The following is a 115,343-nucleotide window of genomic DNA, read 5'->3' on the forward strand; positions in this document are numbered from 1 at the left end:
GGCTGAATATCCAGCCATAACGATGAAGCGATCCGTAAATGGGCATACCCCCAACCATGACTATGTACTACGCCTTTTGGATTACCAGTCGTACCGGAGGTATAAGCGAGAATAGCCATATCGTCACGATGTGTTTCCACCGCAGCCATCGTATCGGATTGGCCTTGCATTAACTGGTGTACATTGACCCAGCCTTCTCCAGGTACGCTATCATCACCATTTGGTGATGCAACGATGCGGTGTGCCAATGCCGGCAGATCTGCATCTATTTTTTCAACTTCAGCAGTCGTCTCGGACCAGACAATGACAGCCCGGGCCTCGGAATGCCGAAGACGATACTCCAGATCTTTCGCACGCAGCATCTCGGAAGAAGGAATAACAGCAATCCCCAGTTTCAGGCAGGCAATGTATATAACATAGGCAATAATTCGGCGTGGTACCATGACCAGCACCCGGTCGCCCTTCTCCAAACCAAGATCACGCAAGCCTCCAGCAAGACGATTTGCCTGCTTCAATAACTCACCATAAGTGATCTCTTCCAATTCTTTATGATCGCTCAGCCATCTAAGTGCAACCCGATCCGACGGGTGATTCTCCATCTCGGATGTCAGGTTATAGGTTTCAGGCGAAATCCACTGTTGAAAATTCAAATGGAGCCTCTCCTTCATATTTCAAATGTATAGCATCTATATATTATACCCTAAATCCTAGGACCTGGTGCTATGATATGAAATAGTTTAAGAAAAAAATAAACATAGGTCAATTAAGCCGAAGCTCTAAAAGGTCTATCTCTACATATAAAGAACGATAAGTAAGACAAAAAAAGTGTCCTCCCGACTACAGGAAGACACCTTAGTTATCCCAACATATCTATATCATAGGGATCAAATTAATCATTGTAGACATGACTCTGAATCTCCAAAGTCGTATCTCTCCGTTACAAGTTTACCAAGCGTAGTTTCCGATGCCATCCAAGATGCTTTCGACTTCATTCAGCTCTTCTGTCGTCAGGTCTGGTGCCTGAAGGGCCGCTACGTTTTCTTCAATCTGGGACACACGGCTTGCGCCGATCAGAGCGGAAGTAACTCGGTTACCACGCAAAATCCAATTCAGCGCCAACTGGGAGATCGTTTGACCTCTACGTTCAGCAACCGCCTGAAGTGCTTCGAACTTGGCGATCCGTTCGTCCGTATAGGCTTCTTTTCTCAGATTGCCTGTTGGATTAGCGCGCTCTTCCTTGATCTTGTCCACATACTTATTCGTCAACTGACCGCGGCCAAGCGGACAGAATGCAATCGATCCTACGCCGTGCTCATCCAGCACATCCTGCAATCCATCCTCAATCCAGCGATTCAGCATCGAATAATTTGGCTGGTGAACCAGACAAGGTGTTCCGAGACGACGCAAAATAGTAACTGCTTCTTTTGTCTGTTCAGCATCATAGTTGGACAAGCCTACATACAGAGCTTTACCCTGTCTAACGATATGATCCAGCGCAGTCATCGTTTCTTCGAGCGGTGTCTCCGGATCTGGACGGTGATGATAGAAAATATCTACGTAATCCAGTCCCATCCGGCTGAGACTTTGGTCCAGACTGGCAATCAGGTTTTTGCGAGAACCCCATTCGCCGTATGGACCGTTCCACATATGATAACCTGCCTTGGTTGAGATGAGCAGTTCGTCGCGGTAAGGACGCAGATGTTTTTTGAGAATGACACCAAAATTCTCTTCGGCTGATCCTGGAGGTGGTCCATAGTTGTTGGCCAAGTCGAAATGGTTAATCCCCAGATCGAATGCGCGCAGGATCATCTCTTCCTGAATATCCAGGGTGCGGTTTCCACCGAAGTTCTGCCATAAGCCTAGTGCTATTTGCGGCAGTTTAATTCCGGTTTTGCCAGAGCGTGCATACTTCATTTCACTGTATCGTTGTTCACTCGCAGTATAAGGCATCGTTAATCTCTCTTTTCCTGTAAAAGTTATTGAATACCCTCTCATCTTAGACACTTTCCATGTAAAACGATATGGCATTTCACTACAACGATATGGAAAAATGATTGGTATCTTCATCAAATGATATTTATAAAACGATCCCTTTTCACCTTTTATATGTTAAAATGCAAGGTATAACGACCTCATAACAGGAGTGAATAGCCTTGATTACGTATATGTGCAAAAACAATCACTTTCAGGAGCTGCAGCTCCTTCATTACGGCACAGAAGCTTGCGCACCCGGTCACCACTTCGGCCCGGCCATGCGGGATTATTACAAAATCCATTACATATTGGACGGCAAAGGTACCTTCGAAGTTGGAGGCAAAAAGGTTACGCTGCGCAAAGGTCAGGGGTTCCTCATCGTCCCCCATTCTGTCGTTCATTATGAAGCAGATCAGGATGATCCGTGGGAGTATAGCTGGGTTGCTTTCCAAGGAAGCACCTGCCCTTCGTTATTACAGCAGGCCTGCCTGTCTGAGCACCATCCGATCTTTGAGATGGGTAATGACGATGACGAGATGCGCTCCTGTCTGCACCGCATGATTAGCTCTCGCAACACCCATAAGGGATGGGAGATCAACATGACGGGATTGCTCTTTCAGTTTTTCTCCATTTTGATTGATCGAGCCGGTGAGGACAGACCTATTCCGCTCCAGGACTATACGAAAGAAACTTATGTCACTCAGGTGATGGATTTCATTGAGATTAATTATGCTAATACCATAACCGTACAGTCCATTGCGTCTCATGTTGGCTTACAGCGCAGTTACTTGTGCTCTCTCTTCAAAGACAAGATGGGCACCAGCATTCAGTCTTATCTGGTCAATTACCGCATGCGCAGGGCGGCTGAGCTGACGCTGGATCCGGCTTTGACCATTGGGGATATCTCCCGTTCCGTTGGATATGCCGACCAGCTGCTTTTCTCGAAAATGTTCAAAAAAGTTATGGGCGAAGCCCCTACGTATTATCGCAAACACAAAACAGCACCTTCCCATTTATGCAGCTAATGGGAAAGTGCTGTTTTGTATTTTCACACAGGATATCACTACCTGCTTATGACTGAATTCCATTCGTTCGTTCTAATCGTTCTGCTTTAAACTTGCTCCTGCATGGTCACGCCTACCACTTGAACTTTAATTTCATTCACCATAATGCCTGTTAATTGCTCGACAGCTTGCTGCACATTATGTTGAAGTTCCTGACAGACTTCATGCATCTTTTTGCCAAATTGAACATTGATTCGCAGTTGGATAGATGCCTGGTCATCTTTGATTGCAACGTCAATTCCTTTCTGCAAGCTCTTTCCGCTGATACTCTTGGCGATTCCTTCGGTAAGACCAACAGACATGGAGGATATTCCCTCTGTAGTTTGAGCGGCCATGCCAACAATTTTGGATACTACATCGTTGGAAATATGAATGGCGCCCATTGGAACAGTTTGTGGCTCAATATACTCAGGTTCAGTGTATGGTTGTGGGATGATTTCAGACATGATTTCCACTCCTTCTATATCATTTATAAATGTTTAAGCATTCTGCCATTTGTCCTTGAAGAATAGCTGATAGATTCGTACCAAAATAATCTTAACGATCATGTAGACAGGGATGATAATCAGAATGGCTATAATGCCGCCCAGATCCCCTGCACCCAGCACCAATATAATGGTGGTAAGCGGGTGAATATCGAGTTTTTTGCCGAATACATACGGTGCAACCAGATTATCCTGAATTTGCTGCGCTACCAGAATAATAATGAGTGACCAGATCGCAACCGAAGGGGATACCACCAGTCCCATAATAACAATAGGAACGGAGGACAGAATCGCCCCGATAAACGGAACAAAGTTCATAATGACCGCAATCACGGTTAACAGCAGTGCATACGGGAGACCAATGATCAGGAAACCGATATACATCAGCACGCCCAAAGCCAGATTCACGAGAACTCGTCCCACGATAAAGCCGCTTAACGCCTGATCGATCTCAAGTACCACATCACGACTGTCTTTTTGGAAACGTTTAGGTGCAATGTGCACCAGCTTACGACCGAATTTCTCTCCCTGCTTCAACATGTAGAACAAGATGATCGGGAAGGTAAACAGAACAATCGCAAAGCTTGAGATGAGTGAGAAGAATCCACTCACATAGTTCGTTACAAAGGTGAAGCCTTTGTTAATGTAATCCGTAATCTGCGAAAACGGGGTCGACCCTTCCGGGAACAAAGCCGTAATGGCACCGTTCTGCTCGAGCTCTTTAAGCTGCAAACTCAGTGAATTGATTAAATTTGGTGCGTTTTCTACCAGGTTGATCAACTGCTCGCGTAGTGAAGGCCATAACCCTATAATAAACAGGGCGAACAGTATACCAAACACCAGATAGATCAACAAAATGCTAAGTGTGCGATTCAGCTTCTTTTTTTCCATGTAATTGACGAGCGGCCGCAGCAGATAATAAAAGAATACGGACAACATCATCGGCACGGTAATCACCGTAATCATGGTAACAAGCGGTTGGAAAATAAAGCTGACACGTGATAACAGATAGATATTGATCAGTATCAGTGCCAGTGCAATACTGAAACGTACAAACGAGTTTACTTTGAACAAAAAGTTTCCCCTCCACTTAACCTTTTCTATATGAGCATTTTGCAAATGGTGATCAGAATGACAACATGTTTATGTCAACCTTATCCTTTATGTCGGTTCTTTATTTCGGAATCTGTATAGTGAACACCGTCGTCTCTCGTCCACGCTGGGAAAGTGTTAATCGTCCACCCATTTTCTCGGTGTTCCGCCGCGCAATTGCTAGTCCAAGCCCGGTACCCCCGGTTCCCGTACGAGCCTCATCCCCTCGCACAAATGGATCAAAGATGGTTGCCCACAACTCTTGAGGGATACCCACACCGGTATCAGCAACCTCGATAACCACATGGTTGTCCAGTGGGATTAACTCCACACGCAGCTCCGTCCCCCGCGGGTTGTAGGACAAGGCGTTTGTAATCAGGTTCTGAATCACTCTGGACAACAGTTCCGGATCATACCTTGCATAGATCTCTTCATCAGGAACGAGCACATGCAGGCCAAAATGGTTCTGCTCAATCTCACCATATGTGTCGGCCATAATTTCACGTACAAATTCTCCGATTTCCCGCTGCTGAATGTGCATACGGAAGTCAGGTGAATCCACTTTGAGCAATTCCAGCATGTTCTGAATCATGCGCGCAACCTGAACGGACTTGTTGTAGATATAACCCAGATATCGCTGCTGCCTGTCCTTATCTTCCCCCCGCCCTTCCACCAAAGCCTGGGCGTATCCTTGAATACTCGTGATCGGGGTCTTGAGATCATGTGACAGATCCACAATTAAGCGCTGTTTGCTCTCTTCGGCATAACGTTTCTCCGCAGATGTATTCTCAATGACGTCCGCCATATAATTGAAGGTTTCTCCAATCTGGACAAATTCCCTCTCTGCCGAGATGGACATGCGTGTACTATAATTTCCCTGGATCATCTGGGTAAGACCTAGAGAGAGAATACTTAGCGGCTTTTTGATTCGCCGGGCGACCCAATAGCTGTATACAAATATCAGCAGCAAGACCAATCCGATCCCGATCATAATGTAGAACGATAACGGATGCTTCAAATTGGTAATCAGCTGATTATCATTAATTCGCACACTGACCAAGTCACGCGGAATCTTCAGCAAAACGTACTTTGCAGCTCCCTCTGTTGAAAGTGGACTAATGGAGTAATAGTACGGCTGTTCATTTCGGTTTTCGAGTCCTGCATATAGCTCAGCTTCACTGTACTGAGTGAACGTATCCTGCTTGTCCCCGATATAACGAATGACCCTGCGATCCGCATCCAGCACTTCAATCCATCCCCCACTGTCCTTGAGACGCTGAATTTCGGTATTATTGGTCTCATCGGAACTACCGGACAGCCATTCGTTCTCCAGTTCTGTCACGTACACATGTGCCTCCACATTCAGATCAGGATCCACCACCTGATCCGAAATGCGGAAATCAACCACATCCAGATTAATGATAATGTACACGATGGCTACCAGTAACAACAAAAAGAAGTTGAACAGCAAAAAGTCCAGTGTCAGGGACGTTTGCAATAGTCTCTTTTCTCTAGCTTTCCATGGGCGCTTCAATTTTGTATCCCAGTCCCCTTATCGTTTTTAAATATTCCGGTTGCCTGGAGTCGCGCTCGATCTTTTCCCGAATGTTACTGATATGTACCATTATCGTGCTGTCCTCGTGAGCGTAATAATCTCCCCAAACGGCTTCGTATATTTTTTTACGGGTGAAGACACGACCTGGCTGCTCAAGCAGAAGCTCCACGATTTTGTACTCTGTAGAGGTCAATGTCACAGGTTTACCCGAGCGAAAAAGGATACATTGGGATCGATCAAGCCTAAGCTCACCCAGCTCAAGATTTAACTCCTTAGCAGCAGGCACGTCAGGTGCATCAAATTGATTGACTCTTCTGAGCAAAGCTTCCACTCTGGCGACAATCTCCAAAGGATTGAAAGGTTTGGAGATGTAGTCGTCAGCACCCAATCCGAGTCCAAGGATTTTGTCATGGTCCTGGCTTTTGGCCGACAGGAACAGAACAGGCATATGATGTGTGGACCTGATTTGTTTGATCAACTGGAGTCCATCCATCACAGGCATCATAATATCCAGTATGACCAGATCAATCTGAGTTGAACGGATACACTCTAGCGCCTCTACTCCATTAACGGCTGTCACAATGTTGTAGTCCTTCTCGAGGTACAGCTGAAGCAGTTCCACAATTTCGGGTTCGTCATCTGCAATTAATAGTGTGTATCTCATGCGAATCCTCTCATTCCTATTTCAATAAATTCAGTTTTCATTCGAATTCGTATCCGTACATTCCATTTGTTATTGTTCATATGTCTATACGTTACTACTATATACTACGTCTCTTAAATCAATCTAAACCATTTCTAAAGATAACCTAAATAAAAAGCCCAGGCATCAGGCCAGAGCTTCAAATATAAAGCTAAAATAAGTAAAGTTTCAGTACCATTCATCACTTGTTACGTAACCAGGGTTCCACCCGGGCATATAATCGGTCCTTATCATATTGCACATACTGACTCGCCCGATTGCGTACCGGGTCACCGGCATAGAAACGTTCATACAGATCATGTCTGGCTCCCAGCGGACTTCCTGCCAGCTCCCAGGCGAGCTGGAATAACCGAATCTTCTCTGGTGCCTGCATCGTTACGCCTCCAAGATACTTGTTCATCATAGGGCTGATACTTCCTTCCAGCTCCAGCTTCCCGGAAGGGATCTGAATAAGGCCACCTGCGGCTATAGTCTTCAAAATCTCAACAGCGCGCGGGTAATAATGGTTCCCCAGATTACGGGCTGTTTCGATATATTTGAATGATGGTAGCCAGTTCCCATGAACATCCGGGGCAGCTTGTGCCTCAGATGCGATGATGAGTCCTTCAATCGTATGCATCTGGCTGATCATCTCCCCAAGCTGTTCCTGTACATTCAGGAAGGCATCCACTCCAATCTCCTTGGCGATGGAAGACGTGATGGCTGTAATGAATTCCAGCTTCGAATGCAGCCGAATAATGCTCTGATGATAAGCCAGACTGAAGGATGCCACGTTGCAGCGAATCTGCCATACCGCTTCCGGATTGTTGTGCAGGAGTACACGCTCCCAAGGTACAAATACGTCGTCAAAAATTAATACAGCATCCATCTCATCATACTGACTACTGAGCGGATGAGCAGTATCTGAATCTAATGTTGCAAAAGATTCTCTACATACCATATGTAATCCTGGACTTCCTGCTGCCACAATAACCATATGCGCGAGTTCCGGGCGATGTCCAGGAATGCGCTGAATCGGATATGCAATGATATCGTCCGCATATGGAGCAGCAGTCGCCACCATCTTCGCCCCACGGAGGACAACGCCCTCTGTATTGGTACGAATGATTCGAAGCATCGCATCTTCATCTTCCCCTACAGGCAGAGCACGATTAATTTGCGGGTCACGCTGGACAATGGTCAGGAAGGCATCCTTCCGTTTTGCCTCATCATAATAGGCAGCGATTTTACCTCCATATGCTGGGTCATATGCAGCCATCGCATCCCGTGTGGCGTACCATCCGGTCAGGCGGGATCGGGCGTAATCCGAGAGACGGCTCATTACCCCGTAGGTGCGATCAGACCACAATCGAAAGGCTGCCGCCCTGCTGCTGATCTCCTGAGCATTGCAGGGTACTCGAAAAGCCTGGTGTACATATCCGTTCGTCAGCTCATCCCAATAAGCCACTGTTTCTCTCGTGTCCGCATCATCCACCAGATTGAACAGACTTTCAATCGTTTGTAAGGTTCCCCGGAAGGCAGAATGCTCTGTTACGCGAATACGTTCTCCATCCAGCCATACATTCCGTTCATCGTTCAACCGTTGCAGATAAGCTTGTCCACGGGACATTGTTATGCTCAATGTAATCCTCCTTCTCAGTTAGAAAGGCTAGGAAACTCAATGGTGATAATGTTTTTAATCATTTCGAGACTCAAGTTAACTAAAATGATACATATTGTATCTATTGAAATAGTACTTTGCTTTGGAGGAAAAAGTCAACAGACACCAAACCTAAGGTCCGGTGTCTGTTCTATTAGATTTATATTAGATCAATTTGGCATACATATGACGCAGATAGCGCCAGCGTACCAGAAGGAAGAACAGAATCTGCATGGATGCAAATACGAGGAAAATGCGCAAAGTATAACCCATAACAGAGAAATCAACCAACTGCTGTAATGCAACAAATGCAACAGAGCTGTGGATAATGGCCAAGGCTATTGGCAGGAAAAACATCAATACCAGTTGTCTGGTTACGATGTTGCGAAGCTCCGGGCGACTCAGTCCCATCTTACCAATCATGCGGTACTGCTCTTCATCCCGTTCCAGATCAGCATATAACCGGAAGTAGGTAAAACTTGCAGCAAAGGTGAAAAAGACAATGCCAATCAATCCACTTAGAATTAGGATAATACCATTAGTTTGTTTGGAATTAAGCCAATCCAGCACGAGAGCGCTGATCTCGAAGTATCCCTGACCATCTGAGTCATTTTGAATGGATTCAATCAGATCAGGAGCAAACTTCCGCGTTCCCATCCAATCTGTCACAACAAATTGAGTTTTTTTATCGAAATAAAAATTTTCATCCGCTTGGATTTCATTCTTAAATTCCTTATTCATTTTATCGTACAGCTCATTGGAAACTACATACACTTCCCTTGTATATTCAACCGGGATGACAATCTCTGTCTCAGGTGTTGTTAGACGTATCTTTTTATTTGTTTCTCCAACCCTCATATCGATATTTTTCTGAGATGAACCCTGCCCGGCTTCTGCTCGTAATGTCTTGCGACTCGTAAGATTGCCCGGAGTCATAAAGGCATCGTTGACATTCTCCAAAGTTCGCTCTTTGTAACCAAGTGCCTTGGCAAGATGATTATATTCACTGAGTTTGATAATATAGTTGCCCTCGTCATCAAATAGCGGAATATAACTTCCTTTCTGATACGGAACTTCATTATCAATTAAAGTCTCTTCGATCTTCCTGATGTGCCGTTCTGCGCCAGGTGTATCCCATGAATTTTGGTAGGTAAACGCATATGGATTTGACATCGATGACAATCCCGGATCAGCGATCGCCAGCATCGTACCAATGCCTGTAAAGGCGGAAGCCGAGATCACACTCACCATAAAAAACATGACCGCATTATCTTTCATTCGATAGGTAAGTTCGGACAGAAATAGCAAATTCGTTTTGCGGAAAAACAAACGCTTATTGCCTTTGAGCGCCCGAATGGCATACACACTAAGTTGGGTGAATAACAAATACGTGCCTGCAATAACCAAAACAACACTACCAAGCAGCAAAGGGAAAGAGTATGTGATCCATACAAAGGCAAATACACCCACATATCCACCCCCAATGAGTATGACGGAGAGAAGTGCTAAAAGACGAGAAGCCTTTGGCTCGGGTTTTGGTTTTTCCTCTGATTTTACAAGGTCAATCAATGACCCTTTTCGCATCAGCAGCGATGAGCTCAGCGCAATCACAACAAACAGCAGCAGAAATGCTCCGACAGTAAGTGCGATTGCTTTTAATGGAAAATAGAATCGGAGACTTTCTTCCACCGCCAGCATCGAACCGCAGATCAACAGGATCAGCTTGGCAAAGATCATTCCTAATCCAACGCCTGCCACAATGGCGGCGAGTCCAATGCACAAGTTTTCCATAAATAACAGTCGGTTCATCTGTTTACGTGTCATGCCAATGATTTGAAATATGCCGAATTCTTTTTTACGCGTCTTGAGAAATGAACCTACGGAATAGAGCAGAAACAGAAACGAAAAGATGAAAATAATGATCTCAGCAATCAAAAACCCCTGATTCGCAAGCATGGTCACTGTCCCACTTGAACCCTTCAGTCCATCCTTCAGATCCGGGTGAAACAAAAGAAGTGCATACGTAAAAAAGATCATGACGGAAAACGTACTGCTCAGAAAATGGGCCAGGTAAATTCGTTTGTTCCGAACAACATTATTAATGGCGAACTGGCGAAAATTCATGTCCGGAGCCTCCCATCAGGGATAATACGTTGATAATTCGTTGATAGAACGTCGATCGGTTATCTCCGTAATGAATCTCGTTGTACAGTCGTCCATCCTTAATAAATACAACCCGGCTGCAATAACTTGCCGCAACAGCGTCATGCGTGACCAGCAGCATGGTGGCTCGATCTTCCTGGTTGCGACGTTCCAGCATCTCCATTACATCACGCGCTGCCTTCGAATCGAGATTTCCTGTAGGCTCATCGGCCAGCACCAGCTTGGGAGAATGAATCAGGGCTCGTGCGATTGCTGTCCGCTGGGCTTGACCTCCGGAAATTTCATACGTGCGTTTGTTCAGAAGAGATGCGATGCCGAGCTTCTCTGCGAGTCGATCAACACGTTCATTCATCTCCTCAACCGGTACTCCGTCCAGCGTAAGGGGCAGGACAATATTTTCTTTTACCGTGAGTGTGTTGAGCAGGTTAAACGACTGAAATACGAACCCCAGCTCTCGGCGTCTGAACAGAGCCAGTTCATCGTGATTCAGTTCAAACGGGTTCTTACCTGCAATCTTCAGTTCCCCTGAAGTAGGGTGGTCAATGGTTGAAATCATGTTCAGCAACGTTGTTTTGCCGCTGCCTGATGGACCCATGATGCCAACGAATTCCCCCTCCTGAATACTGAGATCAATTCCTGACAAGGCTTCGTATGACACGATCCCTTTATAAATTTTGCTAATCTGTTTCACTGAACATATTTCCATAGGTTAATGGCTCCTTTTAGATTTCGGATTTGAATTAAACAAAGTTGAACTGAACTTCATCGCAATTCGAGGTCGTTCTCTACTTTCTGACTTCAGTCTATCGAAGTTTCGACCATTCTCCTATGGATTAACCTTTCATCTTCATGACATTATTGTAAGGTTATATGTCTCGTCGCCCTTTGGCGTGTTTCTTCTATGTAGAAAATGAGAAAGACGCCGATCCCTGTCAGGGCACCAGACGTCTTCTCAATTCGTTCCACATTATGCGCTTTATATTTAAATTTCAAATGTAATGGTTACCGTTGTCCCTTCTCCCTGAATGGATGTAAGATCAATCCGATGGTTCATTCGTGTCAGGACATCTTTAACAATATACAGTCCCATCCCCGTGGATTCTTTAAAGTGACGCCCATTCTCTCCGGTGAAAAAAGGCTGGTACACTCGGTTGAGATCCGACTTGGGAATACCCACTCCTTGATCCTTCACTTCAAGAATGATGGACCGTGTGGCTTCATAAGCCTGGATGGTTACCTTTTGCCCTTTTCCCCCGGAAGAGTACTTGATCGCATTGGATAACAGCTGTACGAGGACAAACCGAATCCACTTCGCATCCGACTGAACCATTAACGCAGAATCAATTTTCATCTCGGGATATACGTGATTGCGAATGAAGAACCGTTTCAGCTCATGGATGGCTTCTTCTCCGGCAGCCTTGAGGGATACCGGTTCCACACTGAAATCTTGTTCAAATGTCTCCAGCCGCGCCATGTACAACACCGTTTCCAGTCCTCGTCTCATCTGGTCTGCTTCCTCTCGAATGCTGATGAAACGGGGGTCCTCATCCTCCTGATCCTCAACCGTCAGTTCAATGACGGACAAAGGTGTCTTCATCTGATGAACCCATTGATTCATAAAAGTCAGATATTCCTGTTGACGCTGTTCCAGACGATGCAGATGTGCATAATAATGACCGTACTGTGAGTCCAGCAGTTCTGACAATGCCTGTGGCAAGGGAGCAGGCTCATTCAATGGAACAAATTCTTTTAGATCATTCATTCGATGGGACATCCGGGAATAAAACATGCGATGGGACAGATACCGATAAATGAGATAGGCTACGTATAGGACTAACCCCAGAGATACCGCATACGTGGCCGTTAACCAGTGGTCGTAGCCGTCGTACCAGAAGACCGCAACCACGGTGAGCAGCACAACGATTACCCAACAAGTCAGTACAATATGTTCTTTGATAAACAACTTCATGAAGGCGACGGTGCCTTCCAATTACTGTTGAGTCGATAACCCGAACCTCTTACCGTCTCCAGCGCATCTGTAATTCCCAGCTCAGTCAATCGTTTACGAACGCGGGTCACATTCACGCTAAGTGTATTATCATCCACAAACGAATCGTCCCACAGCTTTTCCAAGATGGTTTCACGACTAACCAGTTTGGGACTGCGACGCAGCAACGTCTCCAGCAAAATGGTTTCTTTCTTGGTCAGTTGTATCTTGCGGTCACCGAGCTCCATCTCCAATCTTTCCAGATAAACAGTTAGTCCATCCAGTTCCACCTTGCGCTCTTCATGACGCGTAGCGTAATCGCCATACACCCGGCGCAGCTGACTTCGAATTTTGGCCATGACAATCTCATGCTCAAACGGCTTCGTAATATAATCGTCCGCACCGTTCTCAAGCGCCATGACCTGATCCATCTTGCCACTCCGGGCCGAGATGAAAATAATCGGACATGTGGAAATGGAACGAATTTGGCGACACCAATAGAACCCATCGTAACTCGGCAAGTTGATATCCAGCAGCACGACATGCGGCTTAACTTGTTCAAACTGCTGAACGACTTGCTCAAAATCCTCAACCGCAACGGCCCTGTCACCATATCGCTCGATATGGGATTGAAGAAGACCCGCAATCTTCGGATCATCTTCAATAATCATTATCGTATACATAAAAAGGTCTCACCTCTAACCTGTCGTAATGGAATATGCAATTCTCTTTCCAAAATCATAACACAGGTTGGTACTATCGGGCATCGACCTGCTTGCGCCAATCCACAATGTCAGCGTTCAGCTGCTTCAAATTGCCAGACGGCTGCTCCTCATCGGACAAGTTATACTTCTGTTTCAAAGCCAGAATTCGATATACACTTTCATTAATTCGGGATTCTGAAATCTTCCCTGACTTCACCGCACTCTTCAGCGTATCAAAAATAGTCTTGGCACTCTCATAACTGTGAGCTACCAGCAAAATATCGCTCCCTGCTTGAACCGTCGCCACGGCGGCGTCGTTCAGCTTATAATTTTTCGCGATCGCGCCCATGCTCAGATCATCTGTGATGACCACACCGTCATACTTGAATTTGCCACGCAACTGCTGACCAATAATGACGTCCGACAAGGAGGCGGGATGGTCGGAATCAAGCTTTGGAAACAAAATATGGGCTACCATAACCGCTTCCACTTGTTCCTTCACCGCTGCCTCAAACGGAATCCACTCCAGCTGGGCAAGTTGCTTTTCTGTTTTGTTCACGACAGGCAGATCCAAGTGGGAGTCCACTGACGTGTCTCCATGACCGGGAAAATGCTTCACCACCGGAATAATCCCTTCGCTGCGCAATCCCTTCATCTCGGCTATACCCATTTGGGAGACCAGACTGGCTGAACTTCCAAATGAACGATCCCCAATTACCGGGTTATTCGGATTACTGTTTACATCCAGTACTGGAGCAAAATCGACGTTAAAACCTAACAGCTGAATTTGTCTTGCTAACAATTTGCCCATCGTTTGAGCCAAATCAGCATCCTTCGTCTTGCCCACTTTCCCATTGGAAGGTATAGACTCTACCGTTTCCGGCATACGACTAACTTTGCCACCCTCCTGATCCACACTCATGAAAATAGGAACCGGATTGGAACGATTGGCATCCTTAATGGATTGTACGAACTTTGCTGTTCCTGGCACGGTCGAGACATTATTTGCATAGAAAATAATCCCTCCCACCTTCTGATCCGTGATCATCTGTTTCGCTTGAGCATCCAAAGTGGTTCCCTGAACACCCGCCAGAATCATTTGTCCGATCTTCTCATCCAAAGACAATTGGTCGAGCTGCTCTTCTACCGGATCCTTCTCTTCCTGTGGAGGCACTGTATTCTGTTGATCATCCTGATCATTCTGATTGTTTGCACCTGTGTTTGAATTCGCATTGGTCTCCGTTCCGTCATTATTGTTATTTTGCTCAGACGAGGAGGGCTTCTGTGACTGCCCACATGCGGATAAGAGCAGCACTATTCCGAATAGCAGGCACAACATTTGAAGCGTGTTTATGTGTTTATTTTTTAACTTGCGATTATGGATATACAAGGATGGTCATCCTCCTTAAGCGTTGTTGTCATTCAGGCTGAATGCGGTTCAGGCATAACCTTATCATAAGGTGGTTCATTTTCAAAATTAGACGGCTCCAGTACAAATTCTTATGATGCAGCCTAAAAACGCAAAAAAATTTCCCTTTTTGGGCTTAAAGTATGGTACTTCATGGTGTTGTTCCTTAGGGCGTGTGTGATTGGAGGGGATGAGCAAAGGTGTCAGCGGTGCGAAAAAGGTTTTCTATTGTGAATTTTTCATATGTTGAAATTATTATTATAGGGAGGTGAAAAAGCCGCCTTTCGGCGGCATCAGGTTTGTTTTCAGTTTAGAGTGTTTTCAATGCTTCTGCTGTAAAAGGAACAATTTCGGACAGGCGCCCTTCGCGAACTTTGTTTGGCCATTCCGGATCACTCAGCAGTACACGTCCCAACGCGATCAAGTCAAATTCATTATTTTCCATTTTCTCGTTCAACTGATCCAGATGAGCGTCACCTGTTCCCTGGTTTTCGTTCGCTCTGTCCACGAATTCCGCTTCGAGACCTACCGATCCAACGGAGATCGCCGGCTTGCCACTTATTTTCTGTGTCCAGCCTGCAAGATTCAGCTCTGAGCCATCAAATTCCGGCAGCCAGAATCGACGGGTAGAGCAGTGGAAAATATCTACACCTGCAGCCGTGAGGGGTGCAAGGAATTGCTCCAGTTGTTCTGGTGTTTCCACCAGCCGTGCGTCGTAGTTCCCCATTTTCCATTGGGAGAAACGAAGTACGATCGGGAAGTCAGGACCTACTGCAGCGCGACATGCTTCAATAACCTCAACAGCAAAACGCGTGCGCTGTGCCAGATCGCCTCCATATTTATCCGTACGACGATTGGTTTGCTCCCAGAAGAATTGATCAATCAGGTAGCCATGAGCCCCGTGAAGCTCAATACCATCAAAACCGATGCGCTGCGCATCTGCTGCTGCTTGGGCAAACGCCCGGATAAGACCCTTGATCTCGTCCTCTGACAATGGTTCTCTCTCAGGTTCACCTGCCATGCTTATTCCCGATGGGCCTACCGGCTCAGCTTCTGCATTAGGCAGGTCCCCTGAACGGCGGGCTGTACCCACATGCCACAATTGTGGCATGATTTTGCCACCTGCCTCATGGACTGCTTTGACTACATTCGCCCAACCCTGCAATGATTCTTCGCCATGGAACAGCGGAATGCTCGCGCCACTAATGGATGAAGGGTGGTTAATACCCGTTCCTTCCGTAACAATTAGCCCTACACCTCCGGCTGCTCTGCGACGATAATATTCCACGACCTCTGGTCCGGGTACTCCTTCGGGTGAAAATCCACGAGTCATGGGTGCCATGACGATCCGGTTGGACAGGGTAAGCTTGTCCGAGGTAAATGGTTTAAACAAAGCTGAGGGTACATTCATTGTGTATTTCTCCTTTACGATTAGATTGGAAGAAAAGATGTACACTTTCTTGCACATGCTATTGTATAACTACCACAGATGTTAATCCGTGAGTTGGTTAAGATATATCACCTTTCTATTTTATAGTTTCTGATTTTTATTTTCAAATTTTCGATTTAAAAGGATTATTAATCTCTTGAACATAAAAATAGAGCAAGCTCGATGTAGCTTCATCTAAGAAGTTCTACGATCTTGGCCTGCTCTGTACAATTAACCTAAACGGCTCTCTCTGTAACCAAAAATGTGGATGAAGCATAGTATATAATCCATAATCTTCCTTACATTTAATTAGAATTAACAGGGATATCATTGCGATTAACTCTGAGTAATTTGCCTGATGAAGTCGATAGAACGTCGGGGTCTGTGCCCAGCCCAAAGTAGAAATCACCTTCGTGTTCTTCAAAAGACTTGGCGTACGTGTCCTGGTTAAAACGGAGGATTTCATTCCATGTGTTCAGATCTGTCGATTGATACACCCGGTTTATATAGAGATTTGCACTTTTGCGAGTGTAGGTAAGCACATAGACTTTCCCTTCCCGAAGCAGTAGATCCGTAGGAAGCGCTTGAGTATCTGGCAAAATGACGCGCGCTGCCTGATTAATGTCGGTCATCACATTCAAGGATTTGGGTAACAGTTGCCCATCATTGAATACCCCTCCGGCAATATAAAGCAGCTTATTGTTAAAATTAATATTTTTCCCTATTTTATTATACGGAACTGTGCCCGTTTGATAGGATAATCCTGGGAGCATTTTGCTACCATAAATGACCACGTCTTTCTTTTCAAGCTTCTCATTAATCTCTAATACATTGGTTTTATCGCCCCAAATTTTATTGGCAGGATACATCATGCCTGATGCATATAATTTGCCCTTGATCTCAAATAATGTATATGCCCTGAAGCCAAACGTATTGATAGTGGCGAATTTTTGCCAACTTTCGCCTTGATCATGAGAGATTAATACAGTAGGTTTCTGCTCGGTACCCAGCGCTGCAAACAGTTTGCCATGATAGGACGCCAAATCGTATACGTGTACACCTAGCGGCAGATTGCGATACTTTGTCCATACATCTCCATCTAACCGGTAGAAGTTTCCCATATCCCACTGTTCACCATCCGAATCATTTCCGGGAATATACAATTTGTCGTTCAGCACTTTATAAATATCAATCTGTTCCTCATCTACGAATAATTTGGTCGAAGGAACGATGCTCGGATTGCTATTGGTGACGGACTGCGTTATAAATCTGGGATTAGCTGTATCGTAATAAATGACTGGAATAGGACCCGCATTAGGTGAAACACCTAAATTACTGCTGTTCCCATGACCCATATATATTTTCCCTCTGTACAGCTGCAAGTCCCAAACATTATTGGCATACGGTGCTTTCTTAAAAGGTTTTCCAAGCAACTCAATCTTGGACGTCACATCAGCGGATGTGATAGGCGCACTGGACACCTTGGCAAGTGCCCGTTCGGCAGTTGGCTGATGATCGGTTGAAACATTGTTTTTGGGTTTCGAATTACCCATAAGCAGCCAGCCCATGCCTGCAACAATCGTCAAAATCACGGCTGCCCATTTTGTATTGCTCTGCATGTCCGCTTCCTCCTTCATTTTTATGAAATAACACCTTTACATCAAAATGATACAAATTGTATCTTTTCATATTATGTAAAACGAAACGTACTTGCAACAAATTCCGCCCGTTCTGTGCAAAAAAAATAGACAATCGCATCCGAAGATGCGTTGTCTATTTGTCATTCATTCATTGTGGTTGCCTACCGCTTGCACATCAGTTCCAGTTGAGTTCCAACCGGGCACGTGTTGCCATCCGCTGACTTCCACTCTATTACTTGGCTTGTGATTCGCTTGGTAAATTTACTCAGCTTTCACCAGAATTTTAACCTGGTTTTTCTCTTTCAGCAGTGCTTCAAATCCATGCTCTACCACTTCGTCCAGGCTGATTCGTTTGGTTACCAACTTATCTGCCGGGAAGAAACCTTTAGCCATCAAGCTAATCACAGCCGGGAATACGTCACGGTAACCGATAATGCCATTGACCGTACGCTCCTTCATGACAATGGAGTTTGGCAGGATCGGTGCTTCCTGTTCAAAAATGCTGACGATCATCAATTCACCGCCAATACGTGTTGAATCAATCGCTTGTTGCAGCACCCGTGGAACACCGGTTACTTCATAAGCTACATTCACGCCACCTTGGGTGCGTGCATGAATTTCTTCCACTACTTTGTAGTGTGTAGGATCAATAACAATAGCGCCAAGTTCTTCCGCTTTGGCTTTACGTTCTTCGGATAATTCCACAACATAAATATCCGATGCACCAGAAGCTTTCAACGCTTCAATAACCAGCAACCCGATTGGACCTGCACCAAAAACAGCCGCAGTGTCGCCAACTTTCAGTTTGCTTTGACGAACAGCATGAAGAGCTACTGCGGAAGGCTCCACCAACGCTCCTTGCTCGTACGAGATGGAATCAGGAATGGCATGAACCATATATTCCTCAGCCGTTACATACTCCGAGAAACCTCCGCCTCCCCCAGCCAGACCCAAGAAACCCATCTGATCACACAAATTATATTTCCCTTGTTTACAGGCTTCACAATGACCACATGCATAGATCGGTTCCACCACAACGCGGTCCCCTGCCTTATAACGTGTCACGCCTTCTCCTACTTCAACGACTTGTCCTGAAAATTCATGCCCCATCACAACAGGTGCTTGTTCCCCTGTTAGCGGATGCGGTGCTTGAGCCGGAATGAAGATCGGGCCAGCAGTGTACTCGTGCAAGTCACTGCCACAGATTCCACACCACTCCACTTTTATTTTAACCTTTCCCTGTTCAGGGCGGGGTTCATCAATATTTTCGAGACGCAAATCTTTTACTCCATGCCAACGCAATGCTTTCATTTGTTTCATCTCCCAGATCATAAGTTTTGATATAATCGGAAACGTTTCCGTAAGTTAAATATGTCACATTTTAAATAGGCTGTCAAACATAATTTGTCACACATATGTCTATCTTATGAATTTTACGTCGATAATTCTGGTGTAATAACAGCGTTTTCAATATATCGATCATTTTTTGCTCTGTGGCTTTCTGTCCGTTCTCGTGTATATGTTTAATTCAATGGATATAGAATGCGCGATTTTTCTCTATTTATCCATTTGGTTCTTTTGGAAAACCAACAGACATCTCTGTCCTTTCAATCGTATTCACGGGATAGTTATTGGCTCAAATGTTATAATCAAGGTATAGGATTGTCTTTGCATTCGTACATATTTTCAAAATTCGGAATCGTTTCCGATGAAGTGAGGTTAACTAAACGTGAGTAAAGATCAGAAGATTACGATCAAGGACGTTGCAGAACTTGCAGGTGTAGGTATCGCTACCGTCTCCCGAGCCATTAACAATTCCGATGGCATCAGCAACAAAACACGGGATAAAGTCTTGCAGGCCATTGAGGAGCTTGGATTTGTCCCCAATACCTCTGCCCAGAGTTTGAAAATACGCCAGACACATCAGATCGCACTGGTTGTTCCTGACATACGCAATGCCATCATTCCCGAGATCTCTTGGTCTGTTGAACAAACGGCGAAGCAGCATGGGTATCATGTGGTTCAAATCAATACGGCGGGTAATGCACGAACGGAACTGGAAACCATTCGTACGATCAAAAAACTGCACGTGGACGGGCTTATTTTCATGCCTTTGGCATATCCCAAAACATTGCCTGGTTTAATTGATAAAGCTCCCCTTCCCATTTCCATGATCAATTACGGTAAAAAGCTGGACCCTGGTATGAAAGCTGATGTCGTTTCTCTTTCACAGCCTGAAGGGAAATTGGTGATGGAACATCTGATTAAGATTGGACGGACCCGCATTGCATATGCCGGTGCTCCCAAAGACATTATTGAAGAGCGTTATCGGGCTTATGAGCAAGCACTCGGACATGTAGATATCTCGCTTGTTTACTTCGGAGAAGATTTTTCATTGAATACAGGAGCTAATGCAGCGGATTATTTCTATGGACTGACTCACATGCCAGATGCCGTATACGCGATTAACGATATGGTCGCCATCGGACTGGTAAATCGGTTTAAAGAACTAGGCGTTCGTGTCCCTGAAGATATCGCAGTTGTGGGCGTTGATAATAACCAATGGACTACCGTTACGTCTCCGCAGATCAGTTCAGTCTCGATTATGGGCGAAGAAGTGGCCCGACTTGCTACGGAATTGCTGTTAAAACGGATTCGAGAGATGAGCACCACGGATTACGAGCATATTCAATTTGAGCCACGGTTAATTGTGCGCGAGTCCAGCGTTGCCATGATCCGCTCATCTTCACAAGGACCACGCGCATAAGAATGATTGCGAAGACACCGGATTCAATGGACTGTCCAAACCTTCGATAAACACAAAAAGGTGTTCACCAGGAATGAATTTTGTCCTGAGAAACACCTTTTTTTATCTTCATTCACACCCTTTTATCTCAAACCCACCTCCGAGCAATTACTTCTTCGAAAGCAATTGTCTAATCGGTGTTCCTTTCATAAACATCTCAATATCCTCTACGGTATGGTTAAAATAAATGGCATAGTTTCCTTGAGTCACATAACCCAGATGCGGTGTTGCCAGAAGATTGGGCAGTGTACGCAACATATGATTCACAGGAAGAGGTTCCTGTTCATATACGTCTAGACCGGCCCCGGCAATCCACTCATTCTGTAAAGCTTCGACCATCGCCTCTTGATCCACAATGCCTGCACGGGACGTATTGATCAATAAAGCAGTATTTTTCATCCGTTGCAGCTCGGCTCGTCCGATCAGATTACGAGTGCGATCACTGAGCACCAGATGAATGGAAACAATATCGCTTTGTTCCAGCAGCTGTTCCTTCATCTCTGCCCACTGGACTCCCTGTTCCTCCGCTCGTTCCTGTGTCAAATTCTCACTCCAGGCGATCACGTTCATGCCAAAGGCTTGTGCAATCTCTGCCATCCGGCTGCCAATCTTGCCTAAACCGAGCAATCCCAGTGTCTTTCCGTACAAATCCATGCCAACTGTACTCTGCCAATTCCGATTGGAACGCAGTGCGTTATTTTCAGTTACCAGCTGTCTGGACAGACCCAGTATCAGCGCCCATGTCAGTTCCGTCGGCGGGTTCGAGCTGCCTTCCGTGCCACAGACGATTACTCCACTTTCTTCCGCAGCCCGGAGATCAATGGAGGCATTGCGCATGCCGCTTGTAATCAGAAGCTTGAGTTTGGGCAATTGTGTAATCACGGATTCAGGAAATGGTGTACGCTCACGCATCAAGACAATAATTTCAAAATCCTGCAGTTCCTGAACGACCTTCTCTTCTGATCCCAAATAGTTATTGAACGTCTGAACCTCAACTCGATTCAGGATAGGAGTCCAATCCGCTGAAGAAAGGGCTACATTCTGATAATCATCCAATATGGCACAACGCAACTTCGTCTGCATGGTTGAATCTCCTCCTCATATATGTGCATCATCAAACATTCTTTGAACATGTTACCCGAATATGTAAATCATAGTATACACCCTAATTTAATCTATACCCTATCTGTATTGTATCAACTCAAGCCCTCATCTGCCCAATGTCCTCAGACACAAAAAGAGCAGGAACAGATTCCCGCTTCTCGCTCTCACTTCAGAACAGCTTGAAAAGCAGCGCCGTCATCAGTATGGCCATCGCCACTTGAAGCAAGGACCGTATTTTCCAAAAAATCGTATCTAATTTCGATTGATCATTCTCTGTTAGCGAACCCACAATAGCAATAAAAGCAAGCATGCCAATCACAATCAAACTGAACTGGATGATCCCCATCCCGCCGTATGTCGTCAGCAGCACACCTATAATGTATAAAACGACAAGGTAGATCCTATGAAAATAACGCTCCATATGAACACCCTTTCTAAAAATGAAATCCTTCCCTCATTCCTCAAGCAACGATAACGTAACCTTAATACTCTGCTGTACAAATGAGCGATCCGGCTCCGATTTCATCATCACGGTCAATCCAATCATCGATACAACCAGAGACTTGGACAACGCACTTGCGTCGAGATCATTAGACAATTCCCCTGTTTCCTGCCCCCGTTCAATCGTCTCCTTGAAAATCGCCCCGAGATACATCTGGTGCTCGCGTGTCAGAACAGCGAATTTGGGGTCATGTGGAGCCAGTTCAACCATCGTATTGATGCAAAAACAGCCATGACGAGTATCTGTCACATCCCCTTCTGCTCCAATATGTTCAAATAAGGCACGGAAGGCTTCTTTTACAGAGGATGTATGTTGAAGCCTGGATCTGACCTGTGCGGCATGCAAAGTTGTATATCTGCGAAGTGCCGTTTCAAACAATTCCTTTTTGTCACCAAAAGCCGCATAAAGACTGGGACGTTGAATTCCCATGGCTGTTGTCAAATCACTTAGGGACGTCGCCTCAAATCCCTTATCCCAAAAAATCTGCATCGCTGCTTCCAGTGCCTGATCCGTATCAAATTCCCGTTGTCTAACCATGTATTCACCCTCTTTATGTATCGATCAGTATACATCTATTTTAATCTAGATCCAATTTCCATGTCAAACCTATCTTTATTTATAAAAGAAAAATCAACCATTCCATTTTATTTCTTGACATCGTGTCAAAGCGTGAAGTATGTTTATTCGGAATCATAATGTACTGATCGGTATATTTAAATTCAACCGTGTTCTTACCGCTCCACCTAACTTACCACATTCGAATACAGAAAGGTGAATCATCCATGCAAAATCCATCTCATCAAGCACATCCCTTCAGCGAAGGACGTCCAGGCATGTCCCGACTTGTCGCGCTGTTATTTGCCCTGTGCAGCGGACTGGCGGTAGCCAACATTTATTATGCCCAGCCTTTGCTCGACTCCATTGCTGACGAGTTTAGAATCTCTCATTCCTCTATTGGAATCGTTATTACCGTAACCCAGATTTGTTATGCCCTCGGATTGTTATTACTGGTCCCACTTGGTGATCTATTGAACCGGCGCAAGCTGATCATGATCCAGATGCTTTTATCCGTAATCGCCCTGGTTACTGTCGGTACCTCATCATCCAGCCAGGTTCTATTCATTGGAATGGCCGCCATCGGGCTGCTTGCCGTGATTACACAAACACTCGTTGCCTTTGCCGCCTCCCTGGCTGTACCTTCAGAACGAGGGCGTATCGTCGGTCTGGTCACAAGCGGAATCGTCATAGGCATATTACTGGCGCGAACCATAGCAGGCACCTTAAACGATTGGATCGGCTGGAGATCAGTCTATCTCTTCTCTGCCAGTCTGACATTACTCGGGATTATCGCCCTGTTTCTTGTACTCCCAAAACACGAACCCAAGCGAGAGAAACTCAGCTACACCCAATTAATTGTTTCAGTCATGCAACTGTACCGTGAGTTGCCTATTCTGCGAACACGCGGCGTTCTCGCCATGTTAATTTTCACAGCCTTTAGCACGTTATGGACTTCCATGGTGTTGCCACTTAGTGCTCCGCCACTTTCCCTGTCACATACTGCTATTGGAGCCTTTGGTCTCGCGGGAGCTGCTGGTGCCCTGGCTGCTGCACGTGCTGGAAAACTGGCTGATCGGGGATTGGGACAAAAGACGACGGGCGTCGCTCTGGTCATATTGCTTCTATCCTGGCTGCCCATTGGCTATGTTCACCACTCTTTATGGCTGCTTGTAGCTGGGGTAATTATGCTGGACCTTGCCGTTCAGGCAGTACATGTCACCAACCAGAGTCTGATCTATGAAGTTCGACCTGAGGCGCAGAGCCGTTTGACGGGCGCCTACATGATCTTTTATTCAATAGGAAGTGCTACCGGCTCCATTGCTTCTACTCAAGTATACGCATGGGCAGGTTGGACTGGCGTTTGCTGGCTGGGTGCAGGCGTGAGTGCCGCTGCGCTTCTGTTCTGGACCATTGATCGATATATCCATCGGAATTCGGATCAATAAAAGAACTTAATCCAGCTTATTCCATACCACAATAAACAGCGTGGCTAACGGACCAAATAACAGGGAAATCAGAAACCAGTTACGGCCACTTCTGTTTTTTCCCTGAGCAAGTCCGGCATTAATAAGGGCAAGTGTGCCCCAACCTACAAAATATTCGTTTTCCATCAACTATCATTTCCTCCTTACAGATCGGCCCTATCTATTCTCTAGTAACGCCTTTAGCTTCAAATTACGGCTCTCCAGGAAAGCCTGCATATACCTCTTGAGTACAATCCGCTCTGCAACCCAACCCAGAACACCAAGGGGAGCTTCAAATCTCAGTGTGTCCCTCATAGAAGTGGTCTGCTCTCCAAGCTTGTTGAAGCTGTGTTCATGTCTCATGCTCTTGAAAGCACCTTTCTCCATCTGATCCACAAAGAGATACGGCGGATTGTACTCGGCGATCCGGGAAGTCAGCTTCTGTCTTATCCCGAAATGGCTCGCTTCGAAAGTTACCGTATCGCCTTCACCAATTCTGCCCGTTGTAACACCCGCTACAGCCTGCTCACGGGTACGTTCCCAGACGGTCCGGGTATGAATATCAATGTCCCGCGCATAGTCAAAGCATCGCTCAATGGGCGCATGTATTGTAATCTCGGTTACCACTTCAATCAAGGACGATCACTCCTTTTCCGCTTCCTTTGCCTAAAAAGGAAGATTAAGGTCTTTGCAAAGTATACTCCTGGTCACCATGAAGAACAATTCAGTGCATGATCTAAATGAAAAACGGGTCCCCTGTTATCTTATAGGAGGCCCGTTTTTTGTATGAATTCATTTGTTATTCAAACTTAGATAATTAATTCATTAATGGCAAGAGTGCGCTCTTTGGACAGATCACGATATTGTTCCGATTCCACCTTAATCAGTGGTTTGAAAATATCGGATGTATTGTTCATGACAATAACACCCCGCTCGCCGTTGCTTAGCAGTACTTGTTTACCAATAAAATTAGGAAGCAGATGCTGCATCAAGGCTTGAACCGGCTTCTCATTCAGTTTGCCGAATCCCATCGCATAAATATCGCGCAAGTTATTGATCAGGTTCGGATTGCTGCTTCCGTGACTGCCGGATCTCATCCCGATGTATATGTCAGCGACTGATACGATCTGTGTATATGGATGAATTTCGTCTTTCTTCAGTTGCATCGGATATCCGGTACCATCCTCCAGTTCATGATGCTGAAGAGCTACCAGCGCTGTAGCCTCATCGGTCATGGAACTTTTGATAATATCATGTCCGTAGATCGTGTGACGCTGCAATTCGAGCTGTTCATCTGCGGTTAACGGTTCCACCTTGTTGCGTATCCGATGAGATACCTTGCATTTGCCGATATCGTGAAGATAGCCCCCACGACTGATCTGATAACTTTCTTTTTGGGAATAACCAAGCCAGTTAGCTAGGTAAAATGACAACAGTCCAACCTGAATGGAATGTGTGTAGTTATTGACATCATCCCGTTCCAGCATCATCAGGAGATGCACGACATCCTTTTGCTCGTCCAATCCCTCCACCATCGGTTGAAGCGCATCGTCCACCATTGTTGCGTTGAACTTGCCCACCGTCAGCGCTTCGAGAAACGCGGATTGATAATTATGTACAGTTTGTATAAATTGGGATTTCATTTCTTCTTCAGGCGGTTCTTCCTTGGTGCTTGTGCTTGTGCTTGTGCTTGCTCCAGATGCAAATTTTGCTGCAGCAGCAAAGAATTCCGCTTCCGTGATCTCTTCCTCGCGTGGTTCAATATCCACATAGTCTACGCGGTGCTGCATCAGCAAGGTGATATCTTCACTTTTGATCACAGTACCCTGACCCAGAACGTGTAATCCCGCTTCGCTGAATGTATCCGCAGTTAGACGGTCTCCATCTTGCAGGTTCATAATATGGATTCTCAAATCGGTATTCCCCCTGAACAATCATTTATAGTCAACAGTACCCGTTAGATCGGGTCCCAAAAATCCCTATACTACTTTATATCGATAAATACATTCTTTTTCTCCATAGTCCAAACGACCTTAATCGTAAAAGGAAATACGAACGTATAAGACTTTATTCTCAGTCCCATTTTCAAAAAAGTCCCGGTTTGAATTTGTATTTAGATATCTGGCATATTGCTTTACACATATATAACCAAAAAGCCCAAAAAAATCTTTGGGCTTTTATTGAATTCAACTAAATTTTGATTGAACTCAGGCTCGCTCCCTGTACGAAAAAGCGTTCAATCGCTTTCTCAACAGATGGGTCCGGAATTAACGGTGGTGCCTGATGCGGCTTCACTCTGGCATCGATAATGATCTGATCACAGCCCCAATGTTTATAGTTGTAACTGCTGTTCACACCGTACATATCATGGGACGGATTACTGCGGGTAAATGTCGCCCACAAGAAGTTGCTGAGATTCGCACTCAGGAAAGAACTATCGTCACATAATACAATCATTGGACAAGAAGACAGGTCTCCTTTTTCCTTCAGCATGTCTGTAAATGCCTTCATTTCTTGTTCTGTATCCGCATAACTGGTGAAAGGCACACCCTGAATGGCTACAACTCCTGGCATCACGAGCTGCGGATTACTATAACCCCGGATATCCTTCAATGTCTCCGGTACTTCACGGCACAATTCCCGTTTCTTGTCCCCATAGGCTGCAAATACAACCTTACTGCCGCTATTCAACCCGGTTCCCGAGTAATCCAGCGTATCGATCGTTGTGTTGGTATGGAAATGAATGTCCCGTTGCAGATCCATTCGTTCCAGGATATACGTCAGGAACTCCACTTCCCGGTGCGTATCCAGCGGTTGCTGATCTTCTGCTGTGATAAACAAATACTTCGCCAGACTGAGCTGGCCTGTACCCAGAATACGACTCGCAATCGTCAGCAGCTCTGTTGGCTGTTTTACCGTCTGATAGGGCGTATACCGCTCACTTCCGATCGCGAACAGAAGCGGATGCACTCCTGCTGCATCGACAGCATGGACTTCTTTCACACCGGGAACTTCCTGTTTAATGGCATCACCCGTAATTTCGTGAATCAGATCCCCAAATGCAGTATCCTCTTGCGGAGGACGACCCACCACGGTAAATGGCCAGATCGCATTCGGCTTGGCGTACACTTTATGCACTCTCATTAGCGGGAACGGATGGGTCAGACTGTAATATCCAAGATGATCACCAAACGGTCCTTCAGGCTTCGTCTCGTCCGGGTAAATATCACCCGTGATGACAAAATCGGCGTCATTGCTGATGCAATACCCATCCTTATAGCTGTAACGGAAACGCCGGCCGGCAAGTAGCCCCGCGAAAGTCATCTCACTGAGTCCTTCAGGCAAAGGCATCACTGCAGAAAGTGTATGTGCCGGCGGACCCCCAATGAATATACTCACTTTCAGGGGTTCTCCCTTTTTGACTGCTTTGGCCTGATGAATACCAATTCCGCGATGGATCTGATAATGAAGTCCAATTTCCTTATTCAGTTCATAATCATTACCACTTAGCTGTACCCGGTACATGCCCAGATTGGAGTTCATGATGCCTGGCTTGTCCGGGTCCTCCGAATAGACTTGAGGCAGCGTAACGAATGCTCCACCATCCATAGGCCAATGCTTGATCAACGGCAGATCCGAGATTTGAATCTCTTGCGCAGTTACAGGCAAACTGATGGACTTCTGCTTAGGGAGAGCCTGCCAGGCGGCAAGACCGGTGCTGATATGCTGAAAAGGCGTCTTGAGTGCCTTCATTGGATCATCTCGAACAGCCATGACACGTTGTACACCTTCAAGCGTTCCACGGAACATGAATTTGCTTCGTTCCAGTGTACCGAACAGGTTCGAAACAGCCTGGAACTTGGAGCCTTTCACATTTTCGAAAAGCAGAGCTGGGCCTTTCGCCTCATGCACTTTCATATGTATCGCTGCCATCTCCAAATGAGGGTCCACTTCTTCCTTCACTCGAATCAAATGTCCATGCTGCTCCAGATCATTAATGCAATCTTCCATATTGCGATATTTCATTGGATGGCTCCATTCTGTATATAATAAATTGTTATGTTCATATATTCACATAGATCTGCAGGGGTAGCGGATAAAATAAAACGTTGAATCTAATTCACTCTCTCACCATATAAATGGATTAATACTCACATCTCTTCTATCTTATCAAATCATCTGCCACTAAACAAAACAATATATCAGAACTTTCACGCAGCGCTCACCAAAAAGCAATATTTAGGCAACAGGGTCCTATATTCTAAGGACCAAGATTGCTTCAATATTGCTAATTGAGCTTACTTAAGATGTAGTCGAAGGTCTGGGGATCGTAACCGTAAACTGCGTTCCTTCTCCAACCCTGCTCTCCACCTCAATTGTACAATCATGCAATTTCAAAATTTTAATCACGATGGAAAGCCCTAATCCATTGCCTCTAAGAGCACTGCTCCGTGCTTTGTCCACCATATAAAATCGATCGAAAATATACGGAAGGGCCTCCTCCGGTATTCCTTGTCCTGAATCTCTAATCGATACCTTCACGCATGACGTGGACATCTCGATTTCGATGTGAATGGACCCATCGGTACCCGTATATTTTATCGCATTGTTGATTAAATTCTGCCAGACCTGCTCAAACAAATCTTTATCGACCGTGATCTCGCAAGGCAATAAATCCAATTCAATCCTGATATTTTTGTGCGCCCACTGGGGTTCTGCTAATACGATCGTTCTTCTTAATTGCTCATCTAATTGGAACGTACTGAGATTAAACGGATGGTGCTCCGAATCCAGCGAGGCTAACCGAAGTAAATTATCACTAAGCCTGGAAAGGCGTAATGTTTCCTCGTATATGATATCCAGATGCTCTTTCTGCTCTTCCAAAGGGATGACACCATCTTGCAGCGCTCTTGTGAATCCTCTAATCGATGTTAGTGGGGACTGCATTTCATGAGAGACATTACTGACAAAATCATCACGCACCGAGTCTATTTTTTGCAACTCACGGGCCATATGATTAAAGCTCTCCATCAGCTCACCAAACTCATCTGGATTATTATGTTTCAACCGGACAGACAGATCGCCTGAAGCCATTTTCTTAGCTGCAGCAGTTAGCCTTTTGATCGGTTTCACAATGTACCCAGACATGAACATGATTAATAAGCTTCCTATGACTAAGACAGTTAATAGCGATATAAATAATGTACGTTTCACATTATGAAAAATCGATGAAAAATTAATTTTGATCAGGAGCGCATCTTTTTCTTCATTCATCCTGGGAACACCAACAATCGCTGTCTCATCTTTATTGGATAGAATAAACGCTTCCGTGGTATTTTCATCGAATAATTCATGAACTTTATCATCTGGTAGTAAAGCAAGCACTTCACTTTGTTCATTCACGGAGTTTATGTCCAAGCCGTATCGTGCAAAGATATCCAAGCTTGTTTTCACTTTTTCCGGATCATCAATCAGATTTATCATCGTAGCTATGTCTTCGGCAATCGTAACCATAGAATGATTTGGTGTGTTTTCCTGAGACCGCATATTTAATATAAAGGAGAGAATTAAACTGACGATCACAATACCAAAAAAGGTAACTACGATTCGTAGACGCAGGCTTTTCCTCACGATTTTCATACACTCTCCAAACGATATCCAAGTCCTCTTATCGTCGAAATGATCAACTCAGGGATCGGTTCAAGCCGTTCTCGTAACCTTTTGATATGCACATCAACGGTACGCTCATCACCTTCATAATCGATTCCCCATATATCTTCTATAAGCTGTGTACGTGTGAATATTTGCCCTGGCAAACTCGCCAAAGCAAACAATAATTCACATTCCTTCTTTTTCAATTCAACCGATTGAGCTCCTGCCTCCACTGTCAAATTGCTCAGATTAATCATTGCACCGCCTATATGAATAACATTCGATGAAATCTTGTTGTATCTCTTCATTAAAGATTTTACACGCAAGATTAACTCTACAGGATCAAAAGGTTTTACTAAATAATCGTCTGACCCTGCATTGAATCCTCTGACTTTATCCTTGGATTCTCCCTTGGCAGTCACCATCAGAATCGGAATATCCATATAAGATCGAATGTCTTCGGTCAGTTCAATACCATCTACTCGTGGCATCATCACATCTACAATCGCTAAATCAATTTTGGTATGAGAGAGGATGTTCAGTGCTTCTTGGCCATCCGGCGCTTCCACGACGGAAAACTGATTTTTTTCGAGATAAATTCGGATTAATTTGCGGATATGGGAATCATCATCCACCACAAGAATCGTGTTCATGTATGCATTATCCTTTCCGCAATTTTCATTATTCACAACTTAAATTTATTCGTATCGTAAGGATTCCATCGGGTCCAGCTTGGCAGCCTTCGATGATGGCATCAAACCAGCAATGATACTAATCACTGTACTTACAACGATTCCGAACACAATGTAGTATCCCGATAGATTTATTAGCTTAGCTCCAAAAGCGTTGTCCAAGAGAATATTCAACACATAACTAATAATTATCGCAAATACTACCGCAATGATACCACTGAATACCCCCAATAGAGCAGATTCAGAAAAGAAAATTCGCTTGATGTCCTTCTTTCTTGCTCCAATCGCACGAAGGATTCCGATTTCCTTCGTTCGTTCCACGACACTAATGTAAAGCACAACCAATATCATAATACCGGATACGATCAACGAAATGCCTGCAATACCAGACAGAACGATCGTGGCCATGTTCACGTATGTCGTGATATTTTCCATGATTTTTGCCGTCTGGGAGCCTGAGAAGCCCGCATCAACAGCTGCTGCATTAATATCATTGACATATTTCATATCGGTTGCATAAGCGTTAACCTGAATTGGCCCAATTGTTATTCCTTTGTCCGCATACATTTGCTCCAACGTCTGTGATGAAATGTAACCCGGTGATTGCTGCATTGGTGATCTTTGATCTGACGCTTCATAAGTACCCGATATGGTTATTTCTTTCTCCAAAGTTACCGGTTTATTATTGCCATCCATCTCATTGATATATAGAAACACAGACTTGCCGATCATGGATTCAGCTTGGTCATTTCCGCTTAATTTATTCGCCGTATCGAGGGGTAACAACATCTCATTTTCTACCGGAAGCGTACCCGTTGTTAGCGTTGCTGGATCAAAAACATCCGTTAACGTCGTTAACTGCGTAAGTGCCACACTTTGCTTTGCATGAACCATAGTCGATTTTCCTGTAATGGTAGTGATCGTCTCTACATGATCCACATTAGGGAATTTGCGAATGGTCTCAATATCGGTCGCTGTAAAAGGTTCGCCTGCTGCCATTAAGGCTTGCGGGCCTTGCATATCTTTGGCATCTGCACTGGGCTTCGTTATATCCACAAGCAAAGGGTCCATACTTGAATTGATTTCGTCGTTCATATAACTCGTTATCCCATTACCCAAGGAGAGCATCAGGAGTACGCTTAAAATCCCGATCGACCCACCCAATGCAACCAGTACATTACGCTTGCCGTTGAGTTTCATATTTTTGAGAGCCATTTTGAAAGAAGCCAGTAAGCCCAAGTTTCTGGAAGCACCACGACTGCCTTCATAAGTGGTCAAGGAACGATCTTTTAGATGAATATCATCCTTAATCCGCCCCTCTTCTACCTTTACAATACGCGTACCGGAATCAGCTACTTTCTGCGAGTGAGTTACCGCAATGACCAGCATTCCTTTTTGCGCAATACTGTCCAGCAAAGCCAGGATTTGATCTCCATTTTCCTTATCCAAAGCACCTGTTGGTTCATCCGCCAAAATAATGTCTGGATTGTTTGATAGTGCACGAGCAATGGAAACCCGTTGCTTCTGTCCACCCGACAGCTGGTTGGGCCGTTTATTCAGATGATTCTTCAGCCCGACCTCGGTCAAAATATCTATAGCGCGCTTATTGCGTTCCTTTTCACTTGTGTCCGTCATTTGCATGGCAATCGTAACATTCTCCAGCACAGACAGATGCGGGATCAGATTGAAATTTTGAAACACAAAGCCGATATTATTTTTCCGATAATCATCCATTTCCTTCTCAGTCATGGCACTTAAATTCTTTCCACGAACAAGGATCTCCCCTTCAAAATCGGAGTCCATTCCACCAATAATATTCATAAGGGTTGACTTTCCGCAACCCGATTCACCAAGGATCGAGACGAATTCTCCTGTTTCAAAGCTCAAATTCACATCGTGGAGCACAGGGACCTTTTCCTTACCATACAGCGTGTATGATTTCTTCACATGTTTAACTTCTAATATAGTCATCTTGATCTCTTCCTCTCCAAGTCATACACCCTATCTATATTGGCCATTTCACATTCTAACAAATTTGTGTGAACTGATAATGAACTGGACAAACCGCGTCTGCCTGGCAAAAGAAATACACTATGTAAGAAAAAGGAAACGGAGCCCTACATTCATTAGGACTCCGTTTCCTTAGTTCCGCTCGAGACATTAAATCCCTTCAACAATACGCTTCGCCCGAACCTCTACCTGACGGAAAAGTTCTTCCTCATCTATCGTTAGCAGCTGCCTGCCTCTCATCAGTACACGACCATTCACAATGGTGGTATCTACATCAGCTCCATTCACGCTGTATGCAAGCAATGATTCCAGCTCGTGAACCGGCTGCAAATGCGGTTTCTGCAGATCAATCAGAATCAGGTCGGCCTTGCGCCCAGCTTCCAGCACACCCACTTCATCCTGAAGGTTCAACAGACCTGCACTTCCCCGTGTAGACATGTGTAGTACCTCTCTTGCCGACAAGCGGGTAGGGTCACCATAATCCAGCTTTTGCAGCCAGGTTGCAGCCTTGATCTCTTCAAACATATCGATGGTTGTCGCACTTCCTGCCCCATCGGTTCCAAGACCCACGTTAATTCCCTGTGCAATCATCTCGGTAATTGGAGCAATTCCGCAGCCCAGCTTCAGATTGCTGACCGGATTGTGCGCTACTCCACCACGCATGCCTTTCAATCTGCCAATATCTCTGCGATTCAGGTGGACGCCATGGGCAAGCAGTACATGTGCCTTTTCGAACATACCTGCCTCTTCCAAGTACTCCGTTGGCGTCATGTCATAGCGTTCACGAATCTTCACAACTTCCTCTTTCGTCTCAGCCAGATGAATGTGGATAGGCACGTTCTCCTGTTCCGCCATCGCGATGACTTCCCGCAAAGGTTCTACTGGGCAAGTATAGGGAGAATGCGGGCCATACATCGTCGTAATTCGACCCTCAGCCTTACCCGACCAACGTTGTACCAAATCGACCGCTTCCTGTAACCTGCGCCCTCCGTCATCCTCCACGAATACCATTCCGCGTGTGAGAGATGCCCGAATGCCGGTTTCCGTCACCGCTTCTGCGATTTCATTCATGTGAATGTACATATCAGCGTAAGCTGTAGTTCCTGAACGGATCATCTCGGCGATGGATAATTGTGCTCCCCAGTATATATCTTCGGGTGTCATCCGGGCTTCTGCAGGCAGCATCTTACGGTCAAGCCAGTCCATCAGCTTCAGATCATCCGAGAATGCTCGTAACAGACTCATCGGTGTATGCTGGTGAGCATTGATCAGGCCCGGCATTGCCAGTTTATGTTGACCATCCATAATGTCATCACCCGGTTGAGCCTGAATGTGGGGAGCAATCTCTGCGATACGGTCGCCTACAATGCGAATATCCCCCTTAAAGGGGGAATCGGTGTCTTTCATCGTTAAGATTGTGGCTTGCTGGATTAATATACTCATTCGTTTCACAACTCCTCTAGGTTTGGATTGCCTTACTTCCAAATCCGAGGATAAGCCTTCACGTAACGGCAAGGTCAAGACTAAGTTAATTTTTGAGTCGTCATTGTTCTGAAACTTTGGATAAAAGGTTTGGGATCTATGTTGACCATATAAGGATAGACTCCGGTGCTGGTATGTAGATAGAAAAAACCACCTTCATTCCCCATTCTCCGAAAGGACATGTCGAACACTTCCGTAATATTAAACTCGCGGTATTTCGTTACAATCTTGTCCGAGTACAGGATCATGGACCGATCGCTATGCAGTACTTCCTGTGCGAGCCCCGTCACTTCTCTCTGTACTTTGTAATAAGGCAATACAGCAATGCAGTTCATGATCTGCCTCCGTTCTAGCATGATTATTTGTTCCATCATAGCAGATCGGAGAGCCTGAGCAAAAAAATGATCCAACAACATATATGATTTACGTAATCTTCGTTGTTACTTTCAATGGAAAACGAAGTGCTTCCTGAATATGCTGCAAGGAAAGGCATTGTTCAATGTGAAAAACACCATGCGGCAGCTCCGTCCGATACATTCTCTCCGCTACTGCTGCCGCAACTGCTGCTGTTGCATCTGCTTCACGCTCACCAACCAGCAGCTGCTCGACATGGACTTGTTTGCCCTTTTTCCATCCCACTGCATCTACCTTGACTGCAAACATCGGCTCCCCTCCGGGAATAACCCCAAAAGCCTTGACCGTACCATTACGAAGGGAGGGAATACGCAGTAGTGTGAACAGCCCCATACGTTTCGAAATTGCCATGGATCTAGTCATCCAACGGGAATCGAGACATAACCGAGTGGAAACCGTTGGAATATCAAGTGTACGAGCAACGACGTGTTGATCCGAAAAGTTAAACCGATATGCTTTCTTGCGGCCCAAGTCTGCGCCAAAATCAATCCATTTACCATCGTGAAAACTTTGCACTTCCGCTGGCTTACCCTTTTTCATGACCTGATAGGTAGCATTCATCTGATCCACAGTCCACTCCACCGCGGCTTTTCCGTGTTTCTCACCCAGTCCCAGCATGACAGTAATGTCCGCTTCGTCTACTTGCTCCATATGGGCACCTGCTTCACGCACAAGCAGATTGGTCACACCAGGCGACAGTCCCACACTAAGCATGGCTGTTGCTTTGGAACGCTGCATTTTGGAATGCAGCTGTTCGACCTGACCCAGAAAGTCATAATTGGCTGAAATATCAATATAATCTGTCCCTGCTTTCGCACAAGCCTCGACAAATCGGGTATCCGTCTGGTCCACACACATGATCACCAACTTGACCGATTGAAGCACAACAGGGTCAATCGCTTTTCGTACATCCAATTGAAGCGGCTGGACTATACCACCCGTAGATCGGCTGAATTCCTCAGCCCGATTCATTCGCGTACCTGCCGCCCATACCTTGCCGGGAAACGATCGTCCCAGTTGCGTACATATCATTTGCCCCACCTGACCATATCCGCCAACAATCCAAATCTGGTCTTTCACAGACTCTGTTTTAGTCTCGTTTCGCATAATACCCCTCCACCCAGAATGCTCCGAAATAACGTGTAATGTGCGAGAATCCGCATTCTTTCATCAGCTCTATCATTTGTTCAGATGAGATGGGATCCGACTCTCGGCCAAGGGAAGCTGCAAACCGCTCCCATTCTTCAGGCTGAATACCATTACTTAACATGTGATCCTGCCAGGCTTGCATCATGGTTGAATATACAGGCGAATGAAGATCGGCATTCACTGCTGCAATAATGAGTGGCGCCCCAGGCTTGAGTCTGGCCGCTAGATTGGACAGGAACCGTCTTTTGGACTCGATCCCCTGAATAAAATGCAGCATTAGCATACTTGTTGCCCCGTCGTAGACCTCACCTTCCGGTAACGCTTCAAGCGTCATGGATTTAAGTTGCACTCTGGCTTCGATCCCCGCCTCCCGGACTCTTCTCTCTGCTAACTGAAGCATCGGCTGGGAAGGATCTACTCCAGTAAACGTCCATCCCGCATGGCGAGAACCAAGCAGAGCTAATTCCTTACCTCCACCTGCTCCGACAATTAGTATCTCAGCTTGGTTGTTATCCGTGATAGAAGCGGCAAGCAGTCGCTCCATCAGATCATGCATATGAGAATAACCCGGAATTTTCAGGGCTATCGATTGTTCGTAACGGTTTTCATCCGCCGTATCCCAGCTCAAAGATGGTTGATTGTGGTCCATCGATACTACACTCCTCATGGATTCAAGTTAGACTTGACTCTTCGTTCGTCTAATTTCATTATAGAATGATACGCAGAGCGTACAATCCCAGAACAATGGGATATCTGCATGTGGAGAGGAGAAAGCTTTATGACATCACGCATGGAACCGAACCAGCGACTCATTACTTCTCTCGAAAAAGGAACCTGGACCTCGCGCACATACCGGGAAGCTGTCCTGAAACAAATTCAGAACATCGTTCCCTATGACGCGTATTGCTTCACAACGGTTGATCCACAGACTCTTCTCTCAACAGGTGCCGTGACGGAAGACGGCATTGAAGCCATTCATGACCGGCTGTTCGTTAATGAATACATGGAAGAAGACATACATAAGTATGCTGATTTGATTCACAGCGGCGACTATACAGCGATCCTTCATGCATCGATAAGCGAAAACCCTATTGCAAGCGCTCGGTATCATAACATCCTTCAACCCGCAGGTTTCAGTGATGAACTTCGGGCTGTACTGGTCAGTGGCGGAGCCTGTTGGGGGTATCTAACCCTATATCGCAAGACGGAACAACCCGTATTCACGGAAGAGGAGCGACTAAGCATTCAGGCCTGGACACCTTCTATTGCTTTGATGTTACGATCAACAAGTCTGACTCTTATGGACGAGATTAAGAGCGGAAGTCCCTCGGACCCTGGTATTATGATCACATCGGACGCTTTCGAGCTGTTATCCGTGAACGCTCCCGCTCAATATTGGCTATCACAATTACGTTTACTGGAGCAGGTGGGACCAGATGTATTGCCGCGCCCAGTCCGTGCAGTCAGTTCGCATTTACAGCGTCAGATTCGTACAGATTCCGACCTGATAGTTGCGCAAGAACCTATCCTTCATTCGCCTTCCAAAGTTTGCATTCAACTCCTGGATGGCCGTTACCTTGTGCTTCATGCCAGCCGCATGCAACAGTTTTCAGGTCCGGATCAGATTGCGATCAGGCTTGAACAGGCTATGCCGCAGGACTTACTGCCTTTACTCGCCGAGAGTCATGGGTTGTCCATTCGGGAACGAGAACTATTGGGTTACGTGCTGCGCAGTTATTCTTCCAAAGAAATTGCGGAAGCGATGCATATATCAGCTTACACGGTACAGGATCATTTAAAATCCATTTTTGCCAAAACAGACGTATCCTCCCGCCGTGAGTTAATTTGGTATTTCGTATCCCGTTTCCAGTTGTCCGATGAAACAGCTATTTGAATGTTATAACTGGACATACAAAAAAAGATGCCTTGTCCCATGGGACAAGGCATCTTTGCGCTGCATTATGGTGAAGAACATCCGTTATATCAACACATACGTTAAATTTATATGATTCTAGTGCACCAATCTCATGAGAGAAAACTTAGGACTTAGCGGGCTTCGCAGGTTTGATGTTTTTGTTCTTTACCTGCACAGCCACGGGCTCTTGCGGGTGTTCAACCGGATACAATTTGCGGAACAATAACGTCTGCAAGACCAGGAATGAACCGCCGATCGTCCAATACAGCGGCATCGCTGCAGGTGCCGAAAGCGAGAAAAAGGCCATCATCAAAGGAGATATATATCCCATGATTGCGAATTGTTTTCGTTGTTCCGGCGCCATATTGGCTTGCGAAACCTTGGCTTGGATCAGATAAATTATTGCTACCACGACTGCAAGCACATAGTCAGGCGCTCCTAATTTGAACCACAGAAAGGAGTGAGAAGATAGCTCCGGCGTAAGCCGAATAGCCGTGTAGATACCTGACAGAATAGGCAACTGAATCAGCATTGGCAAGCATCCGATATTCAGCGGATTGAACTTGTGCTTCTTGTACAGCTCCATCGTTTCCTGCGAAAGCTTCTGCTTATCGGCCGGGTCGTTTTTGCCCTCATACTTTTTCTTGAGCGCATCCATCTCCGGCTTCATAGCATTCATGATCACTCGGGTACCTTGCTGAGATTTTGCTTGTCGCATCATCAATGGAAGCAACGCAAGACGGATTACGAGGGTAATCACAATAATGGCTACCCCATAACTTCCATTAAATATCGTTGCGATGTGCTGAATGAGATACGACAGTGGAAATACAACGTAATGGTTAAAGAACCCCGGTGTTGATGAATTAATCTCTGAGACGTTGTTACTGCATCCAGCCAGTAGCATAACTGCAAAAAGAATTGCAATCAGGCCATAGATCCGTCCCTTGCCAGATGTAAAAGTGAACCCCTTGCTTGTCTTATGTTCCATATATATCCTCCTCGTTGATTTGTAGAAAGTACATACAACGAGGAATGGCAATCTGGTTCATCTTCATCCGGGGATTCTCTTCGTCTGACGATTCGACTTAAAGCTTCAGGTCTGTGTTGTCCGTCCAAGGACAAGGTTGGCAATCCAGGTTCCAGACCACCTCCGGCCCCACCTTCCATCCAGTACTCTGTAATGCCGCAATGCAGATGGGCAATATAAGCGTAACTGACTGTGAAAATGAGTCCGAGTGAAAATATATACGGTATCAATTCCTGAAGTTCAAACAAGGGATTCACCCCCTTTATAGGTTAGTTTTTATAGTATAACACTTACATATGGATTTTGCATAAATTCATTGCTGGAAAACAGGTAGATGAATTCATTTCATTCTCAATTTGGACAATTCTAGCTTAGCTCTATGTCTTGCCATATTAAAAGAAGCCCAGGAACTGTCTGTTTCTTCCAGGTCAAAGTTAGCTTGATGCTCCAGCATTTCCCCTTTCAAATCCGGGTACTCCCTCTGGGCAAACTCTCGCAGTATCGGAACGGCATCTGCAGATAAACTCGTCAAGTAGGATGCATCAATAATGCCTGTCTGATGATATCGTGCAATATTAAGCTCTGCAATCCGATTATCCATGCCCACATAGTTGACTGCCACATAGGCTGCTAGGGACAATACAATATACCAGCGGATCAACGGTATGGAGGTATAACGGATTCGAAGAGCTGCAATAAGCAGCAGCGCCAGAAAAATCATGAATGCATGTACGAGAAATCGAATGTAGGTATATCCATAAGCCTGTTCATACAGGTTGAGGCGTATAAACGCCGAGTACAGCATGATTGCGGAACAACCCACCAGGACAAAGAGCAGCACCTGATGCACAACAGAACCTATTTTGCCGCTTGAACGCGTGAACTGAAGAGCGATAATCAGGATGAAAAAATTAATGCCTGTTACCAGTATCAGCTCCACAAATCCACTTCTTGCATACTCTGCGTAGGACAATTCTGACGGAAGATGTCCCTCACCCGCCCCAAAAAGATAAGAAAATTGTACAAGCACAAACAGAACATACACACAGTTGATGACCAACAGCATCGTGCCCACAATGATGGGGTCCAATCTTAAAGGTTCACGATGAGCTTGAGTAGAAATTGCCTCAGGTGCGGGCTTATTTGCTGGCTGATCCTCTATGATTGAGTTCAAGGAAGGACTCTCCTGTATGGAATTCACGGAAACATCTTCTCGCTTTTCGATTTCTGAAGTAACCGTAATTGCTTTTCCATTTTTCCAATGTGCATTTTCTCTCTTATCTGCTTCATATTGCATCGGCTGCACGAAACCCCATACATAACTGAACAATAAAACGCCCGCGATGAGAATCCAGATCACTCTCGGAAATCCAGGTGTCAGTGTCATTTGATTTAACCATTCCGGAAAACCGGATAAATACTCATTAAAAATCCCATCTGCTGAGGTCAGCAGTGCTACAACCACGATCAGGATGGGAACGGATGCTATAAGGCCAATGAATACTTTGAAAGCAGCCGTTTTCTGCGTTTTACCTAGCCCACGTCCTCCTGTTTTCACAACAATGCTTGCGACCGTTCCCCAATGACGGATGGATTGTGGCAGCAAATGGTCCATCGCGGTACCGATCAATCCAATGTCCCACCATTGTCTCTGTTTTCTGCCGACCAGATAAGTCATATGTAAGATAATAAGCACCGGTACGATCAGGAAATTAAGGATACGCAGCGGTTCATTGTCGTATAACAGAAACGTTAGCGCCAGCATCAGCACCACCCCAGCCATAAAAGCATCAATCATGGTCAATGGCCGCATGCGGTCCCTGGCAAACAAGAACATAAAGCCATAAAAGAGGATAACAAAGATGGGATAAGAAACACCAATCTCATTGCCATAGAACAAATACTGATGAATGATAGCTAACATTAATGCGGATAGTAGCGTAATTAAAGCGCGGTGGGGTGAAGCCATTATTTTATCAATCATGGGAAAAACCTCCATTAAACTTTCTAGGTTTCATTCTAGATGATAAAATAAGAATATAAATAGAAATTAAAAAAGATAAAACTTCTTATTTTATTATATTGCATCAGCTACAACCTCCAGGAGGAATTAAAACCTTGAAATTACATCAGCAATATTTGCTGCTTCATAGCCGGTTTGGTCAACTATTAGAACATGAAGTAACGCTCTCTGACCTTGCGGAACTGCTCGAGTGTACACACCGTAACACATTAACAATCGTCAAAAAAATGGTTGCCCAAGACTGGATTCGGTGGGTGTCCCAGCGCGGACGTGGACGGCGTTCTAAGCTGACCTTACTTGTTCCGGCTGATCAAATTGCAGCAGAATACATGATGCAGGCCATGAATCGCCGCGAGTTGCAGCAAGCCGCCGAACAGGTTGGTGCTTTCTCTAGTTCTACGACAATGCAGGATCACCTAAACCAGTGGCTGCTTGGTTATTCTGGACACCATACGGAAGCTGGTAGCCATAATGAGCGAATTGATACGCTCAGGTTACCGATCCGTCAACAACTGCACGCCCTTGATCCTCTTTTTATCAATTTGCTGGCAGAATCTTTTGTCACTAGTCATGTGTTCGACGGGCTGGTTCAACGTAATGAACATGGAGAGATTATTCCTTGTCTGTCTCATACCTGGGATATCAGTTCAGATCGGAAAACATGGTTCTTTTATTTGCGTAAAGGGATTACTTTTCACAATGGACATCTGCTGACAGCCGCGGATGTGGTGTATACATTTGAACGACTGCAATCCACAGTACGCCGGACATTATACCGCGATGTGAGCAAACAAATTCTATCGATTGAAGCAGTAGATCCCTTGACCGTTTGTTTCAAACTCAAAGCCCCTCACGAATTGTTTTTGCCCTTTCTTTCTACGAGCCGTGCAGCGATTGTTTCACAAGCCACGTACGGGCAACATAAAGATGGAGACAATGAACCAGATCTACCGAACACCATGCAAAAGCCTGTAGGAACAGGCCCTTTCAAGATCACAGCCTGGGATGATCACCTGTGCAGACTTGAAGTTTTTCCGATGTATTTTCAAGGCAGAGCCCATCTGGACCGAGTAGATATTCTACAAATCCCGTGGAGTGCTCCTGCACATTTGGATGAAAAACAAGATATCGAATCTCCTTTCTTCCACCTTGTTCATAATCCATCCTCGTCTGAGGGTAGAGACTGGACTCAGATTAGTGCAGGCGTGATGGTACGCAAATTACTCACTTGTAATACACAAAAAATCGGACCGCTAAGCGATCCGGATGTAAGAGCACATGTTCAGGCATGTATTACTAAATTGTATGGGAATGTCATGAATGAAAGTAATGAAAGTAATGAAGGTGATCCAGGAGATGCTGATAAAGTGTTGATGAATGCAGAAAAGTTGACTTATTTGTCTCAGCACCCCACTTTTGATCTACCTATCCCCTTGCACATCACAACCATTCCTCAGTATCGGATGGATGCTAGACGTCTGGCATCGTCATTGGAAATGTATGGATTCACATGTACTGTCCGCATAGGCACGATGGAGCAATTCAAAGGGAACCTGAGACTGGAATCCGATTTGATTCTCTTCTCCCTGATTCGGGACCGGGACGAAGAATTACGCAGATACGATCTTTATCTCACTTTATCCGAGCATCTGGAGAACTCTTCCAAGAAGAGTGTACAACAGATGCTGCAAACCGTTGTTGCTTCGCAAATATCCGCAGACCGAACTGCCGAACTGGATCGGATTGAACAATTTTTGGAGCAGCAGAGCCTATTATTCCATTTAACTGAAAAACCTGTGGAGACTGCTTATCTGCCTTCCGTTCGCGGCCTCTCCTTTAACAGCCAGGGATGGGTAAACCTCAGACACATCTGGTTCCCGTGAATGCTCGTTAAACGAGCATAACAATCCATTCGTTTCAAGATGCGGTAATGATTTTGCATGCTTATGAACTGGTCATTGGGTCGGCATCCACCTTCTGCCGTATTTTTTCATTTTTCTTGGAAATGGTATCCTTCCGACGGTACACACCGAGAAGTAAACCGATCATAGCATATTCGAAAAGCAGGTGATTTCCATATCCTATTAAAGGAAAAACAATGCTAAGAATTGGAGCCTTCCCGGTAGTCATCGCCAACGAATAGATGATTTGCAACGCAAACATAGATGTGATACTGATAATTATCATTCGACCGAAATCTTCCCGAATGTGAGGAAGGATCTTCACCATACTGGCAACAAACCAGATGATACCCACCAATAACAGTATTCCGGCTGACCAGCCAAACACATCAATGAGCAGCACACCTGGGTAATCTAAATAACTCGTTTTAAACTTGTCGAACGTTGTATCAATTCCATTCCCCCACCAGCCGGCTGATTGAATAATTTCAATAATGGAATTGTTGCTATAGCCACCGTAAGGGTCATCCTGAAGATTCAAAACGACAGAAAGCCTCTTCAGGCGTCCGTATTGATCTGCAAAAAACAATAACAATACAAAAATACTTCCTGTTACAACAGCACCTAAGGCTGTATAAAGCCATTTTCGCGTGAGCCAACCAAATAAAATAATGGACATTGTGCCAAACAGAAACATGCGAACCCAGTCCGACATTTGAAACAATAGCACTACAGGTAACGCTACCAGAGCAATATAGGTCAATATGGATTGCATATTGCAGTTTGAACTAAGCTTGTCCTGCACAATTGCCCCTATGGCAAGTGGCAAAATCCACACTGAAGCAGTGGTAAGGTCTATTACAAATCCAAGTGGTGCAATCAGGAATCTGCTCATACCATAAAAATCCGTAGATATCATTGGATTAATCCACAAAAGGGCATTAAGTAGAATATAGATCCACCAAGCAGCTTTTTTCAACTTACGATAATCAAAGTAAATAAAGAACAACATCAACATTACACCTATAACGGTGTACACCACATGCCCCCGATATAAGGACTGATACTTTTCATCTGCGACATTCGTCGTAAAAATCCACATTAACAACAGGCTAACTGTAGACAAACCAATTAGTCCAACTAACAGCCCCCAATGCATACGATGACGATGCAATCTGTGCATACTTTTGCCCACCACTGCGGGATCACCCATCTGCTCAATGGCGTATGCAGCTGCCTCTTCCTGGCTCAGTCCCTCTTGCTCCTTGTCCAACATCATTTCTTCCATGTGGTTGCCAAGCTCATCACGCAGATCAGTATGTACTTCACGTGCCTTAACCTGACTACACAGTTGATCAAGATAATGTTTAATCTTCTCATGTCGATCCGTCATGTTAAGCCTCCTTCCCCAAGCACCCGATCCACGGCACCGCGGAATAAAAGCCACTCGGCTTTTTTATGCTGTAACGCCTCCACACCCTTGTCACAAATGGAATAATATTTACGTTTCCTACCTTCAACCTCCATCCAGTAAGACTCCACCCATCCCTCAAGCTCCATCGCGTGCAGAATGGGATATAACGTACCTTCCTTCAAATTAAACACACCTTCGGATTGACGATGGAGTTCCTTGATCAATTCATAACCGTAAAGCGGCTGTTCCTTCAGTAGCGTAAGAATCAATGTCTCCGTGCTGCCTTTAATCATTTGTTTGTTTACCTGCAAAGCTGTCACTCCCTTTGGTTCATGCTTCCACGTCCAATAACTACATCCACTTTTACCACACTTCTTAAAACTTCAACATGTACCTAATAAATCCACTTGGCTACATACATCGGAAATCTATGCATAGTAAAACTAGGTATAATATTACCTGATCCTTCCTTTTCTGTCTAGCTATCAATTGAAGACGTTTGTGATAAAATAAACAAGTCATTTCACACCTGAGGTGTCATCATGAATCTCTTATTCTTACTTAGACATTACATATTCTTTCTATCGATTATGAGGAGGCAATTCAAACCATGAGCAAACTGATTTTTTTTCTTGGCGGGGCCGGGAGTGGCAAAACAACCCTTGCCAAAGCCCTCTCGCGTAAACATAAAGCTGCTTTTTTGGATATGGATATCCTGCTGCGTCCAGCTGCTGAAGCAATAATGACCCTACAAGGACTCGATCCATCCGATCGGGATTCACCGGAATACAAACGGCTGTGCCGTGATTTGGGATACCGTATTACGATGGATGCTGCACTGGACAACGTGCAATTGGGTATCGATACCGTGGTTGTAGGACCCTTTACCAAAGAAATCGGAACTCCGGACTGGATCGAGCAGGAACTCGCACGGATTGGACGTTCCCTTGATGATACAGATGTACGTGTGGCCTATATTTATCTTGCAAATGAAGCGTTGTATCGAGAGCGGATTACAGCCAGAAAATCCCCGCTGGATGAGTGGAAGCTGGAGAACTGGGATGCCTTCACAGCTTCACTTGCCCGTAAACAAGTAGCCTGGCCCTTGCCCGCCTCAGCCGTTGCTTACATTGATAATTCAAATGAGAGCCCTGATATCGCTTTTGCTGAAGTCGAACAACGAATGTACGAATAAAATGTGTAATGGAATGGAACGACCTTCATTTTCTCCATTCAATTTCATGCTACCTATAGGCTCAGAAATATATAATCCACACCAAAAGGGGTATTTGTCATGGTTACCCGCGCAGGTCCAACGTGACAAATACCCCTTTTACAATAATCTATGACTAAACATCCGAACCTACATCGTTACAAAAACTGCTTCATAATATACTCCTGCTCCAGAGGTGTAATCACAGTGCGCTCCACGGGTGGGCCTTCTGTCAGATACTCTGCCACTTCAGCCACACGATTGGATTCCAGTTCCGCTGTAAATACGAGATTGGCCATCCCTAATGTCTCAACCAATGTTCCCCGCGCTTTAGCGTGAAGCATGAATAAGGTATATAAATCTGGTCGTTTCAACTCCGTCATTGCCCGGGCGATCAAAGCCAATTCGGCTTTGTTGTCTCCCATCGGATGATGCGCTTTAGGCTGTCTCTTTAAGCCAAGATCGCACCACAAAATGCACCGCTCCTGTACATCAATAATGGCTGGAATACAATTACGGGAATCTGCCGTCAGATCGATTCGCTCCTGCACCGTTGAAGGTTCGAACATTTCATCCGACTGTGGAACCTGACGCATCATCCAGCCAGCATAACACTCCGATAAATCCTTGATAGCATTATCCCTGAATGCGTTAACCATGATTACAATATAACGTGCCCCTAACCTAGAAACGGACGGCAAATGCAGATCCATATACTTCGCCACTCCATCCGGTGCAGTCACCATAAACCCACTATTTGCAGCTATATATTCATTCGATTTCAGAGGGGTCCGGGATGTTTGGTCCATATAACGCCAATCCTCATCATACAGTACACCCGACAGATCGGTATCCACACGTTCGATTCGCTCATCACCGCTCAGGCCTTCTCTCCACCACAGAAAAAAACGAACGGTATCTCCTGTGGGTAACGATATCCATGACGCACGCGATAGAGCTCGAAGAGATTCGCTTGCCCGGCGTTTTCCCCATGGAACTGAAAACTCTTGAAGTCTTTCATCAATGTAGACATTACCGAGTGGTGGAAGCACGGCAAACCGTTTCAACAGTGTATGCTCTACCGCCGATATCACCGCATGAACATCCTCAACGTTGAGGGACGGTAGCGGTTGAGTGGAGACATACAGATTTGCCGTGTTGCCTTTGCGGAAAAAGCTCCTCCTGACCTGAAACTCCGTCCGTGTGCTGAAATGGGCCAACACTCCAAGCAGCGCCCTTGTCGAAACCTTCTCTTCCACAGTTTCCATTTTGCCGATCACTTGCTGCACCGGAACACCGGAACGTATCATTCGGTCGAGCTGACCGACCATCTCTCCCGGGCGTTCCGCAAGCGTCTCCAGAATAAGCTGGTTATCCTTCTGTTCAAATGCCCGCTCCACTCGGCCATGAAAGGTAAGCGGTCGTTCCCCACGTCGCAACTGGTCCAGCGCCGCTATTGCCCCTGGATAACGGTGACGATATTCACCTGGATGCAGTCGCTCGGCCAATCTCTGCCAGCGCCCTTTATATCGAAACAAATCTTCCAGCGGGTTCGAAGCACCCTCCAATAAAGCAAGTATTACCCGACGTTCAGATCGAGTAAATGAACGGAAGCGGGTGTTCTCCTTCAGACTGACATCTCCATCGGAACACGCTACCGCCAGCCGCAATATATCTGTTGCCGTGCGCAAATGTCGCTGGAGTTGCTTCACCGAAGCACGCCCCGCCTTTAATAAAGCCGCGCAATAAACGGCTGCATTTTCCCTCACAGGTATTTGCCCTGCCTCTGGTTCAAATGTGGCCCAGCCTTCGTACTTTGTTGCAAACCAGGTCAACTGCTCTCTTGCAACTGGCATTAACGAAGATTTTGCTGTAAGCAGGTCCATTCCTACTTGGTAAAAATCTGCTTCACTGCCGAGATGAATCACACGCAGTCGCAGCTTGTTCAGCAGTAATATGCGCTGCTCCTGTTCTTGCTCCTTTTCAAGAAGCTGCTGTCTCCAGGAATGCATCAAAGCATTTAAATAAAATTTACTTTCCTGAATATTCATTTTCCGCTTAGGAAATTTCGGATACACGAGGATTTCCTTTAAATTGATTCCTTTCATCTTTCGAAGCTCATCTATCAATTGCTCAAACCAGAAAACGAATCTGTCACGTTCCCAGGTATTCAGCACATCTATCAGTTTCGTCGAAAACGTATATCCCAGCGATTCCAAATTTCTCAGTGCAGTCGCCAATATACGCACAGGCAGCTTGCCCTCGCGCTCTGCAATGATCACTTTCAAATTCCTGCTGAAATAGATTGAGAATAAGTCCATCACTTGTACTCTCCCACATGACGATAATATATTCAGCATTGGTATACTTGGCCTAGCTCGTGGCGGTTCTTCATATGTATAACACAGTCCAAAAAACTAAAAAAATCAGGGAAGCGGCACCCCTAATACCATTGTAAGAATTCAGAAGGAAGGGATACCATAGCCTGATTAATGCATATTATATCTTATAATTACAGATTAGAAAATATCACATCGTAAAGAGAGCGGCAGAATACCGCTTAACCCAAAAGGTAAGATTATTCTGACCGCTCTCTTTACGTTTATTTTTCACCGCTGTTCTCTTGCCAGATTATCCGTGCTGCCGTGCCGCTTGACGTCCAGCGATACGAGCTGTAATTAACTGGTGACTCTCATCAATCTCTTCCGGTGTGCAGGCTGCTTTCAACTCATATACTTTGACCGGAGAACGATCAATGATATCCAGGAATGAATCAAAAAATGCCATGTCCTTACTATGGATATAAGGACACCAATGATCCGACAAGCCTACCGTCTCATGAATATGGACCCCGACGACATGGTCGATCAATTCATTTGCTTCACGTACATTGTCATAGAGCCCCATTCGATCCATCATCATACCGTGACCAATATCGTACCACAATCCGAGTGGTGCCCCTTTCATGCTGCGGATAAGTGCGCCCGCCTCCTGCAGCGTCGGCATTTGGTAACAGCGTGATCGAGTCTCAATGCCGAAATTCACTCCGTATCCGCGCTGTTCAGACAACTCACACACTTCTTCCAGACTCTCCTGAATCCGCTTCAGGTAATGTGCGCTATTCGCCTCACGCTTCTCAATCATCTCTTGCCATAACGATTGATAGTCCGAGGAGTCCGGCCCTTGATCGTGATATATCTTTTTCAATGCTTCATCAATATTATATTCAAACGGCACCTCGCCTGGATGCACGACAACTGCCTTCGCACCATACCGGTGTGCATATTCAGCTGAACGGAGCAGCAGTTCAATGGCGCGCTTACGACGAGGCTCATCGTCGAAACCGAGCAGAACCGAGTCGGTTCCATAATCGGGATCAGCTACATGTGGAAATGTATTGTGCACACTGGATATGCCGATTTCTCCCCGTTCAATCATTGGTTCAATTGTTTGCAGCAATTCGTCCGTCACGTTATAGTTTAGCTCCACCTGTCTGAAGCCTAGGGATTTGATCTCCTCAATCATGCCCTGACCCGTAGTGTGACGTTTGATGTTCCAGCAAGTTGAAAATGAATATTCCTTTTTGTCGGTAAACATAGCTTTGTCCTCCTATATGCGATGTTCAACCCGTTCAATGTCTGATGAATCTTCTCTATTTTTAAATCAGCCTAGCTGATGTTTAATTCAAATCTCATTTTGACGCTTTTATTCCAATGCCTCATGCTGAAGATTCAACATCGTCTGTTGCAAGGCTACCTGCACTGCTCCAGTCACTACAGCCCGCTCGCCCAGCTCTGAACAGATCAGTTCAGGCTTCGCCGGGAATTGATCAGATACGATCTGTCTGAGAAACGGCAATAACACATCCCCATTTCCCCCGATACCTCCGCCAAGTACAATGAGATGGGGAGCAAGCACGACACAGATATTCCGCAGAGCCGAAGCAATCATTTGGCTGTATTGTTTCAGAATCTTCACAGCCTGCGATTCTCCACCTCGGGTAGCTTCAAACAGTTTCTCAGGAGTCAGGTGTTCACGAAGGTATTCTATACCAGAATCAGGACCCTCAAGAAGACTGGCATCCAACTGACGCTTGGCCAGTTCCATCAGACCTTCCGCTGACAAAACATCCTCCAATCGACGCCCCTCTTCCAACAACATCTCCGCGAGCTCGCCTGTCAAACCGCCCATGCCTCGTAGCAATTGCCCGTTCACCATGATGCCTGCACCCGTTCCAGTACCGATGGAGAAAAACACAAATAGATTGGAATCCGCTGCTGCTCCACCCCTGTACTCCCCCAGTGCAGCCAGGTTCACATCGTTCTCCAGGATCACTTCACACGGGAAGGCTCCCGACAATGATTCAAGCGAGAGCAACTTTTCCAATCCCTCTAACGGGGTAACGATTCGATCAATATCACCAGAGTCCGGCAGTACAACACCTGGAATGCCAAAACCAATACATTGGATCTGATCCCAATTCAATTGATTTTCCGTCAGTAATTCATCCATATGGCTTCGAAGCACATCAAGGATTGCCGACCTTGCTCGATCACCGCTTTGGACCGATAATGTTGGATACGTTCTGTAATCCATAATCTCACCATTCAGATCAGAGAGTGCAATCCGAATTCGGGTTGCCTCAATATCAATGCCACAGACATAATAAGCTGTTTCATTGAATCGAATGAGTGTTGCTTTGCGACCCTGGGCATTGTCGGCTCTGCCGGTTTCCAGCACCAGATTTCGTTCAATCAGATGTTCAATCGCCGACGACACCGTAGGTTTGCTGAGTCCGGTCTGACGACTGATATCTGCCCTGGACATCGCACCAGTTGCGATCAGCGCATCCATAATCAAATTCTCGTTCAGATTGCGGATATACTGCGGTGTGCCAGCCATTTTATCGCCTCCTTTTATAGTTAGTTAAGTTTCTTAACGAATTAAATTTAATATATCATCGGCTTTAAAACGTGTACAGCTTTTTGTCTGTATCGGATGATATGATTTCAAAATCAAGGCCTGATCTCATCGTAATCATTCAATTTCGACTTTACATTATGTAAATCAAAAAAGCCGCAGTGATAAACACCGCAGCTCCTTACTTCCTTATATATACGTTTCATTACGATTTGGACAATTCAATGAATCCTTCACCAAATACGTCACGCACATCATGGATCGTTATGAAAGCAATTTCGTCCTCCGCTCGCACAATCTTCTTCAGCATCGGAACTTCTTGTTTGCTAATGACAATATATAAGATCTCTTTCGGGTTCTTCGTATAGTAGCCATGACCAGACAAGACGGTAACTCCCCGATCCATCTTCTCAATGACCTGTTGAGCAATGGCATCCTGTTTGGTAGATATAATCGTAACTGCTTTTTTCGGATTGAGCCCTTCAATAATAAACTCCATCGTTTTGGTTCCGACGAACAACATGACAATCGTACACATCAAACCTTGCGGCCCTATAATGAAGAAAGACGAGAACGCCACGATCAGATCGAAGAATAACAGTCCATAACTGATGTTCCAATCCAGATATTTATTGGCAAGCCGGGCCAGAATAACGGTGCCCGCCGTTGTGCCGCCTACTCTAACAATCATGCCGATACCCAGACCGGCAAATAATCCACCAAAAATAGTATTGATCCAGAGCTCGTCCGATGCGATCGTCCAGCTCTCGGTTAGGTGCAGGAACAGCGAGTTAAATACCACCGCAATAATGGTATACACCGTTGTCGTTCTGTCCAGAAATTTGTACCCCACAAGTAGCAAAATACCATTCAGGAGCAAGTTCATCAGTCCAGGAGACCATTCAAAGAGGTAATACAAAATAATTGTAATCCCTGTAACGCCGCCTTCAGCCAGATCATTCGGGATGACGAACAGGTTTACTGCAAGTGCAAACAGAAATGCACCCGCCATAATAAATAGAATATCCGTTATTCTTTTCTTCATCATGCACTCCATCCAATCCATCAGAAAATCAACCTATCAACCAATTTCATAAGTTGTCATAACCACTCAATGATAGATTCTACCATGCCCGGCACAAAATTTGTATACATAATACAAATTGTTGCGCAAATTGTACAAAGGAATCTAAAAATACTGTTTTTCAGGCTCTACAAAGCAGGTTTGCTTCATCTACCCATGACAAATGTCATGGGTCATCATTGATATTCATCATTACAGTGTACTGACGTTTATGACTTACTGCACTGGACGCATTCTTATACAATGATAAAAACGCCTCACTTGGAGACATCTTCCCAGGAAGCGTTAGGTTAGAACTGATTACAGTTATTGACCATTGAAGGAGGACGTAAGTCTATGAGCAGAACCAAAGAAATGGCCCTTAAAAAAGAAGTGACCCCTTATGAGAAAAATAATCTTCGCCTGAGTATCCAACAATTAGTGAATTCCATACTACCACTATTATTATTATGGGCCGCAGCGTACTATAGCCTGTCCGTGTCCTACTGGCTGACATTTCCGATTGCCCTCGTAGCCTCGGGGTTTGTACTTAGAACGTTTATCATCTTCCACGACTGCTGTCATGGTTCATTCTTCAAAAGCAAACGTGCCAACGACATTCTCGGTACGATTACAGGTGTATTAACCCTCACACCTTACCTGCAATGGAAAAATGAGCATTCCATTCATCACGCCACCAGCGGCAATCTGGATAAACGTGGAGTTGGCGATATCTGGGTGATGACGGTTGAGGAATATAAAGCCGCTTCCCCTTGGGGTCGTCTATTCTATCGGATTTATCGTAATCCGTTTGTCATGTTCGGTATTGGGCCCATTTATGTATTCCTGTTCGCCTACCGTTTTAACCGTAAAGGTGCAAGACGCAAAGAACGCATGAATACTCACCTGACTACAGTGTTGATCGTAGCTCTTTATGCCTCCATGTGCTGGTTAATCGGCTGGCAGGCTTTTGTCCTGGTGCAGGCACCCGTCTTTTTCTTCTCTGGCTTCTTCGGCATCTGGCTGTTCTACGTACAGCATCAATTTGAAGATACGTACTTTGAGAATGAAGATGAATGGAGTTATGTGAAGGCTGCTGTTGAAGGTAGTTCATATTACAAATTGCCTAAACTGTTGCAGTGGATCAGCGGCAATATCGGGTTCCACCATGTGCATCACTTGAGCCCACGTGTACCTAACTATTACTTGGAAGAAGCACATAATGCAACACCACCATTGCAGAATGCAACAACGATTACGCTACGTTCCAGTCTGGCTGCCCTGCGCTTCCGTCTATGGGACGAAGAATCCAAGCGTTTTATTAGCTTCGGCGAGATCAAAACGTTATCCCGCAAGCCTTACGTTCAACCGCCTATTCGAGTAAACAACCAAGCGGGTCTGACAGAGAAGCCTTAACTCTGTCGGATTCGTTTTCTTGTATTCAGGCTAAAGTCATGCTACAGTCAGGCTAAGTTTGAGTACAATGCAAGTCCGAGGAGGAGAATTTTCATTCAAAAGTGGATGCAGCTCTTTTATAAAAATACAGGTTTAAATCCATATGTATGGCTCGTCTTTTTCATCCTGCCCTTCTATTATATTTCACAATATTCCAAATTGTGGCCCATGGTTGCGGGAATCTTCATCATTCTGTTCTTCTTTGTTTGCTATCTGCTTGCCTTCATCACAAAGGGCTGGCAGGTGTATATGTGGATTGGGCTGCTGATCGCCATATCAATTACGATGACCATCGCTTATGATTATGCCTATTTCTCATTGTTTCTTGCTTTTTTTATTGGGAATATTAAAAATAAAGCCGGCTTTTTCACCCTCTATTCGGTGAACCTGGCAGCCAGTTTTCTAACCATTAATTATAGCTTCATCAAGCAGAGCACCCTACTGCTCAGTCAGTTTCCGTTTGTATTCATTAGTCTCATGGCATCCATTCTGCTTCCGATCAGTACGTATAACAAAAATAAGCGTGAACAGTTGGAAGGCCAGCTGGAGAATGCCAACAAACGGCTGGATGATCTGGTGAAAATGGAAGAGCGGCAACGTATCGCACGCGATCTGCACGATACACTTGGACAAAAGCTCTCTCTCATCGGTCTGAAAACCGATCTAGCGAAGCGTCTGCTCCGCATGAATCCTGATCAAGCCGAGATTGAGCTGAACGATCTGAGACAGACGGCAAGTACGGCCCTGAAGGAAGTCCGGGAAATGGTAACGACCATGCGTGGTACACAGCTGGTGGATGAACTGTTCCGTGCCGAACAGATTTTGAAGGCCGCTTCCATTGAATTTGTACTGGAAGGCAATCCGAAGTTGCAGGATACGTCACAACTAAATGAAAATGTACTCGGCATGTGTCTGAAAGAAGCCGTTACGAATGTCGTAAAACACAGTCAGGCAACGGTATGCACCATCCGAATCGAGGAAACACTGTCCGATAATATAGTAACGGTTCAGGATAACGGAGTTGGAATCGAACGTACCCGCAAGCAAGAACGGCGCGGTACCGGAATCTTGGGAATGAAAGAACGACTTGAATTTGTGAACGGTTGTCTGGATATTCGTTCCGGAGCAAACATGGAAGGTACAGGCATTGTCATCCATGTTCCCAAGCTGGTCCGCAAACCGATAAAGGAGGTTGAACAATGATCAGGATCGTAATCGCCGAAGACCAGCGTATGATGCTGGGGGCCTTGTCTTCCCTACTCAATCTGGAAGAGGATATGGAAGTGGTAGGTCGTGCAAGCAATGGACAGGAAGCTCTTTCTCTCGTCAGGGAGCTTACACCAGACATCTGTCTGATGGACATTGAAATGCCCGTCAAAAGTGGCCTGGAGGCCGCTGAGGAACTGAAAGGTATGAGCTGTAAAGTCATTATTTTGACAACCTTTGCCCGGACCGGATATTTTGAACGTGCTTTGAAAGGCGGTGTACGCGGTTATCTGTTAAAGGATAGCCCGATCGAGGAACTGGCCGAATCAATCCGTCAGGTCATGAATGGGAGACGTATTTTTGCACCCGATCTGGTGGACGAGGCTTATGTACAGGAGAACCCGCTGACCGAACGTGAAAATGCCGTTCTCGGCCTGATGGCAGACGGTAAAAATACAAAGGAAATAGCCGGACATTTATTTATTACTACCGGTACGGTGCGAAATTACATCTCTATTATCCTCAACAAGTTAAATGCAAGTAACCGCATTGAAGCCATCACTCGTTCCAAAGAAAAAGGGTGGTTTAAATGAAAGTACCGCTTTAACCCAATGAAACATAAATAAGCAAGGTACACCTTCCCATCGGTGCACCTTGCTTATACAAGGATAGGCTGGCCTGGAGTACTCACTCCGGTCCAGCCTATTTCCTTTTGGAACCTATTTTAGTTCCATACTATACTATTTTACAGAAACAACCATGCCCAAAGCTTCCAGTGGCACCTGCTCGGTCTGGAGCTGATGAATCTGCTTGCCATCTTGCCAGGAGATCGTTACATTAACGCTTTTACCACCGCTTGGGTACTGCACGTTCACGAATCCTTTATCCTTTGGTGCAGGCAGTGTATGGGATTCCAAGTATTCCACCATTCTCTTCGCAATCCCCGGATTATTCATGTTATCTTGGGAAACGGATCGAATTTGAAGCGTCCATCTACCTTCTGTCCATGTCAGATACTGACTGCCCGCCGCGCCTTCAGCCACACCCTTGATGTCATGTCCCAGATCCACCGTCATGTCCTCAGGAATGTCTTTCAAATCTGTCTCAGGGAAAATATCCGTACTGTTCGGGTCTTTATACGTCTTCACTTCATAGGATGCCAGAACAGGTACCTTGCTGCCAGAGGCCGTCAACGAAGCATCGTTAACCGCAACAGACTGGTCAGTGGAATAAAAGTTAATGTGGAACGCATCTGAAGTATTCGATGTGATCGCTGCAGTCAGATGTTTTCCCTTTTCCAAGGGAAATGAAGTAGGTAACGAAGCGTTATTCATCTTCAGCTGACTGCGAATGTCCTTAATGACATCGTTCGCACTTTTCTGGGTTTGATCGTTACTGCCCGTTTCCGAATTTGATGTCCCGCTTCCCGCAGAACCTTCCGTCCCCGTTGTTTCCGTTGTATCTGTTCCGCTATCTTTCGTTCCATTGGAGAAATCGGCTCCTCCACTGCCTGACTGAGCCTGTTCACCAGCCGCGGGGGACGTGTTGTCCACTGATGATGGTTTGGTATCCTGACCACCACACCCCGCAAGAGCAAGCAGCACTGCTGTTGTCACAGGAATCGTCATCCATAATTTAGGTTTGCTCATGTTGTTGTCCTCCTTGAAGCCGTTATTGGAATCAGCTTACATTGTTGTCTCGCCTGAATTTTAACGTTTGTCATTCCAGAAATTCACGGGCTGCACTTTCTTGGTCAGCACTTCAAACTGGTAGCCTTCTGCTTTCAGTGTTTTTAACACTTGCGGAAGTACTTTCAATGTCGCTTCCTGGTCGTGCATCAGGACCACAGGGGTGGTTCCGCTCTTTTGCACATTATGAATCTGCTTCATCACACTGTTGTAGACTTTCTGGTGATCCTTCTTGTATTTCCAATCTTCGGAGTCAACATTCCAATCCCACAGATGGAATCCACCCTGACCCAGTAGAACATTGCGATATGCCGGTTTGAGATACGGTTTGCTGCCGTATGGAGTACGAACGAGACTGGTTTTGACACCTGCCACTTTATTCAAGCTTTCATTGGCCTGCTGCATTTCTTTCAAGCCGCTGTATGCGGATTTATAAAATTTACCGGGAACATGCGTTACGCCGTGTAAGCCCAGTCCATGTCCATCTGCAACAATACGCTTGGTGGCCTTCTGAAACTTCTCCATCTGAGGTCCAAGCATGAAGAATGTCGCCTTGGCATTGTACTGATCCAGAATATCCAGTAATTGTCCCGTGTGGGCGGTCGGCCCATCATCGAAAGTTAGATATATGATCTTGGAGCTCGCTTTATTTCCAGCATTCTTGGATGCGGATGATGTAGCTGAAGCCGACTGCGGCAATAGCAATGGAATGATCAATAGAATAGCAAGTGCGGTGATGAATGTTTTACGAATATGTAGCATAATAAAAGTCTCCCTTATGTCTTGTATTTCCCCGGGTGTCTATGTTTCTCTCATTGCAGCCCTTGGCGATAATCCTAATACTATCAAAAAGAGTGCGTCCCATTCTCGCTTCAAATGCTACGTTCGAGTTACACTTTTGTCAGATTACCCAAAAAAATAAAACGAATTTGATAGATTTGCTCGAAAAAAAACATCCGTCGGGATAGATCAATGTTGACATATATTCTATTAACCCAAATTGTGGTTTCTGATAGATTCATTTCTGGAATTTATATGAAGAGAGCAAAGAATCTTAAAATGGTATAACAAAAAAGCCTGCCCGAGAGCAGACTTTTCATATGTAGATCGATTTTCTTGTCGTTCGGATCAATCCTGTTGCTTTGCTTAGTCCCCTCTTACTCCGAAGGAGCTGTAAATGAACGTTTACCAAATTCGGCGTCCAGCATGTAGAAAGCATTGCTATCTTTTTCGATACGGCGCAACTTCTGGATGATATTATCAAACAGAGCTTCCTCTTCGACTTGCTCATCGATGAACCACTTCAGGAAATACATCGTGGCATGTTCACGCTCATTCAGGGCAATGTCAGCCAGATTGTAGAATTTCTTCGTGTTTTGCTGCTCGTGTGCATATCCGTGTTCAAACACATCCAGCATTGAAGAATATTCATTCTTCGGCTCTGGCAATGCAGCAAGAGTAGCGCGTTGTCCGCGGTCATTCAGGAATTTGTATATTTTCATGGCGTGGAACCGCTCTTCCTCTGCTTGTACGATGAAGAAGTTGGCAAATCCGTCCAAGCTTTCGCTGGAACAGTATGCGGCCATCGCCTGATATACGTGAGCCGAATAAAATTCGAAGTTCATCTGTTCGTTCAAAGCTTCTGTCAACTCTTTACTCATTAGGGATACACCTCAATCTTTCTCTAGGGATAGTTTTATTTTATCATAACGTCCGCACGACCGATATCGAAATTTCTACAAAATTCGCCAATGACTGATTGCATCTCTTCCTATATAATTACATAGTTCTCGCTCTAAAATCATTTCTTTCTGGAAGGTAGGCCATTTTATTTCATGAACACATCTTCTTCGCAGCTCAAAAAAACGATAGGTATGCCGCAAGCTGTTGCGCTTTATATAAGTGCAGTTCTCGGTTCAGGTGTCCTGATTGTACCCGGACTTGCTGCCGAACTGGCAGGACCAGCTTCACTTCTCGCCTGGGGAGGCATGGTGCTGCTGATTCTCCCACTCGCCCTATCCATGGGATTACTCTCAGCCCGATACCCGGACGCAGGCGGTGTATCCCATTTCGTCACCCTCGCTTTCGGACAACGGGCAGGAGCCGTGGTTGGCTGGTTCTTTCTAATGTCCGTTCCCATCGGTGCTCCCGTGGCTGCCCTTACAGGTGCAGGCTACATGACGGCTGCGCTGGGACTCGGGGAAGGATATAGAACAGCGATTGCCGCCCTCATGCTGGCGGCTGGACTGATCATTAACATCGTGGGCATGCAGGTTGCCGGAAAGGTACAGATTGGCGTTGTGCTAGCGATTATTATCGTGCTAGTCATGGCATTTGTATTTGCTATTCCGAATATGCAATCCATACATTTCACACCATTTATGCCAAGTGGTTGGGTCAGCGTGGGTCAGGCTGGGGCCATTCTGTTCTGGTGTTTTATCGGTTGGGAAGCTGTATCTCACCTGTCTGAAGAATTTACTGATCCACGCAAGGCAGCTATCAAAGGCGTAACCATTGCTGCCATCATTGTAGGTGTGCTCTATTTCCTGACTGCACTGGCGACAGTCGGAACCCAAAGCTATCTTCATGGCGGAGCTGATGTCTCTCTCGTATGGATCATTAGTCAGGCTCTCGGTTCCTGGGGTGGATTACTTGCTGGGCTAACTGGCATATTCATTTGCACCGCTACGGTCATTGCGTATGCTGGTGCCGCATCCCGTGTCGCCTATGCACTGGCAAGACAAGGATCCGCCCCGCAATGGATGTCCCGCTTATCCAGTCGGTACCATACACCAATTGCTGCAATCGGCTTCCTGGCCATCTGCTTCACTCTCGTGTTAGGCATATACGGATCAGGTCTGGTGTCACTCACCACACTTATTCAGTTGCCTAATGCAACGTTCATTCTCACCTATCTTGGTGGTTGCGCAGCCGGAATACGCTTACTCAAGGGAAGTCGCACTGGGGTAACCATCAGTTGGATTTCCTTTGTGGCGACAGCCATTGTGTTCCCTTTTGCCGGGTGGGCCGTTCTCTACCCTGTGGTGATCGTCGTTCTGTACGGACTTCTCAGCCGCAAACGACAACACAAAATATAAACAAAAAAAGCTCTGCCGCGATGGCAGAGCTTCCTTTATTCATCTGGAATAATAATTATACCAGGAATGCTTTGGAGATGATAACCAACAGGATAAACAAAACCAGAATGGCACCTACAGAAGTAAAACCTCCGTATCCGTAGCCTCCTCTTGCTTCTCCACCTAATACTTCGCTCATTGACCGTACCTCCTCTGCAACAGGTATGGGTTATCTTATGCAGGGAGAATGGATTTGACAGGGCGGATGCCCTGATTCAGATCCTGTTTATCATCTTTTTCAAAACCGTGGAGAATCAATGCGCATAATATCCAGGAACGGCACTTTGGCCGTAAATTCTTCCTCTGTATACTCCACATGCACTAGCCGGGTACGTGAGTCCAACTTCACAATCACCCCATGAACCTGATCTTCCTTGCCCCATACGGTCAGCAACACTTCCGAACGTTCTTGATACGCCTCAACCAGTTGGTTCCCCAGCTCTTCCAGTTCAAACTCATCCCGGGTAGGTCTTTTTGCAACTTTTGCTTTTGCCAATGTAGCGGCCTCCTCTATAGCTAATCCGACACCCGAATCCACGGGTTATTTGCCGAGGTCATATTTAATTAGTATACCATTCATTCACCTTCGTGTAATGCCATGTCACAGAAATCAAGCAAAGAATTCATCGTTGATAACACGTTATTACATGTTAGATAAGTTTTCATATAACAAATTAAATGATTTGCGTTTCGTGCAATGTGTTTTATAATTAACGTATACGAGAGCACGTCTGTCGTATCATTATGATGCAGTCAGCGGTGATATATTGAAGAGTCCCCATTCACACAGCAACCATATCCCAACCGAGTACGAATTCAAGCATTCCAAATGGATCAAAAAAATGCTTCGCGCTTACTGGGTCGTCGTTTTAACGCATGTTGTCATTCAAATAGGCTGCTTTCTGTTTCTGAATTATGATCGCACTCCGGAAGACTTCATGATCCATGTATTATTTTTGCCTACATTAGCCAGCGCTTTCGCCATTCTGATCGCCAGTTGGGTGGAACGCCGTTTCAGTTCGTTCTCCTTCTATTCCATGTCCGTGGCCAGCACAGTGATTGCCTGGACCATCATACGTGTCAATTACGACATTCGCATTATACTGGCCATATGTCTGTTGCCGATCTTTGCTTCGGTACTGTTTTTCAACAAGAAACGGGTATGGACGGTATGCCTCATGCAGATGATTGGCTATGTCATCGTACTCTGCGACCCAGCCTATCGGCTGTACTTATCTTCGTTTGATATGGTTTCCATTCCGGCTTTTCTCATTGTAGGTACATATGTTGCACAATTGATTGTTACGAGCGGCGTCGAGGTACTGGATGATCTTCAGGCCAGTATGCTTGCCAAGCAGGATCTGATTGTGCGAAACGCAATTATGAGCAAGCAGTCCAAGACAGACGGGTTAACCAATCTGTATAATCAAAGCTCCTTTAAGGACTACTATGAAAAAGCGTTTGAGTATGCCAATAATGGCATGAGTCTACATTTAGCTCTGATTGATATTGACAACTTCAAGTCAATTAATGATACATATGGGCATCGGGTGGGAGATACCATTCTGGAGAGAGTCTCTCTGGTCATTCAGGAGAACATCACATCAAGCGATATCGCGGCGCGTTATGGTGGAGAAGAGTTTGCACTGTTAATGTTTGAGCAACCCTTCGAGCAGGCTTATGCCTTGGTGGAGCAGATCCGCAAAAAAATTGCTCGTCTCGTTCATCTGGAGCTTGAAGGGCAATATATTACGGTAAGTGTCGGACTTAAAAGCTACAGCGCTCATCTGTCCAAGGACAAGCTGTTTGAGGAAGTGGATGCATGTCTCTATGCCGCCAAACGAACGGGGAAAAATAAAACGATGACGTCCCTTGATCTGGTTTAATCCTCCAAAAAAACGCAAAAAAGTATTGCTGTTCACCGGGAATCCGGCTGTACAGCACTACTTTTTTTAACGCTAATCGTCACTCCGAATATATTGGTTCACTCTGCCCATTCCCAGCGATGTGCATTTTGCTCCAGCTTCGGGTGGAGCTTAACGGCATCTCCATCAATAATCAGACGTACTTCCTTAATCCAATCTTTGAACGAATCAAATGATGCGAACTGATTCGCCATCTCTACAGTGAGGTACAGGAAATGGGGAGCGGGATACTCTTCTGCTATATGACGCAGGGCTGCTTCGATCGGCGTATACTTCTTTCTCTTGCCTTCCCAGCCTTCCACCCGTATGCGGGAGGATGCATACTCCCTTCTCCAGTCATGAAGACGGTCTTCCCTTTTGTAAAAAGGCTGCACACCATCCTTGCTCATTCTCTTCACTGTATTCTCATGCAGCGGATAGAGCACAAGTTGCACAAAAGAACGTGTGTCCGCAATAGCAGCGGCGCGTTCAAGCTGTTGATCCGTTACGTGTTCAAATGAATCATAGAAAATCAGCGTGCCTTTCCGGGTAGCCGGGGGCGGTTCATAACCATAGGGTACATTGGTATATTTTCCAGACATCTCATCGCTCCTTGCCTGTATGCGGATCAGTTAACTCTTACTTAATATTATATTATTCTCTAACTGTGTTCTTCAATTCTGGATAGAATGTCATTCTATTTTTGCCCGCACGTTTCGATTCATACAGCGCCTCATCTGCCATGCGGATAATTTCACTCGGATTGCCACTGTTCGTAGGATACTCAGCTCCTCCAATGCTGCATCCAATATGAATTCGCTCATATTCAATAATAAACGGCTTATTCAGGCTCTGGATGATATCTTCTGCATAGGTACGAGCTTCTTCTCTTGGATTGCTTCCCACAGAGCGGAGCACAATGAGGAACTCATCTCCACCAAGCCTTACCGTGATGCCCTTTTCATGACTGAGACTGGTCAAACGCTGAGCCACTTTCTTCAGCAGAATATCTCCGGTCTGATGCCCAAGCGTATCATTCACACTTTTGAATCCATCCAGATCAAGGTAAAGGAACGTTAACGTGTGATTCTCACTTTCCATCTCCAAGGATTCTTCCAGATAGAATTCGAGTGCTGTTCGGTTTGGCAGTCCGGTCAATTGGTCGTAATGGGCCAGATTCTGCATAACAACCAGTTCCGAATCTTTATTCGTTAGCGAAGTCAACATATCTCCCAGTGAACGTGACAGTACTTCGATTTCCCTAAAGCCTCGATTTTCTGGAATCTGTACTTGCTCTCCAGCACCAAGCCGATTCGCCACTTGAGTTAGCCCTGCAATCGGGGCCGAGATCTGGCGGGAGATCAGCCAGCCAATCAGTGCAAATAGCACCGTAACCGAGAGCCCTGCCCACACATTGAACCAAAGCATGTCGGTCACGGAAGCAAACGCCGCTGACTTGAGCTGACGAATAACCACCGTCCACCCCAGACCCGGATAGTCCAAATGCCCTTGGCTAGTAGCAAATCCTGTTACATATTCTTTTCCATCCGGCCATTCTTCTATGGACCAGCTGCTTTTGTTCAGTCTTGCCCCTTCAATGCCCGATAGCTTTAAAGGACGACCAATCCATTCTTTTGGACCAAGCAGCACCGTATTTTCCTTTTGACTGACAATAAACATCTCGATGTCCTTTTCCTCATGTTTCAGCGGCTCCAGGACACTTTCCTCCATTTCCTTCGCCCAGGCCCAGCTCAAATGTGCGGCAAGCACGCCAGCAATCTCTCCGTTCTTGTATTTCACCGGAAAGCTGATATCAACAAATTGCAGTGGTTCGCCGGTTGGGTTCGGAAGCAGCTTCGCCAGAAGGACTGCATCATGGACATCTCCGATAAATTTACCCTTGATTCCCTCCTGATACACAGGTCGTTCCGATAAATTTTCACCACGCAATATGCCTTCTGTGGAAGCCAGCACTTTTCCTTCGGGATTCATGAATCCAACCCATGAGAATGTGGGAAAGCTATCTTGAAGCTGATTCAGCAGCATCTGCATTTCGGCAGGCTCGAAGCGGTCCTCTAGAGCAATCATTCGGCCCAGAAGATCCAATTCTCCTGAACGCGACCACATGAAGCGATCCAGCTTGTCTGAAGTCTGAGAAGCCGTGCTGATGAGGGCATGACCAATCTCCGTTTCGACAGCTATGGATGATTTTTGACTTAGAATATAACCAATCGTGAGTGTAACCAACAGGGATAACACAGCGAAGGTCATGGTGAGAACAGTTTTAAGCTTGAATGACATAACTTCCTCCAATAAACGGTGAAACCAGCTTGCTTTTTTCAACATCATTCATGCTGTTAAGAACTACGGGATGTCACCTATTCGTTTTCATCTTTATCGGAAATAATGTCTTTTTTCATTATACATTTCCATACAATATGGGAACGCTATTCGCATCGTGTTTCTTCCATTCAAAGAATAGTCACGATTCTGTATATACATACTTGGGTTATGAATATAGAGAGCAAGCATGCTCACAGAGCCATATGAGCACGGTTTGCCACAACAAAGAGCATTAGAAATTCAGTCATTGGGGGTGTAATGTTGAGCCTGCTTCATGTTGCTGTGATTCTGCCTTTTGCCGCTGGTATTGTACTTGCCATGCTGCATCGTTTCTTCCGTAAAATACATATGGGATGGCTGGTTTTACTTGTCCCGGCCCTATTATTTGTTTATTTTGCGAGCCTCGTACCCGCCGTGTCTCAGCGCAATACGGTATCTGGGTATATCCCCTGGATTCCGTCACTGGACATTGGATTTAATCTATATCTTGATGGTCTAAGTTTGCTGCTGACATTGTTAATCACCGGTGTAGGAACACTGGTGGTGCTCTACTCCATTTTCTACATGGATACCAAAGAAGCCTTAAACCGCTTTTATTTGTATCTACTGATGTTTATGGGAGCCATGCTTGGCGTGGTGCTGTCAGACAATATGATTGTGTTGTATGGATTCTGGGAGTTGACCAGTATTACGTCCTTTCTCCTGATCGCTTTTCACTACAAACGTAAAGAATCCACCTCAGGCGCACAGAAATCGTTCCTCATTACCGTATTTGGCGGATTCGCCATGCTTGCCGGATTCATGCTGATGTATCTCATGACAGGCACGTTCAGCATCCGTGCAACCATTACGGAATGGGGACAGATTCAGGATAGTGCACTATTCTTGCCCGCTCTTGTGCTGATTCTGATCGGTGCTTTTACGAAATCGGCGCAGTTCCCGTTCCACATATGGCTGCCTGACGCCATGGAAGCTCCAACACCGGTTAGCGCCTATCTGCATTCGGCGACCATGGTCAAGGCGGGACTGTATGTCGTCGCCCGGTTTACACCCATCTTTGGTGGACAGGGATTATGGTTCTGGCTTGTCACCGGGGTTGGACTGCTCACCCTGTGTTATGGATCATTCCTTGCCGTGAAAAAAAATGACCTTAAGGCGATCCTGGCCTACTCTACCATCTCACAGCTTGGTTTAATCATGTCCCTGCTCGGCGTTGGCTCGGCGGCTATCTATTTCGGATATGGCGAATCCTCCGCGATGTACACGGTTGCCATTACGGCAGCACTGCTTCATCTGTTCAATCACGCTACCTTCAAAGCGGCACTGTTCATGGTCGTTGGCATTGTGGATCATGAGACAGGCACGCGGGATATAAGGAAACTCGGCGGACTTGCTTCATTTATGCCAGTGACCTTTACGGTAGCGCTCGTCGGAGCACTCGCCATGGCCGGAATTCCGCCGTTTAACGGATTTCTGAGCAAGGAGCTGTTCTTCCAGGCTATGGTGGAAGTAACACACCTTCGCATCTTTGGACTCGGATCATGGAGTATACTCTTGCCTGTGTTCGCCTGGCTCGCAAGTGTGTTCACTCTGATCTATGCGCTTATTATTGTGTTCAAAACGTTCCTTGGTCGCACCCGCAGCGAGATCCCTGCCGAGAAGCTGCATGAAGCTCCCGTTGGCATGTTAATTCCTCCGGTTATTCTCGGGATACTCGTGATCATATTCGGTCTATTCCCGAATCTGCTGGCTGGATCATTAATTGAACCGGCGATGGCTGCTGTACTTCCATCACTGTTGAACGGAAATGAACACTTTGATGTTCACTTCTCTCTATGGCATGGCATCACACCAGAATTAATCATGACCATTGGTGTAATCGCCCTCGGTATTACATTGTACAAACTGCTGCCGCGCTGGAGAACGATTTATGAGCATTACCCACAAGGGTTAACGATAAACAATATGTACCATGTCGTACTCGATAACCTTCAGCATTATGCACGCAAATGGACGGAAGCCTATATGAATGGCTCGGTTCGTAACTACCTGGTATACATTTTCTCGTTCACCGTTGCATTGCTGGTTTATGCTTTTTTCCGCTCGGGGGAAAATATCACCTGGAATTTCAAGGGCAACGCCCCTTTTTCTTTCTATGAAGCAGTACTGCTCCTCGCACTGATTGCATCAGCGGTTTCGATCCCTTTTGCCAAGAACAGACTATCCGCAGTCATTATGACAGGCGCAGTGGGTTACCTCGTCACATTACTGTTCGTGCTGTTCCGAGCGCCGGATCTGGCATTGACCCAGATGATTGTCGAAACGGTATCCGTTGCACTGTTTCTGCTCTGCTTCTATCATCTGCCTGAACTGCAACGAGGCAAATCAAGCCGCAGCTATCTTAGTGTAAATATGATTGTTGCCATTGCCGTAGGCGTGGTCATGACCTTTGTTGCATTAGCTGCGAGCGGAACCGCGTCACTCGAGAGCATTTCGGACTTTTTCATTCAGGAAAGTTACAATCTGGCTGGCGGCAAAAATGTCGTCAACGTGTTGCTGGTGGACTTCCGTGGTTTTGATACCTTACTGGAGATTATGGTACTTGGGGTAGCTTCGTTGTCCATCTACTCCATGATTAATCTGAATCTTGAAGCGAGGGACCTTGGCGCAAGACTGAAATTCCGCAAGAAAGAACAGACTGAAGAAACGGATGAAGATACGGATGACAAAGCGGACAATACGAAAAAGTATGGCAACCGTGAACGTAGCTCATCAACCTGGGATACCGTACCACTGCAAAGCAACGATGTGTTGTTGCAAACAACGACCAAGGTTGTTGTCTTTATCATTCTGACCTTCGCGCTGCATCTGTTCTTCGCAGGACATCATAACCCGGGTGGCGGGTTCATTGGCGGTCTGGTGACCGCCGCTGGTCTCGTGTTAATTGCGCTGGCGTTCAGTACAGATACTGTACGTAAAGCGTTACCTATCGATTTTCGCACCTTGACAGCCATCGGGCTGGGCATTGCCTTATTGACTGGAGCAGGCTCGTTTTTGTTCGGCGTACCCTTCCTGAGTCAGACCTTTGGTTATTTCGATCTTCCGATACTCGGAGAAACAGAACTTGCAACCGCGATGCTGTTCGACCTCGGCGTATATCTCGCCGTCCTGGGAGTCACCATGAATATCATTCTACAGATCGGGGAGGATCGCTGATATGGAAATATTGATGTGTGTGGCCGTTGGCATTTTGTTTGCAGTCGCCGTCTTTTTAATCTTATCGCGGAGCCTGCTCCGGATCGTGCTTGGCATGTCCATACTCACTCACGGGGTGCATCTGCTGCTGATTACGATGTCCCGTCTCAAAACTGGAGCACCACCGCTGCTTGGGGAGCAGGCTGAACGCTACGTTGATCCACTTCCCCAGGCGCTGATATTGACATCCATTGTTATTAATTTCGGACTTACCGCCTTTTTCTTTGTACTTTCCTATCGTTCCTATCTGAAGCTGAAAACAGACGATATGGAAGAAGTAAGGGGGCGTCCTTATGAATAATCTCGTTGTTCTGCCCATTCTACTGCCACTGATTACAGGGGTTATAGCCCTTCTATTCTTCCGGCGGGTAAACATCCAGCGGGTTGTGAGTGTTATTGGCCTTTTGCTGACCGCAGCCGCTTCAACTGTCCTGATTACCCAAGTGACACAGTCCGGCATACAGACGCTCAATATGGGAGGCTGGGAACCACCCTACGGTATTGTACTTGTTGCAGATATGGTATCGGCCTTGCTTGTCGTGGCCGCTTCGATTATTGCACTGGCGTGTCTGCTCTATGCCTTCCGCAGTGTGAATAAGGAACGGGAAGAACATCATTTTTACCCGTTCTTTCATTTCCTGATTGCAGGCGTGAACGGTTCCTTTCTTACCGGAGACCTGTTTAACCTGTTTGTCTGCTTTGAACTGATGCTCATCTCTTCTTATGCACTAATCGTATTGGGAGGTACGGAAAGACAACTACGAGAAACGATCAAGTATGTCTTGATTAACATTGTCTCTTCTGCACTATTTGTTGCCTCTATCGGCTTTCTCTACTCTATTACAGGCACATTAAACATGGCCGACTTGTCCAATCGGATCGCCGAAGTTGGACAGAGTGGAGTCATCACCCTGATCGCTGTCCTGTTCCTGATCGTATTCAGTATCAAGGCTGGACTGTTCCTGTTCTTCTGGTTATCCGGCTCTTACGCAGCCCCTCCGGCAGTGGTCACCGCCCTATTCGCCGGTTTGCTGACCAAAGTTGGCCTGTACGCCATTGTGCGAACATTCACACTGATTTTCTATCATGATCCGGATTTCTTCCATGCCCTTATCGGCTGGATGGCTGGAGCGACCATGGTACTCGGAGTAATCGGGGCGATTTCCTATCGTGACGTCAATAAAATACTGATCTACAACGTGATCGCAGGGGTGGGATTTGTAGCCTTCGGGATGGCTGCTGCCAGCCGTCCTGCACTGGAAGGTCTGCTCTTCTACATGCTGCATGATATGCTCATCAAAACACTGCTATTCCTGCTCGGAGGCGCTCTGATCGCGGTCGCAGGCACCTCCAAACTCGACAATATGGGCGGGCTGATCCACCGCTACCCACTGCTTGGCTGGATGTTCTTCATCAGTGCACTTGCGCTGGCAGGTATTCCTCCGTTCAGTGGATTTCCTGGGAAATTGTTGCTGTTCGAAGGCGGGTTGCAGGCAGGTCTGTACGGACTGACAGGCATTGCCGTCCTTTCCAGCCTGCTGATGTTGTATTCGGTTCTTCGCATCTTCATCCAGGCGTTCTGGGGTGAACCGCCGGCAGGCGCAGTGAGAAGACCTTACGCCGTGAACGGCCTGCTCATCCCTGCCGGAATTCTGTTTGTGTTCATCATCGCGATGGGTGTGGGGGCTGAGGGTATGTTCCAACTGACCTCCCGCGCAGGCGACATTCTGCTGCATCCCAATGTTTATATTGATGCAGTGTTGAAGGAGTAGATGCGTATGGCCTTTCAGATTGTACTGAATCTGATCATTGCCTTTGTATGGATGTTTCTGAATAATGAGTGGAATGGGGTTGGCTTTCTCACGGGTTATCTGCTGGGTCTGCTATTGATTGGGAGCATGCGGCGATTCTTTCCACAACGCTTCTATATCGTTCGTGTCTGGGCAATCATCAAGCTGATTGCCTTGCTGTTCAAGGAACTGGTACGGGCCAGTATTGAAGTTATTCGCCAGATTGTAAAGCCGAAGCTTGATATTCGGCCCGGCATATTTACCTATCAGACCCAGCTGTCCTCCGACTGGGAAGTTACACTCCTGTGCCTACTCATCTCACTGACGCCAGGTTCCCTTCCACTTGAAATTTCGGGGAATCAACGCAAATTATTTATTCATGCATTGGATATCAAAGACGAACAGAAAATGAGTGATGATATCAAAAACACGTTTGAAAAAGCCATTATGGAGGTGACACGATAATGTTATCCTCACTGTTGTTCATTTCCTTGCTTATTCTCTCCCTGGCGATCCTGGGTTGTCTGTACCGGGTACTGCGAGGACCCTCGATGGCCGACCGGATTACGGCACTGGATACGATCGGTATTAACGTCATTGCCATCGTTGCAGTTCTATCCATGATGCTTCATACCCAAGCTTATCTGGATATCATTCTGTTGATTGGCATTCTCGCTTTTCTAAGCACAGTTGCATTTGCACGATACATTGAACGGGGGGCGGTATTCAAAAATGAAGGAGATCGTTGATGGAACCGCCGGAATTGTCATTGGGCTCATTGTCTTGCTGGGAGCATTACTGAGCGCATTTAGTGCATTCGGACTGATCCGACTGCCAGATGTCTATTTACGGGCACATGCCGCCACCAAAAGTACTACACTCGGTGTACTTTGTGTACTGAGCGGAACGTTTCTCTTCTTCTGGTATTTCGATAACTATATCAGTGCTCGGGTATTGCTTGGCATTGTGTTTGTATTTATCACAGCACCGGTAGCCGGACATCTGAACGGACGGGCTGCCTATCGCACAGACGTACCCCTATGGGAACAAAGTGTACAGGATGAACTTGAGCCACTTTTAAAAGGTAAAAAGGTCAACCACGAGGCCAAGGATATGATGGAATAGTCACTTGGTTAACAAGCAAATACCCCCGGGACATGCCTCACATTACGTGGCCGTCCCGGGGGTATTTTTGGCTATACGATTCAGCTTAGTCCAATCTATGTTCGTGGAGTAGCGGGACGAAGCTATATTTTAACCGGATCAAAATCCATTCAGTCCCTGTCTTCTCAGATCAGCAGCAACGATTCGTGCAAGCTGAGCAGCACCATCACGATTCGGATGCAGCGTGTCTCCTGTCATATACAAGGCCAGTGTTGCAGCCGGTCCAATGGAAGTGAAATAAGCCGAACTGAGTTTGTTCAGTTCTACAAGCGTCACGCCCTCTTCCTGAGCCAGTGCACGTGTAGATGCATTGTACCAGCGATTCTCCGCAGTATGCACATTGGCTGAATTGAAATCAGTTGCCCGACCCTGAGGCGTCGATAGAATGACGGTGGCTCCTTTATTTTTGGCCTGACGGACCATGTCACGCATGATCTCCTTGAACTCTGCTTCGGTTGTATTGTTCTTGGCGTTGGTATCATTAATCCCTAATTGCAAAATAAAGTAGTCTCCTGGCTTAATATACTTCAAAATCGCTTCCATCTGTCCATCATCGCGGAAACCTCTTGCAAATTGACCACTAGAGGCCATATTGCGAACCTGAAATGTACTGGTATTCACGTAGGAAGGAAAAAGCTGTCCCCAGCCACCCTGTACACTGCTGCTGAGTGGATAGTAATTGCAGACCGTCGAATCGCCACCAATATAGATCGTACGGTTCGTCACCGTCTGATTCGATATTTTCCGGATTTCAAGTGCGCTGAGTGTAAATGCCGTGCCTTCCTTCCCTTCTGTTACCAGTAGATTTAACTGTCCATCCGTCACCGGAATTTGAAATTGATCGGTCGCCCCATTCCCCGTCATATTAATGATCTGGTATACGCCTTCTGCCGCCACACTCGATCTTGCAGTATTACCCAGGACCACTTTGACCTCATAGAGACCATTGGACAGATCCACATTAAACGTATTCGTACTCTTCGTGCCAAAGGTGACAAACTGAACGGCATCACTTGCAACGCCCGTTCCAGATGCAGATACATTACGCATATTAGCAGGTGTATTGAATCCATAACCTTTTGCTGAATTGTAGGCCTCCGTTGCTGATACACCAGTGTAACCATTCTCAACTGCACCAGCACCAAAATCAAATTTGTACTCATTCGCCGCAGCTTGGGCGACCTGTCCGCCATTAGCTGCCAGAGCACCTCCAATCAGACTAGTAAACAGGGTAAGACAGAGCAAATACCGCACGGATTTTGACCATTTCATAACTAAACTCTCCTCTCAAGGGTTCATTTGTATGATTGCCTTACAGAACGTTATCAAGCCAGTCATAAGCTTTCGCTCCGCTGATCTCATGGCCTCCTGTAAAAAAGTCTGCATCGAGCCATTTCTGTGCTCCCGCCTGTTCATAGATCTCTGTCAAACGTGCATAGGCTTCTTTTGCTGTTGGCAGCGGAAATACCTGATCTTCACTTCCAGCTTCAATAAATAGCGGCCTGGGTGCGATCAGACCTATGATATCCGGCAGCTCTGCTTCCCGCAGAATTCCTGGAATATAATTGTCGAGGCAATGATTTCTGTCCAATATGCTGCCCTGGAAAGTACTAGCGTAACCGCTCACCACAGCCGCACGGCACCGTTCATCCAATGCAGCAGTGAATGCTGTCACGAGTCCACCACCCGAGATGCCCATGCTGCCGATCCGCACTGGATCAGCTTCAGGACGGGTAGTTACGTAATCCAGCACACGCATCGTTTCATAGATTCGGTGCCCGGCCAGGGTCTGCCCAGTCATGAGCAGATGGGCGGCAATTTTGGTACAGGAGCTAGCGCCGGGTGGTGCATCCCGATCCTCCTCCAGCCTTCGGTCACCAAATCCAAGCAATTCTGGAGCGGCAACCACATATCCACGCTGTACAAGGGCGACGGCGAAGTCTTTATGCAAGCCAGACTCTCCTCTACGGGGTGAACCGTCGGGTTCCATGCCGGAGATCTCCCGGCTACCATACCCGTGTCCATGGCAGGCTATAATGGCTGGGCGTGATTCTTTGGTAGCGCTTACCAAATTCGGTATCAGCATATAGATAGGCATGCGCAACCCCGCGTAGGTCGTAATCTCAACCCGCTCACGAATGTAGCCATCACATGAGGTGCGTTCGAGCAATACGGGATTCAGCTCCGCCACCACGGATGGGAAGCCGCCCAGCCGATCTATAATCCGTGCTCGCAACTGGCTGCGCCATTGCTCAAGAGATTGACCCCTCTGGTACGCAGAGCGTCCACGCGGGCGTGTTTGTTTTTGCAGATAAGATTCAATATCCGACATTACCGTTCATCCCTCCTGTGGATTCAAATGATAGACGTATGTAAGAAAATATATGTTGGACTTGTCCAGTCTATTATAAATCACGGTACAGTCGGTGAATTGAACATTATTGCCTGTTTTGGGCTGAATTCACACTATTTTGATGAAAAAAAAGGATATCCTCGCATACCTGATCTTCAGGCTCCGAGAACATCCTTCTTAATCCGGCCTTTTATTCCCTGTGCCCTGGTAGCCACCAGTTCCATCTGCCCATCAGTTTCATAAGTGCAGGTACCAGCACCAGGCGGATAATGGTTACATCAATGAACACCGCCGCTGTAATTCCGATTCCCAGCTGTTTGACACCCGCCACGTCAGCAAACGCAAAAGGCACAGTCACTGCCAGTAGAATTGCCGCCGCCGATGTAATCAGACGTCCGGTTGAAGCCAGTCCTTGCTGTACGGCCAGATCACTATCCCCTGTTCGTCTGTATATCTCCTGGATGCGGGTCAGCATAAATACGCCATAGTCCATCGAAATACCAAAGACAAGCCCAGCAATGAACACGGGAATCATAATGGCAATGGCAGATGGCTCCATGCCAAAATGGCCCTGATTAAAGACCAGTACGAGCACGCCGAATGAAGCAGCCAAGCTGAGCAGATTCATCAGAATGGCTTTAATTGGAATGAGCAGTGACCGGAATGCTGCGAGTAATACGAGATAATTCGATACCACAACAAACACCAGCACTTTGGGCAGTTGACCTGAAACTTCATGCATGATTTCATGTTGCATGACTGCTTCTCCCCCATAACGCAGAGGTATGAAGGGAATGGAGTTAGCGCTGTCCTTTGCCCTCATCTGTTCGAGCCAGGATGCAGCCTCATCGGAACCCGGTGCTCCGTGAATGGTAGCCACAATACGAATAGAGTAGTTGGACACATATGAACGCAGCCATGCAGGCGGCTGAGATGTGGTTTCTTTCAGTGCCTCACGCAAAGATGATGATAAAATGTTCATTTGAGATTGAATATGAGATTGAGATTGGCCTGAGAGCTTGTCCGGCAGCATGATCCCCCATGCGGACTCAACAGCCACCACATTCGAATCCTGCTGAAGCTCTTGCATTTTACTCAACGCCATTCGCCAATGAAATGTGGTCAACGGCTCTCCCGTTCCACCAATTACAATCTCTACAGCAGAGACATTCTTTTGTCCAAAAATGCTCTGGATCTGCTCAGTCGCTTGGCGAGACTCCATTCTGTCAGGCAAGGAAGAAGCATCCGGAATGGCGATCTCTAACCGGGCAACCGGTAGAACAAAGAGAAGCAGCGCACCCGTTCCAAGCAAGGCCATCCGAACCGGCCGTTTCATAATCATGCCTGACCAGAATGACCAGATCGAACGTGAAGGCAATGATTGTTGATGCTGGCCCTGCTTTGAAGAGATGGAATGCCCGGAATGTTGTCTAAAGATTCGCGCAGAATAGAGGGATAGAATGGCTGGCAGCAGTGTTATATTCAGCAGGACCGATATGACGAGCACGACAATGGCTCCCAGGGATACACTCAGAAACATCGGCAGTCTAATCCAGAGCAGACCGAGCAGCCCTAACAGCACACAAGCAGCAGAAAAGAATACGGCTCTGCCTGCTGTTCGCAGCATTCTCTGGAGAACTTCCTCGGCCCTCGTACCTGTTTCTTCGCTATTCTGACCTCGCTGGAGTTCCTCCCGGTATCTGCTGAGAATTATCAGAGCAAAGTCTATGCTGAGCGCCATTCCCACCATTGGAATAACGTTGATCACAAAGTTGGAGAGCGCCAGATGGTAACCCATCAGGGATGTAACTCCCATTGCCGTTATGACGCCGGACACTCCCATAATGACTGCAATTAGCGCTGCATAAAGACCTCTGAATGCAAAACACAAAATGACGAAGGCAAGCGGCAATCCCACAATCTCTGCCCGTTCCAAATCGCGAAAACTGAGACGATTTACATCCTGCTGTACAACGGATTTCCCTGTTATTTGGATCGTTCCCGTACCGTCTGTTGTAAGCACGGAACGCAGCTGTTCAAGCGGCGGACCCATCTTGTGAGGCGGTACATTAAACGCCAGCAAAGCATAGGCCACATCCCCCCGCAGCATCCGGCTTCCACGTGATTCAAGCGGAGAGATTATGGACGTTACACTTGACAGTGTACTCACCTGTTGCAGACGATCTTTAATCCAGCCCCGGAATTCGACGGGGGTAGTGCCTGTCTTTTTTTCAAATAGAAGAATAACCGGATCAGCAGGAACATGGAACTCTTTCTCCAGAATAAGCTCTACAGCATGAGCATCTCCCTGGTTCAAGTTCAATCCATGATCCTGAACAATGCCAGGCAATTTCCATGCCCAGATGGCTGACATCCCGATGACAAACACCCAGCAGAGAATGATGAACCGCGGATATCGGCTAATGAGGACAGCAAGGCTGCGATAACCCATACCCAAGCTCCTCTGCTATCAGATTGGTAATTCCGATTCTTTTAAATTGCGCCTTGATTCACTGTTTCTCTTTCTTCAACGGATGCAGGAACATAAGTAAAAGGAAGCAATTCGGCTGTCAATCCCGGTCCAAATGCAAGTGCTATTCCGCTGGAAGCTTCTTCATTTTTACGATAATCATCGCGGATGGCTTGTAAAACAAACAAAATCGTCACAGAGGATAGATTTCCATAATCCCGTAAAATGTTTCGGCTGTAAGCGACCTGTTCATCTGACAGCTGGTACAGCTTCTGCACCGCATCCACAATACCTCTGCCTCCGGGGTGGATCGCCCAGATTTCTGGTAGATCGCTGCCGTTCAGTAATCGTTCAACCTCTGGACCAAGATGTAAACCCAGCAGCTTCGGAATCTGTGGCGAGAGATACAGATCGAAGCCGGTATTGCCCACTTCCCAGATCATCTCTTCAGAACAGTCTGGCAGCAACACGGAATGCCCGCTACCCAATCTGAACAGTTCTTTGCGTCCTGTTCCGGACAGGCCCACAACACAGGCAGATGCGCCATCACCGAAGAAGGAGGCTGCGAACAGGTCATCCCGCTTAGCGGAAGGCTGAAAATGAAGGGTGCACAGCTCCACACATACGATAAGAACTGTAGCGTCTTTCTCACTCGTCACAATTGAATTTGCTAACTGTACAGCTTTCAGACCAGCGGCGCATCCCTGGAACACAAGCGGAATCCGGTTAATACGCGGCGATAGTTCAAGCTGCTGAATCAGCCGAACATCGAGACCGGGCAGGAATTGCCCTGTGCAACTGACGGTAATGAGATGTGTAATCTCTGAAGTCGAAACGATGGCATCCTCGAGTGCCTGACGCGCTGCCTGGATTCCAAGCGGAACGGCTGCTTCCTTATATTTGGCCATACGTTCGGCAGTGGTCGGAACGTTCTCCGCCTGGGTAAAGGGCAGATAACGGCAAGACTCTACTGGCTCCAGCAGGTTCGGCTCACATGAATAACGCGTCTCGACACCACACTGGTTGAATATTCGCTTGGCCCATCGTCTGGAATCCGGTTCATGCTCCAGCGCTTGTGCGAGCCGAGCAGACACATCCTTTTGCTCAATGCGGTGAACAGGCAATGCCGTTCCAATTCCTATGATACTTGCGGCTACGGTTCCATCAAGTTGGTTCATCGGCTCCAACCTCCTTATATATAAATGGGTTCTTGTCACATGTGCAGGATATAGTACAAGTCTATTCAGGGCTTGCCCCCTTTATGTTCACGAAACAAGCAAAGGCGGACAACATATGCGAATTCCGCACATGTTGTCCGCCTTATTAAACGACGATTATTATTATCTTATCCGGACCCATTCTTCAATAGATCGTTCAGCCTGCTCCACTGCTACTCCGGCCTTACCACCGTAAATCTCTCGCCAAGTTTGGCATAGTCATTTCCAGCCAGTCTGCTAATCGGTTTCAGCTGATCCATCAATATATATTTGGTGGCAGGATCATACACGTTCTCACTGAAATGGTATTGTACAATGCGAACCAGAAGCAAATCACTCACAGGTTTTCCCTCATCGTTCGATATCAGTATATGCTGATACAACTTACACTCCATCCGAATGAGTGCTTCCTGTATTGCTGGTACGGAGACCACCGTACTTGGTACAGTCGTTAGATTTGTCCGTTCCAGCTCACTTTCGTGGGGCTCCAGCATGGCAGCAGTCTCGTTCATGTCAAGAGCGATCGATTCATCACAGATATGTACTACCAGTTCTTGCAAGGAAAGCACATTGCGAGCCGTATCTTTCATAACGCCATCCTTGCGACCGATGGATATGGATAATATCGGCGGGTCAGAGCTGACTATATTAAAAAAACTAAAGGGCGCTGCATTAATGACGCTGCCATCATGAGAAAGTGTTGTCACAAATGCGATTGGGCGCGGTACTACCGAACCACTCATCAGTTTATAGTTATCTCTCCCCGACAATTCTCGCGGATCCAAAGTATGCATCATTAGCTATCCCCTTCCGTAATTGTAAAACGATACTCACGAGCTTCACTTCATTAGTTATTATATATCGTAAAATGTTGAAATCACAAAAAACTCCCTGGTGCTCATCGCACCAAGGAGTATACACATTCGGATTCGTATTTGATATCTATTATCTTACAATACTGTTCTGAATGTCTTCCATAATTTGAAGGTTCGCTTGAACTCCACTATACAACCAGCTGCTCGAACGGGTAAATTCGAATAAGTTACCATTTTTCACTGCCGGGATGCTTTGCCATACCGGATCTTTCAGTGCTTCTGAACCAGTACCTTCATCACTATTCACAAAGAACAAGTAGTCTACATCCATTTCCGCCAATTTTTCCAGCGAGATGGAAGACCAGTTACCTGTCGCATTAGCAGAGATTTCTTTCACAACTTCAGGCTCAGCAAGACCCAGTTCCTTGTACATCACTTCACCACTGGATACATTGTCACTTACGATGAAGAATTTGCCGCTAACCAACCAAATGGCCGCTGCCGATTTCGTTCCACCTGTAACGGTATTGATTTTCTCCTTGATTTCTGTGGCTTTCACTTCGTAATCATCCAGCGCTTTTTGTGCTTCATCGCCTTTATTCAGAATTTCGCCGATTTTCAGCAGCGCTTTGCGCCAGTCGCTGTTGACCTCGTCGCCAAGTACATAAGTAGGCGCGATCTTGCTGTATTGTGCGTATTTCTCGCCTTCAACCACACTTTCGGAACCGATGATAATCAGATCCGGGTTGAAGCTTGTTACCGCTTCGAAAGGAAGATCGAAGGCAATCGTTGGAATGCCGTCCAGATCTTTTTGCAGATACTCCTGGATTCCGTTGGCTACGGACCATTGGGCAACTGGCTTAACGCCAAGTGTAACCAGATTATCTTCCAGATACGAAGCGATGATACGCTCCGGATTTGCAGGGATTTTCACTTCGTGACCCATTGCATCTGTCAATGTACGTTCTGTCGGAGCTTCTGTCTGTGTCTCTGTCTCCGTTGCTGTATTGTTCTCTCCTGCTGCTGTACCGTTGTCTGCTGGCTTCGATCCGCATGCTGCCAGCCAGATGGACATGACCATTACAGTGATCAGAAGCATGATCATTTTTTTATTTTTCTTAAACAAGTGACTATCCCCTTTCAATATGAACACCTCAATGGAATGAGTTGTATGACAGACTTAGACGTTTATACATTATTCATGCATATAATACTGGTATGTACTTTTGTCCAATTCCATTGACAATGATAATTGTTATCAACGAAGTTGTCAATGCAGCTTTTGCCTTTTAAGATCGAAAGCCCTTCATTCGAACAATTCACATTTAGGCGGATGCCGCCATAAGCTAATTCAAGAATACGATGACAGGAAGGATGTTCGTACATGGATTACGTTTATAACACCTATTCAGGATATGATGAGGATCGTTCGTTTCAATTGCCCCCACTATTCCCAGGAGGCGCTCCAGGAGGTCAGCCTGTGCCAGGTTTTCCGGGATCACCAGGTTCCTATCCCCCATTCATTCCCGGCGGAGGTAGTGGCGGTCAACCTCCTTACTTTCCTGGAGGAGTACCCGGTACGGCACCGGGTGTGCCCGCTCAGCTATCACAAGGCAATCTGCCTACCCTTCTAAGCGCTTATCCACGCCCAGTAGGTCAGCCCCCGGCTGAGATGGTTTTTCTGTATAACCTGATCAAAAGCAGCCCTGGTCTTCTACCACTATTTATCCAGCAACAACCACAGAATCTGACCCAGGCTGTGCAATTTGCTCAATCAGGAGTAGCAACACCTCGTGATCCTGAGCAACGTGTACTGCAAAATTTCTGTTATAACCGCTGGTCTCTCGTATTCACATACAATGACGTTTACTTAATGTGGCCATCCACCAATCTGTTCGGTTTTGTCATTGGTTACTTCTATCCGTTCCTGACTCCAGGTATCCTGCTCAATACACAAATTTTGTTTGCTCTCTGCTAGATCACGTTCACACATAGAACAAGCGCCCCAGTTGGAGGACAGAACCTTCCGATTGGAGCGCTTTTTTATGGCTACATTATTTCTTATTATCAGCAAGCATTTATCTAATCACAGCAACAATGCAATACATTTCACGCCAGGCGTTTTTCACCCTGACGTTTACCGTTCTTGCCTACCATAACAACGTAAATCAGCAAAGCACCAAGATCCGCACAAGCGATTACAATGCCCATTGGCACAGCTGTGCCTTCTCCTCCAAGACCTACAAGCGGAGCGACAATACCACCAAATAGGAACGTCATAACCCCAATAAGTGCTGATGCACTGCCTGCTGATTTCTCTTGATTAGCCATCGCCAGTGAGAAGGAAGCCGTATTAACCAGCCCCACACTGGATACCACGAGAAATAACGGGATCAGGACCGAAATCAGATTACCTCCTGCTAGAATGGCGATGAGCAGCGATGTTCCTCCCAGAGCAGCAGTTATCAGTCCTGCGATTAACAGACGAGTTTCAGATACTTTACCCGCAAGTCTTCCGGCAATCTGACTTGCCAATATGATGCCCAGACCGTTAATGGCGAAACAGATACTGAACATTTGCGGGGAAATGCCATATATTTTCTGAAGCACGAACGGCGAACCCGATATGTAGGCAAACATACCAGCAGATACAAACCCTTGGGTTAAAGCATATCCCATGAACAGGCGATCCCCTGCAATTTTGCGGAATGTAATCAGCGTCTGCTTCAGTCCTCCGCTAGATCGTCGTTCTACAGGCAGTGTCTCCCCTAGACCAACCACGACAGCAACTAAAGTCAAAACCCCGATGATACTCAGCAAAATAAATACACCGCGCCACGACGTATACGCAAGCAATTGCCCGCCGATAATTGGTGCAGCAATCGGTGCGACCCCATTAATCAGCATTAAGAGGGAGAAGAAACGTGTTAGCTCCGGCCCGGAATACACATCCCTCACCACTGCACGCGAGATGACAATTCCCGCAGCTCCCGCTGCACCCTGAATGAAACGCAGCACAACAAAAGAGCCCATCGTTGGGCTGACCAGACAGAGTATGGAGGCGATCGTATAGAGAATAAGACCTGCAATCAGCGGCGCACGACGACCACGTACATCACTTAGAGGTCCAGCCAGCAGCTGCCCTGCGGCCAGTCCGACCATACATGCCGTTAGACTGAGCTGGGCATACGAAGTGGATGACTGGAATTCATCGGCCAGTGTAGGCAGTGCTGGCAAATACATATCCAGGGACAGCGGCCCAAAGGCCGACAGTGTCCCCAGAATCAATGCCATACGTACACGGGATATAGAATTGGTGCTTAATGAAGCTGGTGTACTTTTCATATGAATAACATATTCCTTTCCCTGCGGTAGTTCACGTTTCCTTATTGTTCCCCGTTTCCTAACAGCTTGAGCAGGTTGGAAGGTAGTGTGAACTGTTGATTGTTAATGATAATCCGGCGTAGTTCTTCTTCATCCCGCTCATTCTCGGCGTCCTTGATCTCCTGAATCTCCCGGTGCAGTCTCTCCATTTGTTGATCCAGTGCGTTGGCAGAGTCTGCTGCACTTTTCAGTTCTTTCGTTAAACGCTCGGGAACATCCTTATTGTATTTATAAAAGATTTTATGCTCCAGGCTCGCCCAGAAATCCATCGCAATCGTACGAATCTGGATTTCCACACATGCCCGCTCCTGTCCATTAGACATGTAAACAGGCACCTCAACCAGTAGATGAAGGCTCTGGTAACCGTTTGGCTTCGGATTCTGGATATAATCTTTCACTTCCAGCACACGCAGGTCACTTTGATTGCACAGCATATCCTTAATCCGGTAGATATCGGAGATAAAGGAGCAGGTAATTCGCACACCCGCGATATCCTTAATATTTTCCTTGATGCTTTCAAAGGTTAACTCGTGATTTTTGCGGAACATCTTGTTCATAATGCTCTCAGGTGACTTTAATCTGGATTTCGTATGTTCGATCGGGCTGTAATCATGCAGGGACTGAAATTCTTCCTTCAGCACCTCGATTTTGGTCTCCATTTGATCCAAAGCAAATTTATAAATCATCATAAATCTCGTAATTTCATATTTAAATTTCTTGAATTGATCAATCGGATGTGGAGCGTTCATCATGGTTTTCTTCCTTTCTTCGTGCACACTAAAGTTAGTTTTATAAATACGAGGACAGAGGTCAATTCACATGTCTCCTGAACCATTATAAATCATATGGAGCCAATAAACGAATTTCTCGCACCGAACGGCTGTTGCTGGAGGAAAGGTATGGGAACCTCGTTTAGGCGCATCCTAAAGAAGAATCATGGTCAATTGGCACGCCATTTCCGAAGAAAGAGGTCGATCCCCCTGCTCTATCATGTGACGTATTCGTCCGATGCCCTTCGGGTAAAAGGCTATTTATGCCTGCCTGACGGCTGCTTCTTACCCGCCTTCTCGCCGTTAGAAAACACTCATAGCAGCCCTGCCTTCCAAGGCTTCACCGTAACGCAAGAATCCATGCAAATGCAACAGCTCGCAAGCCGCTACCCTCCTGTAGAACAACACACCATGGACGGTAATGATGCACGTTGGCCGGTTCTGATCTATTGCCGCGGTGGGTTGGGCAACTATGGTGGGGTAAATACCGCTTGGCTGGAGCAATTTGTCCATAAAGGTTATATCGTGTTCGCTCCATCATATCGTGGTAACGAAGGTGGCGAAGGACGTGACGAGTATGGCGGACGAGATGTCGAAGATGTACACGCCGCTTACCGACTTGTGCAAGAGTGGCCCTTTGCCGATACGAAGCGAATTTCAATGATGGGATTTTCGCGTGGAGCCATTAATGCCGTACATACAGCAACAACCTACAATGAAGGACCTCAGCAGGTACATAAACTGGTGCTTTGGAGCGGTGTCGCCGATGTGGAACGCACCTATCATGAACGAACCGACTTGAGACGTACTTTGAAAAGGGTGCTTGGCGGTTCGCCACGTTCAGTTCCGGAAGCTTATCTCGCCCGTTCTCCCTTGTCGAAGGCACACAAACTCCATTGTCCTGTGCTGATCATGCATGGCACGTCTGATACGCAGGTGAATTACAGTCATGGAACCCGGATGTATCATTGGCTGAAACGTAGAGGTGCCAACGTTACATTTCATGCTTATGGGGGACAGGATCATCGTTTTCAGGAGAGGATGCATGAGGCGGCAGTGAACAATATGTTTGACTGGCTTGCAGCACCTTAGCTGCAGAGTAGGCATGATTTAAACAAGTTTGCTGCTATGGGAAATTGGGCTTCATCATAAACTTCATTTTGAAGGATCATGCGTTGTGGATGTATACTGGAGGGGTTACGTTTTTGGAAAGGACGGATGATTATGAATCAAAATACCCTCCAAAAGTACGCAATGCTGCTGTTATGCATGTCTGCCGGAATGGTTGATGTGATCGGATACCTGGGACTAGGGCATGTGCTTACAGCCAATATGACGGGTAATATTGTGCTACTGGGGATCGCGATTGCCCGTGCTCAGGAATTGGTTGTGCTGCGTGCACTCCTTGCCCTCATTGGTTTTATTGCCGGTAATGCCATTGCGGCATACATGATCGGACATGTGCAGACGAAAAATGGCTGGTCTTCCCGGGTCACAGCTGTGTTCACTGTAGAAAGTATATTGCTTCTGCTCTTTGCCATCGCTATGATCAGTCCTTATTCGGAACAACTATCCTATTTGCTGATTGCCATGCTGGCCACCGCCATGGGGATGCAAACGACTGCGGCACGCCGCATTGGGATTGCCGGTATCTCAACGACCGTGCTTACCAATAATCTGGCCGCCGTGGTTGAGGATGCGGTAAGCATCCTTCAGCGACTGCGACACGCCAATATCCGCTCACTGGTCAAAGCGCTATCAGCAGATGCATACCTTCGCGCAGGTGCCGTTGTGATCTATTTGGGCGGCGTTATTCTAGCTGCGATGTTGTTCCACCACGTACCCATGATGGCAGTCTGGATACCTGTTCTGATCGTTGGAGGAGTCACCCTGTATGCACGGTTATACTCCAGAGGAACAACCAAAGCAGCGTCGACGGATGACATTTAAAGTTAGCTCTCATGCCATTATTGAGATTCATTTCATTAATGATGCTTCCTGTCTGATGAGTTCAACCAGATGCTGTGCAGCAGGAGATAACACTTCCCCTGCTCGTGTACAGACGGCTACGGTGTTTTTCAACTGTACACCTCGAACGAATACACGTGCCAACCTGCCCTGTTGTACATCTTCCTTTACGACCAGAGAAGAAATAAAGTTGGCTCCATAACCTGCCTTCACCGCACTAATCGTTTCGTTCAACCCATTGAACTGAAGCGCAATGCGGGGAGCGGCCAGGTTATTTGTTGTGCAAAGAGAGACCAGACGCTCCCGTGTAGCGCTGCCTTCTTCACGCATAATGAAAGGCTCTGCCACCATCTCCCGAAGCTCAATTTCCTTTCCCGCATAGGGATGATCGGGATGTACCACAAACCACATTTCATCTTCAAACAATTCGTCCCAATGAACACCTGAATGTGTAATGCCACTTCCACCATAAACCGCAATCTCGGCCTCATAACGCAGCAGTTGGTCAAAAGCCATCCGAGTATTGGTTGTGCTCACAACCAGCTCCACATCCTCGTGCATTTGCTTGAAACGGGCAATCCAGCCCGGAAGCAGAAAATTCGAGGGCAAATAGGTTGCGGTAAGACGAATCATCCCTTTCTTGCCTGCACGAAAATCCTGCACAAAGTTCTCGACATCCTGCTCCAGCATGAACAGACGTTCCGCGTAGCCTGTTAATTGCATTCCAGCATCGGTAAGAACCAGTCTTCTCCCCTCCGAAGCAAATAGTTGAATGCCCAATTCCCGCTCAAACTTCTTCACCTGAGAGGATACCGCTGGCTGGCTAATGTTGAGTTCTTCCGCCGCACGCGTGACTCCTCCATATCTCACGATGGCATGAAACAATCGTAATCCGTGCAAATTCAACCGCAACACCTTCTTCACTTGAAGTATATAATCTAAAGTTATATTAACATACATAATATATATTTTATTTATGTATTTGTTCCCTTTATAGTTGAAGTATGAAATCCAATACATGCAATCGGAAAGGAACATGTAACGATGAACAATGTGAATGGTTCTACTCAACAGCAAACCTGGAGTCAAGTCGACGACTATTTGAACACCTTATTAATCCCCTCGGATCCCCTGCTGGAGCAGGCACTACTTACCAATGCGGAAGCCGGCTTGCCCGCTCATGATGTAGCACCTAATCAAGGGAAATTGCTTCAGCTCCTGCTTCAAATACAAGGCGCAACTCGTGTGTTGGAAATCGGGACGCTTGGCGGATACAGTACGATCTGGATGGCTAGAGCCCTTCCCGAACACGGACGTATCGTCACACTGGAAGCAGATCCACGCCATGCAGAGATGGCACGAACCAACATCACGCGTGCAGGACTTATGCACAAGGTTGATCTTCGAGTAGGTCCTGCCCTGACTACTCTTCCCGACGTTCAGGAAGAGTACAGAGAACCCTTTGATTTCATCTTCATCGATGCTGACAAACCGAGTAATCCAGACTATTTGCGATGGGCGCTGCGTCTGGCTCGTCCGGGAAGTCTGATTATTGGTGACAACATCGTCAGGGACGGTGAAGTTATCAATGCAGACAGTACGGACAACAGAGTTCAGGGCGTTCAGTCATTCCTGAAATTAATTGCAGATAATCCACGTCTTGAAGCTACCGCACTGCAAACTGTAGGCACTAAAGGCTACGATGGATTCGTGATTGCCCGAGTGCTGAAATCCCCTACTGCAAAATAAACAGTGGTCAATTCTTCCGCAAATCCCCCATTCCTGTTAAACTAAAATCACTGCACAGGCAGACTGGGGGAAACCACTTGAGACTTCTACAACAGATTCATGCTGAAATTCGGGGCTGGTCCCGCAATATTCAATTGTTTTTTCTGGCAAGCATCTTGTATCAGATCGGAAATGGCATGTTCTCTGTCTTGTACAATCTGTACATTCAGGGTCTAGGCTACAATGATACAATGAACGGCCAGATTGTAAGTATTCAATCACTTGCGACAGCGATTATGTTTGTTCCCATCGGACTATGCGGCGATTTCTTCAGCCGTAAGCGGCTGCTGATTACCGGCGCCTTGTTCAGCGGAATATTTCTGATTGGCCGTTCCTTCGATTATTCTGCCAGCGGACTGATCTGGTTTGCTGTATTTTCAGGACTTTTCGCTGGCGTATTTCAGGTACTGGCCATTCCCTTCCTCGCTGAGAATGTCAAGAAAAGTCAACGACTGAAGATGTTCAGCTATTACTCCTGCCTCGTACTCGCTTCTCAGGTACTCGGCAGCTTGGGTGGTGGCATATTTGCAGACCTGCTTCATACGGCTGGCCTTGCCAAAGTCACTGGTTTGCAAACGGTATTGTTCGTAGGTGGGGCAGCTACACTGGTTGCGTTTATTCCGATGTTGTTTGTATCCGAGGATAAGAAGGCACCACAAGCGGATACTCCGGCGCAACCTGTCACTGAATCTGCAACATCTGCAACGGATGGCAAACAGGATGTCGCTCATTCCGCAGAACAAAGCAGCAAGAACGATACCTTAAGCCTAAAGAAAGATTCCCGTTTGATCGGTCAATTTGTCATAACCCAATTATTAATCGGTTTTGGTTCAGGACTGGTTGTGCCTTATTTGAATCTGTATTTCACCAACCGTTTTTCGGTATCCTTAAGTGCCATGAGTCTGCTTATTTCATTGGGTCAGATCATGACCATTGTATCGATGCTGATTGGACCTACACTTGCGGCCAAGGTGGGAAGTGTTCGAGCTGTCGTCATCTTCCAGGTTATGTCACTGCCCTTCCTGCTGCTGACTGGCTTTACGAATCTGCTGCTCATCGCTTCAGTGAGTTTCTTATTCAGACAAGCGCTGATGAATGCAGCCAATCCGATTCAATCCGCCATTCTGGTAGACAGAGTATCGGACAAACGCCGTGGAATAGCCAATTCACTGATGCAGACCGCCTTTATGATTGGATGGGCCACCATGGGACCCGTGCAATCCTACCTCGTGACCACTTATGGCACGTATTGGGGTTACGCGATCACGTTCAGCATTACAGGCAGTTTATACGTGATTTCCTCGCTGATGTACTATATGATGTTCAAAGAATCGAAGCCATCTGCCCGTGTTCTTGCCGCGAACAGATAAATGATAACCATTCAACAGGACAGTGGATGAATCAGCTCCCTGTCCTGCTTCGTAATGAGCCAATCCCCGTCCAAGGATCAATCATTGTATCTTATCATCAGGAGTGATCTTACATGTACTTCAATCTACCTCATGCAGCCGAAAGACGACGCGGATGGAACTGATGCACAAGCTCGGTTCCCACGTTGTCTTTCGGTTTTTTCTAAGTTTGGGTGTCTCCGTTCTTGGAGGGTTACTATTTACAGTAATCCACACTCCCATTCCTTGGCTTCTTGGCCCGATGATTTTTATGCTGGTTGGTTCACAGATTGCCAAGCTGCCGCTCATGTGGCCCGCTTCCATTCGGGACTACGGTATTCTAATCGTGGGTTACTCTATCGGATTAACACTGACGGGAGAAGCGCTGCAAGGCATTCTGCACCAGCTGCCTATGATGCTGCTCATGACCCTGCTCTTAATCGGATTATGTACATTGACCGCTTATGTTGCTTCAAAGCTGACAGACTTTGACTTTCCCTCCCTGCTGGTTGGCAGCATTCCTGGTGGACTGTCCCAGATGGTCTACCTTGCGGATGAGATGAAATCCATCAATCTGACACTCGTTACTTTTTTGCAGGTCACGCGGCTGATCATGATTGTATTCTGTGTTCCGTTCCTGCTGTTTAGTCCATGGATCGGGGGAACGACAGGTGGAGGTACGGATCAGCCAATGATCGAGACAGCAACTTGGGCAGCACTCTTTCCCGAAATCTTGCTCTATGCCCCGCTCTGTATCGCTGGTGCGTGGATTGCACGCAAGCTTCGGTTTCCCACTGCATTTATGCTTGGACCTATGATCGTCATGTGTGTTATTCAATTAAGCACAACGATGCACACACCCAATCTGCCGCCGTCCCTGCTTAATATTTCGCAATTAATGATTGGCAGTCATGTGGGTCTGATGCTTCGTCCTCAGCAACTGCAACGCAAGATGCAGACCGTAACACTCGCAATCACGAGCAGTGTTCTCCTCATCGCAGGTTCGCTTGGCTTGAGCTATATATTAATGAGGATGTTCTCTCTCTCGGCCGCTACATCATTGTTGAGCATGGCACCTGGCGGAATGGATCAGATGAGCATCATGGCCCATGAAGTCAATGCCAACCTATCGGTGGTGTCCGGATATCAGTTGTTTCGCATCTTATTTATATTCTTTATCGTCTCTTCGCTCCTTAAGATGATTCTCATGCATATGTTGAGGAAAAAAGGGGCGAGCACCCATTCTTCGGTCAAGTAAATAGGAAGTGGACACACCAAAGAGAGTATCCGACTGATTTCCAGACTGCGGATACTCTCTTTTATTTGTTTGCTCATTTTATGAATAAACCCGACTATACATCCAACTCACAATGCCCACAGTTACAGCGGCCGCCCCAATAATAAATGCATAATAGCCAAGTTTGCTTTTTGACTCTGAAGTCTGCTTGTCATAGAAGTCTGAGTTTCGCCTGTAGAATCCCATCCACAGTTCTCCAATCATATTCACAACGACCATTATAAACCGTTTGGCAAGTCCCATTCATCCCATACCCCTTTCTTTTCTCAAACCCCTTCCATATTAAGTATAATTATCCTTTTCCATCAAAACAACTCTGTCACGCTGAACTCGGGGCAGTTTCCTGCTCCAGCCAGCTCAATCGCTCAAACGCCTCCTGGTCCGTGCTGCCACACATCTCTTCCGAAGCCTGCAACCCGCTGCATACATCGGGGCGCTCTTTCTGACCAAAGATTCCGCAACGATTGTCCTCCGTCAGCTGTACACAGCGCACACCTGCGGGCTTGCCATTAGCCATCCCGGGTATCGGCGATGAGATGGAAATCGCGATACAGCATGCGGCACAGCCTGTCCTGCATTCCATAATTATTGTCCTCCCTTCATATCTGACATTTAACTTGATCCACGATTCACCCACGTCCACGTTCGAGCCAAACCCTGTGCAATTCTCCGATTCATGGTTCCATTCGAGAAATATCCACCATGACTCAACGGATTCCAGCTCCCAATTACACCGCCAGAGTTAATTTCCACGTCTTCGTTGACCGCTGCCTCATAGGCCGGATCAATAGGTCGCAGCGGGTAACCCAGAATATCATCCCGATCATAAAAGTTAATCCATTCCCCTTCAAGCCCAGGAAAGTACTGCCCTGCCAACGGTGAAGGTACCTGAATCGGCCGGCTAAAATCATGATACCGTAAGCTCCATAATGGCAATGTCGTTCCAAAGGAATAAAAGCTCGTTAAGGTATCTCCCCGTTCCAATGCGGAAGTAACATCCACGATGGAGGGCGTGCGACTAGACGGATATTGCAGATCATAGAAGAAATTACTTGCAATCACAGCTCCCAAACTATGTGCAATGATACAGAGTGGAGCTTCTGGCCCATTTCGTTGTGCAAGTGCGTGCATCGCCCGATTCAGCGTATAATGTACCGCATCATAGTTATGCCCTTGATTTTCCACAGGTTGATACGCGACGGCATCAGCCAGATAATGTATAACAAATCGACGCAACACTTGATAGTTCAATCCCTGAGAGCTGACAAGCTGCTGAAACAGCGCCTCTTCCCGATCCTCAAATACGTCAGCCCAAAATACGGGCTCAATATCCAGCATCTGTTTGGCTGCTCCCGGCAACACCATAACCTGATCCAATTCCTTATGCAATCGCGAAATCAGTGTATCCGCATAATTTTCCTTTTGCATACCCAGACCATGAATGACCATTACCGCAACACGAGTCATGGCTCTCCTCCTCCGTCCATTAACTAGCCACTCTCTTTGAACCATATGAACTTCTCAACCTGAACATGCATAGTCCTAATGAACAAGCTTTCCGATCGTTGCAAACATGAGATTTTGCCACATGTATCCTAGATACAGTTTACCACGTAACCAATAAAAAAAACGAAATCCATAAAGAGTAAACCCATACAAATTGGTATGTGATCAGCTTGGTCTCGGTATCGAGATGAAAAAAGAAGCTGCGAATATCGCAGCTCCCCATTTGTTCGTGTACTTAACCTTTCAGATGTACCTTAAGCACACCGTTCTGATTGGATGTAACATCACCTGTAGTGACCTCCACCCGATCAACCATGTCCTGACCGTCCGGAATAATGATTGGCGTAATGAGCGGATATCCCGCAGCTTCAATCACTTTACGGTCGAATTCAAGCAACGTTTGCCCGGCTCTTACCTTCTCTCCAGTTTCAACATGCATGTTAAAACCTTCGCCTTTGAGCGATACCGTATTAATTCCGACATGAATCAGAATCTGCAAGCCACTCGCGTGCTCAAGAATGACAGCATGTTTGCTCTTGATGACATGGGCAACCTGAGCATCAAACGGGGCAACAACCTGATTGCCAGAAGGTTCAATGGCAACCCCTTCACCCATTTGTTTTTCCGCAAACGCCGGATCAGGTACTTGTTCAAGCGGAACAGCTATACCAGTTAATGGTGCCATGATTTCCAGTGTATTCACAGGCTCATCCGCCACCTGAGCAATACTGCGTGTGCGTGGCTCTGCAACTGCATTTGTTGTAGTTGTGCTAGAAGCTGATTTCGCTGTAGGTGTTTGACCACCAGCTACAGTAGCTTGATCTGCGTTGCGGTCTTCTTTTCTCAACTTCGCTCTTCCGAAAATAACAGTCAATACGAACGGAACAACCAGTACAATCGCCATACCGATGAAGAATACTCCCCATTTGTTCGGGAAAATGGACAAGAATCCAGGTACGCCACCTACACCGATAGAGGTTGCCTGAACATTATTCATCGTAAGCAGTACACCGCCGATCGCAGAACCGACCATACCGAAGATAAACGGATAACGATAACGGATATTCACCCCGAAGATCGCCGGCTCGGTTACCCCGAGGAAGGCTGAAACGGATGAAGTTGCCGCAAGTCCTCTCATTTTCTTCTCACGAAGCACGAGCATCATAGCAAGTGCGGCAGAACCTTGCGCGATATTGGACAGTGCCAGCATCGGCCACAGGAACGTTCCGCCTTGGCTACCAATCAGCTGTACGTCTACCGCTAGGAACGTATGGTGCATTCCTGTAATAACGAGCAATGCGTATAGTCCACCGTAGATCAGACCACCAAGAGCCGCATATGAATCGTAAATATAGATCAAGCCGGATGTAATTCCATTCGCAATGGCAAATGTAACTGGACCAATGATTGTAAATGCCAGGAATCCCGTAATCAATAAAGTGACAGGTGCAACTACAAGCAGTTTGATCGAATCATGCACCCTTTTGTTCAGGAAAATCTCCAGCTTGGCAAGCAGATAGGCGGATACCAATACCGGCAGAACCTGCCCCTGATAACCGATCTTCTCAATATGCCAGCCGAACAGATTCCACGTAGGCACGGTGCCTTCGTTGACTGCATTGGCGTAGCCATAAGCACTCAGCAGATCGGGATGTACCAGGATCAGACCAAGTACAATCCCGAGCAACGGACTGCCGCCGAACCTTGTTACAGCGGACCAACCAATTAACGCAGGCAGGAAGGTAAAGGCTGTGCTCGCAATGGTGTTAATAATAGATGCGAGATCCTTCCATGCCGGATATACATCCACCAGTGATTTTCCATCAAAGAATATGCCTGGTCCTGTCAGAATGTTATTAATACCGAGCAAGAGACCGGCCGTGATGATGGCTGGCAGGATCGGGATGAAAATGTCCGATAGTGTTTTGATCGCACGCTGAATCGGGTTTTGCTTTTTACCCGCAACAGCCTTCACGTCATCCTTGGAAGCACGTTCGCCCCCGGTAATCTGAATCATTTCATCATACACTTTATCCACAAGCCCAGGTCCGATGACCACCTGGAATTGTCCTTGTGAGGAGAACTGTCCTTTGACCAGATCGTTCTGTTCCAGACTTTCCGTATCTACTTTACTTTCGTCGTATAGGGCGAACCGGAGGCGTGTGACACAATGCGTTGCAGCTTCAATATTATCTTTGCCGCCGACCGCGCGAACGATCTCCTCAACCTGTTTTTTATCAATTGCCATATTGTCACTTCCCATTTATATAATGTGAATTAGTCCTGTTGCGGTACAAGCCACATATAGGATGAATACGGGCTCAGGGAGATTTCTTGCTCAAGTGCAGGCGATACTTCCGTATTGCCAATCAGCAGCTCTGCGGATTTACCCGCAATGTGGTCATTCCAGACGGCTTCAGAGAAAGCAAATTTTACGTCCCGCTTGCTGAAGTTGGATACCACAAGCAGCGTCTCGCTTCCATTGGTCCGCGCATATGCGAATACGTCTGGGTGTGCATCGTCCAAACGTTCATACAGACCGTCGGTCAGCACACCAACCTGTTTGCGCAGAGCAATCAGCTTGCGATAATGATAATAGATCGAATTCGGGTCTGCCATCTGCTGGGCCACATGAATCGACGGATATCGTTCGTCCACTTTGATCCACGGTGTACCCGTTGTAAATCCGGCATTTTCGCTTCCATCCCATTGCATCGGTGTCCGGGAATTGTCCCGGGAACGCTCTTTCACAATTTGGAATGCCTCCTCAGCGGATTTGCCCCGTTCTTCCTGAAGCAGTCGGTACATATTGGTCGATTCAATATCACGGAACTCGCTAACGTCATTCCAGACTGGATTCGGCATCCCGATCTCTTCGCCTTGGTATACGTAAGGTGTTCCCTGCATGCCATGAATGGTCGTAGCGAGCATTTTGGCACTCTCAGCACGGTAATCGCCATCATCTGCGAAACGAGACAACGCCCGCGGTTGATCATGGTTGTTCAAGAACAACGCATTCCATCCCCCACCTGCCTGCATTCCTGTCTGCCACTCACTAAATAACTGTTTCATCGCTTCAAAATCGTAAGGCATCAGTTCCCACTTCTGTCCATTCGGATAATCCACTTTCAGATGGTGGAAGTTAAACGTCATGGAGAATTCCCGGGAAGCAGGGTTTGAATATTTAATGCAATGCTCCAGCGTAGTGGAGGACATCTCCCCAACCGTTACCATATTGTGTGGTCCAAACACCTCTTCATACATCTCTGTAATGTACTCATGCACACGTGGTCCATCGGTGTAGAACTTGCGTCCGTCGCCTGGGGAAACGCTACCATCATCGTCGGGGAAACGCTGGTCCTTGGAGATCAGATTGATGACGTCCATACGGAAACCATCTACACCCTTCTCCGCCCAGAACTTGATCATGTCCCGTACTGCCTTACGTACCTGCTCGTTCTCCCAATTCAAATCAGCCTGTGTTTTGTCAAACAACGTCAGGAAATATTGTCCTGTCTGCTCATCATACTGCCATGCAGGTCCGCCGAACTTGGATTGCCAGTTATTCGGCACACCACCATCCGGAGCAGGGTCCTTCCAAATATAATAATCGCGATATGGGTTATCCTTGGAAGAACGTGATTGCTGGAACCACTCATGATCCGTAGAAGAGTGATTCACCACGATATCAATCATCAGCTTCATGTCACGTGCCTTCAGACCTTTAAGCAGTTCGTCAAAATCTTCCATCGTACCAAAATCAGGATTAATCCGATAATAGTCCGCTACGTCATAACCGTTATCATGCTGTGGAGAGACATATACGGGCTGCAGCCACACGATATCAATACCGAGATGTTGCAAGTAATCCAGCTTTTCGGTCAATCCCCGAATGTCTCCGGTACCCGATCCAGTTGTATCGTTGAAACTCTTGGGATATACCTGATACACCGTGGAAGTCTTCCACCACGATGATGAAGTTGTGTTGGTTGAACTCATGTTAACGCCTCCAATAAATTGTATTGCTTATGTGGTTCTCTTGGCCTAACTCCATTTATATATTACATAACTAAACATGTATATACAAGTTGAAACTTCAATATGCTATCTTTTTCCTCTTCTACACATTCCCCATTAATGATTCCTCTGTAACAATTATTTTGAAGCTTGCGTTCGAGAACTCCATGATATCTGTATCTTAAACGAAAAAACCGTCTGTTATCCCATGATTTCATGCGGGTAAACAGACGGTTCATATTCAAAGATATGATGAGTTAAAAATTCATACGGATCTCGTTTAATTCCTGTTTCTTACAGTATGTCCGTTGAAACCATTCCTTTTCCCTGTTCCCTTTTGTTCAACTTCACCGAGGACAAGGATGCTTGTTCTTCTCTCTCCAGCTCTTCTGCACTAATCTCCCCGGAAAGCACGGCCCGCATACGTTTTTGGTCCAACAGCCCTTCCCATTTCGCCACGACAAATGCCGCAACACAGTTGCCCATCAAATTCGTGAATACTCTCATGGTATCCATGAAGCGGTCTGCACCTAGCAGTAAGGCAACAGCCGCTACTGGGAATGCATTCAGGGCTGCAGCTGTAGCAGACAGAGCAAGGAATGCGGAGCCAGGTACACCCGCCATACCTTTGGAGCTAAGCATTAAAACCAGTAAAATCGTAATTTCTTGTCCCAGTGTCAGATCAATGCCAACCGCCTGAGCCAGAAAAACCGTCGCTAGCGATAGGTAGATCGAGGCTCCGTCCAGATTGAACGAGTACCCTGTCGGGACAACGAGACCGACGACAGCACGGTCACATCCTGCCTTGGTCAACTTGTCCATCATGCGGGGCATAACGACTTCCGAGGAACCTGTACCAATCGCAAGCATCACTTCGGAACGTGTATATTTTACAAATTGCAGAAAGTTCAGCCCTGTGATCCACCAGGCAGCCAGTGCAAGCATCACCAGAAACAGTAACGCTGCTCCGTAACAGGCAATAATCAGCAAACCGAAGGAGGAGAGTGTGGATGCCCCATATGCTCCAACCGTGTACGCCATGGCGCCGAATGCTCCGATTGGTGCCAGTTTCATAATGTACCCAATAATGCGGAACAAGATTCCCAATACATTTTCAATCAACGTCAGCACATTCTCCTTCGCCTTACTTTCCGTTGCTGCCAAGGCTACCCCAAACAAATAGGCAACGAGCAGCACTTGCAACAATGCATTTTGTGCAAAAGCATCTACAACACTTGTTGGAATAATATTCATAATAAAGTCGACCACATGCGGCAGTTCAGAGCCATTGGTTTTGGCTTCGATGCCACTTGCATCAAGGGTCGAGGGGTCCACATTCATGCTTGCACCCGGACGAAGCAGATTGGCTGTGCCAAGTCCAAGGACGAGGGCAACCGTCGTTGCGATTTCAAACCACAGAATGGCTTTGAATCCAATGCGTCCAACCGATTTCAGATCACCGATTTTGGCAATGCCTGTCACGATAACCATAAAGATTAATGGAGCAATGATCATTTTGATCAACTTGATAAAACCTGTTCCGAGCGGCTGCAGCAGACTACCCAGATCAGGCCACAGAATGCCTACACCAATCCCGATGATAACCGCTACAATAATTTGAAAAAACAATGATTTCACGAATGACATGAACGCTCCCCCTGTTTTTAGGTCAATTCGGATTTCCATTTGGTTTCCGTGTAATTTTTTATAACATTTCCGCATGAACTTCAACAATGGGATTTCACGGTTTTTGTTATTCAGACCAACTATGGAGTACTAAATTGAACTTGAAACCGAAAAAAAGACGAATATCACGTCAGTTATCTTGACGTGATATTCGTCTTTAGCTTGGTATACCTTTTATGATTGAACAGTGATTAAAAGAGCATTACAGGGTAAGGGATTGCCCCGGTGCCAGCACACGGCCTTCCAGACCTTTGGAAGCAAGCTGCTCTACAAACTTCTCGGCATCCTGACGAATCACCGGGAACGTATCATAATGCACTGGAATTGTCAGCTTGGCATTGAACCATTCAGCGGCCTGCAGAGCATCCTCCGGTCCCATGGTGAAATGTCCACCAATAGGCAATAGTGCTACGTCGATATCATGGCGGTCACCAATCATTTTCATATCACCGAACAGGCTAGTATCTCCGGCATGCAAAACGGTTTTGCCACCAATGTTAATAATATATCCTGCAGGCAATCCTGCGTACATGATCCGTTGTTCGTCTTCCAGTACGATACCGGACGTATGGAAAGCCTGAATCATTTTGGCTTGCGCAAAGCCAAGATCCACCGTTCCACCCATGTTCATGCCAAGGGTGTCCAGGCCTTTCCATGACATATATGTAGCCAGTTCCACAATCGCAACCACCTTAGCATTGTTAGCCTTGGCGATGGGTTCAGCATCCAAAATGTGATCCATATGTGCATGTGTCAGTAAAACGGCATCGGTCTTGATGTCTTCCGGTTTGGTGACAGCAAGTTCATTGCCACGCAGGAAAGGATCAATGATCAACGACTTCTCTTCTGTGCCCAGTTGTACACTGGAGTGTCCGTGGTAAGTAATATTCAGCAACTTGGTATCCTCCTGACATATGCGTTCGTTTGGTTTGATTTTCAACCCATATTATAATTCAAAACTCTTCGCCAAAGCAAAATGATGTCTCATCTCTGCATTCGATAAACCCGTGCTTCATATGGCTGAAGAAGTATCGCACCCTTATCGGTGGAATATCGTCTGCTGACATTGCTAATGACCGTCTTGGCATTTTCATCGTTCCAACCCTCAGGCCATTGCATCTCAGGTTCATGTTCACGGAAATTCAGAATAACAAGCATCTGATCATCATCCAGCGTCCGGGTATAGGCATAAATATCGGGATCATCGGGCAAAAGCAGCTCGTATTCCCCATAGATAAGTACTTTATGTTGTTTGCGAAGAGCGATTAGTTTACGGTAATAATGCAAAATGGACTGGGGATCACGTTCGGCATCCTCCACATTAATCTCAGGATAATTCGCATTCACCTGAATCCATGGCTCACCATCGGTAAATCCGGCATGTTTCGTATCATCCCACTGCATCGGTGTACGGGCATTATCACGACTCTTGCGCCAGATCGCTTGCATGACTTCATGTTTCGCTCGCCCTTGTCCAATATGCTGCCGATAATAATTCATCGTTTCAATATCCCGATAATCCTCAATATTAGGGAAAGCAACATTGGTCATGCCGATTTCTTCCCCTTGATAAATGTAAGGCGTACCCTCAAGGGTGAGCATCCAAGTAGCCAGCATCTGGGCAGAGCGCACCCTGTACTTTCCATCATCACCGAAACGGGATACCGGACGCGGCTGGTCATGATTGCCCATATAATTGGCATTCCAGCCTCTGTCATGCAGCACGGTTTGCCAGCGGCTCATAATTTCTTTCAGCTCGGGCAGCTTCCACTCTCGATAGTTCCATTTGCCGATTCCAGATGATTGAGCGTCCACAAACATATGCTCAAACTGGAACACCATATTGAGCTCATTCCGATCTGTCCCAACATAGGCCAGCGCCTGTTCCGGTCCAAGCCCGGAAGTCTCTCCAACAGTCATTGGACCATACGGCTTCAGGATCATGTCATTAAGTTTATTCAGAATCGAATGCACCTGCTCGAGGTTGGAAAAAAGCTGGTACGCAGGAACGACCGGCAGATTATCCGGATTATGTGCGCTGGGTAACCCCTCCGCCTTGCCGATATGCGCCACCGCATCGAAACGGAAACCATCCACACCCTTTTGCAACCACCAATGCACCATCTCATACATCTCTTCTGCCATCTGTGGATTGTTCCAATTCAGGTCAGGCTGGTGTTCTGTATAGAGATGCAAATAATATTCATTCGTCTCCGGATCAAGCTTCCACACAGAACCCCCAAAGTAGGACTCCCAGTTGTTTGGAACCTGACCATTTTTGCCTGAACGCCAAATATAATAGTCCCGTTTCGGGTTCACTTTCGATGAACGTGACTCGGCAAACCACGCATGTTCATCCGACGTATGATTCAGCACCAGATCCATCATGATCTTGAGACCGCGCTTGTGCGCCTCAGCCAGCAAACGGTCAAAATCCTCCATCGTGCCATACTTACGTAAAATGGAGTAATAATCACGGATATCGTATCCGTTATCATGACCAGGTGAATCGTAGATTGGACAAATCCAAATTACATCCACGCCCAGATCAGTCAAATAATCGAGCTTGTCATATATCCCCTGCAAGTCACCCTGACCGTCCCCATCCGAATCTTTGAAGCTGTTGGGATAGATCTGGTACACCACACTCTCTTTCCACCAAACGATATAGACCACCTCGCTTTCATCACTCTTTACTATATAACCCGTTAGTATGTTTTATCCGAAATGTCCCTCTTATAAACAGAAAAGATCCATGAACACAAAAAGACCCGATCATTAACTGCTATTCGCAGTTCATTTTCGAGTCCTTCTCTGTGAGAAGATGAATAAGGCAAACCCTATGTATCCAATCCAGGCACCCACTGTATTCAAAATAATGTCATCGACATCAAACGAACCAACACGGGTAATCAATTGCATAATCTCAACAGCTAACAAAAGTAAGACGACAATACCTGTAAATGGTAAAAACTTTCGGCACCTGCGGAATAACCAGGGAATCCATATCCCAAGCGGGATGAACAAAACAATGTTCCCAAACAGATTCTTCACCCAGGCTTCCGTATGATATCTATTCTTTTCGAAAAGTAGGGGCTTGATTGTCTCTAATGGTACCAGATTATATTGATGATTCATTCCAGGCGTTCTCCCGCTCACAAAGAGCAAGTTACCCATAATCAACACATATAACAATGCCATACATGCGACGATTGTGAGCATCCACCTGGAGTGGAGCCACGAACGTTCGTTCATTGTCTGAATTCCTCCGACCTTTTTTCCCGCGAAGCGGTAAGGTCTATTTTAAAGGGATATAGATCTTCATGTCCAGCTGCTCAGGCGTGGAGTTCCATACATCCACCGAGAACCCGGCATATAAACCGCCAGGAAATTCAATGGGAAAATAGCTAGGCTTCAGTACATTTTTTGTCATTTTCCATGCTGTTCATCAAGAGAGGAAATATAATATGTTTTTTACTAGAGCAAGCTCTTCAACTGTCTGCCTCATCCTTTATACCACATCGTTACCTAAACAGAACCTAAACTACAGCAGTGAAAATTTAGCTGGTTTTTATCCATTTCGTTAGCTTCTATTTAACTTGGGCAACTAGAATTGTAAATGAGGCAGAAATGAAAATATGTTCCTCGTCACCGTAGCTTCCGTTGGATTTCTGGATCATTCGAAGAATTAACACAGAGAAAATAAAATTTACGAGAAGGAGGACGCATGATCCTAACCATAAAAGCGCTCGTTGAAGGTAGGGGGGATGAAAGGCTGGACGCTCGCTACCTTTGTATTAAACTCCGCAATATTGTCGGCACTGTTTCCAAAGACTTAGCGGGACTATATCTTAACTTAATCGAAGTTAAAATCACAAGAAAACAAGAGCAAATAAAAAAAATATTAATGTATAGTGGGAGTGTTTATCATGTCAATTAATAGGGACAAGCTGCAAGAAACTTTGGACCCTGCCCTTCGGGTTCGTCCCCGCGTAGGATGGGCAGTTCTCACATATTTCCTCTACAGCGCAGTCTTCTACGCGATCTTCTTGCTCAACGGCATCGACTACACGCGAGTGGGTGAGAGTGAGCGGACCCTTCTTCTCTGGTATATAGCACCGCTGTCCGGCGGTGCGGTGCTGACCATCACAATGGTCACGATCTACGGATGGTGGCGTCCTAGCCTGGTTGAAAGGCGGCGTCTTTCTCGATGGACAATGACTCTGCCGATCATCATGATGGTCATCGCGATCGTGAATATGCTGACCGGCGATTTCAGCCGGGTCACCCCCCTCATGTGGCTGTATCTCATTTTCGGCAGTATCATGGTTGGCTTCAATGAGGAGATGATCAACCGAGGTCAGTTAATTGTTGCTCTGCGCAGCCGATTCGGCGAAACCGGGGTCTGGCTGCTCTCAACAGCGATGTTCGCAGTCTTCCACCTGCCGAACATGTTCTGGGGTATCGGAGCGGGTGCCCTGTTCCAGGTAGTGATCGCTTTTGGCCTTGGTTCGATCTTCTATCTTGCTCGGCGGTCTACCGGATCACTCGTGGCCTCCATATTCCTGCACGGGTTCTGGGACTTGAGCGTCTTCTCAGCCAATGGCGCATCGGCGTTACCCATCGCTGGTTTACTAGCTCCGTTGTTGGTGATCGCTGCAGTGATCACGGTTCCGATCATCCTTCGTCGTGAAAAGCGGCGCGATAACGCACAAAGTGTGTCACGACCAGTCGGCTGATTCATACAAAAATCCCCTTGTGCAATAAGGAGTGATCTCTGATGAAGGTATATGAACCCAACAGAGATCAACCTAATGTACAAGGGGATTTCATTGTTAAATACTACTTATTTAAGCTTTCCAGTGTCCGGACACCGGATGAATGCCCCAGATATCAGTCGCATACTCACTGATGGTACGATCACTGGAGAAAATGCCGGAATGAGCCGTATTCAGCACTGCCTTGCGTGTCCAGCCCGATACATCGCGGTACGCCGAATCAATGGCAGCATGCGCATCGGCATAGGCAGCAAAGTCACGTAACACAAAGTACTCGTCACCATGAGCCAGCAAGGAATCATAGATATCCCAGAATTCACCATCACGCTCACAGAACACTCCTGGGTGTACCAGCTGCTCCACGACCTCACGAATTCGTTCATCCTGCTGTACAATCTCATTCGGCCGATAACTGCCGGATCGGTAATATTCAAGAACTTCGTCTGCACTCAGACCAAAGATAAACATATTGTCTTGACCGACCTGCTCTGCCATCTCGACATTTGCGCCGTCCATGGTACCAATGGTTAACGCTCCGTTCATCATAAACTTCATGTTCCCCGTACCGGAGGCTTCCTTACCTGCGGTTGAAATCTGTTCGCTGACATCCGCGGCAGGAATGATTTTCTCGGCAAGAGAGACCGAGTAGTTTTCCAGGAAAAATACCTGTAGACGATCTTTCACGGCCGCATCGCGATTAACCGTATCTGCCACCGTGTTAATCAATTTGATAATTTTTTTGGCAAAATAATAACTCGGCGCTGCCTTTGCTCCAAAAATGAACGTACGTGGCACGATATCAAACGAAGCATCGCTCTTGAGACGGTTATACAAATGCATAACATGCAGAATGTTCAGCAGCTGCCGTTTGTACCCATGCAGCCTTTTCACCTGTACGTCAAAGATAGAATCCGGATTGACCGCCTTTCCGGTATGATCCAGGATGTACGCGGCCAATCGCTCCTTATTGTTACGTTTAATGGAATGGAACTGCTGATGGAATGAAGCATCGTCTGCAACGCCTACCAGCTCATTCAGTCTGCCCGGCTCCCTAATCCACTCACTTCCAATCGTATCTGTGATCAGATTCGACAGCTTCGGATTGGCATGCATCAGCCAGCGGCGATGGGTAATGCCATTGGTTTTGTTATTGAAGCGCTCGGGATATAGTGCATAGAACGGAGCCATCTCCCGTTCCTTCAATATTTCGGTATGCAATGCCGCGACACCGTTGACGCTATGACTGCCCACAATCGCCAGATGAGCCATCCGTACCTGATCATTCGCAACAATCGCCAAATGCTGGATACGATCCTGGTCTCCGGGATAACGTTCGAGCAGCATGCCACAGAAGCGTTTGTTTATCTCTTCAATAATCATGTAAATGCGCGGCAGCAGCTTGCTGATCATGGCTACAGGCCACTTTTCAAGCGCCTCACTTAGCGTTGTATGGTTGGTATATGATACGGTGCGGGTCGTAATATCCCATGCTTCATCCCATCCGTAGCCTTTGACATCGATCAGAATGCGCATCAGTTCGGGAATCACGAGTGTTGGATGCGTATCGTTGATATGGAACGCCACTTTATCCGGCAATCGATCATACGAAAGCTCCAGCTTATTAAATGTACGCAAAGCACTCTGTACGCCTGCCGAGCACATGAAATATTGCTGTTTCAGACGGAGCAGCTTGCCCTCGTATTGGGAATCATCCGGGTACAAGAACTCCGAGATCGATTCTACCGAACGGCTATAATCCAGATATCCGTAATAGTTCGAAGGGGTATCGAGCGAAGTCTCCCGCTTGGGCTCCGCACTCCACAATCGCAAGGTGTTTACATGGGGCTGGCCATAACCAATCACAGGCACATCATATGGTACAGCTACAACTGATTCGGCATCCTTCGTGACAAATTGATAATGCCCATCCTGTTCATAAGCCTCCACACGGCCCCAGAACTGCACTTCCACCTTTTTGTCCGGACGGCGCACTTCCCATTCATTGCCCTTCTCGAGCCAATTATCGGGTAATTCCACCTGATTGCCGTTAATAATTTTTTGCTCAAACAAGCCATATTTATATCGGATTCCGCATCCATGTCCTGCATAGCCAAGGGAAGCCAGTGAATCCAGAAAACAGGCCGCGAGTCTTCCCAGACCTCCGTTGCCGAGCCCTGCGTCCGCTTCCTGTTCTTCCACTTCTTCCAAAGAGAAACCCAATTCAGCCAGACTGTCACGAACGAGTTCCAATTCATTCACATTTAACAGGTTGTTGCCGAGCAGACGTCCAATCAGGAATTCCAGCGAGAAGTAATAGACCTGTTTATCCTGGCGCTGCTTAAACCCCTGATTCGACGCCGCCCAATCTTGACCCGCATATTCGCGGATCATGCTTCCAAGTACGTGATAGACATCCTCCTGCGTTGCTTCTGCTAATGGTTTGCCCAATTTGCTGACCAGATTGCGTCTAAAAATACTCTTGAACGTTTCCTTGTTGTCAAACAAAAGAAGGTTCCTCCCGGTGAAATCCTGTAGGATGTGGCGGTTCACACTTGTTTCTTACACATGAGTGCTACACCTTTCAAAGCTACACTTTCGGCTAAGAGCCCGTTCCGGTTACGAATCGTTCTTCCGATCGCTGTTGTCTCTCAAATTTCTTGATGAACCTTATAAAAGGTTGAAATTTGGAGACAGCATATGCTTCCGAAGTAGCTTTCTTGTAGAAAGCTTTTAGGCGAACGCTGACGCTTCTTCAGAATCGATTTCGTCACCTCCACTGCGTTAGCACATATAACCGTAGCTTTAGCTGTGGCTCCCATGCTTCAAAGAAACATGAACCTTAAATCCATCCTACAGGATTTTTATTTTATATATATTTATAGATGATATCGGTTAAGTGTTGATATTAGATAATAGTACTCTTCGCCAGAATATAAGGGTTCGACGGGTCGCCGATCAGCGTCTGGCCGCCGCTTAGCTTCACATCTTTGTCGAGAATGACGTTCTCCAGAACGGCGCCTTCTCCGATGTAGCATTTTTGCATAATAATGGAGCCTTTAATTTTGGCACCTTTCGCCACATGCACCCCACGGAACAGGATGCTGTCCTCCACTTCCCCACCCACAATACAGCCGTTCGCGAGCAAGGAATGTTTAACCTCAGCAGAGTCCAGGTATTTGGCAGGTGCCTCGTATTTAATCTTGGTTTGAACAGGCTGTTCCTTGAACAGCTGCTCATACAATCCGCTATTCAACAATTCCAGACTGTTGCGGTAATAGCTATCAATCGAATTGATCACGGCGTGATAGCCATCATAGGCATACGCAGCAATGTTCAAGCCATCCGGATTTTTCTGAATCACATCACGGAAGAAATGGCTTTCGCCATGAGCGATGCAGCGCTGCACCTGGCGCAGGAACAGTTCTTTTTCCATAATGAAAATTTCTGTATATATATTCGGGTGATCGGCGCTTTGGTGAATGTCCACCACATTACCGTTCCCGTCATCTTCAACTTTGACACAGGCGTCATGTTCAGGCAGCAGTTTATCCAATTTTTTGCAGACCAGCGTTACATCCGCGCCCTTGCTTATATGGTACCTGTACACATCCTGCAGATCTGCTTTGGTTACGTGCCGACTACCTGCATGGACAACATATTGCCCTGAACCCCGGCGGAAAAAATCGAGATTATTGTGAAAATGCTGCAAATCCCCTTGTGACGTATCGGTCGGATCGTTCCAGTCCGGTGGCAAAATAAACATGCCGCCATGCTTGCGATCCAAATCCCACGGCTTACCGTCTCCCAGATGATCCATGAGTGAACGGTACTTGCGACGCACAAATACACCGATACTCTCAATGCCAGCATTCATCATATTGGATAATACAAAATCAATCAGACGGTAACGCCCGGCATAAGGCACCGCGGCTCCGCAGCGAAAGTACGTCAATTCCTTCAATTCCTCAAGCTCATGGTCAAGGTTAATAACTCCGATCAATGGTTTCATCGCATGCACCGTCCTTTGGGGTTTAGATTAGGCTTTGCTTGTCATTCCCTCGAGAAGCTGACGTTCCAGTTCTTCCTGATCGACCAGTAATATATCGCTCTCATCCTCAGGGGCGGGTGACAGATGTACTCCATCCGGGATCACCAATCCTTCGGCAATAATAGCTTTGTGAATGCGTACATTTTGACCGATCTTCACTTTTGGCATGATCACTGAATCGGTTACGGAACTGTTCTCTCCCACCTCAATACCGTAGAACAACACCGAGTGTTTAACCTCACCATGTACCACACTACCTTCACTGATGATGCAATTCCGTACCTTCGCCGATGGTGAAATATATTGCGCAGGCTGATTCGGATTACGAGTATAGATACGCCAATCCGGATCGTTCAGGTTAAACGGCGTTTCCTCATCCAGCAGGTCCATATTGGATTCCCACAGACTGTGGATTGTACCGACGTCCTTCCAATACCCTTCAAATGGATAAGCGTATAGTGATTTTTCATTTTCAAGCAGCAAGGGAATGATATCTTTGCCAAAATCATAGGAGGTGGATGCCTGCTGTTCGTCCTGGATCAGGAAGCGTTTCAGTACATCCCACTTGAAGAGATAGATACCCATGGAAGCAAGCGTGCTCTTGGGTTCAGGAGGTTTTTCTTCGAATTCATAGATGCGATAATCATCGTGGGTGTTGAGCAACCCGAACCGGCTGGCTTCTTCCAACGGAACGTCAATGACCGATATGGTGCAATCTGCATCCTTTTCTTTATGGTATTGAAGCATTTTCTCGTAATCCATTTTATAGATATGATCCCCTGACAAGATGAGCACATGCTCAGGATCGAATTGTTCGATAAAATTCAGGTTACGGTAGATCGCATCCGCCGTACCGCGGTACCAGTTACTGCCGTCTTCACGTTCATGAGGAGGAAGTACATATACCCCGCCATTTTTGCGGTCCAGATCCCAATCACTGCCAATGCCGATATAAGAGTGCAGCACCAGTGGTTCGTATTGGGTCAATACACCGACCGTGTCGATGCCAGAATTGGAGCAATTACTTAGAGGAAAATCAATGATGCGGTAGGTTCCACCAAAATAAACAGCGGGCTTGGCCAGTGATTTGGTCAATCCCTTTAATCTTTTGCCTTGCCCTCCAGCGAGCAGCATCGCTACAACTTCTTTTTTTGCCATCATTACAGCCTCCTCCATGTGCATTCGTTCTAAATCATTTCAGAGCCCATAATCCGATATGCTGTTGTGTGGACACTTTTGTCATGATTAGGAGCATGCTGTACAGACTATGTTGCTCGGAAATTCCAGCCAAACGTTATTCTTTGTAATGTCTGAAAGTAGATGATACATGCAGAATTGCCTGTACTTGTTGTGTAGAGGTGATAGGTGGATGTAAAAATCAAGGTGTACCCCGTGTAAAATGCAATACACTACTCCTATATAACATTAAACACGAAACGGTCTGAGGAATCTTGCTGGAAAACTTCGACAAAAGTTTAAGTGGATATCACTCCTTCCTTTATGCCGCTGTTATTAAATATTGTATTCGCTGATGGGTCTGCAAAATCCTTTTGGACAACTTTTGGGGATTTATTTATCGCTTAATATTCGCCAGAAAACCTACTCCTTCGAAGCAACATAGCGCTCACTGCATTCACGAGTAAAGAAAAAACGCAGAAACCAAGTTATGGTTTCTGCACTCCAATAATTACGGACACGATGCTCTTTCGCAACTGATCTGCATTTTTCGTTTGATACGGATCGGCATTGAAAATAATGGCGTCCGCAATATAGCCTTCTGCAATCTGTCCCAATTCGTTGCCACGACCCAGAATATCAGCAGCGTTTGACGTCGCAGATTGCCACGCCTCTGCCCGGGTCAGGCCATAATCGATCAGCGTATCCAGCTCTTGCAGATTATAGCCATGCAGTGAAGGTGTGGCGTAATCGGTACCGAAACCGAAACGAACTCCTGCTCTTTTGGCATATCCGATGGCTGTAGAATGAGCTTCCGCAGCGCGCGCAGCACGATCACTGATAACAGTAGGCAACGCCAGCACGCCTTTTGGATCTGCGGCAATACGATATATCGATGTGGTCGGCACAAAGGCTGTTCGGGACTGCGCAAGTCTGCCCGCCTGATCCTCCGATAAGAACATTCCATGTTCCACCGACTCCACCCCGGCCTGAATAGACCAGTCTATCGTCACTCCACCCCAGGTATGAACCAGCACCTTTTTATGGTTGGCATGGGCATGTCGAACGATGAACGCAAACTCTTCCTCCGAAAATACAGGATCTAGCACTTGTTCCGTAGGGGTTCCCAGCCCACCTGTAGCCATAATTTTAACCCATCCCGCGCCTGTATCAAAAATTCCGTTCAGCCGTTGTTCTAGATGCTTCACACCACGGGCATCTGCCGCTCCCAGCATTTCACTGCTGGTTTCAACTCTTAAGGGGTGTTGATAGTGCTGAGCGAGATGCCGAGCGGTGCTTGGCAGCATTCCACCTGCATCACGAGCCGTAGTTACTCCCGTCCGGAGGGTGGCTGCAAAAGCTTGCGCCTGCATCACTTCGATCTCATGGCTGTCACGCTTTAATTGATCCGCATGGTCAAAGTCTGTCCAGGCCAGATGTGTATGAAGATCAATAACTCCGGGACTTATCCATATATCTGTACCCGGAAGCGATGCGTTATCATTCTGTGGCACGGATTCTGTAACAGATGCAAACCGGCCATTCTGAATCGAGATATTGAACCGTTTGCCTTCAATGCCTGCTATAAAGATATGTTTGAAGCTTTGCTCTTCCAATTTTACCTGGGTCATATTCATTTCCCCCAAACGAGGCGAACAGCCTGGACTGCATGCTCATGGTCCTGATTCAATAATGCCGCAATAGTCGCAACAGCTTCCTCCACACCTGCCAAGGACGCATTAACTCCAAAATGATTAATTCGCAGAAGCTGACCAAAAAGTTCTCCATCCCCCGGAGCAACGATGCCAATCGGCTGATCGATATGCAACTTCTTCTCCCCGGAAATTCGAACCGTCGTAGTCAGTGTCGAATATGTTCTGTTATCTTTTTGCCAAGGCTCCAGACCCAGGGCCTGAATTCCCGCTATAGCAGATAACGCAGCCTGTTCATGACGCTTGATCACCTGCTCCAAGCCTTCAGACTCAATAGCTGTCAAAGCCAAAATCAGTGCTCTGGCTTCCAGCGTTGGAATGTTGGGAGGAACGCGGACGGGTGCAGCCCCATCGCCTGGTGGCTTCAGATCAAGCAAAGACAGGATGGAGTTGCGCGGTGCATGCGCATTGGATTCGAGAAATTCCCATCCACGCGGCGAAATGCTTACTGCGCTGATGCCGTTAGGCCCGGCCAGGGCTTTTTGTGCACCCACAGCTACAAAATCAACACCCCATTCATCGACCAAAAGAGGCTCTCCCCCAATCGCTGATACAGAGTCACTCACCGTAATCAGGTTATGGGCACGCGCAATCTTTATAATTTTTTCTGCGGGATTCGACCCGCCTGTAACCACCTCTGCTTGAACAAAGGATAGTGCGGACGGTTGATACTTTTCAATCGCAGCAGCTACCTTCTCCACAGGTACAACTTCATCAAAAGGAACTTTGACTTCAATAACCGTTGCCCCTCCACGTTCAAGCCACTGACCAAACAAACTGCCATAAGGCCCTGTTACGACATTAACTATCGTACGACCCGGTGCAGATATTCCAGCTGCCACGGCCTCTATGCCCAAGATGGCCTCACCCGGGATGATCACCGGAGGATACTTTGTATTCAAAAGGTTGGAGAGCAATTGCGTAAGTGTATCGTATTCCGACAGGGTAAGGGGTATGTTTGCTTTATATTGTTGGCTCATATAAACCTCCTATAGAACTTGATTTCGGCATCTTTGGAACTGCGGACAGCAGCTCTCGGCTGTATGCCGTTTCAGGTCGTGTGAAGAATTGATCTTTGGGACTAATCTCCACCAGCTGACCCTGCCGCATGACTGCTACCGCATCGCTAATGGCATGGATAACTCCAAGATCATGGGAAATGAACAGTAACGTAAGATTAAGTTCCCTCTTAAGTGAATTGAACAGATCCAGCACACTCCGCTGCACAGAAACATCCAGTGCACTTGTCGGCTCATCCGCAATTAGCAGACTCGGCTCTACGCTTAATGCACGTGCAATGGCGATCCGTTGGCGCTGACCGCCGGAGAATTCATGCGGATACTTGTCCAGTGCCCTGCTATCCAACTGAACACGGGCAAGGAGCTCTCTCGATCTTTTCTCCACCTGTGAACGGTCTACAACGCGATGAAACAACAGCGCTTCAGCAAAAATCTGCCGAATGGAATGTTTGGGATTCAGTGAAGCATCCGGATTTTGGAAGATCATCTGTATGCTTTTATACTGCTCACGACTTCTCTTCTTCTTTAATTGCTGATCCCCCAGCAAAATCTGCCCCTCATCCGGCGTGATCAAACCGGCAATGACTCGCGCAAGAGTAGATTTGCCTGAACCTGACTCACCAACAAGACCAAGCGTGGTATGCCTCTGAAGATTTAGTGTGATGTTATCCAGCGCAGTAAAGTCACCATATTGAACCGTTACATTCTGAACCTGCAAAGCTAGTTCCATAGTTATTCGCTCCCTTCTAGCTTCGGTAAAGGAAGCACCGAGTTAATAAGCATCTCGGTGTAAGGATCTTGCGGGTTTTGCAAAAGGCCAAGCGAATCCCCGTGCTCCACGATCCGCCCTTGCTTCATCACGCACAGCTTCGAGCACAGCGTCGCTGCAATCGCCAGATTATGTGTTACAAACACCATGGCGAATCCCAGTTCACGCTGCAAACGTTGGATCGTTTCTATAATTTGACGCTGCACAGTAACGTCCAGTGCCGTTGTTGGCTCATCACAGAGCAGAATGCCTGGCTTGCACGCCAGAGCCAATGCAATGACTACCCGCTGACACTGCCCACCTGACAGCTGGCTAGGGTATCGATCCTCACGCTTCAATGAGTCGGGAAGCCCCAACAGTTCAAGTAATTCCAGCGCTGCTACCCTGGAGGCCTTCCTGCTTAACTTTTGCCTGTAATAGACAACTTCCGCCAGCTGTTTAACAACGGGACAGAGCGGATCGAGCGCACCTCTCGGGTCTTGAAACACCATGGCGCTGTTCACACCACTCCGAATGGTTCCACCCGTCTGCTCCACACCGCTTGGTAACAGTCCCAGAATGGAACGAAGAGTTAGTGATTTACCGGAGCCGGATTCACCTACTAATCCCAGGCTCTCCCCTCGCCCAAGCGAGAAATGTACATCTTGAACTAATTTTTGATTTGACTTGGTTGACAGAGATAGTGCCTTGACTTCAAGAATCGGTTCAGTGGACATTATTTTTTCCTCCATACATCGGCCAATCCATCACCGACAAGCGACAAAGCAATTCCCGTGTAAACGACTGCAAATCCCGGAACTGCCGAGAGCCACCAGGCTGTCGTGATAAAGGATTGTCCATCCGAGATCATCGTGCCCCAATCCGGGGTCGGTGGTGCGATGCCAATGCCCAGGTATCCAAGTGTAACAATCGCCACCAGCAGCCCCACCATATCCGTCATGAGGACAACGATCGCCTGAGGTAATACATTGGGCAGGAGATGACGAAGGATAATCCGTATTCCCGGCAAACCCAACGTCTGTGCGGATGCGATCCATTCCTGCTTGCGGTACGATGCACTCAGCCCCCTGACGACACGTGCAAAGACAATCCAGCCAACGAGCATAAACGTAATATAAATCCCCCGCTCACCTGCTCCACTGGCAAAAGCCACGATAATGACGATGAGATAAAAAGGGAAAGCGATAAATGTATCGGTGAACAACGATATGATCTTATCAGTCCATTTTCCGTAATACCCTGCGAGCATCCCTAGAAATACGCCCATGCAAAAAGGTACAATTTCCGCCAGCACCATAATGCTCAAATCGGTTCGCGCGGCATAAATCAGTCTAGTGAACAAATCACGTCCCAGTTGGTCTGTGCCCAACCAATGTTCAGCAGACGGAGGTTGCAAAAAGGTACTCAAATTTTGCTCCGAAGGGTCATAAGGACTAATCCACGGTATGATTACAGTCAAGATGATCAGCACGGCAAACATCACACTTCCCACAAGCAGGGAAGGAGTTTTCAATATACGATTCATGAGACTGGTGTTTTGGCTGTCTTCATATAACTGAGGTTCTATTTGTATCGTTTTCATGATTTTCCTTTCGTTCTGGGATCAAGCCACCTGGAAAGAAGCTCTATCAGGAGACTGATGATCACGACAGATACAGCACAGTAAAGGGCTATGCCTTGAATGACCGGGAAATCCCGTTTGGAAATGGAACTAAACAAAAGACTGCCAATTCCTTTGATACCAAATACCTGTTCAACGACCAATGTGCCGCCAATGAGATAAGAGATATTAACGCCAAGAAGAATCAGCGTCGGAAGCGCCGCATTGCGCAGGACATGTTTGAATAGAATGACCCGGCTCGGTAATCTCGCAGCCTTCAATGTAACTACAAAATCAGATTCCAGTACTTCAAGCATCTGGGCTCTCAATGAACGAACCAATGTCGGAATCTGTGAAAAAGCCACGGTAATGGCGGGAAGTGTCAAACTGTATAAGGTGCCCCACCACCCTTCCCCAACTCCCCCAACGGGAAACCAGTGAAGATGAACACTCAGCAGCAGAATCAAAAGGATGCCAACCCAGAAGATTGGCATACCTAGCGTTACCGTAGGAAAAATACGTATCAAATGATCCAGCAGCTTATCCTTGTGTGTAGCGGCCAATGTAGCAAGCACGAGTGCAATGACAATTGACAATGCACATGCCATGCCAATGAGCAGCAAGGTAACGGGTGCCCGATCAGCAATCAACTCTCTAGTCGAGGTTCCGTTAATAATGGAATTGCCGGTATCCCCCTGAGTGAACAGCGTCTTCACAAACCGTATAAATTGTTCCCCCAGCGGCAGATCCAACCCGAGAGCATGGTGCATGCTCTCCACGGCCTCGGGGGTGCTGTACTCGCCAAGAATCATTTTAGCAGGATCTCCTGGTACCATTCTGATGAGAAAAAAGACTGCTGTCATCACACAAAGGATCACTGCCAACGCTCTTCCCACAGTACTGATCAACCAGAACTTATTCATTTCTGAATACGAACGTCTTCAAAACGCACACTGCCATTAGGCAAAACAACAATGCCATCTACTGAAGAACGAACGCCAATCAGAATATCCGGATAATAAAGCGGAATGTAAGGCACTTCATCGGCAAGCGTTTGAAGCAATTTGGAGTATATTTCGGCACGGCCATCGCCGTCCGGTGTTTGTTGACCTTTATACAGAAGCTTGGTTACTTCATCATTGGTGTAATGCGTCCAGTAAGATTTGCTGAAGCCATCAGGGTCAGTCTGGAACGCAACGATTGAGTTCGCTTCTGGAGAATCGGCTTGCCCACTGTTCAGCATCGCTGCGAAATCATAAGCAAAGAATCGTTCACGGAAGGTAGCCAGTTCAATCGATTCAATCTCGATATTAATGCCAATTTGTTTTCCCGCTGCCTGAATGATTTGCGCTTCTTGCGCTCTGGTGCTGTTGCCGGAAGCTACAAGCAGTTTTGTAGTGAATCCATCAGGGAAGGCCGATTTGGCCAGTTCCGCTTTGGCTGCATTTACATCAAAATTTAATGCCTTGAGAGTATCATTCGAATTGTAAGGAATCGTTGTAGGCAGCAATGAATTAGCAGTCTGTGCGTAACCAAAGGTAAGCGCCTTAGTCAGACCGTCACGATCAAGTGCCAGAGCCAATGCCCGGCGAACATGCACATCGGAAAAATGCTTATCCAACGTATTAAAGAACAATTGCTCTGTCACCCAGCTGCCGTTGGTTACAACGGTTGTATCCGCGCCATTTTTGATTTCATCAGCATTTTGCAGAGCCAGCGACTCAATCGCATCTACTTCTCCCGCCTTCAACTGGTTGATTGCTTGGCTGTCATCTTCTATCAGCTTGTAAACCAGCTTATCAACCGATGGCTTTCCTTCTTGCCAGTAGTGAGTGTTCTTCGTAAAGGTCACATCGCCTGCAGGGTCCCACTGTTCAACCACGAACGGTCCTGTACCTACCGGCTTCTTGAAAAATTCTTCCTCGGTAACTCCGCCAAAATTGTTCGGAATAATACCGTTCGAGAAGTTGGAAAGCTCAGAGATAAATGGCGTATACGGCTCTTTAAGCGTAATCACCAATGTATGGCTATCCGTTGCTTTGACAGTGTCTACCTTGGCCGATATTGCCAATGGGCCACCCACCTTCAAATGGCGCTCCAGCGAGAATACGGCATCCTCAGCCGTAACATCTGTGCCGTTGGAGAACTTCAAGCCATCACGCAACACAAACGTATACGTCAAACCGTCATCACTGATGTTATGCGACTTGGCAAGCCAGTCCACAATCTCGCCCTTGTTGTCAAAAGCAACCAAAGGTTCAAATACTTTATCAATGGCAAAAGCATTGTTCGATGTAATCTGATTATGCAAATCAAACGAGGTTACGGAAGCCGGCCGACCATATACAAAAGTCCCCCCCGTTGCAGTCTCGTCCGTCTTTGAATTTTCATCCGTACCTTGGCTCGTGCCTGGCTGGGCTGCTGCATTGGGAGCAGGATCATTGGTCGATCCGGAGCAACCGCTAACGATTACCAATAATAGAACGGCTAACGCTCCTACCCATAATGACTTTCTCGTTGATGATTTAAACTGTGACATGACTGACTCTCCCCTTCCAATAAAGCTTATGTGTTTAGTATGGATTGATTATGGATTAAAGCACCCCCTCTGTCAAACAAAAAATAATGACTATTGCGAGATAAAACTATTTTATCCAATGAAGGAAATGAATCCGTATTTATAAGGCTCAGAAGCACGTGACACACCAAAAAAGCCAGAATATATTCTGGCTCTCTCTTTGTTCTTAACTTTATATGATTTTGCGGAATAGCTCCATCACTTCATCCCTGGAAGGTTGATACGGATTGCCCGGTGCACAGGCATCTTTCATGGCATTATCCGCCAGCAATTCAACATCAGGGTCTTTCACACCCAATTCTGACAGTTTCTCAGGAATGCCTACCTCCTTGGAAAGCTGACGAATGGCTTCGATCACGTACTCCGAGCACTCCTCATCCCGTTTTCCTTTTACATCCATACCGATTGCTTTGGCAATATGACGGAATTTACCTGGCACATGCTTTGCATTCAATTCCTCTACATAAGGGAGCAACATCGCGTTACATACCCCATGCGGAAGGTCATAGACTCCACCAAGTTGATGGGCCATCGCATGTACATAGCCCAAGCCTGCATTGTTAAAAGCAATCCCGCCAAGAAAACACGCATACGTCATATGCTCTCTTGCTTCCAGATCACTACCATCCCTGACCGCTCTGGGCAAATATTCAAAGATCAGCTCAACGGCAGCAGCCGCTGTAGCACTCGTCACCGTGAACCCGCCAGGCGTCACCATGGCTTCCACCGCATGGGTCAATGCATCCATGCCCGTGGCCGCTGTAAGATTGGCTGGCTTGCTCAGCATCAGTTCCGGGTCATTCACCGACAAGTCAACGAGACTGTTTCGATCCACCATCACCATTTTCACCTTGCGTTCCTCATCTGTAATCACGTAGTTCATGGTCACCTCACTGGACGTGCCAGCCGTTGTGTTAATGGCAACAAGCGGCACGGACTTGTGTTTCGATTGATGCAAGCCTTCATAAGCACGGATATGTCCACCGTTAGTTGCTACAATGCCGATCCCTTTGGCAGCATCCTGAGGTGAACCTCCGCCTATCGATATAATGGCGTCACAGCCATGATCCTGAAATACCTGAAGTCCGTCATGTACATTCTGACAGGTGGGATTGGGCTGAACCTCATCATATACCACATAGTCTAACCCTGATTTTCTTAGTATAGACAGCACTTGTTCAGCAACGCCGGAAGAAATCAATCGACGATCAGTTACGACAAGCGCTTTGTGAATACCCATATTCTCAATCATCTTGCCTGCTTCGTGTAAACATCCTCTGCCCATCAAGTTCACGGGCGGAACATAATAAGCGTGTGTTGCCATCTGAACCAGCCTCCTGTTACCCCTGATTTACTGTCTTTATTGTAACTGAATCCGTTTTCAGATATAGTGAAATAAATCACAACCAAGTTGATAAATGTTTCATTTGCACGGAATTATCTAAGAATTATCCAATAATCATGAATGCTCTTCAGTAACTTGCTTATCTGTGCTCGAATTAAAAAGGGTACGTTGATCTTGGATTCACAGGGTTCATAACTCGAATCGAAAAACAGGGGCTATCCCTGGTCATTTTCATGACTTCGGGACAGCCCCTACAGATATTCAGTAATTTAGAAGCTCCTGAATCGGCATGTAATAGACGGGATAAGCTCTGCCTTGATCGAAACCAAGCTTACCCGCTATCGCGATGGAATCATGACGGAAATCCTCTGTCGTCCAGTGTGGAACACAATTCTGTTCCAGAACGGATTGCACATAAGCGCTTGCCATGGCCGTAGCCAGGCCCTTGCCACGGTGTATCGGATCGTAGGTGTTGATGCCTGTTTCATGGTGAATGCCACTGACAAACACAGAGATACATGTACCTACAACCTGCCCTTCATATACCGTGCATGTGCCTGCTCCGTATCGGAAGAAGTCCTCCACCGAATGCCAGAATTTCAAAATTTCCTGTTCAATGATACAGCTTTTGTCCTCCAGCATTACAGCTCGATCGATAATTTGAAGATTATATCCCGGAGGAACGAACAAGGAGCTGGAACTGCGTTCCAGCCACTGTTCATACTTTGCAAGATTGAATTGAAAAGGAACTCGCAATCCTTCTCGCAAACGCCCATTGAACATGTGATTCAGGACGGGAGACCAATCTGAGCCGGGCTCGGGGTAAACTTCAAGATTCAGCATGTCTTCGCCAGAACCTAATGCTTCACGCAATAGCTCCTGAACGAGTACCTCCCTGACAAGACTGTTGAACTGTTCATTATCCGATCTTCCGATCAGATAAAACATTTCGTTTTCGGCCCAAATCAGGGCGCTTTTCGGCGCATGAAGCTGGTCTGCATAGACACGGCCGCGTTGAAGTCCCGCAAGCACTCCACCCATAACCACATGCCCGTACGTTCCCGAGATGAAGGGCGCTAATTGCTTCCTTTGGGACGGTTGATCCAGTAAAACCAACATGATATAACCTCGCATTCTTTGTATAGGTAGGGAAATGAATACATTCAAATCCGCCCTGCCTCAGAATGCTGTAACGTCAGGTTTATTCCTCGTTCCCTTTCACCTCTTCGACCTTTATTTTTATTCTCGCTTACAGTGCTTTATCGTCTACTGCGTCCAACCAGGCTTCGATATCGCCGATGACGGAGGATACGCAGCCGTCTTCAAACGGAGAATTCAAACCTGCCAGTTCTACCAATCCTGTGAAGGACAGGCTTCCTCCGGCTTTACACAATGTCAGATAGTCAGCCCATGCGGACTTCATATCCTGGTTACTGCGTTTCCAGAACTGGAATGCACAGATTTGTGCCAGTGTGTAGTCAATGTAATAGAACGGCGACGAGAAGATATGACCCTGCTTGTGCCAGAATCCGCCTTGTTCCAAATAGGCGTTATCTTTGTAATTGATGTGCGGCAGATAAGTCTTCTCAATATTGCGCCATGCCTGTTTGCGCTCCGCTGGTGTTGCATCCGGGTTTGCATAGACAAAATGCTGGAATTCATCGACTGCTACGCCATAAGGAATAAAGAGCAATCCGGAAGACAGGTGATCAAATTTGTATTTGTCCGTATCTTCCTTGAAGAACAATTCCATCCACGGCCATGTAAAGAATTCCATGCTCATGGAATGGATCTCTGCGGATTCATACGTCGGCCAGTTGTACTCAGGTACTTCGAAGTGACGACTCTCATATACCTGGAACGCGTGACCTGCTTCGTGTGTCAATACGTCGATATCGCCTGATGTACCGTTAAAGTTGGAGAAAATAAACGGCACTTTGTAATCGTTCAGGAAGGTGCAATAGCCCCCGCCCTGCTTGCCTTTTTTGCTCACCAAATCCATCAATTCATTGTCGGTCATCATCTGGAAAAACGTATCCGTTTCCGGTGACAATTCAGCGTACATTTTCTTACCATTGTCAATGATCCAGTCGGCATCCCCTTTAGGTGTCGGGTTACCTGTCTTAAAGCTGAAGCCCTGATCATAAAAATAGAGGGTATCCACATCAATCCGGCTGCGCTGACGCTCTCTGAGCTTCGTAGCAACAGGCACGATATAATCACGGACTTGTGCTCTGAAATTGGACACCATCTCCGCGTTGTAATCCGTACGGTTCATACGGTCATAACCGAGTTCCACATACGTTGGATATCCCAGCTTCTTCGCGATCTGTGTACGCACTTTCACCAAATCGTCGTAAATGCGATCGAATTCAGCCTCATGTTCAGCCATGAACGTATATCTTGCTTCCGATGCACGTTCCCGCATGGAGCGATCCGTGGACAACTCAAAAGGATGCAACTGCGGCAATGTGCGTTCTTCACCTTCAAACGGAATTTTGGCCGAAGCAATCAGCTGGTTGTATTCCGTGGAAAGTTTGTTCTCTTTCTGAAGGTCCTCGAT

Annotated in this window: 100 protein-coding genes (2 of these 100 cut by a window edge); 24 read left to right on the top strand and 76 right to left on the bottom strand. The window is 46.5% G+C overall.

The window, feature by feature from the left end; all coding sequences use genetic code 11:
- Both mbcS and CRO25_RS06995 read right to left on the bottom strand, forming a co-directional pair.
- Positions 1-668, bottom strand: partial view of an acyl-CoA synthetase MbcS gene (gene mbcS / locus CRO25_RS06990; RefSeq protein ID WP_072732607.1) — the 5' portion only. It extends 943 nt beyond the left edge of the window; only the first 668 of its 1,611 coding nucleotides appear in the window; its start codon is at positions 666-668; the stop codon falls past the left edge of the window.
- 277 nt (positions 669-945) lie between these two features.
- Positions 946-1,950 carry an aldo/keto reductase gene (locus CRO25_RS06995; protein ID WP_079694451.1) on the bottom strand — a complete coding sequence of 335 codons (1,005 nt, stop codon included), beginning with the start codon at positions 1,948-1,950 and terminating at the stop codon, positions 946-948.
- Positions 1,951-2,153: 203 nt separating this feature from the next.
- Between CRO25_RS06995 and CRO25_RS07000 the strand changes: the two genes are divergently transcribed.
- Complete coding sequence (locus tag CRO25_RS07000; RefSeq protein WP_079694452.1) at positions 2,154-2,999, top strand: AraC family transcriptional regulator; 846 nt, start codon at positions 2,154-2,156, stop codon at positions 2,997-2,999.
- Between the two features lie 86 nt (positions 3,000-3,085).
- On the opposite strand, the gene CRO25_RS07005 is transcribed toward CRO25_RS07000, so the two are convergent.
- From CRO25_RS07005 to CRO25_RS07065, 13 genes are all read right to left on the bottom strand, one after another.
- Positions 3,086-3,484: an Asp23/Gls24 family envelope stress response protein gene (locus CRO25_RS07005; RefSeq protein ID WP_079694453.1), complete on the bottom strand. Its 399-nt coding sequence runs from the start codon at positions 3,482-3,484 to the stop codon at positions 3,086-3,088.
- A 33-nt stretch (positions 3,485-3,517) separates the two neighbouring features.
- Positions 3,518-4,597, bottom strand: a complete 1,080-nt coding sequence (locus CRO25_RS07010; protein WP_063563459.1) for an AI-2E family transporter — start codon at positions 4,595-4,597, stop codon at positions 3,518-3,520.
- Positions 4,598-4,697: 100 nt separating this feature from the next.
- Positions 4,698-6,113: a HAMP domain-containing sensor histidine kinase gene (locus tag CRO25_RS07015; RefSeq protein ID WP_256337836.1), complete on the bottom strand. Its 1,416-nt coding sequence runs from the start codon at positions 6,111-6,113 to the stop codon at positions 4,698-4,700.
- A 13-nt stretch (positions 6,114-6,126) separates the two neighbouring features.
- On the bottom strand, positions 6,127-6,834 hold the full coding sequence (locus tag CRO25_RS07020) for a response regulator transcription factor (protein ID WP_064638805.1): 708 nt from the start codon (positions 6,832-6,834) through the stop codon (positions 6,127-6,129).
- Positions 6,835-7,054: 220 nt separating this feature from the next.
- Positions 7,055-8,482 (bottom strand): 4-hydroxyphenylacetate 3-hydroxylase family protein, encoded by a 1,428-nt coding sequence (locus tag CRO25_RS07025; protein WP_079694913.1) that lies wholly within the window; start codon positions 8,480-8,482, stop codon positions 7,055-7,057.
- Positions 8,483-8,677: 195 nt separating this feature from the next.
- Entirely contained in the window at positions 8,678-10,636 is a 1,959-nt protein-coding gene (locus CRO25_RS07030; protein ID WP_079694454.1) for an ABC transporter permease, read from the bottom strand.
- On the bottom strand, positions 10,611-11,381 hold the full coding sequence (locus tag CRO25_RS07035) for an ABC transporter ATP-binding protein (RefSeq protein ID WP_072732602.1): 771 nt from the start codon (positions 11,379-11,381) through the stop codon (positions 10,611-10,613). Before CRO25_RS07035 ends, CRO25_RS07030 begins: the two co-directional genes overlap by 26 nt.
- Positions 11,382-11,657: 276 nt before the next feature.
- Positions 11,658-12,644: a HAMP domain-containing sensor histidine kinase gene (locus CRO25_RS07040; RefSeq protein ID WP_079694455.1), complete on the bottom strand. Its 987-nt coding sequence runs from the start codon at positions 12,642-12,644 to the stop codon at positions 11,658-11,660.
- Entirely contained in the window at positions 12,641-13,345 is a 705-nt protein-coding gene (locus CRO25_RS07045; protein ID WP_079694456.1) for a response regulator transcription factor, read from the bottom strand. The genes CRO25_RS07040 and CRO25_RS07045 overlap by 4 nt, the downstream gene beginning before the upstream one ends.
- Before the next feature lie 73 nt (positions 13,346-13,418).
- Positions 13,419-14,756 (bottom strand): beta-N-acetylhexosaminidase, encoded by a 1,338-nt coding sequence (nagZ, locus tag CRO25_RS07050; RefSeq protein ID WP_256863596.1) that lies wholly within the window; start codon positions 14,754-14,756, stop codon positions 13,419-13,421.
- Positions 14,757-15,084: 328 nt separating this feature from the next.
- A complete protein-coding gene (locus tag CRO25_RS07055; protein ID WP_079694457.1) occupies positions 15,085-16,185 on the bottom strand; it encodes an NADH:flavin oxidoreductase in 1,101 nt (366 codons plus the stop codon).
- 323 nt (positions 16,186-16,508) lie between these two features.
- A complete protein-coding gene (locus CRO25_RS07060; RefSeq protein WP_079694458.1) occupies positions 16,509-17,822 on the bottom strand; it encodes a hypothetical protein in 1,314 nt (437 codons plus the stop codon).
- Between the two features lie 282 nt (positions 17,823-18,104).
- Positions 18,105-19,154, bottom strand: a complete 1,050-nt coding sequence (locus tag CRO25_RS07065) for a 2,3-butanediol dehydrogenase (protein WP_079694459.1) — start codon at positions 19,152-19,154, stop codon at positions 18,105-18,107.
- Between the two features lie 418 nt (positions 19,155-19,572).
- Here CRO25_RS07065 and CRO25_RS07070 point away from each other — a divergent pair, with 418 nt between their 5' ends.
- Positions 19,573-20,610, top strand: coding sequence for a LacI family DNA-binding transcriptional regulator (locus CRO25_RS07070; protein ID WP_063563449.1), 1,038 nt, complete (start codon positions 19,573-19,575; stop codon positions 20,608-20,610).
- 147 nt (positions 20,611-20,757) lie between these two features.
- On the opposite strand, the gene CRO25_RS07075 is transcribed toward CRO25_RS07070, so the two are convergent.
- From CRO25_RS07075 to CRO25_RS07085, 3 genes are all read right to left on the bottom strand, one after another.
- A complete protein-coding gene (locus tag CRO25_RS07075; protein WP_079694460.1) occupies positions 20,758-21,732 on the bottom strand; it encodes a D-2-hydroxyacid dehydrogenase family protein in 975 nt (324 codons plus the stop codon).
- Between the two features lie 190 nt (positions 21,733-21,922).
- Positions 21,923-22,174, bottom strand: coding sequence for a hypothetical protein (locus CRO25_RS07080; protein ID WP_063563447.1), 252 nt, complete (start codon positions 22,172-22,174; stop codon positions 21,923-21,925).
- Between the two features lie 33 nt (positions 22,175-22,207).
- Positions 22,208-22,792, bottom strand: a complete 585-nt coding sequence (locus CRO25_RS07085) for a TetR/AcrR family transcriptional regulator (RefSeq protein ID WP_063563446.1) — start codon at positions 22,790-22,792, stop codon at positions 22,208-22,210.
- Between the two features lie 245 nt (positions 22,793-23,037).
- Here CRO25_RS07085 and CRO25_RS07090 point away from each other — a divergent pair, with 245 nt between their 5' ends.
- Positions 23,038-24,258, top strand: coding sequence for an MFS transporter (locus CRO25_RS07090; RefSeq protein ID WP_063563445.1), 1,221 nt, complete (start codon positions 23,038-23,040; stop codon positions 24,256-24,258).
- 6 nt (positions 24,259-24,264) lie between these two features.
- Here CRO25_RS07090 and CRO25_RS33250 read toward each other — a convergent pair whose 3' ends face one another.
- From CRO25_RS33250 to CRO25_RS07140, 11 genes are all read right to left on the bottom strand, one after another.
- Complete coding sequence (locus CRO25_RS33250) at positions 24,265-24,426, bottom strand: hypothetical protein (protein ID WP_157258459.1); 162 nt, start codon at positions 24,424-24,426, stop codon at positions 24,265-24,267.
- A 27-nt stretch (positions 24,427-24,453) separates the two neighbouring features.
- Positions 24,454-24,903, bottom strand: a complete 450-nt coding sequence (locus tag CRO25_RS07095; RefSeq protein WP_306291805.1) for an SRPBCC family protein — start codon at positions 24,901-24,903, stop codon at positions 24,454-24,456.
- A gap of 182 nt (positions 24,904-25,085) precedes the next feature.
- A complete protein-coding gene (locus tag CRO25_RS07100; RefSeq protein WP_079694462.1) occupies positions 25,086-26,189 on the bottom strand; it encodes an HD-GYP domain-containing protein in 1,104 nt (367 codons plus the stop codon).
- Positions 26,190-26,466: 277 nt separating this feature from the next.
- Entirely contained in the window at positions 26,467-28,302 is a 1,836-nt protein-coding gene (locus CRO25_RS07105) for a UbiD family decarboxylase (protein ID WP_079694463.1), read from the bottom strand.
- 276 nt (positions 28,303-28,578) lie between these two features.
- Complete coding sequence (locus CRO25_RS07110; RefSeq protein ID WP_079694464.1) at positions 28,579-29,916, bottom strand: cell wall metabolism sensor histidine kinase WalK; 1,338 nt, start codon at positions 29,914-29,916, stop codon at positions 28,579-28,581.
- Positions 29,913-30,581, bottom strand: a complete 669-nt coding sequence (locus CRO25_RS07115) for a response regulator transcription factor (protein ID WP_079694465.1) — start codon at positions 30,579-30,581, stop codon at positions 29,913-29,915. The genes CRO25_RS07110 and CRO25_RS07115 overlap by 4 nt, the downstream gene beginning before the upstream one ends.
- Before the next feature lie 45 nt (positions 30,582-30,626).
- Complete coding sequence (locus CRO25_RS07120; protein ID WP_079694466.1) at positions 30,627-32,591, bottom strand: ABC transporter ATP-binding protein/permease; 1,965 nt, start codon at positions 32,589-32,591, stop codon at positions 30,627-30,629.
- Positions 32,592-32,780: 189 nt separating this feature from the next.
- Positions 32,781-34,073, bottom strand: a complete 1,293-nt coding sequence (locus CRO25_RS07125; protein ID WP_079694467.1) for an amidohydrolase — start codon at positions 34,071-34,073, stop codon at positions 32,781-32,783.
- Positions 34,074-34,153: 80 nt separating this feature from the next.
- Complete coding sequence (locus tag CRO25_RS07130) at positions 34,154-34,447, bottom strand: hypothetical protein (protein WP_063563436.1); 294 nt, start codon at positions 34,445-34,447, stop codon at positions 34,154-34,156.
- 88 nt (positions 34,448-34,535) lie between these two features.
- Positions 34,536-35,633 (bottom strand): saccharopine dehydrogenase family protein, encoded by a 1,098-nt coding sequence (locus CRO25_RS07135; RefSeq protein ID WP_079694468.1) that lies wholly within the window; start codon positions 35,631-35,633, stop codon positions 34,536-34,538.
- Positions 35,617-36,324, bottom strand: coding sequence for a class I SAM-dependent methyltransferase (locus CRO25_RS07140; protein WP_079694469.1), 708 nt, complete (start codon positions 36,322-36,324; stop codon positions 35,617-35,619). The genes CRO25_RS07135 and CRO25_RS07140 overlap by 17 nt, the downstream gene beginning before the upstream one ends.
- Positions 36,325-36,453: 129 nt before the next feature.
- Between CRO25_RS07140 and CRO25_RS07145 the strand changes: the two genes are divergently transcribed.
- Positions 36,454-37,569: a helix-turn-helix transcriptional regulator gene (locus CRO25_RS07145; RefSeq protein ID WP_079694470.1), complete on the top strand. Its 1,116-nt coding sequence runs from the start codon at positions 36,454-36,456 to the stop codon at positions 37,567-37,569.
- Positions 37,570-37,714: 145 nt separating this feature from the next.
- Here the strand turns inward: CRO25_RS07145 and yidC are convergent, their stop codons facing one another.
- The 3 genes from yidC to CRO25_RS07160 all read right to left on the bottom strand — a co-directional run bounded on the left by yidC (position 37,715) and on the right by CRO25_RS07160 (position 40,604).
- Positions 37,715-38,581, bottom strand: coding sequence for a membrane protein insertase YidC (gene yidC / locus CRO25_RS07150; protein ID WP_079694471.1), 867 nt, complete (start codon positions 38,579-38,581; stop codon positions 37,715-37,717).
- On the bottom strand, positions 38,518-38,868 hold the full coding sequence (locus CRO25_RS07155) for a hypothetical protein (RefSeq protein ID WP_177031107.1): 351 nt from the start codon (positions 38,866-38,868) through the stop codon (positions 38,518-38,520). Before CRO25_RS07155 ends, yidC begins: the two co-directional genes overlap by 64 nt.
- 92 nt (positions 38,869-38,960) lie before the next feature.
- Positions 38,961-40,604, bottom strand: coding sequence for a DUF4153 domain-containing protein (locus CRO25_RS07160; RefSeq protein ID WP_179132105.1), 1,644 nt, complete (start codon positions 40,602-40,604; stop codon positions 38,961-38,963).
- 134 nt (positions 40,605-40,738) lie between these two features.
- Here CRO25_RS07160 and CRO25_RS07165 point away from each other — a divergent pair, with 134 nt between their 5' ends.
- Entirely contained in the window at positions 40,739-42,526 is a 1,788-nt protein-coding gene (locus tag CRO25_RS07165) for an ABC transporter substrate-binding protein (protein WP_079694473.1), read from the top strand.
- Between the two features lie 61 nt (positions 42,527-42,587).
- Here the strand turns inward: CRO25_RS07165 and CRO25_RS07170 are convergent, their stop codons facing one another.
- Positions 42,588-43,937, bottom strand: coding sequence for an FtsW/RodA/SpoVE family cell cycle protein (locus CRO25_RS07170; RefSeq protein WP_079694474.1), 1,350 nt, complete (start codon positions 43,935-43,937; stop codon positions 42,588-42,590).
- A complete protein-coding gene (locus CRO25_RS07175) occupies positions 43,934-44,269 on the bottom strand; it encodes a PadR family transcriptional regulator (protein ID WP_024631897.1) in 336 nt (111 codons plus the stop codon). The genes CRO25_RS07170 and CRO25_RS07175 overlap by 4 nt, the downstream gene beginning before the upstream one ends.
- 299 nt (positions 44,270-44,568) lie before the next feature.
- On the opposite strand from CRO25_RS07175, the gene CRO25_RS07180 reads away from it, so the two are divergent.
- A complete protein-coding gene (locus CRO25_RS07180; RefSeq protein ID WP_064638833.1) occupies positions 44,569-45,153 on the top strand; it encodes an AAA family ATPase in 585 nt (194 codons plus the stop codon).
- 176 nt (positions 45,154-45,329) lie between these two features.
- Here CRO25_RS07180 and CRO25_RS07185 read toward each other — a convergent pair whose 3' ends face one another.
- The 4 genes from CRO25_RS07185 to CRO25_RS07200 all read right to left on the bottom strand — a co-directional run bounded on the left by CRO25_RS07185 (position 45,330) and on the right by CRO25_RS07200 (position 51,136).
- Positions 45,330-47,492: a hypothetical protein gene (locus CRO25_RS07185; protein ID WP_079694475.1), complete on the bottom strand. Its 2,163-nt coding sequence runs from the start codon at positions 47,490-47,492 to the stop codon at positions 45,330-45,332.
- A gap of 310 nt (positions 47,493-47,802) precedes the next feature.
- Positions 47,803-48,768 (bottom strand): sugar phosphate isomerase/epimerase, encoded by a 966-nt coding sequence (locus CRO25_RS07190; protein ID WP_079694476.1) that lies wholly within the window; start codon positions 48,766-48,768, stop codon positions 47,803-47,805.
- Positions 48,769-48,876: 108 nt separating this feature from the next.
- Positions 48,877-50,073, bottom strand: a complete 1,197-nt coding sequence (locus tag CRO25_RS07195) for an ROK family transcriptional regulator (protein ID WP_079694477.1) — start codon at positions 50,071-50,073, stop codon at positions 48,877-48,879.
- A 223-nt stretch (positions 50,074-50,296) separates the two neighbouring features.
- Entirely contained in the window at positions 50,297-51,136 is an 840-nt protein-coding gene (locus tag CRO25_RS07200) for a YitT family protein (protein WP_064640909.1), read from the bottom strand.
- 375 nt (positions 51,137-51,511) lie between these two features.
- On the opposite strand from CRO25_RS07200, the gene CRO25_RS07205 reads away from it, so the two are divergent.
- From CRO25_RS07205 to CRO25_RS07215, 3 genes are all read left to right on the top strand, one after another.
- Entirely contained in the window at positions 51,512-52,570 is a 1,059-nt protein-coding gene (locus CRO25_RS07205; RefSeq protein WP_079694478.1) for a fatty acid desaturase, read from the top strand.
- A gap of 93 nt (positions 52,571-52,663) precedes the next feature.
- Positions 52,664-53,812: a sensor histidine kinase gene (locus tag CRO25_RS07210; RefSeq protein ID WP_063563423.1), complete on the top strand. Its 1,149-nt coding sequence runs from the start codon at positions 52,664-52,666 to the stop codon at positions 53,810-53,812.
- The gene (locus CRO25_RS07215; protein WP_063563422.1) at positions 53,809-54,408 is read left to right on the top strand and encodes a response regulator transcription factor; all 600 of its coding nucleotides are present in this window, start codon (positions 53,809-53,811) and stop codon (positions 54,406-54,408) included. The genes CRO25_RS07210 and CRO25_RS07215 overlap by 4 nt, the downstream gene beginning before the upstream one ends.
- Positions 54,409-54,555: 147 nt before the next feature.
- Here CRO25_RS07215 and CRO25_RS07220 read toward each other — a convergent pair whose 3' ends face one another.
- From CRO25_RS07220 to CRO25_RS07230, 3 genes are all read right to left on the bottom strand, one after another.
- Positions 54,556-55,464 carry a hypothetical protein gene (locus CRO25_RS07220; protein WP_079694479.1) on the bottom strand — a complete coding sequence of 303 codons (909 nt, stop codon included), beginning with the start codon at positions 55,462-55,464 and terminating at the stop codon, positions 54,556-54,558.
- Between the two features lie 60 nt (positions 55,465-55,524).
- Positions 55,525-56,265 carry a polysaccharide deacetylase family protein gene (locus CRO25_RS07225; RefSeq protein ID WP_063563420.1) on the bottom strand — a complete coding sequence of 247 codons (741 nt, stop codon included), beginning with the start codon at positions 56,263-56,265 and terminating at the stop codon, positions 55,525-55,527.
- Between the two features lie 395 nt (positions 56,266-56,660).
- Positions 56,661-57,164: a ferritin gene (locus CRO25_RS07230; RefSeq protein ID WP_079694480.1), complete on the bottom strand. Its 504-nt coding sequence runs from the start codon at positions 57,162-57,164 to the stop codon at positions 56,661-56,663.
- Between the two features lie 174 nt (positions 57,165-57,338).
- Between CRO25_RS07230 and CRO25_RS07235 the strand changes: the two genes are divergently transcribed.
- A complete protein-coding gene (locus tag CRO25_RS07235; protein WP_063563418.1) occupies positions 57,339-58,601 on the top strand; it encodes an amino acid permease in 1,263 nt (420 codons plus the stop codon).
- Between the two features lie 55 nt (positions 58,602-58,656).
- On the opposite strand, the gene CRO25_RS07240 is transcribed toward CRO25_RS07235, so the two are convergent.
- A complete protein-coding gene (locus CRO25_RS07240) occupies positions 58,657-58,779 on the bottom strand; it encodes a dihydroorotate dehydrogenase (protein WP_090805800.1) in 123 nt (40 codons plus the stop codon).
- 99 nt (positions 58,780-58,878) lie between these two features.
- Positions 58,879-59,136: a YolD-like family protein gene (locus CRO25_RS07245; protein ID WP_063563416.1), complete on the bottom strand. Its 258-nt coding sequence runs from the start codon at positions 59,134-59,136 to the stop codon at positions 58,879-58,881.
- Between the two features lie 346 nt (positions 59,137-59,482).
- Between CRO25_RS07245 and CRO25_RS07250 the strand changes: the two genes are divergently transcribed.
- A complete protein-coding gene (locus CRO25_RS07250; RefSeq protein WP_179132128.1) occupies positions 59,483-60,526 on the top strand; it encodes a GGDEF domain-containing protein in 1,044 nt (347 codons plus the stop codon).
- Positions 60,527-60,624: 98 nt separating this feature from the next.
- Here the strand turns inward: CRO25_RS07250 and CRO25_RS07255 are convergent, their stop codons facing one another.
- Positions 60,625-61,146 (bottom strand): hypothetical protein, encoded by a 522-nt coding sequence (locus CRO25_RS07255; RefSeq protein ID WP_072732572.1) that lies wholly within the window; start codon positions 61,144-61,146, stop codon positions 60,625-60,627.
- A 52-nt stretch (positions 61,147-61,198) separates the two neighbouring features.
- Positions 61,199-62,845 carry a sensor domain-containing diguanylate cyclase gene (locus CRO25_RS07260; protein ID WP_079694482.1) on the bottom strand — a complete coding sequence of 549 codons (1,647 nt, stop codon included), beginning with the start codon at positions 62,843-62,845 and terminating at the stop codon, positions 61,199-61,201.
- A gap of 303 nt (positions 62,846-63,148) precedes the next feature.
- Here CRO25_RS07260 and CRO25_RS07265 point away from each other — a divergent pair, with 303 nt between their 5' ends.
- The 6 genes from CRO25_RS07265 to mnhG are packed head-to-tail and all read left to right on the top strand — an operon-like array spanning position 63,149 to position 69,057.
- Complete coding sequence (locus CRO25_RS07265; protein WP_079694483.1) at positions 63,149-66,103, top strand: Na+/H+ antiporter subunit A; 2,955 nt, start codon at positions 63,149-63,151, stop codon at positions 66,101-66,103.
- Position 66,104: 1 nt separating this feature from the next.
- Positions 66,105-66,443: a Na(+)/H(+) antiporter subunit C gene (locus CRO25_RS07270; RefSeq protein ID WP_024631879.1), complete on the top strand. Its 339-nt coding sequence runs from the start codon at positions 66,105-66,107 to the stop codon at positions 66,441-66,443.
- Positions 66,436-67,914, top strand: coding sequence for a Na+/H+ antiporter subunit D (locus tag CRO25_RS07275; RefSeq protein ID WP_063563410.1), 1,479 nt, complete (start codon positions 66,436-66,438; stop codon positions 67,912-67,914). Before CRO25_RS07270 ends, CRO25_RS07275 begins: the two co-directional genes overlap by 8 nt.
- Positions 67,915-67,920: 6 nt before the next feature.
- Complete coding sequence (locus CRO25_RS07280; RefSeq protein WP_072732570.1) at positions 67,921-68,397, top strand: Na+/H+ antiporter subunit E; 477 nt, start codon at positions 67,921-67,923, stop codon at positions 68,395-68,397.
- Positions 68,397-68,681, top strand: coding sequence for a Na(+)/H(+) antiporter subunit F1 (locus CRO25_RS07285; protein WP_053782045.1), 285 nt, complete (start codon positions 68,397-68,399; stop codon positions 68,679-68,681). The genes CRO25_RS07280 and CRO25_RS07285 overlap by 1 nt, the downstream gene beginning before the upstream one ends.
- Positions 68,665-69,057, top strand: coding sequence for a monovalent cation/H(+) antiporter subunit G (gene mnhG, locus CRO25_RS07290; protein WP_062324636.1), 393 nt, complete (start codon positions 68,665-68,667; stop codon positions 69,055-69,057). The genes CRO25_RS07285 and mnhG overlap by 17 nt, the downstream gene beginning before the upstream one ends.
- A 138-nt stretch (positions 69,058-69,195) precedes the next feature.
- Here the strand turns inward: mnhG and CRO25_RS07295 are convergent, their stop codons facing one another.
- The 6 genes from CRO25_RS07295 to CRO25_RS07320 all read right to left on the bottom strand — a co-directional run bounded on the left by CRO25_RS07295 (position 69,196) and on the right by CRO25_RS07320 (position 77,077).
- Positions 69,196-70,368, bottom strand: a complete 1,173-nt coding sequence (locus CRO25_RS07295) for a rhamnogalacturonan acetylesterase (RefSeq protein WP_064638851.1) — start codon at positions 70,366-70,368, stop codon at positions 69,196-69,198.
- A 40-nt stretch (positions 70,369-70,408) separates the two neighbouring features.
- Positions 70,409-71,428: an alpha/beta hydrolase family protein gene (locus tag CRO25_RS07300; RefSeq protein ID WP_079694484.1), complete on the bottom strand. Its 1,020-nt coding sequence runs from the start codon at positions 71,426-71,428 to the stop codon at positions 70,409-70,411.
- Positions 71,429-71,639: 211 nt separating this feature from the next.
- A complete protein-coding gene (locus CRO25_RS07305) occupies positions 71,640-73,901 on the bottom strand; it encodes an MMPL family transporter (RefSeq protein WP_079694485.1) in 2,262 nt (753 codons plus the stop codon).
- Between the two features lie 41 nt (positions 73,902-73,942).
- The gene (locus CRO25_RS07310) at positions 73,943-75,097 is read right to left on the bottom strand and encodes a type III polyketide synthase (protein WP_063563404.1); all 1,155 of its coding nucleotides are present in this window, start codon (positions 75,095-75,097) and stop codon (positions 73,943-73,945) included.
- A 212-nt stretch (positions 75,098-75,309) separates the two neighbouring features.
- Positions 75,310-75,930, bottom strand: coding sequence for a flavin reductase family protein (locus CRO25_RS07315; RefSeq protein ID WP_064640913.1), 621 nt, complete (start codon positions 75,928-75,930; stop codon positions 75,310-75,312).
- Positions 75,931-76,081: 151 nt separating this feature from the next.
- Positions 76,082-77,077: an iron-hydroxamate ABC transporter substrate-binding protein gene (locus tag CRO25_RS07320; RefSeq protein WP_256863597.1), complete on the bottom strand. Its 996-nt coding sequence runs from the start codon at positions 77,075-77,077 to the stop codon at positions 76,082-76,084.
- A gap of 258 nt (positions 77,078-77,335) precedes the next feature.
- On the opposite strand from CRO25_RS07320, the gene CRO25_RS07325 reads away from it, so the two are divergent.
- The gene (locus CRO25_RS07325) at positions 77,336-77,929 is read left to right on the top strand and encodes a hypothetical protein (protein ID WP_063563402.1); all 594 of its coding nucleotides are present in this window, start codon (positions 77,336-77,338) and stop codon (positions 77,927-77,929) included.
- A 131-nt stretch (positions 77,930-78,060) separates the two neighbouring features.
- On the opposite strand, the gene CRO25_RS07330 is transcribed toward CRO25_RS07325, so the two are convergent.
- Positions 78,061-79,296 carry a multidrug effflux MFS transporter gene (locus CRO25_RS07330; protein ID WP_079694486.1) on the bottom strand — a complete coding sequence of 412 codons (1,236 nt, stop codon included), beginning with the start codon at positions 79,294-79,296 and terminating at the stop codon, positions 78,061-78,063.
- Positions 79,297-79,337: 41 nt separating this feature from the next.
- Positions 79,338-80,084, bottom strand: a complete 747-nt coding sequence (locus tag CRO25_RS07335; RefSeq protein ID WP_063563616.1) for a GTP pyrophosphokinase family protein — start codon at positions 80,082-80,084, stop codon at positions 79,338-79,340.
- Between the two features lie 150 nt (positions 80,085-80,234).
- On the opposite strand from CRO25_RS07335, the gene CRO25_RS07340 reads away from it, so the two are divergent.
- Together CRO25_RS07340 and CRO25_RS07345 are read left to right on the top strand one after the other, a co-directional pair.
- On the top strand, positions 80,235-81,197 hold the full coding sequence (locus CRO25_RS07340) for a S9 family peptidase (RefSeq protein WP_256863598.1): 963 nt from the start codon (positions 80,235-80,237) through the stop codon (positions 81,195-81,197).
- Between the two features lie 132 nt (positions 81,198-81,329).
- Positions 81,330-82,055, top strand: coding sequence for a YoaK family protein (locus tag CRO25_RS07345; RefSeq protein ID WP_256863599.1), 726 nt, complete (start codon positions 81,330-81,332; stop codon positions 82,053-82,055).
- Positions 82,056-82,082: 27 nt separating this feature from the next.
- Here CRO25_RS07345 and CRO25_RS07350 read toward each other — a convergent pair whose 3' ends face one another.
- Complete coding sequence (locus CRO25_RS07350) at positions 82,083-82,979, bottom strand: LysR family transcriptional regulator (RefSeq protein ID WP_072732565.1); 897 nt, start codon at positions 82,977-82,979, stop codon at positions 82,083-82,085.
- A 138-nt stretch (positions 82,980-83,117) separates the two neighbouring features.
- On the opposite strand from CRO25_RS07350, the gene CRO25_RS07355 reads away from it, so the two are divergent.
- The 3 genes from CRO25_RS07355 to CRO25_RS07365 all read left to right on the top strand — a co-directional run bounded on the left by CRO25_RS07355 (position 83,118) and on the right by CRO25_RS07365 (position 86,507).
- Positions 83,118-83,822, top strand: coding sequence for an O-methyltransferase (locus CRO25_RS07355; protein ID WP_079694488.1), 705 nt, complete (start codon positions 83,118-83,120; stop codon positions 83,820-83,822).
- 77 nt (positions 83,823-83,899) lie between these two features.
- A complete protein-coding gene (locus tag CRO25_RS07360; protein WP_079694489.1) occupies positions 83,900-85,231 on the top strand; it encodes an MFS transporter in 1,332 nt (443 codons plus the stop codon).
- A 154-nt stretch (positions 85,232-85,385) separates the two neighbouring features.
- Positions 85,386-86,507 carry an AbrB family transcriptional regulator gene (locus CRO25_RS07365; protein ID WP_079694490.1) on the top strand — a complete coding sequence of 374 codons (1,122 nt, stop codon included), beginning with the start codon at positions 85,386-85,388 and terminating at the stop codon, positions 86,505-86,507.
- A gap of 78 nt (positions 86,508-86,585) precedes the next feature.
- Here CRO25_RS07365 and CRO25_RS07370 read toward each other — a convergent pair whose 3' ends face one another.
- The 9 genes from CRO25_RS07370 to CRO25_RS07410 form a co-directional block, all read right to left on the bottom strand.
- Positions 86,586-86,789, bottom strand: a complete 204-nt coding sequence (locus tag CRO25_RS07370) for a hypothetical protein (RefSeq protein ID WP_063563394.1) — start codon at positions 86,787-86,789, stop codon at positions 86,586-86,588.
- A 76-nt stretch (positions 86,790-86,865) separates the two neighbouring features.
- Positions 86,866-87,129, bottom strand: a complete 264-nt coding sequence (locus tag CRO25_RS07375; protein ID WP_079694491.1) for a YkgJ family cysteine cluster protein — start codon at positions 87,127-87,129, stop codon at positions 86,866-86,868.
- 29 nt (positions 87,130-87,158) lie between these two features.
- Positions 87,159-88,013: a chemotaxis protein gene (locus CRO25_RS07380; RefSeq protein WP_079694492.1), complete on the bottom strand. Its 855-nt coding sequence runs from the start codon at positions 88,011-88,013 to the stop codon at positions 87,159-87,161.
- A 274-nt stretch (positions 88,014-88,287) separates the two neighbouring features.
- Positions 88,288-90,300 carry a PTS system trehalose-specific EIIBC component gene (gene treP / locus CRO25_RS07385; RefSeq protein WP_079694493.1) on the bottom strand — a complete coding sequence of 671 codons (2,013 nt, stop codon included), beginning with the start codon at positions 90,298-90,300 and terminating at the stop codon, positions 88,288-88,290.
- Positions 90,301-90,329: 29 nt separating this feature from the next.
- Positions 90,330-92,051: an alpha,alpha-phosphotrehalase gene (gene treC / locus CRO25_RS07390; protein ID WP_079694494.1), complete on the bottom strand. Its 1,722-nt coding sequence runs from the start codon at positions 92,049-92,051 to the stop codon at positions 90,330-90,332.
- 312 nt (positions 92,052-92,363) lie between these two features.
- Entirely contained in the window at positions 92,364-93,716 is a 1,353-nt protein-coding gene (gene dctA / locus CRO25_RS07395; RefSeq protein ID WP_079694495.1) for a C4-dicarboxylate transporter DctA, read from the bottom strand.
- A gap of 241 nt (positions 93,717-93,957) precedes the next feature.
- A complete protein-coding gene (locus tag CRO25_RS07400; protein ID WP_079694496.1) occupies positions 93,958-94,650 on the bottom strand; it encodes a metal-dependent hydrolase in 693 nt (230 codons plus the stop codon).
- Positions 94,651-94,739: 89 nt separating this feature from the next.
- Positions 94,740-96,431, bottom strand: a complete 1,692-nt coding sequence (locus tag CRO25_RS07405; protein ID WP_079694497.1) for an alpha-glucosidase — start codon at positions 96,429-96,431, stop codon at positions 94,740-94,742.
- A gap of 120 nt (positions 96,432-96,551) precedes the next feature.
- Entirely contained in the window at positions 96,552-97,010 is a 459-nt protein-coding gene (locus CRO25_RS07410; RefSeq protein ID WP_079694498.1) for a VanZ family protein, read from the bottom strand.
- A gap of 674 nt (positions 97,011-97,684) precedes the next feature.
- Here CRO25_RS07410 and CRO25_RS07425 point away from each other — a divergent pair.
- Complete coding sequence (locus CRO25_RS07425) at positions 97,685-98,494, top strand: CPBP family intramembrane glutamic endopeptidase (RefSeq protein WP_079694501.1); 810 nt, start codon at positions 97,685-97,687, stop codon at positions 98,492-98,494.
- Between the two features lie 111 nt (positions 98,495-98,605).
- Here the strand turns inward: CRO25_RS07425 and CRO25_RS07430 are convergent, their stop codons facing one another.
- The 13 genes from CRO25_RS07430 to CRO25_RS07490 form a co-directional block, all read right to left on the bottom strand.
- Positions 98,606-101,038, bottom strand: a complete 2,433-nt coding sequence (locus CRO25_RS07430) for a glycogen/starch/alpha-glucan phosphorylase (protein WP_079694503.1) — start codon at positions 101,036-101,038, stop codon at positions 98,606-98,608.
- A gap of 400 nt (positions 101,039-101,438) precedes the next feature.
- Entirely contained in the window at positions 101,439-102,542 is a 1,104-nt protein-coding gene (gene glgD / locus CRO25_RS07435) for a glucose-1-phosphate adenylyltransferase subunit GlgD (RefSeq protein WP_079694504.1), read from the bottom strand.
- A gap of 27 nt (positions 102,543-102,569) precedes the next feature.
- Positions 102,570-103,739, bottom strand: coding sequence for a glucose-1-phosphate adenylyltransferase (locus tag CRO25_RS07440; protein ID WP_064638873.1), 1,170 nt, complete (start codon positions 103,737-103,739; stop codon positions 102,570-102,572).
- Between the two features lie 506 nt (positions 103,740-104,245).
- Complete coding sequence (locus CRO25_RS07445) at positions 104,246-105,388, bottom strand: amidohydrolase family protein (protein WP_079694505.1); 1,143 nt, start codon at positions 105,386-105,388, stop codon at positions 104,246-104,248.
- A 2-nt stretch (positions 105,389-105,390) separates the two neighbouring features.
- On the bottom strand, positions 105,391-106,449 hold the full coding sequence (locus tag CRO25_RS07450) for an alanine--glyoxylate aminotransferase family protein (protein WP_079694506.1): 1,059 nt from the start codon (positions 106,447-106,449) through the stop codon (positions 105,391-105,393).
- A complete protein-coding gene (locus CRO25_RS07455; protein ID WP_079694507.1) occupies positions 106,433-107,218 on the bottom strand; it encodes an ABC transporter ATP-binding protein in 786 nt (261 codons plus the stop codon). The genes CRO25_RS07450 and CRO25_RS07455 overlap by 17 nt, the downstream gene beginning before the upstream one ends.
- 2 nt (positions 107,219-107,220) lie before the next feature.
- On the bottom strand, positions 107,221-107,973 hold the full coding sequence (locus CRO25_RS07460; RefSeq protein ID WP_079694508.1) for an ABC transporter ATP-binding protein: 753 nt from the start codon (positions 107,971-107,973) through the stop codon (positions 107,221-107,223).
- Positions 107,973-108,839, bottom strand: a complete 867-nt coding sequence (locus CRO25_RS07465) for an ABC transporter permease (RefSeq protein WP_097115748.1) — start codon at positions 108,837-108,839, stop codon at positions 107,973-107,975. The genes CRO25_RS07460 and CRO25_RS07465 overlap by 1 nt, the downstream gene beginning before the upstream one ends.
- The gene (locus tag CRO25_RS07470) at positions 108,836-109,780 is read right to left on the bottom strand and encodes an ABC transporter permease (RefSeq protein WP_256863600.1); all 945 of its coding nucleotides are present in this window, start codon (positions 109,778-109,780) and stop codon (positions 108,836-108,838) included. Before CRO25_RS07470 ends, CRO25_RS07465 begins: the two co-directional genes overlap by 4 nt.
- Positions 109,777-111,396 (bottom strand): ABC transporter substrate-binding protein, encoded by a 1,620-nt coding sequence (locus CRO25_RS07475; protein WP_072732546.1) that lies wholly within the window; start codon positions 111,394-111,396, stop codon positions 109,777-109,779. Before CRO25_RS07475 ends, CRO25_RS07470 begins: the two co-directional genes overlap by 4 nt.
- A 211-nt stretch (positions 111,397-111,607) precedes the next feature.
- On the bottom strand, positions 111,608-112,759 hold the full coding sequence (locus CRO25_RS07480) for an iron-containing alcohol dehydrogenase (protein ID WP_079694510.1): 1,152 nt from the start codon (positions 112,757-112,759) through the stop codon (positions 111,608-111,610).
- Between the two features lie 282 nt (positions 112,760-113,041).
- Positions 113,042-113,899: a GNAT family N-acetyltransferase gene (locus CRO25_RS07485; protein WP_179132106.1), complete on the bottom strand. Its 858-nt coding sequence runs from the start codon at positions 113,897-113,899 to the stop codon at positions 113,042-113,044.
- Between the two features lie 130 nt (positions 113,900-114,029).
- On the bottom strand, positions 114,030-115,343 hold the 3' portion of the coding sequence (locus CRO25_RS07490; RefSeq protein ID WP_063563374.1) for a M3 family oligoendopeptidase. The gene runs 381 nt beyond the window's last position; the window shows 1,314 of its 1,695 coding nt (coding positions 382-1,695); the start codon falls outside the window, past its right edge; its stop codon occupies positions 114,030-114,032.

This window comes from Paenibacillus sp. RU5M (assembly GCF_900221055.1).
Taxonomy (GTDB): domain Bacteria; phylum Bacillota; class Bacilli; order Paenibacillales; family Paenibacillaceae; genus Paenibacillus; species Paenibacillus marchantiae.

What these genes read in the sequence shown, in the direction of transcription:
- CRO25_RS06995 (WP_079694451.1), bottom strand. Translation starts at nt 1,950, where the DNA reads ATGCCTTATACTGCGAGTGAACAACGATACAGTGAAATGAAGTATGCA.
- CRO25_RS07005 (WP_079694453.1), bottom strand. Translation starts at nt 3,484, where the DNA reads ATGTCTGAAATCATCCCACAACCATACACTGAACCTGAGTATATTGAG.
- CRO25_RS07020 (WP_064638805.1), bottom strand. Translation starts at nt 6,834, where the DNA reads ATGAGATACACACTATTAATTGCAGATGACGAACCCGAAATTGTGGAA.
- CRO25_RS07025 (WP_079694913.1), bottom strand. Translation starts at nt 8,482, where the DNA reads ATGTCCCGTGGACAAGCTTATCTGCAACGGTTGAACGATGAACGGAAT.
- CRO25_RS07030 (WP_079694454.1), bottom strand. Translation starts at nt 10,636, where the DNA reads ATGAATTTTCGCCAGTTCGCCATTAATAATGTTGTTCGGAACAAACGA.
- CRO25_RS07035 (WP_072732602.1), bottom strand. Translation starts at nt 11,381, where the DNA reads ATGGAAATATGTTCAGTGAAACAGATTAGCAAAATTTATAAAGGGATC.
- CRO25_RS07040 (WP_079694455.1), bottom strand. Translation starts at nt 12,644, where the DNA reads ATGAAGTTGTTTATCAAAGAACATATTGTACTGACTTGTTGGGTAATC.
- CRO25_RS07045 (WP_079694456.1), bottom strand. Translation starts at nt 13,345, where the DNA reads ATGTATACGATAATGATTATTGAAGATGATCCGAAGATTGCGGGTCTT.
- CRO25_RS07055 (WP_079694457.1), bottom strand. Translation starts at nt 16,185, where the DNA reads ATGAATGTACCCTCAGCTTTGTTTAAACCATTTACCTCGGACAAGCTT.
- CRO25_RS07060 (WP_079694458.1), bottom strand. Translation starts at nt 17,822, where the DNA reads ATGCAGAGCAATACAAAATGGGCAGCCGTGATTTTGACGATTGTTGCA.
- CRO25_RS07065 (WP_079694459.1), bottom strand. Translation starts at nt 19,154, where the DNA reads ATGAAAGCATTGCGTTGGCATGGAGTAAAAGATTTGCGTCTCGAAAAT.
- CRO25_RS07075 (WP_079694460.1), bottom strand. Translation starts at nt 21,732, where the DNA reads ATGCAGACGAAGTTGCGTTGTGCCATATTGGATGATTATCAGAATGTA.
- CRO25_RS07080 (WP_063563447.1), bottom strand. Translation starts at nt 22,174, where the DNA reads ATGGAGCGTTATTTTCATAGGATCTACCTTGTCGTTTTATACATTATA.
- CRO25_RS07085 (WP_063563446.1), bottom strand. Translation starts at nt 22,792, where the DNA reads ATGGTTAGACAACGGGAATTTGATACGGATCAGGCACTGGAAGCAGCG.
- CRO25_RS07090 (WP_063563445.1), top strand. Translation starts at nt 23,038, where the DNA reads ATGCAAAATCCATCTCATCAAGCACATCCCTTCAGCGAAGGACGTCCA.
- CRO25_RS07105 (WP_079694463.1), bottom strand. Translation starts at nt 28,302, where the DNA reads ATGAAATATCGCAATATGGAAGATTGCATTAATGATCTGGAGCAGCAT.
- CRO25_RS07110 (WP_079694464.1), bottom strand. Translation starts at nt 29,916, where the DNA reads ATGAAAATCGTGAGGAAAAGCCTGCGTCTACGAATCGTAGTTACCTTT.
- CRO25_RS07115 (WP_079694465.1), bottom strand. Translation starts at nt 30,581, where the DNA reads ATGAACACGATTCTTGTGGTGGATGATGATTCCCATATCCGCAAATTA.
- CRO25_RS07120 (WP_079694466.1), bottom strand. Translation starts at nt 32,591, where the DNA reads ATGACTATATTAGAAGTTAAACATGTGAAGAAATCATACACGCTGTAT.
- CRO25_RS07125 (WP_079694467.1), bottom strand. Translation starts at nt 34,073, where the DNA reads ATGAGTATATTAATCCAGCAAGCCACAATCTTAACGATGAAAGACACC.
- CRO25_RS07130 (WP_063563436.1), bottom strand. Translation starts at nt 34,447, where the DNA reads ATGAACTGCATTGCTGTATTGCCTTATTACAAAGTACAGAGAGAAGTG.
- CRO25_RS07135 (WP_079694468.1), bottom strand. Translation starts at nt 35,633, where the DNA reads ATGCGAAACGAGACTAAAACAGAGTCTGTGAAAGACCAGATTTGGATT.
- CRO25_RS07140 (WP_079694469.1), bottom strand. Translation starts at nt 36,324, where the DNA reads ATGGACCACAATCAACCATCTTTGAGCTGGGATACGGCGGATGAAAAC.
- CRO25_RS07145 (WP_079694470.1), top strand. Translation starts at nt 36,454, where the DNA reads ATGACATCACGCATGGAACCGAACCAGCGACTCATTACTTCTCTCGAA.
- yidC (WP_079694471.1), bottom strand. Translation starts at nt 38,581, where the DNA reads ATGGAACATAAGACAAGCAAGGGGTTCACTTTTACATCTGGCAAGGGA.
- CRO25_RS07160 (WP_179132105.1), bottom strand. Translation starts at nt 40,604, where the DNA reads ATGATTGATAAAATAATGGCTTCACCCCACCGCGCTTTAATTACGCTA.
- CRO25_RS07170 (WP_079694474.1), bottom strand. Translation starts at nt 43,937, where the DNA reads ATGACGGATCGACATGAGAAGATTAAACATTATCTTGATCAACTGTGT.
- CRO25_RS07180 (WP_064638833.1), top strand. Translation starts at nt 44,569, where the DNA reads ATGAGCAAACTGATTTTTTTTCTTGGCGGGGCCGGGAGTGGCAAAACA.
- CRO25_RS07185 (WP_079694475.1), bottom strand. Translation starts at nt 47,492, where the DNA reads ATGGACTTATTCTCAATCTATTTCAGCAGGAATTTGAAAGTGATCATT.
- CRO25_RS07190 (WP_079694476.1), bottom strand. Translation starts at nt 48,768, where the DNA reads ATGTTTACCGACAAAAAGGAATATTCATTTTCAACTTGCTGGAACATC.
- CRO25_RS07195 (WP_079694477.1), bottom strand. Translation starts at nt 50,073, where the DNA reads ATGGCTGGCACACCGCAGTATATCCGCAATCTGAACGAGAATTTGATT.
- CRO25_RS07200 (WP_064640909.1), bottom strand. Translation starts at nt 51,136, where the DNA reads ATGAAGAAAAGAATAACGGATATTCTATTTATTATGGCGGGTGCATTT.
- CRO25_RS07205 (WP_079694478.1), top strand. Translation starts at nt 51,512, where the DNA reads ATGAGCAGAACCAAAGAAATGGCCCTTAAAAAAGAAGTGACCCCTTAT.
- CRO25_RS07215 (WP_063563422.1), top strand. Translation starts at nt 53,809, where the DNA reads ATGATCAGGATCGTAATCGCCGAAGACCAGCGTATGATGCTGGGGGCC.
- CRO25_RS07220 (WP_079694479.1), bottom strand. Translation starts at nt 55,464, where the DNA reads ATGAGCAAACCTAAATTATGGATGACGATTCCTGTGACAACAGCAGTG.
- CRO25_RS07225 (WP_063563420.1), bottom strand. Translation starts at nt 56,265, where the DNA reads ATGCTACATATTCGTAAAACATTCATCACCGCACTTGCTATTCTATTG.
- CRO25_RS07230 (WP_079694480.1), bottom strand. Translation starts at nt 57,164, where the DNA reads ATGAGTAAAGAGTTGACAGAAGCTTTGAACGAACAGATGAACTTCGAA.
- CRO25_RS07235 (WP_063563418.1), top strand. Translation starts at nt 57,339, where the DNA reads ATGAACACATCTTCTTCGCAGCTCAAAAAAACGATAGGTATGCCGCAA.
- CRO25_RS07240 (WP_090805800.1), bottom strand. Translation starts at nt 58,779, where the DNA reads ATGAGCGAAGTATTAGGTGGAGAAGCAAGAGGAGGCTACGGATACGGA.
- CRO25_RS07250 (WP_179132128.1), top strand. Translation starts at nt 59,483, where the DNA reads ATGCTTCGCGCTTACTGGGTCGTCGTTTTAACGCATGTTGTCATTCAA.
- CRO25_RS07255 (WP_072732572.1), bottom strand. Translation starts at nt 61,146, where the DNA reads ATGTCTGGAAAATATACCAATGTACCCTATGGTTATGAACCGCCCCCG.
- CRO25_RS07260 (WP_079694482.1), bottom strand. Translation starts at nt 62,845, where the DNA reads ATGTCATTCAAGCTTAAAACTGTTCTCACCATGACCTTCGCTGTGTTA.
- CRO25_RS07270 (WP_024631879.1), top strand. Translation starts at nt 66,105, where the DNA reads ATGGAAATATTGATGTGTGTGGCCGTTGGCATTTTGTTTGCAGTCGCC.
- CRO25_RS07275 (WP_063563410.1), top strand. Translation starts at nt 66,436, where the DNA reads ATGAATAATCTCGTTGTTCTGCCCATTCTACTGCCACTGATTACAGGG.
- CRO25_RS07280 (WP_072732570.1), top strand. Translation starts at nt 67,921, where the DNA reads ATGGCCTTTCAGATTGTACTGAATCTGATCATTGCCTTTGTATGGATG.
- CRO25_RS07285 (WP_053782045.1), top strand. Translation starts at nt 68,397, where the DNA reads ATGTTATCCTCACTGTTGTTCATTTCCTTGCTTATTCTCTCCCTGGCG.
- mnhG (WP_062324636.1), top strand. Translation starts at nt 68,665, where the DNA reads ATGAAGGAGATCGTTGATGGAACCGCCGGAATTGTCATTGGGCTCATT.
- CRO25_RS07295 (WP_064638851.1), bottom strand. Translation starts at nt 70,368, where the DNA reads ATGAAATGGTCAAAATCCGTGCGGTATTTGCTCTGTCTTACCCTGTTT.
- CRO25_RS07300 (WP_079694484.1), bottom strand. Translation starts at nt 71,428, where the DNA reads ATGTCGGATATTGAATCTTATCTGCAAAAACAAACACGCCCGCGTGGA.
- CRO25_RS07305 (WP_079694485.1), bottom strand. Translation starts at nt 73,901, where the DNA reads ATGGGTTATCGCAGCCTTGCTGTCCTCATTAGCCGATATCCGCGGTTC.
- CRO25_RS07310 (WP_063563404.1), bottom strand. Translation starts at nt 75,097, where the DNA reads ATGAACCAACTTGATGGAACCGTAGCCGCAAGTATCATAGGAATTGGA.
- CRO25_RS07315 (WP_064640913.1), bottom strand. Translation starts at nt 75,930, where the DNA reads ATGCATACTTTGGATCCGCGAGAATTGTCGGGGAGAGATAACTATAAA.
- CRO25_RS07325 (WP_063563402.1), top strand. Translation starts at nt 77,336, where the DNA reads ATGGATTACGTTTATAACACCTATTCAGGATATGATGAGGATCGTTCG.
- CRO25_RS07330 (WP_079694486.1), bottom strand. Translation starts at nt 79,296, where the DNA reads ATGAAAAGTACACCAGCTTCATTAAGCACCAATTCTATATCCCGTGTA.
- CRO25_RS07335 (WP_063563616.1), bottom strand. Translation starts at nt 80,084, where the DNA reads ATGAACGCTCCACATCCGATTGATCAATTCAAGAAATTTAAATATGAA.
- CRO25_RS07340 (WP_256863598.1), top strand. Translation starts at nt 80,235, where the DNA reads ATGGGAACCTCGTTTAGGCGCATCCTAAAGAAGAATCATGGTCAATTG.
- CRO25_RS07345 (WP_256863599.1), top strand. Translation starts at nt 81,330, where the DNA reads ATGAATCAAAATACCCTCCAAAAGTACGCAATGCTGCTGTTATGCATG.
- CRO25_RS07355 (WP_079694488.1), top strand. Translation starts at nt 83,118, where the DNA reads ATGAACAATGTGAATGGTTCTACTCAACAGCAAACCTGGAGTCAAGTC.
- CRO25_RS07365 (WP_079694490.1), top strand. Translation starts at nt 85,386, where the DNA reads ATGGAACTGATGCACAAGCTCGGTTCCCACGTTGTCTTTCGGTTTTTT.
- CRO25_RS07370 (WP_063563394.1), bottom strand. Translation starts at nt 86,789, where the DNA reads ATGGGACTTGCCAAACGGTTTATAATGGTCGTTGTGAATATGATTGGA.
- CRO25_RS07375 (WP_079694491.1), bottom strand. Translation starts at nt 87,129, where the DNA reads ATGGAATGCAGGACAGGCTGTGCCGCATGCTGTATCGCGATTTCCATC.
- CRO25_RS07380 (WP_079694492.1), bottom strand. Translation starts at nt 88,013, where the DNA reads ATGACTCGTGTTGCGGTAATGGTCATTCATGGTCTGGGTATGCAAAAG.
- treP (WP_079694493.1), bottom strand. Translation starts at nt 90,300, where the DNA reads ATGGCAATTGATAAAAAACAGGTTGAGGAGATCGTTCGCGCGGTCGGC.
- treC (WP_079694494.1), bottom strand. Translation starts at nt 92,051, where the DNA reads ATGAGTTCAACCAACACAACTTCATCATCGTGGTGGAAGACTTCCACG.
- dctA (WP_079694495.1), bottom strand. Translation starts at nt 93,716, where the DNA reads ATGTCATTCGTGAAATCATTGTTTTTTCAAATTATTGTAGCGGTTATC.
- CRO25_RS07410 (WP_079694498.1), bottom strand. Translation starts at nt 97,010, where the DNA reads ATGAACGAACGTTCGTGGCTCCACTCCAGGTGGATGCTCACAATCGTC.
- CRO25_RS07425 (WP_079694501.1), top strand. Translation starts at nt 97,685, where the DNA reads ATGTCAATTAATAGGGACAAGCTGCAAGAAACTTTGGACCCTGCCCTT.
- glgD (WP_079694504.1), bottom strand. Translation starts at nt 102,542, where the DNA reads ATGAAACCATTGATCGGAGTTATTAACCTTGACCATGAGCTTGAGGAA.
- CRO25_RS07440 (WP_064638873.1), bottom strand. Translation starts at nt 103,739, where the DNA reads ATGGCAAAAAAAGAAGTTGTAGCGATGCTGCTCGCTGGAGGGCAAGGC.
- CRO25_RS07445 (WP_079694505.1), bottom strand. Translation starts at nt 105,388, where the DNA reads ATGACCCAGGTAAAATTGGAAGAGCAAAGCTTCAAACATATCTTTATA.
- CRO25_RS07450 (WP_079694506.1), bottom strand. Translation starts at nt 106,449, where the DNA reads ATGAGCCAACAATATAAAGCAAACATACCCCTTACCCTGTCGGAATAC.
- CRO25_RS07455 (WP_079694507.1), bottom strand. Translation starts at nt 107,218, where the DNA reads ATGGAACTAGCTTTGCAGGTTCAGAATGTAACGGTTCAATATGGTGAC.
- CRO25_RS07460 (WP_079694508.1), bottom strand. Translation starts at nt 107,973, where the DNA reads ATGTCCACTGAACCGATTCTTGAAGTCAAGGCACTATCTCTGTCAACC.
- CRO25_RS07465 (WP_097115748.1), bottom strand. Translation starts at nt 108,839, where the DNA reads ATGAAAACGATACAAATAGAACCTCAGTTATATGAAGACAGCCAAAAC.
- CRO25_RS07470 (WP_256863600.1), bottom strand. Translation starts at nt 109,780, where the DNA reads ATGAATAAGTTCTGGTTGATCAGTACTGTGGGAAGAGCGTTGGCAGTG.
- CRO25_RS07475 (WP_072732546.1), bottom strand. Translation starts at nt 111,396, where the DNA reads ATGTCACAGTTTAAATCATCAACGAGAAAGTCATTATGGGTAGGAGCG.
- CRO25_RS07480 (WP_079694510.1), bottom strand. Translation starts at nt 112,759, where the DNA reads ATGGCAACACACGCTTATTATGTTCCGCCCGTGAACTTGATGGGCAGA.
- CRO25_RS07485 (WP_179132106.1), bottom strand. Translation starts at nt 113,899, where the DNA reads ATGTTGGTTTTACTGGATCAACCGTCCCAAAGGAAGCAATTAGCGCCC.